Below are 115,343 nucleotides of genomic sequence, written 5' to 3'. Positions count from 1 at the left end.
ATAATTCGCTTACCTTTTCTCTTTCAAAACGATAAACCGATGTGCAAAATTCGCAGGTGACTTCGATCATTCCGATTTCGTCCACGATCTGCATCGCCTCTTCTTTTCCCAAGGTTTGGATCAACTCCCTGATTTTACCCTCGGAACAATCGCAACGGAACTCGGGTTGTCCTTCTTCGAGAATTTGAACCGCGGAACGAGTTGATTCTCCGATTTTATTCAAACAATTGTAGACGTCCTTTCCTAAAAACTCGTCCACGTTCGCGTTGATCTGTTCGGAAAGACTTGCAACTTTTTGAATGTGTTCTTCCTTTGCTTCCGGTAAGGATTGCAAAAGAATTCCTCTCACGTCCCAGTGAAATCCGTTCTTCCTGATATAAAGAGTCACAAAACAAGTGATTTGCTCGGAGGTGTTCAGATAATTCTGAAAATTCTCCTCAAAACTTTTGTTTAAATAAGGCACAACGGATTGATAAATACAAACCCCGTCTTTCCAACGAAACACTTTCAGAACGCCGGAATATTCTTCCATAACCTTTCCGGGTTCGACGTCCTCTTCGGGTCTTTCACGAAGAACCGCTTTCATTCTCCCTTTGCGATCGCTGTAAGCGAGCACCGAATGTGTGGGAGAATCCTCGTTGAATTGAATCTGCAAACTGACCTTCGTATCTTCTTTGACCTGATCCGCTAAAAAGAATGCACCAATCATCGTTCTCGCAAGGAGCTCCGTATTCGGATCATCCAAGTTGTGCAAGTTGGACGCGGCAGTCACCGAATATGAAATTTCTGCGGCGGAATATCGGAAGTGAACATCCGGTAAAATTCCGTATATCAGTGAGTCTTGATTGTGCATGGAGTCCTTTTGTGGCGAGAAGTGAGAAATACGAGTCAGGTAAACACGAGGCGATTTACGTCATTCGTATCGTCTCAGACTTTCTCGGAAAATACAGTATTTTTTCTTTTAGACAGTCTGGAATTAAGGTTTTCTTTCTTTTCAGATTGAGCCTTCGATGAAATCTCTTTCCGAAACGAAAGGGAGAATGGAATGATATTCGGAGCCGATTATTACCCGGAACAATGGACTAAAAAAGATTGGGAAGAAGATTTCCGAATCATGAAAGATATGGGTTTAAATTCCGTACGGCTCGCCGAGTTCGCTTGGGCAATGATGGAACCCAAGGAAGGTAAGTATAATTTTTCTTTCTTCGATCATATCCTCGATTTGGTTCGTAAGAATGGTATGACCGCTATTCTTGGAACTCCGACCGCCACATTTCCTCCTTGGCTTGTAAAAAAATTTCCTGACATAATTCAAGAACGGGACGGAATCCAAAGAACGATCGGTACGAGAAGACAGGCTTGTTTCTCTTCTCCCAATTATAGAAAGGCGGTCGTTAAGATCGTGACGGCGATGGCCAAACATTTCGGAAATCATCCTTCGGTAATCGGATGGCAGATCGATAACGAAATCGGTCACGAAGGATCGGACATCGATCATTCCTTAACTTCCTTAAAAGCATTTCGTGTTTGGTTGAAGAACAAATACAAAACGATCCAAAACTTAAACGATACATACGGAAACGTTTTCTGGGGAATGCTCTACGATTCCTTTGATCAAATTCCGGTTCCGGGTCGTCATGTCGCGAGTAACTTTCATCCTTCTTTGATCCAAGACTTTTATCGTTTTCATTCGGACACGATCGTCGACTTCGTAAAGTTGCAAGCACAGATCCTAAGAAAATTTTCGGTGGGAAGACCTCTGACAACCAATCTATATCCTTCTCCGTTTTTACCGATCATTGATATGGCGGAACTAGCAACGTATCTCGACTACGTTTCCTGGGATAACTATCCGACTTGGGGTGAACAAGAAGAGCCGTTTCCACATCCCTTTATCTCAGCGATGCAACAATACAATCGAGGTTTAAAGAATCTTCCTTTTACAGTGATGGAACAAATTTCCGGTTTTCAAGGACACGATCTACTCGGCTATCTTCCCGCTCCCGGACAAACAAAACTTTGGACGAAACATTCCATCGCACACGGATCGAACGCGATTTATTTTTTCAGATATAGAACGGCGCGATTCGGCCAAGAACAACTTTGTTACGGAATATTGGATCACGATAAGGAAAAAACCGATCGTTACTTCGAACTTCAAAAAGGAATTCAAGAAATCAACGAGCACGCGGAAGACTTTACGGAAGAATTATTTCCGGCCTCGGTCGCAGTCGTTCATGACATAGAAAACGCAAGGAACTGGAAACATCAACCGATTTCGACCGGATTAAAATTCTCTCCCGTTCCTTGGTCGCAACTCGGTTACGATATAGAAATGGCGACTTGGTTTTCGGGTATGAACGTCCTAAACGTAAACACTCATTTTCGTCCCGCATCCAAAATCAATTTCAAAGATTATAAAATCATAATATTGCCTATGTATACGATGGTTACCGACTCGGTGTTCAAACGTCTGGAAGAATTCGTGAGCGAAGGTGGAACCTTGGTTTTGGGTTTTAGAACCGGCGCAAAAGATTTGAACGGATGGATGTACGATTCACAAATTCCGGGACCGTTTGCGGAAATGGCCGGAGTGAAAGTCCGTAAATTCGAGGCCGTAGGAAATCAAAAGGTGAAATTTAGATTTCGTTTTTTTCCCGGAACCTGCTCCAAAATTTGCGAAATTTTAGAACCGACAACGGCAGAAGTTTGGGCTCGTTATACCGACGGAAAGAAATTTTACAAGGGCGCTCCCGTGATCACCGCAAATACTTATAAGAAAGGAAGAGTAATTTATGTCGGAGCTTCCTTAGAGCCATTGAGTTTCGTACTTCTCTATCGTCGTATTCTAAAGGAAGCGAAGATTCCATTCACTTTTTACGGACCGAATGTGGAAAAAATTTATAGAACGGGGCGGGAACAAAACTATGAAATTTTTATCAATCATTCCGGTAAGAAATCTTTTGCTGGCTTGAAAGTATTGGATCCTTACGAAGTGAGAATTCTTCCCAAGAAAAAATGAACGGCGTCTTAATGTCGCTTAACAAAATGAAACGGTAACAACCCCTTGGAATTGAATCAAATCGAAGAACTGAATCGGATTCTTATATCCGCAACGGGACAAAACCGTTCTCACGATATTTTCGTGGACAATCTTCATGCGCCGTTTCTTCAATTCGAAGACAGTTTTATTCTTCCTTCGACTTCGGTTTACGGCGTCGACTTTTCCGCCGCGAAAGAATTTTTATTACAAGCGGAACAATTGATTCCCGAATTGATCGGCGGATGTCACGTCCTTCCGATCGCAAAACCCAAAAAGAATTCCAATCACCTTTTTTTAGTGAAGGAACTTCCCTTCACTAAACGCGAGGGTGAAGAGGAAAAGAAATTCGTTTTTGTTGTGAGTTTTATTCTTTCCTATCTGGGCGGTGCGCCGACCCCGATGATCGTGAAACAACCCATGCAGGGGAAAACCGCTTCGGTCCGAACACAAAGAATTTATTTCTTAGCGAGAATTCTTCCCTTAGAATCCTTCGAGACAAAGAACGGAATCATAGTCGACTTCGTGACCCGAAAGTACAAAGAGACAGAATTCATGGTCGATGTGGATACGGTTCCTTCGTTTAACAAAATCCAACATACATACTCGGAGCTTTTCGACGATGTGGATTATTCTAAGCAGATATCCACGATTCATTCTTTGTTGAACATAGACAAAGAAATCTGGAAACCCGGCAAGGTTTTCGAACCGATCGACGTGGAACTTCATACGATCAGCTCTAGATTTCTGGAAAGTTCTCAAGAAAGAATTTTCAATCAATTCGAGAGCTTCCGGCATTTGATTGATCTTTTATTGTCAACGGAAAGCATGACTATAGATTCGATAAAACAGGAACCTTTGCACGACTGGCTTCGTTCTTTCGGAACGGAAAGGGACGTAACTCCCTCCGGTAATATGCTCTGGAAAATCCTAAAACGAAAGTAATCTTTTTTGAAGAGAAGCCCATGGACCAACCACTTGCCCCTCCCATTGATTTTCCTTTAGAGGAAGTCAAACGCAGGATCAAATCCGTTCAATCCGTCTCCGGTATTTTTATCGAGTCCGCTTTGAAACTTCAGAAAGATTTGAAAACTTTCGCCTTTTCAACCGAAGCTGAAGAAAAGGATCAGATTCATAAAGCCGACGAGATGATGGGAAAGTTCATCGTCGAATATCTACGACAAAATTTTCCGTCCGATTCCATTCTTTCCGAAGACAACTATAAGCACGAAGGAAATAATTCTTTTCGTTGGGTTTTGGATCCGATCGACGGTTCCATGAACTTCGTTCGAGGAATTCCACTTTATTGTGTGGCGATCGGACTCGAACACAGAGAATCACCGGTTGCGGGTGTTGTTTTCGTTCCCGGCTTGAATACGAAATATTCCGCGATCCTTTCTCAAGGCGCGTTTAAAAACGGACTTAGAATCGACGTTTCCAATACGGAATCGCTTGCGCGTTCCATGCTCGTTCCGAGTTTTCCCACAAACAGAAAGGAAATATTAAACGAAGTCATTTCCGACATCACCGCGTTTATCAGTTGCGGTCGATCGATGAGAAGAACCGGTTCTTTCGTTTTGGATACCTGTTGGGTTGCGGAAGGTTTACTCGATGGAATTTGGGAGAAGGGTGTAAAACTCTGGGACACCGCCGCGAGTTCCGTAATTCTTACGGAAGCGGGCGGAAAACTTACGGACTTTAACGGAAAACGTTTTCTTTCCGGAAACTCGGAAGTGGTCGTATCGAACGGAAGAATTCATTCTCAGATTGTAGACATCATGAGAAACGTTCGGGATTCCATCGGAAGAAATTAAGAATATTAGAAATACCTTAAATACTTCTAATATTCTTTTTTAAATCAAGGAGCGTTTAAAAACGCTTCAATACCGCGAATCTGATCGTCGTTCAAAGGAAGCCTTGTCATAATCTGGCTTGTGCGTTTCGGCGTATAACCCGCAGGATATGTTCCACTTACGATTCTCGCCTTCAACAATTCGAAGTTAGAACCCTTTACCGCAGGACCAACCGCCCCGTCAACGGCGGGATTTTGGTTGTGACAAGCGGAACAGTTCGTAACATACAAACCTTTTCCTTGAGAAATCAACTTTTGTTCGGGAGAAAGATTCTCCTCTTCTTTACAATTTGCAAAACAGAGAAGTAGGGAAAAACAAACGAGTAGGAGGCGGGAAATCCCGCCTCGATTTTCAATGATCCTCATCGACTTAAAGGAGAACCTCGAGAAGAATGTAGATGATCAATGAAAGAACAAGCCCGGAATGGATGACGCCCTTCACGGTTTTGATCGGTTTGAAAGTCACGCTTTCAGGTGTTGCGGTTAACGCGTTGGTTTCGACTAGAACGATGATCGCGAGAATCACGCCTAAGAACGTGTGTGCTTCCGCGCTTGTTACGTCGAAAGAAATCGGAAGATTTCTTGCGGCTCCCATTAAGAACAACATTGGAATCGAAAGAAGCGTGTTTGTTCTAGAAGCAAGAAGACCTCTTGCGGCGCGAGGAGCTGGGTTTTCAGCAGTTTCGCCTTTAGCCGCCGCGATCACAACTTTTTGCGCTGGCCAAATTACGAACCATACGTTGAACCACATCAGAGTTCCGAGTAATCCTCCGCCGAGAATCACTGCAAGCCATTGACCGCTTGAAAGAGTTGTTCCGTTTACGATTGCGTAGATGATCATCGCCCAACCGCTAAGGAAAGTAAACATCGCACCCCAACGAAACCACCAAAGTACTCTTGGAACCAATTGCTGAGTCGCTTTTTTCTTTGTATCAGCGTCGGTTTCAGCGAAGAAAGAACCTTGTACAAAGTTAATGTACCAAAGAAGTCCGATCCAAGCCACTCCCGCGAGGAAATGGATCCACTTAAAAATAAAATACAAGCCTTGGCTTGTAAAAAGAGCGATTCCTTCCATAATACCTCCAATTCATCGATTGAATTATAATTTTGTGCGCTCTAGAAATATCGAGCACCAGAACTAAAAATAAATCCTGGAATTTATACGCTCAGTCAAGCACTTTAGAAAGATTCTAATTTTTAAGAGGAAATAAAATACACTTCTTAAGAGCAAACTTCAAGTGCACTTTAAGTAAGATCTTCCATTAGAATTTTCTGAAGGAAGTCCCAGAAAGAAGGGTCGTCGTCTTTTTCATTCGAAGAACGGAAAGGTGCGAATCGATCTCTAAAAATTTCAGCCTGGGATTTTAGAATCACCTTCATCTTGTCGCCGCTTCGAAACGATTCAGACTCGAATCGATTTCCTCCGTTCCCATCACTTCCTTCAACAAGAAGAAGAAAAAGCAGATCGAAGTATTCTTCCATGTTTCCCGGTATGAACCAGTTGACCATGCCGGGCGGAAAGATCTGAAGAAAACGTCCGCTTATTTTCTTTTCAGGAAGTTTTGAAAATTCTCCCGTAATCTTTTCGTAGTTTTTGGAAGAATGGAACTTCAATCTATATCCTAAACTTCTAATGTCGATTTTAAGTCCGTAAACTTGTATGAAAGCGGATACTCGAACGTGTAAGGTTTCGGGTTTGCTCCAATATCCCGAAGGCGTATCGGGCATCTTAAGATACGTTTTAGTTCCTTCGTTATAAAGTTCGATTCCGTTTAAGAATTCACCGGACTTAAAAATCGTGATTCGATAGGAAACTTGATTTAAGAGTTTATTGAATCGTTTATAAAACTGCGGAAAAGCGGCCTCGGTGGATTCATCGAGTTCATATAAAAGCCAGGAAGAATTCTCCATTCTGCCAACATCACAATGAGAAACCGTACAAAGAAAACGATGTGCGCTCGAAGCGGATGCGAACTTGCTCGAATCGGTCGAACTCGATTTTAAAAAACTTTGAAGTCGGTCCACGTGCTGAAAAAAATCCAGGTAACTGTAATAAGGAAGAATCGAAATCGTTTTCCGTTTCATTCGATACGTTTTTTGATCCTTAAACGAGGACGGAAGATACTCGGCGTGAATTTGATAAGGAACGTTTTGCGGGATTTTCTCGTTGGTTAGAACGTTTCGAAATCCGTGATTCGTTTTTTGAAGATAAAAATCGATCGAAAGAGAACCGTCTTTTTCTTGTAAAAGGGATTCATCTGCGGTGGTAAGATTTCCGAATAACGCGTTTCGAACACCGCCGGCAGGATATTCGTTGATTATGTTTTTTTGATAGGAAAGATATTCTCTCCAATACGCGGCTTGTTGCGGTTTTTTTTGTACACAATGAAAAAGGAAAAAGCAGATCGAAACGCAGAAGATATAACGGGTTTTATTTCCTTTGTTTTCGTATGATTTCATAAAGAGAGTCAACGGTTCGATCGTCCACTTCCGTATAATAAGATTCAAAAAGTAATTTCTTGTTCCCAGAAAAAACTCTTAACCAAGAAAAATTCGATCGAATTCCGGAGGATAAAACGCCTTTTGAATCCAAAAAAATCGATTCGTAATTTTTGGATCGATTTTCATCGATATAGGTTTGGACTTCTCCCGGCGCGTTTCTGAGATCTAAAAATGCAATAAACTCGACGAAATCTTTGGACTCGTCGATTAGATTTTGCATTCTCCAATAGATCTTCCGGCCATGTTTTCTACAAAGAACGACGTTTGTATAAGAGCATCCCAAAAGGATTACGGTTTTTCCCTTTAGATTTTTTGAACTGAGAATTTTTCCTCTTTGATCCTTGAGTTGAAACTCCGGAAGGTCGGAAGCAAAAATCGAAACTTTTCCTATTAAAAACGAAATCGTTAAAACGATTTTTAAAAACGTTTCCGTAAAACGTAAACCGCGGTTTTTTCGAAAGCCGATCACTTGTTTTGAAAACGAAAAATTCCGTCCCAATTCTCTTCCGGAGGTTTGGAAGCATAAAGTTTACAGCGTTTTAGATAAATCTTGGAAAGATTATCTCTGGATTCTTCGCGATAGAGTTGTTTAAAAATTTTGGAGGCGTCTTCAAATTTACCCGATTTGTATTCCGAAATTCCCTGCGTCAAAAGATCCGAGCTTTTGATTTTGAATTCCCTGATATCCTCGGGATCGGATTCGAATACTTCGTAAATATCCACAGGCTGATTTCTTCCTTTTACAAAAACGGTATCGATCATTCTCATCCCGATTTCGCTCATTCGATGGAGTTGAAGATATGTATGATGAGATATTAATATTCTACTTTGATAAAGCGATGTCAAGGATTGAAGTCTGGACGCGAGATTGACCGCGTCGCCGATCACGGTAGTGTCGATTCTTCTTTCACTTCCCACCGTTCCTAAAATCAGAGAACCGGTATTGATTCCGATTCCGATTTCCAAATTGTTCCAAGGAGAAGGGATCGAAAAATTTTCCTGCATTCTTCCCGATTGAACCGCGCTTACCATTCGGATCGCCGACTCAACCGCGTTGTCCGCAGAATTGAAATTTTCCTTTTCCACTCTTTCGTTGTAGTCCGCAAAAAGAGCGAGCACTGCGTCGCCCACGTATTTGTCCACAAAACCCGCGGTTCTATAAACGAGGTCTTCCATTTCGGAAAGATAAGAATTTAAGAATGCGATCGTTTGACTAGGTTGAATCGCTTCCGATATACTCGTAAAATTTCGAATATCGGAAAACAAAACGGTCATCGATTTTTCTTTGTTGTCTCCAATCGCAATCGCTACGGGAGATTCCTTATCTAAGATACGAATAAAGTCGGCCGGAACAAATCGATAGAACGCATCCTTCTGATTAGAAAGTTCCTTGTTGAGAAGTTGAGCTTCTTTGTAGAGTTGAATGTATCTGGACACTAGAATGCTGATGATCGTCACGATAAACAACGAATAGGCGATCTTGAAAAAAGGATAATGAAGACCGATGATCTTAAAGATCGAATCGAGCAAATCCCAAACCGCAAAGACGATACAACCCGCGATTCCCGCCAACATCTTGCGCGCGTCCGGTTTTCTTTTTCTCACTGTTTGAATCGAAAAAAACAGTATATAAAACAAAAAGAAAATCATCGTAACCTGGCAGAGCTTCAAGGCTAAGTGAGTCCAGGAGAACGGCGAAACCATAACTACGAAAAACAAACCTACCAGAAAGGTCACAAAAATGGCCGGAATGATTTTCAGTTTTTCCTTCGGATAAAAATATTCCTTCAAGAAAAAGAAAAAAGAAGGAAGAATCAACATTAAAGACGAATATTCCACTCTAAAAAAGATCGAACTATCGATTTCGGAATTTGGATTCACGAATTTCTGAAAGATCAAATTCGAAGAGAAAAAGAAATACACCGAAGATACGAACGAAAAAAGTCCGAAATACAGATAATACAAATCCTGTCTTCGGGTTACGTAGAAAAGTATATGATAAATTCCGAATATAAAGTATATCCCGTACAGAAAAACTTCGAAGTATTCGGATGTGGATTCGTAGATCTGTTGAAACGAAGAAATTCGATAACCGCTCGCGTGGTAGAATCCGAAATGATCGTTTTGAACATACGGCGTTAGATTCGCTTCTCCGATTATGTAGAGAAAGATCGTATTCTTCCCTTCCTTCAAAACACCGGAAGGAATCGGTAGCGTTACCGACTTTAAGGATCTCCGAATCGCCGGAGTTAAATCCGTGCTTTCGAGATTTTGCGGAAATCTTTCGTTACGGATCAAAGTTCCGTTCAAGTAAAGTTCCCAATTTTCACCGATGTCGGGAAGATAAAGCGCGGTCGGCAATCGTAAGAACGCAGAATCCGAGAAAACGGAAAAATCGGCCTTAACGGTTACGTCGTGATAACCCGATTGTTCGGGTATTTCGAAGAGTGCATTGAAGCCGACCGGGAAATTGGAAATCGTTTTCCAATTTTCGGGTTCGTTCGATTCTTTTTCCTTGTTTTTCTTTTTGTTCTGTGACGAAGAGGATGAATTCGATTTTTCTAATTTAGTTTTTACGTGATTGCCAAGGGTCGCTTGCCAATCGGCGTTCGTAAGATCCAAAATCTCCAGATTCGAATCATATCCGCAAGACAAGAGGGAGAAAAGGATAAAGGAAATTGTGATATGTTTCAAGACACGAATCATGCAACCAGATTCCAATGAAAAGGATTCAAAACGAAAGAAATTTCTTTCCAAAAGTGGAAATTTAGATCACATAACGAGTTCGTCTTCACCGGCACGGGCAACGACGATCTCACCGGCATCTTCAAGTTTACGAATGATGTTAACGATTTTTTGCTGAGCGTCTTCCACGTCCTTAATACGGATCGGACCCATAAAATCCATATCCTCTCGGAGAAGATTGGCCGCACGTTTCGACATGTTTTTAAAGATTTTTTCCTGAACTTCCGTATCCACGGACTTGAGCGCTTTCGCGAGATCGGAGTTATCCACTTCACGCATAACTTTTTGAATCGCACGGTCGTCCAAAAGAACGATATCTTCGAAGACGAACATTCGCTTTTTAATCTCTTCCGCAAGTTCGGGATCCTCTTCTTCCAAGGCTTCGATGATCGTCTTTTCCGTTCCCCGGTCGACCAAGTTCAAAATCTCAACCACGGAATCGATACCACCGGCGGAAGTATAATCTTCTGACGCCAAAGTGGAGAGTTTTCTTTCAAGAACCCGTTCCACTTCTCGGAGTACGTCCGGACTGACCCTGTCCATCGTTGCGATTCGTTTCGCTACTTCCGCCTGAATCGTATGCGGTAAGTTGGAAAGAATGTTCGAAGCCTTCTGAGGATCCAAATAGGAAAGAATCAAAGCGATCGTTTGAGGGTGTTCGTTCTGGATAAAGTTTAATAAGTGTTGCGGGTCCGTTCTTCGAATAAAGTCGAACGGTCTTACTTGCAAAGAAGAAGTAAGTCGATTGATGATGTCGATCGCCTTCTGATTTCCGAGGGCCTTTTCCAAAAGACCCCGTGCAAAGTCGATACCACCGTTCGAGATGAATTCCTGAGCCATCATCAGCTCGTTGAATTCGACTAGGACTTTTTCTTTGTCCTCAGGTGTGATCTTGTCAAGACGCGCGATTTCGAACGTGATCTGTTCGATCTCGTCTTCCCGGAGATGCTTGAAAATTTCGGAAGAAACTTCGCTTCCGACTGCGATCAAAAAAATCGCGGCCTTCTGTCTTCCGGTTAGGTTTGTTTTTTTATTCAGCACGCCCGAGACTACCTGTAAGAATCCTATCGGTTAAAATGAGGCATTTCAACGAAAAGATTTTTAAACAAAAGGAAGAATTTTGTAGAACGAAAAAGGGCAGATTCTCCCTTTCATAAAGGAATTTTCAGAAAACTTGACCGTTCGAGGGAATCGAAGAGTTTCGGAATGGGAGAATCATCTTGAAACTAAAAGTTTACGAATACAAAAACTGTTCCACATGTAGGAACGCGCTCAAATTCCTTTCCGGAAAAAAAGTGGACCTGGAAGTTCTTCCGATCCGTGAAACTCCTCCGAAAAAAACCGAACTCAAAACGATGCTCAAATACGTCGGAAACGAATCGAAAAAACTCTTCAACACTTCCGGCGGCGATTACAAAGAAATGGGTCTCAAGGATAAACTCGCTTCCATGTCTCTCGACGAACAATTGGAACTACTTTCCAAAAACGGAAATCTTGTAAAACGTCCTTTCGTTCTCGGAGACGGTTTCGGTTTTGTCGGCTTTAAAGAAGAAGAATGGAAGAAGCAGATTAAATAGTTATAAGTCTACCGAACTTCCGAACGTTCCCGTAGCGTCCGGATCGGTCATCGTTTGAGGAACGCTTGTATATCCTGCGGAGCCGTCGGAAAAATATAAATACACTTTTCCGATGTTCGTTCCTCCTACGCTGCTCGGTGCGCCGAGCAACGCGTCGCAGAAACCGTCTCCGTCAATATCCGCAGATCCTATCGCCATTCCCATTTCACCCATGTTCACGGGATTCGTTAAAAAATTCAGAGAAGTCGGACTGATTCCCGTACTGCTCAAAGATAAAAAAGTCGTTACGGAACCTTGGGAAGGTTGCGCGCCTGTGTAAGTATAACCGCCGCCAAAGATATCCAAAAACCCGTCGCCGTTGATATCACCCGTTCCGGCAGAGGTTCCCATCGAGGAAGCCGCGGTTCCGAGCACTGGACTGTTGATCACGTTGGAAAGAATTCCCGCGTTGGAACTATAAACATAAATTCTTCCCGCCGCACCGGCAGGTTCTTGATACGCACCTACGATCATATCGGAAAGACCGTCTCGATTCATATCCGTTGCAAAGATAGAATTTGCATACCATTGATTGGTCACCGAACCGGGAAACGTTTGAGAATAGGTTGTGAAAGTATTTCCTTGAGAAAGATATACGAACGAAGCTCCGATTTGAACCGAACCTACTGCGGCGATCATCGCATCGGATTTACCGTCTCCGTTTACATCGCCGAGCGCCACTGCGTAACCGTAAAATTGTGTGCTTCCCGCGACCGCCGGATTGTTCAACTGTTGTTGAAAAGTAACTCCTTGTCCGATGATTCCGTTCGACAAAAACGTATAAACGTTTCCGACATTCCCCCCGTTATACGGCGATCCTACCATCAAATCGGAAAAACCATCTCCGTTGATATCGCCTACCGTTAAATTGAGAATTCCATTTCCTACCGTCGTCGGACTTATGCTTGTCGTTGAAAGACCGGGAGCGGACGCGCCTTTAGAAAGATACAATGCAAAGTTGGAGGCCGAACCCGCGGCGGCTCCATCCGCATATCCGTCACCGTCAAAATCGCCGAGCACAACGGAATATCCGAGGCCGCTCACACCGTTGATGGTCGTAACTACGGAACTTAAACCTCGATTTTTTCCAAGAGAAAGATAAGCCCGAACTTTGTTTACGACCTGCGAACCGATCAAAGCGTCGGGATAACCGTCGCCGTCGATATCTTTGTTATTTCCTTTTTGAACGGAAATGGAGACAGGTAACGATCGATTAGAACCCGAAGTAGAACGAACCGAAATCGTATGTAAACTCCAATCTTTCCAAACTCCCGTAGAAGGAATTGTGGACGGAACTCCGGCGGCTGGAAGTTGAAACTTCCATTGTGTTCCGGAAATCTGCGCGTCTACAAACGGACCTCCATCCAAAGAAACCTGCACGCCGCTTGTGCTTGCATCCATTTCTCCGATTAAGAATCCGGTGTTTAAAATTGCTTTCGAACCCAGATTTAAAATTTTCGGTTGTGGTAAAAAGATCGCCGCACCGCAGATACTTGCGTTCCCGGAAACGACCGCATTTAGAAGGAAAGTTTTAAAAAAAAGAGAGCTACTTATATCGCAGGCATTCTCCAGCGGTTTAACGGAGCAGTGAAAGAAAAACGGAAGAGCGCAAAGAATATAAAAAAATCGGTTCATGAAAATGCGCCCACCAAAATCGTTTCATCCTTATTATCGGATGTCTTATTAAAAACAGACGAAACTCTTCCGGCTTTCTATACTTTTTTGATTTTTGTATTTTTTGGAAAAATATTTCCGAAAGAATTTTTTTCACAGAATCGATAAGAGACAAAAGATCGCCTTGTTCGCGGCGGAACGATTACAAAAGTTCTGCGCCTTTGCCTTCTCTGACGACGGTCATCTCGTCTCCTGTCACGTCCAGAATCGTGGAGAGTTCGACTTCGACGATTCCACCGTCCACAATTCCTTCCACGCGTTTTCCGTAGATTTCCTCCAAGGATTCAACTTCGATGATAAACTCGTCGTTGGCAAAAACGGAGGTAGACGTCAAAGGGTTCGGATGAATCTTCATCAGTTCTTGTAAGTAAACGGCGTCGGGAATTCGGATTCCGATTTGTTTTTCCTTTTGATTGGAAAAAGAAACACGAGGAAGGTGTTTGTTCGCGCGTGTAATGAAAGTAAATGGGCCGGGTGTTATTTTTTTCATCAACCGGAACGCGTCGTTCGGAAGAAATTCGATGTAATTGGAAGCGACCGAGATGCTTGGGCAAATCAAGGAGAGGGGTTGGTTTTTCGGAATATTCTTCAGTTCGTATAACTTTTCCACGCCCAGTTTCGATTGAGAATCGGCTACCAAAGCGTAAACCGTATCGGTTGGAAATATATAAACTTTCCCCTCCAACAAATTCTCGGAAATCTGTTGGAGTTTTCTTTTCTCCGGGTTAATCGGGTGTAAGGAAAGAATCATTATAGATTAGACTCTTTTTAGAGTCCCGCGGTGATTCCTCCGTCGACTACGATCGTTTGACCGGTGACATAGGTGGAAGCGTCGCTCGCAAAGTAAATCGCCGCGCCGACTAGATCGTCCGGTTTTCCCAATCGTCCCATCGGAATCGCATTCAACATTTGCTCCATGACGTCCGCTTTTTCTTTGATCATTTCGGTCATATCGGTGTCGATAAATCCGGGACAAATCGCGTTCACTCTATAACCGGAGCCGATCCATTCGACTGCGAGCGCACGCGTCATGTTGATCACCGCTCCCTTGGTTCCGGAATAAACGGATGCGAATTTGGTTCCTCTCATCCCGAGAATAGATGCAATATTGATAATATTCCCGCCTTTCTTTTTGTGAATTTTATAGTAAGCCGCACAAGCACGGAATACTCCGGTAAAGTTCGTTTGAATGATGGATTCGATCTCATCTTCTTTTAAGAATGCCGCAGGTTTGTTCGACGCAATTCCCGCATTGTTCACAAGCACGTCTAACTTTCCGTGTTCTTTCACGATGGATTCTATGATAGGAGTCATCACATCGGGTTGACGAATATCCGCGGCAAAACCTTTGATTCCCGAGCCTTCGAATTTTTTAATCGATTCTTCGGAAGAACCGGTTCCGTAAACGATCGCACCTGCATTCTTAAAACCTTCCGCAAAATGTCTTCCGATTCCACGTGTGGAACCCGTAACCAAAACCGTTTTACCCTTTACGTTAAATAAATCGCTCAATGTATTACTCCTGATTGTATTGTGGTTTCACCGGATAACAAGGACGGATCTCTTCGATGGATTCTCCGTCGTCGCCGATTGCCGGTTTTTTTCCGCGTTCCGTATCGAAGGTTCGAATCAGTTTGCGGGAATCGATTCGAATGTTTTTTCCGAAGTCCGAACTAGTGTCCTTTGTTTTTTCTTTTTTAGGTTTTTTTTCCGAGTATGGATCGAAGATTTCGGATCGTTTTTCCTCTTTTTCCACGATTAGATCGTCTACGAGAACTTCACGATTGATATAATGAGCGCCGTCGCTTTCATAAGTGTTGTGCAACGGATCACAATCGAACATATCGATTTTAGTGACGATCTTATCGCAGAATAGAAGATATTCTTTGCAGAGATATTGAAAACTGGATTCTTTAACTCGATCAAAACTTCCTCTCCTACAAGAAGAAAAAGCGAATAGAATCAAAAACCAAATCCAGAATTTGTTGTTACGAAAAAGAATCATAGGGTTATTCAATATTACGGTTTTGTTTTATTCGGAGCTGTAGAATTAGATGGATTGGAAGTCGGTTCCTGACTTTTCTGTCCGTTTTCTTTCTGCAATTTCCCGGAGGAAATTCCCAGTCTCCATTCGTAAGACTTTAAGGTTTTTGTTCGGTCTTTTTTTCTTTCCTCTTCCGCTTCGGAATTCAATCTTCCTTCGGTATCGTCCCAATAGATCAATTCTTCCGGTTTGAGATAATCGGAATCCAAGATTTTATTTTTCGAAATTTTATCCGAAAGGGTAAGCGAAGAATCTTCGCTCTTCCCCAATAATATCTTCGCCTGATACAACGCGAGCAAGGATTGTCTTTGATAATAAAGCGCGGAAGTTCTTTCCCCTTTTTCCAAATCTCTGGTCGCGGTTTTGGAAGTTTCGCCGAAACGAGTATAATACTTTTCTAATACGGGAAGAATAGAGCGATTTTTATTTTTTTCGTCCAGTCGGATCGATACGATTTGCGGCGCCAATTCCTGACCGAGCTGAACCGCCTTATTCTCATAATCCTTACGAATCGTTTCTTCCAAAGGAACGATCGATTTGAAAATGTTTTCAAACGCGGTCGTAGCGTTTCCGTATTCCGCTTTGAGATAAAGAGTTTCGGCTTGTCCGTAATCGTTTGCGAGTTTATCGAGATCCTGTTTTTTACCGAAGTTCAAAAGCGAAATTCGAATTCCTTTCAAACCGAGATACGCTTTTTTACGAATCGATTCCAACTTTCCGGTCTCGATCAATTCTCTATCGGATTGAATCTTTTGTTTTTCTTTCGGATCCTTGGATTCGTTTGGAACCGTTTGGGAAAAAATCGAAACGTTTCCGATCAGAAAAAGGAAATAGATTCCGAATTCGATTTTGTTTCGTAAGGTTCTCTGATTCTCTTTCATCCCTACCAATATCGGCAAGAAAACGGATGCAAAGCAAGGCTTTTCTCAAACTGTGGATCTATGATCGTGCTCAGATCCAGATCTCCTCGAAGAAAACACGTCTTAGAATCCCTAGATCTGGATTTCAGAGTCGAACCCGAGGATGTGGACGAAAGTTCTCTTCCTGGTGAGAGCCCGCTTGAATATTTAAAAAGAATCACATTGGCCAAGTTAGGCACAAGATCCAAGGAAGAATTTCTGATTTCCTGTGATACGATCGTGGTTCATGAAAACACCATTCTCCAGAAGCCCGAAAACTTTCCGGAAGCAGTAGAGATGTTGAGAAGATTGTCCGGCCAAACGCATATCGTTTATTCAGGATTGGGAATTTACGATCAAGGGCTCGAACAGTTCGCGTTTGATTCTTCCCGAGTTAAATTTCAAGAATGGAATCGCGATCAAATCCGGCAATACATCGAAAAATATTCTCCCTTCGACAAGGCGGGAAGTTACGGAGTTCAAGACGCGGAAGGTCCGGTGTTATCGTATGACGGTTCCTATACGAATATTCTCGGGTTTCCCCTGAGAATGTTTTTTCAATACCACGGACTTTGGAAAAAATATTTAAAAGGAAATCACGCGTAGAAATCGATCAGGCTTCCGCGTGCGCTCGGCGTCGATTCTTTAGGAGGAGTGGAAAGACTTTTCCCGCCCATGCTACGATCGGGGTTAAAATCTTCGCGACGAATCGGTTCCACGGCCTGCACTTTTCCGCCCATACGAGCCGGACTTACATACGTCAAAGCCTCGTTCGGGTAAGAAATCCTCTGGACTCCGGAACTGATATTCATATTCTAATCTTCGGAGAATCGAATCTTTAGCTTAAACGATTCTTCCGATTTTTTAACCGGTTCAATCCCTTTTCGATCGAAGCAATATGGCCGCTAAAACCAAAGAATATAAAAATTCCATAGAATTCCTTTCCGACTTTGCGAAAGAATTACCGCAGATCGTTTTTGTTGCGGCTAAAGAATCGTACGAATTCGAAATCGTGGCGGAAAAATACAAGGAAGCGATTCGGAAAACGGGAGAACCGTTCGAAATCGTGATCTTCGTTTCGGAACCGGGCGACTTCGAGCGATTTCAATCCGAAGCGTTCAACTTGGATATGTTCTCGAATCGAAAGTTGTTCATCATCAAATCGGGTCTTGAATTTTTCAAACCGATCTCGAGCGGAAAAGGCAAGAACAACGAATCCTTACAAAAACAATTTTCAAATTTTCCGGATTCGATTCAACTTCTCGTTCATTACAATCATTGGGAAGTTCCGAGTAAGGTTCTGCAGATATTCGGCGGAAAAGCGAATCTTATAAAAACCAAAAACTTCTATCCGAACGAAACACGGGGCGGTCTTTTACAAGCATGTAAAGAAATCGGAGTTCAATTGGACGAAGACGCTATGGACGAGTTTCTTCATAAAATTCCTCCTTCGATGGGCGCTTATCTTCAATCACTTTCCAAACTCAAACTTTATCTCGTCAAAAAATCCTTCAGCAAACAAGACGTGGAAGACGTTCTCTTATTCAGCGGAGAATTCAACTCTTCCGGTTTGGTGGATTTTTTTATGGAATCGGATCGAATCCGGTTTTTTAAGGAATTCAGAAAATTTCAAAGCGGCAGAGATTCCCTCCTTTTATTCTTCAGCATTCTCAAGGAAAGAATCGATCAACTTCGCAAATATAAAATCATTTCGAGAAAATACGAAGCGACCATTTCCGACGAAGAATTATACGAATACCTCGACATCCAATCCTATAGCCCCGCAAGAAAGAATTTTGTCCGCAATCGTCTCAGAAAGGAATCCACTTTTTTTTCCGATAAAATCATTGGAGAACTTTACGATTTTATAATAGAGATGAACATCCGAATCAAAGCCGGTTCGGAAAAGGAAGAGGCGGAATTTTATTTCAATCGCCGGATGGAGGATTTTTTCCTTCAGCTTCGCCGGAAAGACCGAATTCTATAATCTTTCTGTAGATCGTTCTTTCGGAGATCCCGAGAATCTTCGCGGCTTTCTCGCGATTTCCGTTTACTAAGATCAGGTTCTTTTTGATGATTTCTCTTTCGTAATCCTTTAAAGGAATTCCGGTTTTCACTTCTATAAACTCCGAATAAACATAGGACGTTTCGAACATCTGCGGGGGTAAATGTTTTATGTCGAGCATTCGGACCGCAAACAAAGAAACCATACTTTCCAAAAGATTCTTCAGTTGTCTTACGTTTCCGGGAAAATCATAATTTAGCAAAAGTTGATATAGTTTTTCGCTCAATCGGATTTCTTTGCGTTTGTGTTTTTCTGAGAGCGTTTCCAAAAAGTGTTTAATCAAAAGAGGAATGTCTTCCTTTCTTTCCCGAAGATCGGGAAGATCCAAACGGAAGTTGGAGATTTCGAAGTAAAGCGATTCTAAAATTTGACCTGCTTCCAGCTTTTGTTTCCATTCTTTACCGGAAAGAAAAATGAAACGGGACGCGGTATTCGATTCGTTTTGATTTTCTCTGATTTTTTTTAGCAGATAGGCCTGAATCTCTTTTGGGAAATTCGAAAAATCCTTAAAGACGAAGTATGTATTCTCACCTTTGGAAAGAATGGACTCCAACGTTCTTTCGTTTTCGATATGCTCCGAATCCAATATGAAAACACGAGGATTACCGCCGGATAAACTTGCGATGAGATTGGAAACGAATGTTTTTCCCGTGCCGGGTCCGCCCGTAACAAAAACAGGCAGATTGTTTTGAGACAAAGACTTCAATCGATTTAAGATCTTAATCGAATTCGAAGCATTGCTGATGAAAATATGTTCTTCGGCACTCAAATGGGAATCCCTTTGCGAAGATTATAATCCTTTGACCTGGAGAACTTTGCCTCGGACGATACAATCAAAGGAACTTTTATTCGTATTTTGAAAATAATTTCTTACTTGAATCGGAGTACATTCCAAAATTTGGGAAGGTGAAACCTTATACGATTCGGTAAGACTTGCCACGTTCGAAACTCCATCCACGGAACCTCCCGATGGAACATAAGTCGTTTGATACGCGATCTGTTCGTCAACCTGCGGAGTTTTTACTCCGATCGGTAAGGAAACCCAAAACGCTTTTTCACCGGATTTTACCAAAACTTCCGTTCCGCCTTCCGCCTTAAATTCATCCTTAAAAAGAATTTGGGAAAGCAAAAAAGAAAGATTATCCTGCAAAGATTCCGAAGTAAGAATCTTATCTCCCGTCAGTTCCGAATATATTTCGGTGAAATTGAGAGGATTGATCGATTCGGATTCGGCATATTTTCCTGAATAAGAAACCTTATTGAGGGATGTCTCCGCAGGAGTTTGACTCGGTGAAACTTCCGAATACGTAAAATAAATCTGTCTGCCGCGGAACAACAAAGTCTTCGTATCCTTGGCCGTGCTGACTCTTCTGAAATAAGTAATTTCCGAAAGATTTCCTTTGGGGAGAATTCCCTTATAAAACTGAGTTTGCGCCAAGGAAAAATACGGAGCCGTAAACAATTGAACTCTGTAACCGGAGGATTGAAGATCCTGAATCGCTGAGGACAAAGTTGGATTCGGAATTTTTCCCTTTGCGTTCGTAAGAATGATTATGTCTTGAATACTTTGAGAACGAGTTCCCGATTGCATCAGCGTTCTTTTTGTACTGATCAACGCTTCGGATAAATCATCCAAGCTGGATTTACCAAAGGATTTTAAACTTCCGATTTGAGTTCTGAGTTCCGCTAAGGAACCTGCTTTGGGAAGAACCGAAATCTTTCCTTCGGAAAAAGTTACGATTCGAATCCCGGTCATAGAATCCCAAGACGCATTTTTAACGAATTGAACCCATTCTTCCCTTTCTCTTTGAAAAGAAGGAGACAGATCGATTACAAAGATCAGCTCTTTTACGGTCTTTTTTGATACTGCAGTGGTGTTTTGTTTTCGTTTAGAAGGAATCCAAGGAAACGAACGTTCCGTCATAGAACGCATCAAAAAGAAAAGATCGGATTTTTCAGAAAGATGCAGTTCATCCAATTGCCTTTGCGTACAATTATAAACCGCTCGATCTAAAGAAATATTGTTTTGAAAACCAATTTCGTCGCGTACTAAAAAATCTGCAGATATCTCGGAGCAAATTCTTGCGAAGTCTTCTTTTCCATAGCGGGAACTTTTGAATTTATAAAAGATTTCTTTATCTTTAATTCTCTCCGTAGTATCTACTTTCGCTCTTAACAGCAAGTTCGCGTAAAAAGCCCCAAATTTGGAAATTTCTTGCGATCTGTCATCGATTCTTTCCAAAGTTGCGGGTAGATTTCCTTCCACTTTACCCGGGAGGAAAATTATACTCGTGGAGAATACTGGCTGAGCCACCAAACAGAAGAAAAAAAATAAATTTCTTAACATGAACAACCTAGTGCGACGCAAATCGGTTTTACTTTTAATATGAGGAAATCTAGGATTCAAAGCAACTCATTAAAAAATGAGTTGCATAAACTCAGTAAAGTATTAGTTTTTTTCATTTAGTAGATCAAGGAGAAAATAATGATCAATAGACTTATCGCTCTATCTGTAGCAACAATGATTTTTGCGGCTTGCTCGAGCACTGACACAGGACAAAAAGACGCAACTACTGTTGGTGACGGTGGATGGACTTTCGAAGGATGGGGTGGCGCACCTGAACAAAGAAACGACGGAAAAACACCAAGAGATACTAATCCAAAAGACTGGTATTATATTAAATTCTCTTCCAGAGCTTCTGCAAAGGCTGTAGCTAAAAAAAGCCAGGCTATGATGCAATCTACCTGCCGTGAAGCTTCTAGACTTCAAGGCGCGTCTGATGTTGTGAAGAAAATGGTTGGTGAGACTGTAGAAGCGGCTTCCGGAGTATCCGACGGTGAAGCAACTGCGTCCGTAATCGTTTCTCAATCTCAAGGTGTTGTAAAAGGAGTTGGGGTTTACGAATGTAAAGCAACCGGTTCCGGTTCCGATCCGAAAGATGTTTCTAAAGACAACTGGGAAGAATGTCAGTGTGTTATTTACGCTAAATTTCCTGGTGGAAAGGATGCTCTCGTAGCGAAAGCTCAAGAAGTTTCCAACAAACAATAAGCTTTAAATTAAATAAAGCTTTCTGTTTTACAAACCCCGCTGTCATTAGCGGGGTTTTTATTTTTAAAGGCATGGATTCAATTGGGTGAGAATCTTACTGAAGGACGATCCCGAATTTTGTAGCAAGAGCGTTTACGTCTGCGGTAAATTCATCTTGTTTTGCCGCCGCCTTCTTTAAAGATTCCGTTGCGACTTGAAGGATCTTATTTTTTTCTTCATCGGATACGGAATTGTATCTCGCAAGTTCCTGACTGGATTTTTTCAGAAGTTTTACGGTTTCACCAAGAAGAGCGTCTTTGCTCAAAGAAACGGAAACAGTCTTGATCCAAACGTCGTAATAGTTATTCAACTTATCTTCCGTCAAAATAGAATCGTAACAAGTGACTTTGGAGAATTCTCCGATCACTTCCTGCTCTAAACAATACATTCCTCTCTTTAACTTACCCTTTGTGTTGGCGGTGATGGTAGGTTTTACGAACGCATCGTCCGAAGCATTCAGTACGAAATAGACGTTCTCAGAGAAGTTTTTTACAGGCGCATAACCTTCTTTGTTTTCTACGGTTTTAACCTTAATATAGGTAACTGTGGACGTTCCTTTTTTCGTGGTCACTTCCGTATCAACGGTTTCCAGACCAGTTACATCTTCCATTCCATATACAAGACTGACTTGATCTTCTTTTTTATCGGAACCCGGGACCTTGTAAATCCACTGGTCGAAGTTCGCGAATCTAGTTCCTAAGATTTGAGCTTCCGGCTTTTTTTCTTCCTTTTTACATCCGATCATAATCAGAAGAGCAAAGGAAAGAATTAAGAATAACTTTATACTTTTCATACTGTGGCTTCTCCGTTCGTTTCTCGAAGTTTTTAAGCTCACAGAAGATTTAGTCAAGAATTAATGAAGCGGTATTACAGGAGGGCTAAAACATTCCATTTTTTATCGGATAACAGGGTATCTTCAAATCGATTCCATTCCCTGATTTCGAGTAATTCGGATCTCCAAGCCTGATCGAATTCAAGACCGGCCAGGTACTTCACGAGATGTTTTCTAAAAAGTACAAGACCGAATTCTTCCCCGAAGTCCTCGATCATCCAGCGAAGATGTTCTAAGATCACGGCGGAAATTTCGAACCAGGATAATTCTTCCTTTTTGATTTCCGAGAAAATCCAAGGATTTCCGATTGCGTTTCTGCCGATGAGAACACCGTCCAAACCGTATTCTTGAATTTTAGAATTTGCTTCTTGAAAACTTTTGATGTCCCCGTTTCCAAAAATCGGAATCCTTCTCTTTGCTTTAATTTCTCCGATCACATTCCAATCCGCTAAACCGGTATAGGCCATTTCCTTAGTACGACCGTGTACGGTAAGCGCGTCCACACCCGAGTCTTCCAAAATTTTTGATACTTCGAGATAATTGAGCGATGTGGAATCCCAGCCGATGCGAATCTTCGCGGTTACCGGAACTTGAACCCGATTTTTTATTTCTGAAATAATCTTCCCGGCTAACACGGGTCTACGAAGAAGTCCAGCTCCGGCTCCTCGTAATGAAACCTTACGAGTGGAACAACCCATGTTCAAATCGATGATGTCGGGTTTTAATTCCTGAATGATTTCAGCGGCTTCTGCGATGATCTCTAAACGGTTACCGAAAATCTGAAACGTAATCGGACGTTCCTCCGGATGAAACCGAAACATCTTCAAAGCCTTGGGTGCGCGATGAACAAGTTCGTCCGTGTTCACAAACTCGGTGTAAGAAAAGGCCGCTCCGAATTTTCTGCAAATTCTACGAGTCGGAGAATCGGAAATGCCCGCCATGGGAGAAAGTGAAATTCTCCCCGGGATCGTAACGTTTCCGATTTGAATCATGGATCAGTTCTCGCCGAGAACCGTAAAGTCCTGAACCTTATCGTTGTCTTTTAGATCGACGATACGAACTCCGACTGCAGTTCTTCCTAATTTAGAAATATCGAATGCGTTAATACGAATTGTCATTCCTTGTTGAGTGATCAGGATGATCTCGTCTTCGTTTCCGACCGAACCGGTTCCTACGGAAAAGCCGTTCTTCTCGGTTACTTTGAGATAGGCCATTCCCTTTCCACCTCTACCTTTTGCGGCAAACTCTTCAAAGCCGAGTCGTTTTCCATAACCTTCTTCGGAGACAACGAAGATATCTTCGCCTTCTTTGAATTTACTTAAGCCGACGATTGCATCGTCTTCGGCGAGTCTCATTCCGGTCACACCGCTTGCGGTTCTTCCTTGAGCTCGGATTATATTTCCTTCGATACGAAGCGCCAATCCTTTTCTGGAGAAGATAATTACTTCATCCTTGTCGTTGATCGCTTCCACCTTAATGAGGTCGTCGCCTTCTCTTAGGCCGATCGCGATGATTCCGGATTTTTTCACGTTTCCGAATTCCTTCAATTGAATCCGTTTGATAAATCCTCTTCTTGTCACTAAAAGAAGATCCTTATCCATATCCTCTTCTCGGAAGGCAAAAACGGACGATATATATTCGTCTTCTCTCAGATTGATAATCGCTTTGAGAGATTTTCCGCGAGCTTCTTTGGAAGCGATCGGCAACTCATACGCTTTCATCACGTAAACTTTTCCTATATTAGAAAAGAACATAATACTATCGTGAGTCATCGCGGCTTTCATGATCTTGATTACGTCGTCGCGTTTTTGAGAAAGACCTTGAATTCCTTTCCCGCCCCGTTTTTGTCTTTTGAAAGTATCGATCGGTAGACGTTTGATAAATTGATCAAATGTGATTTGAATTACGATTTCCTCGTCCGCGATCAGATCTTCCGCATTAAATGAAGAACTTTCTATACTTTCGATGGAGATTTCGGTTTTTCTTTTCGTTCCGTATTTATCGCCCACTTCCTGAAGTTCGGTACAAACGATTTCGTTCACTCGAGAAGGTTTTGAAAGAATGTCTTTCAAGTCTACGATCAGCGCTCTTACTTCTTCCAATTCATCGATGATTTTTTGAACTTCGAGAGAGGTAAGTCTTTGCAATCTCATTTCGAGAATCGCATCCGATTGAACCTCGGAAAGACTGAATCGAACCATCAATTGTTGTTTCGCTTCCGGCGGATTTTTAGAAGCGCGAATAACCTTGATCACATCTTCGATATTCTCTAAGGCGATTTTCAATCCTTCCAAGATATGAGCGCGTTTTTCGGCCTTATCAAGGTCGAACTGAGTTCTTCTTACGATTACTTCTCTTCTATGAGCCGAGTACGCGGTCAATATTTCTTTAATATTAAAAATCTTCGGTTTGTTATCGAGAATCGCGAGCATCGTGATTCCGTAACTCACCTGAAGCTGAGTCATTTTATAAAGCTGATTGAGAATGACTTGAGCGTTTGCGTCTTTTTTAATATGAATTTCAACGCGGATCCCTTTTCGATCCGAAAGATCCAAAATTTCGGAAATTCCTTCGATTTGTTTTTCGTTAACAAGATCTCCGATCTTTTCGAGAAGAACCTTTTTGTTCACCTGATACGGAATTTCAGTGACTACGATCACTTCTCGTCCGTTTTTCTTTTCTTCGATATCAACCTTGGAACGGATACGAATCGATCCTTTCCCGGTCGTATAGGCGGAAATTAAACCTTCTCCACCGATGATTATTCCCGAAGTCGGAAAGTCGGGTCCGGGAACGATTTTTAAAAGTTCGGGAATTGTAATCTCAGGATTTTTAATAACCGCGATCACCGCGTCGATCGTTTCCTTTAAGTTATGCGGAGGAATGTTCGTTGCCATCCCGACCGCAATCCCGGAAGAACCGTTTACGAGTAAGTTCGGAAAATTTGCGGGGAGAACGTCCGGCTGTTGTTTCGTATCATCGTAGTTAGGCGAAAAACTTACGGTTTCTTTTTCGATGTCGCGTAACAATTCTTCCGCGACCTTTTCCAATCGCGCTTCGGTATATCGATACGCCGCCGGGTTATCACCGTCGATGGAACCGAAGTTTCCTTGTCCGTCTATCAACGGAACGCGTAAGGAAAAGTCCTGAACCATTCTTACGAGAGCCTCGTATACGGAAGCGTCACCGTGCGGGTGATAGTTACCGATCACTTCCCCCACGATCTTCGCGCACTTAACGTAAGGGCGATCGCTTCTCCAAGCACGTTCATTCATCGCGTGGAGAATTCTTCTGTGAACCGGCTTCAATCCGTCTCTGACATCGGGAAGCGCACGGCCGACAATCACGGACATCGCGTAACCCAAATACGCTTCCTTCATTTGATCTTCGATTTCTACGGGAATCACTCGAACGCCATTCTTAAGCGCGTCCGCGATATCGGGTTTTCCGGCGATATTATAACTCAGGACTTTTGTTTCGTTTTCCATCTCTTGACTCATTTCTGAATTCCCTTCGGATCAAAGATCCAGGTTGGCTACCTTAGCCGCGTTCACTTCTATGAATTGTTTTCTCGGTTGAACTTCATCGCCCATAAGAACGTTAAATGTTTCTTCGGCTTCTACAAAGTCGTCCAACTTAACTTTTAGAACGACTCTATTGGAAGGATCCATCGTAGTTTCCCAAAGTTGTTCCGGGTTCATTTCACCGAGACCTTTGTAACGTTGAATCACAACTTTTTCCGTTCCTACGTTTTTCAGTAATTCTTCCTTTTCCTTATCCGAATAAACGTACGTGGAATTTTTTCCGTGTTTGATCAAATACAAAGGAGGTTGCGCAACGTAGAGAAAACCTTTTTCGATTACGGGACGCATATAACGAAAAAAGAATGTAAGAAGCAGCGTGCGAATGTGAGAACCGTCGATATCCGCATCCGTCATAATCATAATTTTATGATATCGAATCTTATCGATATTGAATTCGTCCTCGCCGATTCCGGTTCCAAGCGCGGAAACCAAAACACGAATTTCTTCGCTGGAAAGAATCTTATCCAATCTCGCCTTTTCCACGTTCAGAATTTTTCCTTTCAAAGGAAGAATGGCCTGAGTATTTCTATCTCTTCCTTGTTTTGCGGAACCGCCCGCGGAATCACCCTCGACCAGATAAAGTTCGGAAAGAGCGGGATCTTTTTCGGAACAGTCGGCGAGTTTACCCGGAAGTCCACCACCTTCGAGAACGGTTTTTCTTCTCGTAAGATCTCTCGCTTTACGAGCCGCTTCTCTCGCCTTCGCGGAAAGAATACATTTTTCTAATATCTTTTTGGTGATGTTCGGATTTTCTTCGAAGAACAAATTCAAACCTTCGGAAGTTAAGGTTTGCATAATTCCTTTGATCTCGGCGTTTACCAATTTCTCTTTTGTCTGAGAATTGAACTGAGGTTGTGGAATTTTAATGGAGATGACCGCGGTCAAACCTTCCTTGACGTCTTCACCGGAAAGACCGGTTGGATGTTTCTTCGCAAGAACCGTATCTTTTTTTAGAAAGTCGTTTAATGTTCTTGTAAGCGCCGCGCGAAATCCTTCTAAGTGAGTTCCACCGAGGTTGTTGTTGATGTTATTCGTAAAACAGAATATGTTTTCGGTATAAGTTTCGGAATATTGAATCGAGATTTCGGCCAAAACATCGTCTTTGTTTCGCTCAAAGTGAATCACCTTGTGCATTGGATGTTTGTTCTCGTTGATGTGCTCCACGAAAGAAACGATCCCGCCTGAAAACTGAAATTCGTTTCTAAGTAGATTCTCCCCTTCGGAGCCGCGTCTGCGGTCTTCCACGATGAGGACGAGACCTTTATTCAAAAATGCTAATTCTCTAAAGCGAGCGGAAAGAACGTCGAATTGAAAATCAACGGTCGTAAAAATCGTAGCGTCCGGTTTAAAACGAACGATGGTTCCTCTTTCCGAAGATTCTCCCTTCTGTTCCACTTGAGAAACGGGAACACCTTTCTCGTATTTCTGAGTATAATATTTTCCTTTTTGATGAACTTCCACTTCGAGGTATTGGGAAAGAGCGTTTACTACGGAAACCCCTACCCCGTGAAGACCGCCCGAAACCTTATAAGCGTCGTTTTCAAACTTACCACCCGCGTGGAGAATCGTCATAACGACTTCGATTGTGGAAATTTTTTTGTCTGGGTGAATGTCGACCGGAATCCCGCGGCCGTTGTCCCTTACTTCAATGATGTTATCCGGAAGAATGCTGATTCTGATTTCGTTGCAATGGCCGGCCATCGCTTCGTCGACGGAATTGTCCACGACCTCGTAGACCATTTTGTGAAGTCCGGTTTCATCCTGGGTTCCGATATACATCCCCGGGCGTTTTCTAACAGCTTCCAGACCCTCTAAAATCTTGATCTGACCGGCGCTGTAGCTTGCTTCTTCTTGGCTCATTTTTTTCGGACCTCAGGAATAGTTTTCCTGAAAACCATAGGGAGGCAAGGAAATTCATCGACTGATCAAAGATATTGAAGAATCTCTATGTAACGTTTTTTAACTTCGGGATCCGTTTCTTTTTCAAGAATAGCGATTAAATCTTCTTTGCCTTCTAAGCCTTTTTTTTCCTTGGTCTCGGGCGATGAGGGAGAATAGGAAGCGGTTAGTTTACCGATGGAAATTTCTATAGAACGAACGGTTCCTTTTCCCAAGAATCGAGCCGACTCTCGGATGATTCTGTTCTGTAAAAAAAGTAACTCTTGTTTGTATGCATTATGGGAAACGATGATTCTCAACTTACCAAATTGAATCGAATTCACTTCGGAATGTGTGGCGAACACCGGTCCTACAATTTCTTTCCAACGATTTCTCAAAGTATGAACCGAAATTTTTTCCTGCAGAGTTTCTTCCGTGATTCCCATTTGATTTAAAACGGAACGGAACTCTGCGGTTTCGATTTTTTTGGATGAAATCAAATCGTCTTTCATACTACTGATTGGACTGTTCCCTGTTGGATTAAGAAGATCTGTTTTTGATCCTCGAGCTTACCGACATAATCCTGAATTCCTTCTAAGTCGGTCGTTGTAAAGAACGCCTGTCCTGCATTGATAACAAGGTCCACGAAGTATTCTCTTCGTTTTACATCCAATTCGCGGATTACGTCGTCGATCAACAAAACTGGGGTCGTATTCAAAACATTTTTATAATAATTGAAAGTCGCGGCTTTCAAGGCGATCACCGTACTTCTTTTTTGACCCTGAGAACCGAATTCGGTAATATCCCGTTCTTCCGCCCCGATAAACAGATCGTCTCTATGAATTCCAACGGAAGTATAACCAAGCCTTAGATCTCTTCCTAAATTGCGTGCGAGTTTTTCGATGAATTCGTTTTCATCGGAAACGTTGGGTTTGTAGATCAATTCGAGACCGTCTCGACCGCCGCTAAGTTTGTCCAAATTGATTTGGTAAAAAGAATTCAGCTCCAGAATGATTTCTTTTCTTTTGTTTAGAATCGAAACTCCCTTTTCGATCAGTCTTTTATCCCAAATGGAAAGATGGGAAGAATCCGCATTTCCGGATTTCAAAAGCGCGTTTCTGTGTTTTAAAATTTTATTATATTCTAATAAATAATCGAGATAGTTCGGATCAAAAGACGAGATAAAAGCGTCCACGAACTTTCTTCTTTCCGCCGGGCCGCCTTCGATGATCTTCAAATCCATCGGAGTCAAAAGAACCGTGATAAACTTTCCGATCAGATCGGTTCTTTTTTTTACTTCTTCCTGATTGAACTTTAATTTTCTTTTAACGGTTGGTTTTGCGGTGAATCCGATTTCCAAGACGGATTCTTTTTGGTTTTCTTTGATTCTTCCTCTAAGGAAATAATTCGCGGAACCCCATCGAATCAGATTTGAATCTTCGGATTCCCGAAAACTTTTCAACCAAGACAACATACAAATCGCTTCGAGAAGATTGGTTTTACCTTCTCCGTTATCCCCTACAAAAAAAATAAGCCTGGAATCAAAATCCAGGCTCAGTTCTTCGTGGCTTCTAAAGTTTTGAAGTGTAAGTTGTTTTAAGAACATCAGAGCTTCATCGGCATAATTACGGAAATAAATTCCGGATCGGAAGGATCCTTAAAAATTACCGGAGAACTTGAATCCGAAAATTCTATCTTAACTTCGTTGTCGTCGATGGATCTGAAAATATCCATGAGATATTCGCCTTTGAACGCGATCGTAACCTCGTCTCCTGAATATTCGATCGGTTTGTTGATACTCGCTTCCGAAGCTCCCAACGTTTGCGCGAACAAGTTGAGATTGTTTTTGCTGAACGTAAGTCTTACTTGTCTGGATGGTTCTTCCGCCGCAGTTAAAACCTGTCTGAGGGAAACTTGAAATTCTTCCTTGGAAATACTTGTGGAGAATTTTGTGCTCTTAGGAATCACCTGCTCGTAATTCGGAAAATTTCCTTCGATCAATTTACATAACAATTCTATGTTATTTGCGGATGCATAAATCTGACTGTCGATCAAACCGATGTTACCGGTTTCCGAGGTTGCGATCATTTTAGAAATTTCGCGAATCGCTTTTGCGGGAACGATGATGGAATCTTTAAACTGCAAAGGAGAAGGAAGAGTTCTTTCGATTTTACAAAGTCTTCTTCCATCCGTTCCAACAAAGATCAATTTAGTTCCGTCCGGAATCATATAAAGACCGTTGAAGATAAATCTTTGATCTTCGTGAGCGATTGCGTAAGAAGTTTTACGAATCATGTCGTTTATCAAAGTGCTCGGAAACGAAGACACTTGGGAAGAATTCACTTTCGAAATCGTTTTGATTTCTTCCGCATCCATTCCACTGATCTTGGATTTGTAATCGTTCTTACCGGAAGCGTCCGTAATGTAAGCTATGGAAGATTCTCCGTCGGATTCTTCCAAAGACAAAGTCGTTTCTTCGAAGTGAATCGTTTTGAAAAAACTGGAAAGTTGTTTTGCGGGTAACGAAATACTTCCGGGTTGAATGACTTCTGCGGGCACGGAAGTTTTGATCGAAATTTCAAGATCGGTTGCGGAAAGAAAAACTTCCTTTCCTTCGGCTTCTATTTTAAGATTTGATAATACGGATTTGATTTCTCTTGCGGAGATTACACCTTCCACTGCATGAATTGCTTTTAAGAATTCCGATGTATTGACTTTGATTTTCAACTTGTCTCTCCTAGATTCTTTCTTAATTAAATAGGTTTCTTATTATTGTACAGTAGTAGGAGTAGTACCTGTAAATATGTACATAAATTTCTATTCCTATAGAATACGGAAATATGTCTCATTTTTTTTGAAAAGAGAATTTTCTTTTCCGACATAATTCTGAGTCAATTTTTGATCTTGAAGCGACAGTAATTTTGCATTATGTCTTATTTACAGGTTTATTGATTTTTTTAAACGGTTCTTTGATGCTTTATAAACAGTTTATTTACAGTAAATAAAACTGAATCTTAACTGTAGAAAAAATTCGATCTTATTGAAGTTTATATTTGGAGCCGATCCGCTCGATTAAGAAACGCATTTCCTTATTATTGGAAAGAAGTTCCTCGGCTTTACGAACTCCATGAATCACGGTTGTGTGTTGAGTTTGAAAAAGTCTTCCCACTTGGGATTTATTGACTTTGAAAACGTTGTGTAATAGATAAAAACAAATATGACGTGGAACGATGAGTTCTTTTTTTCTGCTCTTTCCCATAATCTCGGCGGCGTTTAAATTGAATTCCTTTGCAACCGATTCTATGATTCGATCGTGAGAGAACTCTACATTCTTTTTACGATAAAGACGATTCTTTACGATTTCCTTAACCTTTTCCAGATTTAGGAAAAGCAAAGAATAGGATTTTTTATAAAGATAAATATCGTTCAATGCGCCGAGAAGAAGTCTTGTATCTTCTTCAATTTGGTCCGCTAAAAAGTCGAGAATGTCTTCGCTCAAACCTAGATCCATGATCTTAGAATGATGATTTACGATTCCCTTTCGAATCTCTCGATCCGGGTATTGAATGTCCGCTTGGACCCCTGTTACGAATCTGGATTTTAATCTTTCATGAATCGCAAGTTCGGAACTCGGGCGGTCCGATGCGATTACGATTTGTCTTTTTCTTTCGAAAAGAAAATTGAATAAAGAGAAGAATTCATCCTGCGTTTTCTCCGCGTTCGTGGAAAGAAGTTGGATATCGTCTACAAGAAGACAGTTGTAGGATTGATACTTCATCTTAAAACTTTCGATGAGTTCTCTGGATTGAAGTGCGAAACGAAACTCGTTCATAAACGAAGAGATGTCAACATAACAAACCGTTTTCCAAGGATCCTTCTTAAGAAGCTCGGAACCGATCGCATGAAGCAAATGCGTCTTTCCAACTCCCACACTTCCGAACAAATACAGAGGATTGATTTCGGCGGGTTTACGTACACATTCCTTCGCGGCCGTGTAAGCAAGACGATTGCAATCACCTACGATGAAAGTTTCGAACGTGTAATCCGGGTTGAATTGGAAATCTTTTTGATCGAATGACTTTTCAAGAATGGATTGAAGCGGAGAAGCGGCCTTCGATTCGATTAAAATTTCGACGGGAATCTTATCGCCACAAGCTTCTAAGATAGCGTTTTCAATGATGCTTTGATATTTTCTTTCAACGTGCGTTTTGATTGTGGCGGACGGCGCGATGATAATACATTTTTCGGAGTTAAGCGCCTCTAATTTCAGAGTATCGATGAACCGTTCATAGTATTGAGGAGATATTTTTTTAGACACTTCCTCCAAAATTTTATTCCAAACTAGGTTCAACGCTTCCTCCAAAAATAATAAAACAAAAATCCCTCGCACGAAGGGGCTTTTACGGGTTCGAATCGAAAAACTTTTCCGATTCGGTTGAATGATACGATTTTCGACTTCGTCTTCGGAGTTCCGACGACCTATGAACGAGAATACAGTATTTTTAGAATAACTCTTGTACTCAAATGAAAATTCCGGAATCCGAATTCTTGGCCAAAAAAAGGAGAAGTTTATGTTTGGGATAATTAATTATGTCACAAAGGGGAAACTCGAACGATTCTCTATTTCGACTAACGCATGTTAACGTATTTTTGACGGTAGTTACATTCTAAAAATAGAATATAGATCAAAGAGAAAGACGAAAAAACAATCTGGAAAGAGCGATAGTATCGATTCCGATGATTCTTTTATGGAGTTCGGCCTTGAACTGAAAGATTGCTTCTATCTTTTGGAGATTATTTTCGTAACCGGTTCTCGTATATTCGTAGATCAAAACAAGACTTACTAGCTCCAAGAATTCTTTGTAAGAAAAATTCTCTTTCCACTCAGGATGTTCGTCTTTGTAAGAAAGAATCCAAGACTCGAGTTTTAAAAGATCGAGTTGTGTTTCGAGTCTATCCTTGATTTTTTCCTGAACAAGATCCGTTACTTCTTGAGGACATTCCGATGACGTAAGACTTCCTCCCTGAAACGGAAGAGTGGAAACTCCGAGTGTCGCGTTGATTTTTTTCAGATCGTTCTGATTTAGAAATTGGAACGGAACACAGATCGCTCTACTTACGATGGTCTCTTTAAGTTTATCTATATTGTTTACGATAAAGATAAACCTTGAAAACGGCGGAGCTTCTTCCAAGGATTTTAACAATGCGGTCTCCGCTTCGTTACCGATGAGAGAAGCGTCCGGAAAAACGATAAAACGAAATCGTGAAAGATGAGGACGATAGTTTAAACGGGAACGGATCAACCATCGAATCGAAAATTCTTCGGGATTGTCTTCGCTTCCGATAGGAATGATCTTACCGCTTTCTTCTGGAAACCGAATGTAATCGGGATGCGAGTTGTGCATGAATGCTTTGCAAGATGCGCAGACTCCACAGGAGTTTCCTTCGAAACACAATACATTCTTAATAAAACGTTCCGAGGCGGATTCTTTTCCGGTTCCGTCCGGTCCGTGAAAGATTAGGAGAGGAGGAATCGTCTCCGGCTTCGACACATATCTTTTTAAAAAAGTAAGAGCAACTTCTTGTCCTAAGATATCATCGAGTTGAAACACGAAGTAGTTCCTTCTTTCTCAATAAACCGGAGTCAACCAGTGTCTGTATTTTTCGTCTTTGTTGATCACTAAGTTGAAAAAGAGACTTTGAATCTTTTTGGTGATCGGCCCCATCTCTGCGTTGCCGACTTTTCTATGATCGATCTCGGAAACCCATGCGATCTGAACTCCGGTTCCCGAAAAGAAAACTTCATCGGAGATATAGAGTTCGCTTCTGGAGATATCTCTTTCGATCACTTCGATTCCGTTGTCTCTTGCGATTTGAAGAACGCTTCTTCTTGTAATTCCTTCCAACAAAGAAGAATTGATTCCGGGTGTGATGATCTTTCCGTCTCGGACTAAGAAAATATTCTCCGCCGAACCTTCGCTTACAAATCCTCTTGAGTCCAAGAAGATCGCTTCATCGAATCCGTTTTGAACCGCTTCCGATTTTGCAAGAGCCGAATTCACGTAACCGCCTGAAACTTTGGACAAGGTCGGGATGACTGCGTCGTCGAATCTTCTCCAGCTGGAAACCATCGTCTTCAGTCCGCGCTTCGTATCCAAGTAGTCGTTCAATTGAAGAATGTAAATTGCGAGTTCGGTAGGAACGTCGTGAAAGCGAGGTGAAAGTTGAAGCGCAGATGTATAAACAAAAGGACGAAGATAAATGTTTTCTTTATAACCACACTGACGAATCAAGTCGAGGGTTATGTCTCTCAATTCTTCTTTTGTCTTATCGAGTTTCAACTGCATGATGCGAGTCGAGTTAATGAGTCTTTGATAATGGTCTAAGATACGGAAGAGGTAGATGTTATCGGTGTCTTTATCGTAGTAACCGCGAAGTCCGCCGAAGACTGTGGTTCCATATTGAAGCGCGTGTGTTTGGATGCTGATCTTTGCTTCGGATTCTGGAAGGATTTTTCCTTCGAAATAGGATAGTTTCTTGATGGATTCAGCCATGGAACGGGAACCTGATAAGTGATATAATTCCATGAATCAATATATCGGGTCTGCTGTCGATTCATCTTGCGATCGAAGCGCCGAACCTTGCAAAACATCTCGTTCTAAATTTAGTAATTAATTTTCAGGAAGTTTAATCTCGATGATCGAATCCAAGAACCAATCTTTTTTCCCGAATCGTTTTGATTGTGTCGTAGTCGGCGCAGGTCATGCGGGTTCGGAAGCCGCTTACATCGCTTCAAAAGGTGGAGCGAAAACTCTTTTGATCACGATGAACTTGGACACGATCGGTCAGATGTCTTGCAACCCTGCGATCGGTGGTATCGCTAAGGGACATATGGTAAGAGAAGTCGATGCGCTCGGTGGTATCATGGGCAAGGTTATCGATAACACCGGAATTCAATTCAAGATGCTCAACACTTCTAAAGGTCCGAGCGTTTGGGCGCCGCGCGCGCAAGCCGAGAAGAAAGAATATCAACTCAAAGTAAAACATACTCTGGAAGCTGAGAAGAATCTTTCAATTCGACAAGACACCGTAGAAGAGTTGCTTATCGAAAACGATCAAGTGATCGGAGTAAAGACCGGGCGTGGTTTTGAAATTTATACGAATCATGTTATCTTAACTACAGGAACATTCTTATCTTCTCTCGTTCATATAGGAACGTATCAAAATGAAAACGGAAGAATGTGCGAACCGACGGTCAAAGGTCTTTCCAAGTCCTTAGCGAAATACAATCTTAAATTGGGAAGATTGAAGACGGGAACTCCGCCTCGCATTCATAAGAACTCCGTCGACTTAAGTGTCCTTGCAATTCAAGACGGCGATCCGAACCCTTCCCCGTTTTCTTTTTCAACGGAGAAGATTACTCGAAGACAAATTCCTTGTTATATCACTTACACAAACGCCGAAACTCATAGGCTCATTCATGAAAATTTAAGTTTGTCTCCTATGTATTCGGGACAGATTCAAAGTACGGGTCCTAGATATTGTCCTTCGATTGAAGATAAGGTTGTACGTTTTGCGGATCGTGAAAGACATCAGGTTTTTCTTGAGCCCGAAGGTTATGAAACTTCAGAGATCTATCTCAACGGAGTTTCAACAAGTCTTCCGGAAGAAGTTCAGTGGAGATTGGTAAGATCTTTGAAAGGTCTTGAGAATGCGGAGATCGTTCGTCCCGGTTACGCAATAGAGTATGATTACGTAGATCCGACCGAGTTGAAGCCGACATTGGAAACGAAAAAGATAAAAGGACTTTATCACGCGGGACAAATCAACGGCACTACCGGCTATGAAGAAGCGGCGGCTCAAGGTCTTGTCGCGGCTTATAGTGTTCTACATTCTTTAAAAAATTTAGATCCTCTTTTGTTCAAGAGAAGCGAGTCTTATATCGGAGTTCTAATCGACGACTTGGTTCACAAAGGTGTTGAAGATCCGTATAGAATGTTTACTTCACGAGCCGAGCATAGACTTCTTCTCAGACAAGACAACGCGGATCAGCGACTGACAAAGTATGGTTATGATCTTGGTCTTGTGGATCAAGAAAGTTACGATCGAATGAAAGATAAATATGAAAGAGTGAATTCTGTTCGAGAAAGAATCTATCAGATTCCGTTGAAACCTTCGGATGAATTTCAGAATCTTTTGGATCAGAAGGGAATTGAGAACTACAAGTTCGGTATGAAGTTGGATTCTTTTTTGAAACGTCCTGAGATTAAGATCGAAGACGTCGAGTTTATGATTCCCGAAGTAAGTTCTTGGTCCGAGTCTGAAAAGAATATTCTCGAGATGGAAATCAAGTATGAAGGTTACATCAAAAGAGAACTCGAAATGATTCAGTGGAAGAACAGGTATCTCGATCTTGCAATTCCTGAAGATATTAATTACGAATCGATCGCAGGATTGAAAAAAGAAGCGATTCAAAAGTTAAAGAACCACAAGCCGATGACCTTGGAGAAGGCCGGACAAATTTCCGGAGTGGATCCGAGTGACATCGATCTTTTGCTTTATCATATCAAAGGAAAAAGAAAACAAGAAGCGGAAGCCTCTTGATCTTTGTTTGTTCTCTCGCGGAAAGAATTGTTGGAACGACTACTCGGGTTTGAGATTTTTTCTGCAAGTTACTCGAAGTCGTGATTGCGCGGTCGGAGTCGCAAGTCGGAACTCCGACAAGAGAATCCGATTTCCCGTTCGCGTTTCACATGAAACGTTTTTTAGAAGCCCGGAACTTCCGGGCTTTTTCTTTTATAAAGCCCCTTCTTTTTATACCGCTTCTCTCTGATCGTATTGATCGAAGTAAAATCTCTGAAGCAAAAATGCTTATATTCACCGCTTGCATTTCGGATTTATTGTTACTGATCCTACATGTGGAAAGCCCATTTATATTTCCGTATATCCGGTAGAATATTTTTACTCGCTCTTTTAAAGAATCAAATGCTACATCTGCCAATCAAGAAGAGATGTCTTAGTTCAGTAATGTTGAGTTAAGATTTCTGTTGTTGATCATAAAACATAAGGAACCTTTCCAATGAAGCCCATAAAAATTATAGTTTCCTCCCCGTCAGAAGTTGATTTAGGAAAATCTAAGTTCGGCGGTCACCCTAACCTTCCCTCTGGAACTTTTTATCCGCAGAACGATTCGGAAGAAGACATCCCATTTTTATGCCAGATCAATCTGAAAGATTTTGAAAATGAAATCTCCCCGACGGGACTATTATTATTTTTCTGTCAACTCGATGATACAACCGAGTATGGAAGAGTCATTTTCGTGGACGAAGAACAATCTTTGAGTTCAGCAGTCCCGCAAAATATCGATACGAAGTATATGGATATCGAATACCCGTTCTCGACATACCCAATCTCATTTCAGGAAATGAATGATGTCGATAGAAACAACAAAGACTACTTTACGACGATGAAAATTTCCCGTATTGGAGGAGCGGTCTTTGTATCGGGTGCGGATTATTCTAAAGAAGATCGAATTTCACTTCTTCAAGTGAATACGAATGAGATCGGCGACTTGAAAGGAAAGGTAGAGAGCGTTCTTCATTTCTTTATAGATAAAAAGGATTTGGAGCAGAAGAATTTTGAAAATGTTTTTGTAATCAGTCAGCATTGAAGTTCAATCGGGAGTCTCTAAAAGCCTTACGGTCTTTAACGATTACTTCTTAAGATCTTCTGCAGAGTAATATCGATATAAAGACTTCGGTAAGGGTTAGAGGTTCCCGTCGATCGCTCAGCCTATCCTTTCCAAGAAAAAATCATTTGTAGATCAGTTCGTGGGTTTTTTGAAGCTCCCACTTATTGTTCTGTTTCACGTGAAACGTAAAACTCTGGAGCTGATTGTTCGCACCGTAGTTGAGTTGATTCTTTCTCTCTTGTTCGCCTTGAACATTGATACGAGTCAGTAACTTACCCTTCTCATCATACTCGAACTTAGTGGAAGCGATCTGTTTCTTTTCTTCGTTATAGATATTTTGAATCAGAACTCTCGGATTTTTATCATCTTGAATTAGAGTAAAAGTTTCTATTTCTTTTGAATCCGGCCAATTGGTTTGTCCCGATTTTACGAATTCCTTATCCCAAGAATTGATGTTAGACTTTAGAAGAAGTTTATTCTCTTTATTAAAAACTTCTACGAGATCGATTTGGCCCTTCGGATTGTATCGAAAGGTTTTTGTTTCGAGAAGAACATTGTCCTTATCGAAGAGTTCTTCGCGAACTACCTTCCCTTCTTTGTATTGGAATACGGTAGAGCCGTCCGCATTTCCATCCGCGTTTAGATAAGTTTCTTTGATGAGCTTGCCGGAAGAATCATATTCATAAGCGGCGGAATAAACAACTTCACCGCTTGCATTCTTAACTATCTCTTTTACGGGGCCGTTGGTGTTGTTTCCGAAAACATACTTATCGATATGAGACCATTTGCCGGGAGTAACTCCGAAGATAAGACCGGGAAAGAGTAAGAAGAGAAAGAAAACTCGAAACATAGTATAACCTCTACCCTACAATCATCGGAAAACGATCCAAAAGGTTAACGGCAAATCAAAAACACGGACGAAAAACAAACAAAATCATCGATGTAAATGCCTTGAAAGGAAAGAGGGACGCGTTATTTTCTTCCGCACCGAGGAGAATTACAAATGAATTGGAAGAAGATCGCGTTAGGCTTTTTAGGAGCCTTTGCTTTGTTTTTACTATATACGATTTTTATAACAGAAAAAGGGATTCAATCCTTATCGCCGAAATCCAAGTTTGAAGAGCGAGACTATGGGAAACTCGCTGAAGAAGCGTCCAAGGATTTACAAACTTATCTAAGAATCAAAACCGTTCGCGGGAATGAAAAGCAAGCGGCCTTATTTTTGAAGAGTCTTTTCGACAAACGCGGAATCAAAACTGTGATCTTTGATGTTCCCGGAAAACCGGAACGAGCAAGTATCATGGCCGAGATCAAAGGAGAAGAATCGCAAGGTGGTTTGATTCTCACCAATCACATCGATGTTGTTGAAGCGGATGCAAGCGAGTGGATCGAACCTCCATTCTCCGGTGTAAGAAAAGGAGATCGTATCTATGGACGCGGTGCGGTCGATGTGAAAGGACTCGGCATCATGCAACTCTATGCATTCATTCTGATTCATGATTCCGGAATGAAACTCAAAAAGAATCTTATGTATCTCGCAGTCTCCGATGAAGAAAGTCGTTCCGAGTTTGGAATGAGATTCTTAATTGCAAAACACAGAGATATTTTCAACGGATATGAATTTGTTCACAACGAAGGTGGTGTCGGAACAAAGGACGTGGTCGTTAAGGGAAGTAAGATCTTCAACATTCAGCACGCCGAAAAAGGAGCCGTATGGTTGGACTTGGAATCCGAAGATATTTCCGGTCATGGAAGTACACCTCCGATTCAATACGCCGCTCTCAACCTCATCGACTTTATAACCGAACTCAAAAAGATGAACGAAGTAGTTATCATAAAAGATGAAACAGCTTCCTTCTTTTATCAGATGGGAGAAGTAAGTCCTTTCCCGAATTCATTTGTGTTGAAACGTTCCCGCAATCCTTTACTCGGAACGATCTTAAACGGGGTGATTCGATCCAACAAACATCTCCGAGCGATGACAAGCAATTCGGTAAGTATTACGGGAGTTGATACTCACTATGCGGGTATCAACGTCATCACTTCGAAAGCGAATGGAAGTGTTGATATAAGAATTCTTCCCGGATACAACGAGAATGAAATTTATGAAAAAGTAAAAAAGCTCGGCGAGAAGTTTCGAGTTAAAGTTACCGCAAGGCATCTTGAACCCGGAACAACTTCTCCGGTCGATTCAAAATACTTTAAGATTCTATCGGGAGTCGTTCAACAAGTAGTGCCGGGTGCGGTGATCACTCCATTCTTATCGCCGGGCACGACCGATTCTTCTTACTTAAGAGTCGCGGGCTTTAAGTGTTACGGTTTGATTCCTGCGTTGATGAGTTCGGAAGAGATCGATGGAATTCATGGGAAGAATGAAAGCACCACGATCGAACACTTAAAGATGGGGATTGAAATTCTTCATAAGGCAGTGATCGAGTTTAACAACGCCTCGGACTGATTTGTTTTCAAAGTTCAGGGTGAGAATTTTCACTCTGAACTTTTTCGATCGCGATATGAGTTCCTTTTCAGTTTTTGAATCTTTTCTAAAATTCCTTTCTTAAACTTCTCTTTAAATTTTTCCACCGTCGCGTTGCAGATGCGCGTGCAGGAAACTCAAGTTGGTTTTCTAAGTTCGGTGGGAGTTCCTACATTTCGAAGTTTTATCGTATGGTAATAAATTTGTATGAGATCCTTCAGATTACGTCGCTTCGAGTTCGGTGAATGCTCTCGAAGTCTTATCGAATGGTAAACTCGTGTAAGAGTTCCCACAACTTCCGGAAATCTAAAGGAACTGAAGACAAGAACTCGAAACTGTGAAGACAAAATGGAACAAAATTCTAACCTAGCAACATGCAAGATCCCGAACAATTCTCCATCGAATCGATTACCGAGAGATTGAGAGAAAGATTTCCGAAAGAAGCCGACGAAATAATTTATTTCTTTGATTGGGAACTCGTATGCAAGTTCGCATTGTTCCTCAGGGAAAAAAACGAAGCCGGTGGATTTTTTTCGAAAAGAGATTCGGAAGAAATTTTAGACCGTCACGTTTTGGAATCGATCTATCACGTGTATCGTATCACCAAAAAAGTCGATTCTTGGAAGGGAATTCAACTCGGAGATGCAGGGACTGGGCCGGGAATTCCGGGCTTTTTCTTTCGGTGTTTGAAAGATCATCCCGTTGTCGTATTAATCGATTCTCAAAAAAGAAAACTTTCTCATACGGAAGAATTCGTTCGCATCCATCGAATTTCAGATCTGAAATTTCAATTCATTCGAACTGAGGAGTCAAAATTGTCTCTGAATTATGTCGTATCGCGAGGATTTATTCCTTATCCGTATAGCGCCGAAGCAGTTTGTAATTTGATAAAAGTCGGAGGGACTTATGTCCCATTTTTAGGAAAACATGATATAGATACAAAACTGGAAGATAAGGTTCTTTCTTATTCCGGTTTCAGTTTAGAATTTTCAGAAGATTTACCTTCTCTTGAATTTTTAGGCATGCGACATATTAAATTCTTGAAAAAGGTTTCTAGCCCGAGGCATGGTTATCCAAGAGCTTGGAAGGATATCAGCAAGGAGACTAAGGGCGGAAATGGGAAAGATCGTATCGATTAGCAATCAAAAGGGCGGTGTCGGAAAAACGACAACCTCCATCAATCTCGCGGCCAACCTTGCTTCGATCGGAAAAAAGGTTTTGATCATCGATATGGATCCGCAGGGTAACTCCGGCTCCGGTCTTGGAATCGAAATCAATACACTCGGAAAAACTTCGTATGAGTTACTGTTAGGTGAATCTTCCGCAAACGAATGTATTCAAAGAACAAACGTAAATAATCTTCATATCATTCCTTCCAATATCAACTTGAGCGGCGCCGAGGCGGATCTTCTTGCGGAAGATCAAAGAGAATATAGACTGAAAAACGCAACCGCGGAACTTCGGACAGAATATGATTACATTCTTATCGATTGTCCTCCTTCTTTGGGAATTTTAACGATCAACGCTCTTTGTGCCGCCGACAGTGTGATGATCACTCTTCAAACGGAATACTTCGCGTTGGAAGGTCTCACCCAATTGATGAAGATCATTTCCCTCGTGCAAAACCAACTCAATCCTTCCTTGGAACTGGAAGGAGTTCTTCTGACGATGTTCGATAAGAGAACCAATCTTGCGAATCAAGTCGCCGAAGATGTTAAGTCTTATTTCAAAGATAAAGTTTATACGACCATCATTCCAAGAAACGTAAAATTAAGCGAAGCTCCTTCTTTCGGACAAACGATCATGAGTTATGATCCGGAAGGAGTTGGCGCTCAGAGTTATAGAAGTCTTGCTCTGGAAGTTGCAGGGAAGAATTAAGAATGGCAATCAAACCCAAAGCCCTCGGTAGAGGTCTTGGAAATTTAATTCCGGTCAACGAAAACAAAACGCCGATCGAATCTTCTTCGGACGGCGCGCTCCGTGAAATCAAGATCAGCGAAATTCGCCCCAATCCGGGCCAACCAAGAAAAACTTTTTCGGAAGAATCTCTGAGAGAACTTTCGGAAACGATCAAGGCTCACGGAGTTATCCAGCCGATCGTGGTTAAACAGTTGGACTCGGGTTATGAAATCATTGCAGGTGAACGTCGTTACCGCGCTTGTAAACTTGCCGGTTTTGTAAAAATTCCTGCGGTTGTTAAGAACGTTTCCGAAAATCAATCGATGGAAATGGCGATCATCGAAAACATTCAACGAGAGGATTTGAATCCGATCGAAGAAGCGCTCGCATATAAAACTCTTTCCGAAAAATTGAATTTAAAAATCACCGATATCTCCACACGAGTGGGTAAGAATCGTTCCACGATTTCAAATTTGATTCGTCTTCTTCAGCTTCCGGATTCGGTTCAAGATCTGATTAAAAACGGAAGAATTTCCGAAGGTCACGCAAGACCTCTTCTTTCTTTAGCCGATCGGAAAAAGATAGAACAACTCGCGTATCAAATCGCCGAGAAAGGTCTGACTGCAAGACAGGTAGAAGACTTGGTTTCCAATCTTACCGAAGAACGTTCTTCCACGCCGGAAAAGAAAAAACCTCGCAAAGACGTGAACATCGTAGAGTTGGAAAATAAATTCCGCAGAAAATATTCTATGAAAATTGAAATCGGTCATAATCAAAGTTCCGGCAAAGGAAAGATGACGATCGCTTATCCGAATCTTGAGGCGATGGAAAAAATCCTAAACGCTTTGGGTCTTTAGTTTTCCACTTTAGAATTCCAATCAAATCGATCATAGCTCCGTTGTTGAAACGAGATAGTTATGAGAGACATTGTAATCGGAGATATTCACGGTTGTTACGATGAGTTGATGTCGCTTTTAAAGGCGCTCAACTATTCGGAGGAAACGGATCGGATCATATCCGTTGGGGATATCGTAGATCGCGGACCCGATTCCGTAAAAGTATATCAGTTCTTTAAAGAGAATCCAAAACATATCGTGGTTATGGGCAATCACGAAAACAAACATCACAATCAGGTCCTTTCTTATTCTCAAGAGATCGTTAAAGTTCAGTTCGGAACTCGTTACAAAGAATTTTTAGAATGGGTACGGAATCTTCCTCATTACTACGAAACCGAATCGGCGATTATAGTTCACGCCGCGATCGAACCGGATGTTCCATTGAAGGATCAGAAAAAGGAAGTTTTGATGGGAAGCACTTCCGGGGAAAAATATCTTACGAATAAAATCGGATCGGAAGATTGGACGAGTCTGTACCAAGTTCAAAAGCCGGTCCTCTTCGGTCATCGTGTCGTTGGCGATGTCGCTCGAATTTACGGCGATAAAATCTATGGACTTGATACCGGAGCTTGTTTCGGAGGATTCTTAACTGCGGTAACTCTTCCCGACTTTCGGATCTATTCGGTGAAGGCCGATCGAAATTACTGGAAATCGGAGATGGAAAAATGGCAGGTCGAAGTCGTTCGAGCGAAGCCCTGGAGAACGTTCGAGTTTGAAAAAATTCAAAGAGAAATTTCGAAAATACGAAATTCTAAACAACCGGAAGTCGCCGAATTTATTTCCAATGTGGAGAATTGGTTTCGATCTTTGGAAGACGTCTACGGAAGAATAATCGAGAATTTAGAACGTAAAACCTCGCTGATTTTGGAGGAATTCGGCGTGGACTCTTTTATAAAGGCTACGAAAGAATACGAATATAACGTTCTTCTAATTTTGTCTCAGAAAAAACGACTGAACGTGAAACACCTGAAGGATTCTTTTAAAACCCCCGGAAAACTATTTCAATTGATGAATCAGTTGGATTTGAAAGTGAAAGATCCGTTTCCGTAATGAGAAAACGAAAAAACACCGGACTGTATAAAATTTCTATTCTTGAATATCCAAGAGTAAACCGCGAATATCCGTTAACGACTTTAGAAGTTTAAAAGCCGAATTGCCTTCGTTCATGATGAGTTCCGCCAAGATCTGAATTTTTTCGTCGATGATTTTCACGACGTGATAGATCTTTTTAGCTTCACCCTTCATTCTTCTTGCGAGAGTTTCCACTCTCATGTTTTGGTCGATGACCGCTTTCGTAATCGCTTGGATATGTTTTTGATAGGCTTCTAAATTTCCGATGGAAGGTAGATCCAAAAATCTTTTTTCGATTTCGGGAAGATCTCTCCAAAGCGCGTTTAGATCTTTTGTCGTTTCGGAACCGGACGGAACGATTTCTTCCAGGATATCGAGAAAGGAAGAAGAAACGTTTTCAACCGCTTCCGTCGAATTGAGAGAACTTCCTCCGTTTAAGGAAGAAGCGCTATTCTTCTTACTCTTGGAAGTATTTTTGGTTTCGGTTTCTTTTCGAGGAGGTTGATAAGGTGGTATGAGTACTTTCAATGTGCAACTGGGTTGATCTTACAATTGCCTTCGAATTGTACTCCTTCTTCCATTACGATTCTCGGAGATACGATATCCCCTTTCATTCTGCAGGAAGCCAATAGAGTGACTCGTTCGCTCGCGTAAATATTCCCGTTGATTTCACCACCAGCGACGACAATTCGGGCTCTGATATCCGTATCGACGATTCCCGATTTGCCGATTAGGACTTTTCCTTCGGTTTTTATGGAGCCGCGAAAAATTCCGTCAATTCTTAAGAGACCGGAGAGTTTGAATTCTCCGCTAAACTCGGCGCCTTCGCCGATGATGCTATTTACGATTAAGTGTTCTTCTGTGGTCGCCATTCAGTCCTGAATCTGGTTGAGGAAAGCAAACGGATTGATCGCTCTTGTTCCAACGTGAATTTCATAGTGGAGCATATAATTCGGAGAAGCTTCGGTCTTACCGACGAAACCGATCACTTCCGTCTTGGAAACTTGCTGACCTTGTTTCACTTTCAATCGATCCATGTTCGAATAGATCGTCTTCCATCCGTATTTGTGGGAAACTTTTACGAAGTAACCCGTGTTTCTTGTAAAACCGATTTCGTAAACGGTTCCCGGCGCGGTAGCAAGAACTTCGGAACCCGCGAAAGATCCTATATCAACACCGCTGTTGTATTCTCTTCTTCCGGAGATCGGATTGAAATACGCACCGTATGGATAAAGAACATATCCTTTTACCGGCCAGATGGACGGGGTTTGTTTTAGGATGTTCTTTCTTTTTTTAAGAATGGAGATGATGTCTTGAGTGAGTTCGTTACTGATTCTTAAGTTGTGAACGTCTTCCTTCAATCTGAAAACGGCCGCGCCTTCGGGAAGATCGTTGGTTTGAGGATTCACGGCTTTCGGTTCGATAATGGATGGAGGTTGAGTGGAAAGTTGTTCCGCTCCGCCGATTCCTTTGGAAACTTTTGCCGGATCACCGCCGAGTCTTACATAAAGTCTCGCCAATCTTCCGTAATAGTATTCCACGTATTCATGAAGAGAATTGATTTCTTCTTTCATCTTCGCCGATTGGCGGATAAAGTCTTTGTTGGAAAGATTGAGTTCTGTGAGTTGGTGAACGGAACCGCTATGGCTTAAAACGTTGATAGAACTGATGATAAGAAGAATGAAAATCGTTCCGATAAAGATGGAAATCGCTCTATAAGAGATGTGAAAGTTGATGGTTTTTTGTTCCGAGTGGGGAATTACCATCACAGTGAGTCTTTCTCTTCCTTTCTTATTGAGTTCGGAAAGTTTTAGATCCAGTTTGAGCTTGTACTCTTGGTACTTATAGCGGAGTCTATAGTAGATCAGTGCGGAAGTTGCTTTAATATCCACGGTTTATGTCCCGAAACTTGGTTTTTAGCCGAACGCTTTCACCTGTCTGAAGAGATCTTAAAAAATCTCTTTTCAGTCAATCGAATTCACAAAAAGTGACTCACTAAAACCGGATTTCTATGGTTTCTATCGCCGATACACATTGTCACCTTGATATAATACAGTCCCAAGGTTTGGAAATTGCAGATTCTTTAAAAAATGCAATGGCGTCTGGCGTAAAGAAGATCGTCCAAATCGGAATCGATCTTGAGAGTTCTTTAAGGGCGCAATCCATAGCGAACGAATATTCGAATGATTCGTTAGAGATTCGATATTCGATCGGTTGCCACCCGACCGAAACGCATGAGTTTCCCAATAAGGAAGAAATCTTAAAACTCGTTTATGCAAACTTAGGCGATTCTAAACTTTCCGCGATCGGAGAGATCGGTCTCGACTACTATCACACCGCCGATACGAAAAAACAGCAGGAAGAAATTCTCGAAGCCTTCTTGGAATGTTCGGCTAAGACGCAGTTGCCCGTTGTCATTCATTCTCGGGACGCAAAAGAAGATACGATTTCCATTCTTAAGAATTTCCGCGACCGCGCGTTCGGAGTGATCCATTGTTTTACATACGACTATCCGACCGCAAAAGCGTTAGTCGACATTGGATATTATATTTCTTTTTCGGGGATTGTCGCGTTTAAGAATGCGACTGAAATTCAAGAGGCCGCTCAAAAACTTCCGTTGGAAAGTATGTTGATCGAAACCGACGCTCCGTTTCTAGCGCCACCTCCGTTTCGCGGAAAAAGAAACGAACCTTCTTATATGAAATTTATCTTAGATAAGATGTTCTCCCTCAGACAAGAATCGAATGCCGAGGTGGAACGTATTCTTTTTGAAAACAGTATTAAATTTATGAATCGTAAGGCGTACCATCACAATGCTTGATCTTCGTTATATCACGGAAAACACCGAAGACCTCAAAAAAGTTTTAGAACTTCGAGGGTTTAAAGAAATCGGAATCATTGACGAATTGAAATCGATCATTCAAAGAAAACGCGAGTTTCAAAAGGAAGCGGACGTTTTAAGAGAAGAAAGAAACAGAGTCAGCAAGGAAGTCGGTAAGATCAAACAATCCGGTGGAGACATCACCGAAATTTCCGCTTCCGTAAAACTCGTCGGCGAAAAGATCAAAGAAATCGAAACAAAGATGGAGCTGGAAGAAACGGCTCTGCTCGATATCAATTTAGGGCTTCCTAATATTCTCGACCCGAAGGTTCCGGAAGGAAAATCCGAACACGACAACGTGGTTCAATACGAAGTGGGAAAAATTCCTTCTTTTTCCTTTGCTCCGAAACCGCATTTTGAAATCGGAGAAGCGTTGAATTGGATCAACTTCGAGAAAGGCGTAAAACTTTCCGGCGCAAGATCGTATACGTATTGGAAAGACGGCGCGAGGTTGGAAAGAGCGTTGATGAATTTTATGCTCAATGTTCATACGCAAGAACACGGTTATACCGAGGTTTGGGTTCCCGCCATGGTAAACGACGAATCCATGACCGCAACTGGACAATATCCGAAGTTCAAAGACGAATTCTATAGAATCGAAAAGGATGAGCTCAATCTGATTCCTACAGCCGAAGTTCCACTTACGAATTTATACCGCGATGAAATCATTCCCGAAGATCAATTGCCGATTTCGGTTACGGCGCACACATCATGTTTCAGAAGAGAAGCCGGATCCTACGGTAAGGATACGCGTGGATTGGTTCGAGTGCATCAGTTTCAAAAAGTGGAACTCGTAAAATTCTGCAGACCGGAAGAATCCGAAGAAGAACATAAAAAGATGCTTTCTCATGCGGAGAATATTCTTAAGAAATTGGAACTTCCGTATCGAGTCATCATTCTTTGCACTGGGGACATTTCCGCGAATTCTTCTATAACCTATGACATAGAAGTTTGGATGCCCGGTTTGAATCGATATATGGAAATTTCTTCCGTATCGAACTTCCGCGACTTCCAAGCGAGAAGAGGAAAGATCAGATACAAAACCAAAGACGGAAAGAATCAGCTGGTTCACACGATCAACGGTTCCGGACTCGCGCTTGGAAGAACGTACGCCGCGATTCTCGAAAATTTTCAGAACGCAGACGGAACCGTTCGTATTCCGGAAGCTCTGAAACAATACCTATAAAAAACGGATCTAATTTTCCGTTTTCCATACTTTTGCGCTTAGGTTTTTCCGAAAAGAACGGATAATCTACTTAGGGATTCTTTTAGAATTTTCGGAGTGGTTTATGCGTTCTTTTTTTCGTTTGATATATTCAATATTCTTAATCTTTCTTTTGCCGGTTTCGGTTGCTCCGCAAGATTCGTCGGCTTTGAACAAAACACAAAATTCCAAAATTTCAAAACCCGAAAAACTGAGAGGTTCTATCAATACGAATCTTAACGAATTCGGAATCAGTCTTACGGACGACGGAAACATTCTTTACTTCTATTCGAAACGGGAGAATTCCAATTACACCGATCTTTACAAATCGACTCGTGTGGGTGAGGAATGGACTCGAGGTTCGGAAATCGAAATCTTAAATTCCAACTTCGACGATCAAAGTCCTTTTATCCTAAACAAGGAGGAAGGAATTCTTTTTTCATCCAATCGGGACGGCGCTATAGAATTTCAATTATCGAACGGGAAGATCGGAGTTTCGCGAGATTTATACTTTTCTAAAAAAGTAAATTCTTCTTGGGCGGAGCCCGCCGTTCTTCCAAGAACCGTCAACACGGAAGAAATAGAAGAAAATCCGTTTCTGTTTAACAACCGTCTTTATTTTACTCGTTACCCTTTCGGACAAGTAGCCGAGGCGGATATCTTCGTATCGATTTACAAAAACAAAACTTGGGAAAAAGCGACAAGTTTGCCTGATCCGATTAACAGCGCTTATTCGGAAATTGCGGCGACGATCGGCAAAGACGGAAAAACGATTTATTTTTCATCCAATCGCCCCGGAGGTTTTGGCGGTTATGATTTGTATAAATCGACCATGCAGGAGAACGGAGATTTTTCAGAACCGATCAACTTAGGTCCCGAGATCAATACCGCCGGTGATGAAGCATTTTATCTGGAAGCCGGAGACGGAAGAACGTTTTACTTTTGCCGAAGAACCGGAAGGGATTACGATATTTATTCCAACGTCGTAAATCCGTTTCAGGAATTGGAAAAAGGAAAATCGATTTCACTCGATAGCATTCATTTTGCGTTGGGTTCGTATGAGATCCTTGAAAATTCTTTTTCGATTCTGGAGAATCTACATTCTTACCTGAAAGAAAATCAAAACGTGAGAATTAAGATCATAGGTCATACGGATCTCAACGGTGATACTCAGGATAATTTAATTCTAAGTCGCAATCGCGCAAATTCCGTGAAGGAATATCTGATCAAAAAAGGAATCGATTCCGGAAGAATCGCGACCGACGGCAAGGGAAGTTCGGAACCGATCGTTCCTCAAAAAAATCCGGATACGGATTATAAAAACCGAAGAACCGAGTTTCAGATTTTGAACCCTTAGAATTTACCTTTTCGGTTTAAAATGCTCTGGAAAAAAACGAGGATCGATTCATCTTTTGTTTCATGTTCGAGAAAAGAATCCTTTGTCCTCTTTTGATTCTCGTTTTTCCGTTCGCTTTGTTTTCTCAATCCGAATACTCGGGCTCTCGTTTGGAAAAAATTCTTTCCAAAAAAGAATTAGTAGTCGGGGTCAATAAACAATACGAACCTTTTTACATAGAGAATCCGAAGGACGGTTATCCGGGGATCGATGCGGAACTCGCGAAATTATACGCGGATTACTTGGGTGTTTCGTTGAAGTTGGTTCCTCTCAAAACGTTCCGTCAATTTTCGGAGGATATCCGCGCCGGCAAAATCGATCTCGCGTTAGCTGGAATGTCTACGGACTTGAACCGCGGAAAACAAGTCACCTTTTCCGATCCGTATCTTGTTACAACTCCGGCCGGTCTTGTGAGTAAAAAGATTCTTCCTCCCGAACCCGAAGGAAACATCGTTACTTCCAGAAGATTTATGAGTCTTTCCGATCTCACAACTCTCAGCGGGTTGGTGAGTTTTTCCGTAAGATCGAACACGACGAATCATATTTACCTTCAGAAAAAATTCGCAAAACTTCCGATCTACAGTTATCTTTCGGATTCGATTGCGGTCGACAATCTCGTCAGCAACAACGTGACTTGTTTCGTTGCGGACAGTTTTTTCATTCTTACCCTGCTCCAAAAAAATCCTTCTCTACGAGCCAATTATTTACCGCTTTTGGGGACGGTTCAAGAGGAGAATATCAGCGCCGCACTTCCTCAAAACGATCTGATTTTTGCGGATAATTTGAACTTCTTTATCAAGGAATTGAAACGAACCGGTGTTTTGGATGAGTTGAGAAGCCGATATTTTAATCAGAACAACTGGGTAAAATGATCCGTGTCCATTGACCTTTTGAAAAAGGCTTATCGCTTATATTACTTTGCGTTGATTCTATTTCCTTCCTTACTTTTTTCCCAAGAGATCGAAGAAAAAACGAAACTCGATTTTCAAGGAAACTACAGGGTGCGGGGGTTCAATCTCGGAAGAGATATTTATACTTCCCGTCAAACCGCGGCAACTCCTTACGATAAGAACGCTTTCAAAGCGGATCAGCAACAACAGAACCAAGCCGCCGCCGATAACGAACTCGCGGAAAGATTAAAAGGAAATCCCACGACCTTATCTCCTCAGAAGGAAGACATTTCGTATTTTGATACGAGGATGACCGTTAACATGAACTTCAACACTTCGAAATATTTCGAGGCGCTTTGGGGTGTTCAAGTCGGGGATATAACATTCGGTGGAAAAGGATTCGGTCAGAATTCGACGACCGGTCCGGGACAAGGCGGAGAAGCGGGGTTCACTTCTCCCGTGAACATTCAAACCACGTTTTTATATTTGAACTTTAAACTTCCGGAAGACGCGTTCAGTTTAAGAGTCGGTCAGCAACTTTTTTCATCCGCGAGAGGACGAGTTGTTTTTACGCCGGGAACCGGAGTTACTCTCAACAAAGATTTCCGTTTGTGGAACACGACTATCGAAGCCGGTTGGTTCGTTGCAAGACAAAACGCTCAACTCGATTTGGATAAGAATACCTACGCGGATAAAAATTACGTAGGAACGAACATTTACTTTTACGAAATCAAAACCAGTTTTTTCAATAACGTCAAACACGAACTCTATTCTTATTTTTTGGACGATACGATCTCTTCAATTGACAAGACGACTAACGCGAAAGGAAACGTGATCGCTTTGGACAGCGAAGTCGGTCAGTTGTTTTGGCACGGGTTTATGAACGAGATCAATCTCTCGAACTTCGGCTTTGTGGTCCACGGGATTTACAATCACGGAACCGTTCATTCTCTGGATCCGTATCGGGATGCTGTGGGAAACGTTCTCTACAATCGATTCAGCAAACACACTATATCCGGTGGAATGGCGGACCTTCAGTTTTCATATCGTTATAGCGAGAATTTAACGTTTAACTTAGTGGGAGTGGGGAGTACGGGAAGACCCGGATATGATAAGGACGGAACCAAAGCAAATTTAAGAGGCGGCGGTTACAAAACCTTGATGCCCGGATATTCCATATCTAACATCGCAAACGACTTTACCGGGGGTTACGCGCTTTTTTCCGGAAAGGATTCGAGTGGCTTGTATGAATACGGAATCAACGGAGACTTCGTCGTTTACGGTCCCCTACTCTTGACATTGGGTTATTACCGATTGTACGGAACAAAGTCGCCTTACATCGAAAACAATCGTTACTTCAACTTCGACAACGGATACAAAACGAGCACGTTCTTCGGACACGAGATCAATATCAATTTGCGTTGGAACGCGTTTCGAGATATGCAGATTCTGATGAGATCCGGTTACTTTGTAGCGGGCGACGGACTAAAGGCTTACTTGGATACGACACAGGGAAAAATTCTCAGAGAATTTTTCGTAACCGCGGAACATAGATTTTAAGAATCGATTTAAAGCTGAAGACGGGAACGAATCGCTCTTCCCAAAGTGTATTGATCCGACAACTCGATGGATCCACCGACGGTAATACCGTAGGCGATTCTGGTAACGCTTACGGAAAGCGGTTTGAGTTGATTGGCTAAATAATCGGCGGTTGCATCCCCTTCCAAGGTCGGGTTTGTCGCGATCAAAACTTCTTTAACTTGTTCGGGTTCGATTCTTTCCAAAAGTTCTTTGATTCTAAGATCTCTCGGGCCGACTCCTTCCAAAGGAGAAATCACACCGTTTAACACGTGATATTTGCCGTTGAATTCTCTCGTGTTTTCTATAAAGAAAATGTCCTCGGGTTGTTCAACGACGCAAAACGTATGAGTATCTCTTTTTTCGGAAGTGCAGATATCGCAGATTTCCGTTTCCGCATAAGAACCGCATCGTTTGCAAAATTTGATTCTACTTTTCGTATCCGAAAGCTGATGAACGAACTGATTGAAAAGGCCTTGTTCCAATCTCAAAAGATGAAAGCTGATTCTGAACGCACTCTTTCTTCCGATTCCAGGAAGAGAAGACAGCGCTTCTACCATTTCGTCGAGAAGATGATTAGCCAAGATTTCCGCCGAACATTTTGGAAATTTCGGAAAGATCCAAACCGCCGGAAGCGGACTGGAATTCGTAAGCGGTCGCTTCTCTTGCTTTCTTAAGCGCGTCGTTTGTCGCCGCCATAACGAGGTCTTCGAGCATTTTATGATCGTCCGCGTCGAAGAGTTGTTTGTTGATGAATACGTTCGTGATCAGTCCCTCTCCGGTCGAGGTCACAGTAACCATTCCCGCTCCCGCATCGCCCATCACACGAATTGCGGCGACGCGCTTTTTGACCTCTTCCATTTTTTCGCGGAAGGCTCCCATATTGGAAAGAAGTTCGGAAAAGTTTTTTATCTTATCAAACATAATGTTAAGAATCCAGTCTCGGAAACTTGTTGCCATCGACTTCGGTGCCGAGGAACTTTTTTTTAATTTCAGTGCTCGTATCGAACTTCTGTGGAATCGGTTCGGAAGTTGCTACGGGTTTTGTTTCCGCCGAATCCTTTTCAAAATTGGAATCCTGTTGATTAGACTCGAATTGAGCTTCTAAAATTTTAGAAAACGGGTCATCTTTTTTTTTAGAAGAATCGGTTTGAACGTCTTGCGTCTGCACCTCTTTTTTTAAAACGGAAGCTTGAGTGGAAACGGATTCGGGCGCCACATTCTTGGAACCTTGAACCATTAGAATCAAATGATTGATTCGGTCCACAAGACCGGCCAAACTCGGATACGTAAGTTCTTCCACGAGTTTTTTGATTTGGATTTCGGTGAAGACCTTGATCTCGAAAGAATTTCTCAAACGAATCGTTTTGATTCTTTCATAGATCTCGAAAAGTTTTCCGGAAAGAAAATTCAGTTTGGAAGAATCTATATTCTCGAAATCCGATTTCATTTTGACGAGATCTTCTTTCGGAAAATTCACCGATTCAGGATCGGCAAGAGAATCACGGATCAAGTTGAGAGTATGAGTAAACTCGATCGAATCCCATAAAAATTTATAGATGTCCTGACCTTCTTGGTAAAGGGATTCGAGAATTTCCAAAGCCTTTGAATGATTGTCCGGATCAACGAGACTTTTGATAAACGAAGTCAAGAATTCGATTCCATGATAACCGATCATCTTTCTGATTCCGGCGCCCATCAACTTGGAATCGGTAAACACGATCGCTTGTTCCATAAAGGAAAGCATATCTCGTACGGAGCCGTCTCCTTTCTTTGCAACCCAGAAAAGACCTTCCTGATCGTATTGAACGTTTTCGATCTTGCAAAGTTTTTCGGAATAATCCTGAAGAACGGACAAAGGAACTTTTTTAAAAATAAAATCCTGACATCTGGAAAGAATCGTTTCGGGAATTTTATGAAACTCGGTCGTCGCCAACACAAACACGATATGCGACGGAGGTTCTTCCAAGGTTTTTAAGAGGGCGTTGAAGGATTGGTCCGTTAACATATGGACCTCGTCTATTATATAAACCTTATATTTTCCGCCCATCGGCGCGAACTTAACGTTGTCTCTGAGTTCGCGGATGTTTTCGATACCACGATTGCTCGCCGCGTCGATTTCTAGAACGTCGCTGGAAATTCCTTTTGTGATTTCAGTGCAAGAATTGCATTCGTTGCAGGGTTCGTTATCGATTGGATTTTGACAGTTTAAACGTTTGGCGAGAATTCTCGCGATGGTAGTTTTACCGACGCCGCGAGGGCCGAAGAAGATATATGCGTGACCGATTTTTCCGGATTTAAGAGCGTTCTGAAGAGCGCCTATAGCAAGGTCTTGGTGAATTACGTCCCGAAATCTTTGCGGGCGATACTTCCGAGAAAGGACTTCGTGAGTTCCTGCCATAAAACGGAGTCGGAGAAGCCGGGATTCGAACCCGGGGTGCTTTTGGCACACATGCTTTCCAAGCATGCACAATAGACCACTCTGACACTTCTCCTGTAGCTTTCAGGAATTCTGCCAAGAGGTTGTACGTCAATTGAATTTCTTTCTTCTGGCCTTGAAAAACGATTTGAACGCTTCTTTGGAAATTTCGGCGGGTATGCAGACGAGTTCCGGGAAAAAATTTCGAGAATAGATCGTTTCGATGCTGAGAGAAGAAATTCCTTCTCCTTGTTTTGCGGATAAAAGATAAACTACCTTCGGAATTCTGGAAAGAAGAATGGTTCCCGCGCACATCAAACATGGTTCCAAAGATGTAATAAGAGTACAATCGGACAGATAACGGGTTTTTAGTTTTTCTTTAGCGTCTCGAATGCAAAGTATTTCGCTGTGAAAGGAAGAATCCGAATTCTTTTCCACTTCGTTGAATGTTTCGCTGATCAATTCGTTACGATGATAGATTCTCGTGAAGCTGGGAATTTCTTCTCCGTCGTGTAAGACTAAATCCTCCATTCTTTTTAAAAAATCGGAAAGGAGAATATCGTCGGTTTTAGGATTCGAATTTTCTTTGGAAGATGAGTCATTCATGGAAAGAATTCTTTTTTTTCGAGGTAGATTCTTATCATTTAGAGATTCTCACATCGACGTACTCTACAAATTCTTCTTGATCGGACCTTCGGTAAATGGTTTTTTCAACGCAATGATTCTCTCTGCTAAGTTTTTACATAACGAAGTCTCGGAAAACAGAAATAATTCCGTCTTAATACGTCTTAATTCTCCCACGGGTGCGACTAATCCGGATCGAAGACCGATTGTTTTGGGTTTGGCGATCGATAGAAGTTGGTCGATGAAAGGAGAAAAGTTGGAAGCTGTGATTCAATCGGCTTCTTCCTTGGTCAATTGGTTGACTCGAAGAGATTTTCTTTCCGTAGTCGCTTACGCGGAAGACATTCATGTGATTCAACCGATCGTTCAACTTGTGGAAAAAACTTCCATCGTCAATCGGATTCATACGATTCTTCCGGGAACATCCACCAATCTTTCGGGCGGTTGGCTTCATACACTTCGAGGTTTGGAATTATTCTCGGATCCTTCCGTTTATAAAAGAGCGATTCTTTTAACGGACGGAAATCCTACGCAAGGAATTACGGATCCGATCGATCTCATTCAGATCGCATCCGATCATTACAAAAAAGGAATATCGACTACGGTCATCGGATTCGGCGACGACTTTAACGAAATTCTTTTGAAGGACATCGCGGACGCAGGCGGTGGAAATTTTTATTATATAGAAAACCCGGAAGGAACGGGGGATATATTCTTTCGAGAGTTCGGAGACATCGGTTCCTTATACGCTCAATCGATCGAAACCAAAATCGTTTTCGGAAAGGATGTGGAATTCTTAGAATTGATAAGCGACATTCCTTTTTATACCGAAATGGACCCGGATCAACCGAGCAGAATCCGCGCTGTGGTGCTTCAGTGCGGGGATATGAGAGCGGACGATATTAGAAACATAGTTTTAAGAATCAAAACACATCCTGAAAATGTAATACACAATTCGAATCAAGATTCGGGCATTAAGATCACCGGTTCTTATTATAATCTTTCGGACAAAATGAAATTGGAGAACGTTCAATTTGATCTAAACCCGGATTGGAAATCGGATTCGATGAAAGAGGACGCTGACGTGATCGTGGAAACGATCGTGGCTCGTTCCGGCAAAACGTTGAAAAAGGCGAGTTCTTTGATCAAGGACGGATCTTTGGAGGACGCTTCCAAAGTTCTAAATTCGCTTATCAAAGAGGTGGATCACCAGATCGACTTGGCGCCCGAGGTCATGAGTTCTTTAAAATCCCGTTTGGAGGCACTTGAATCCAAGATTAAGGAGAATTCCAAAACCGCCGGAAAACATCTTATGGCCGGAGCCTCGGACATTCAGTACAGAAATATCGATCCGATCTCGGAGGACATAGAATACCACGATCAAATTTTCGCGTATAAGTCCGCGGGGGATATCGATTTATACAAATGTCCCGAACTGAAAGGGAACGTTCAGGAAAAGATGCACGAAGGTTTTCGTTTTATCATCATCAATTTAAAAGCTTCGTCTTACATCGATTCGTCGGCGATCGGAACTTTGATTCAGATCTCGGGTTGGTTAAAAAGAAGAGGTGGAGAATTGGTCGTTTCGGATCTGAGAGATTCGGTGAAGAAAGTTTTTTCCATCACCAGATTGGAGAGTCATATACGCGTCGCGGAAACCGAAGAAGCCGCTCGCGTTATCATCAACGACGTAATTCAAGAAAGAAGTATCTGAGTCACGTCGTTGAAAGCGGGAAGAATTATTCTTTGACTTCGCTTTCCGCTTCGATGACGGCTTCCCTAATTTGATCGTAAAGTTCGGGAGGGATCGCGATTCCTTTTTGAGTCGGTTTTTTTTCGCCGTCTTTATCGGTGTACCAAACCCGGAGATTCAGATATTTGATACCTTTGTATTCGGACACTTCCACTCGAATCACTTCGCCTCGGCCTTTGTCCACGTCGCGGATAACACCCATTCTTGATTCTCCCGTTGAGTTTTATTATACCAATATAAACAGTGAACACGAATTTCATCGATTCGTTTTTTGATTCTGATCGGGGTTCTAAAATAAAAAAGCCGAAAGAAAAGTGATCTCTTTCGGCTTCTAATTTTAAGAATTTAGAATACGATCAGTATGTTTCTACGAACAGCTGATGCGCTCCTTCGAGGTGGTGTTTGAAATCTTCGTAGGTTCCTGTGTCGCCCGCGATTTTTTGGATTTCTTCGATAACACCTTTTTCCATTCCTTTCGGACCACCGCAGATATAAAAACGTCCACCGCCGTTCAAAATCTTTTTCACTGCGTCCGCTTGTTCTTTCACTCTGTGAGAGATATACATTCTTCCGCCGTCGAAAGGATTTTTCTCTTCTCTGGAGATTGCGGTAACGAGTTTAAAGTTTTTATACTTAGCTTCCAGACCGCGGAGATAATCCATCATCACAAGTTCGTCGGAGTAAGGAGCTCCGTAAACAAGCGTGATGTTTCCGGTGAAGTTGATGAGTTTGTGTTCTAAAAGTTCTTCACTCATCCCGATAAAGGGAGCGATTCCGGTTCCGGTTGCGAGGAACATGATATCTCCGCCGAAGTCTGCAACTGGAAGAAGGAATTTTTTTCCGGAAGGTCCAGTCATTACGACTTCGTCTCCGGCTTTAAGATCGCATATATAGTTTGAACAAACACCTTTGAATTGAATGTTTCCGTTTTCATCATATACGTTATCTCTTTTGATGATGAATTCGATATTGTCCTCTTTCATTCCGAAAGAATAACTCGGGGAAGCGATGGAATAAAGTCTTACGGTGTAACCCGCGTCCGCCAAACCTTTCGCTTTCTTTTCAGGATCTTCACCGGGAGGAATTACCCCGCCGCTTTGTCCGATAACGTAAGGATAAGCGGCATGATCGATTGCAAGAGTGATTCTATGAACGAGAGACTCTCCTTCTTTTTTCGGTCTTTTACCGGTTCCCGCTTCGGGAGTCAATAGAACGTTGCTGATTACTTTAGCTTTGTATGGAGTCGATTTTTTGAATAAGTTGATCTGAGGTTCTCTAATCGGTTTCATGAGCGCGTGCGATTCCTAAAAATGAAGAATTTTCCAAATTTCCTACATAGTTTTAAGTGAGACCATTTCGTCAAACGGGATATTTCGATTCTATTTCCGCCAAAGTCCTAATTCTTATAAATCGAAATGGATCACCGAAACCTATGCTGTTTTTTTGCGTGACGCTTTAAGTCGTTCGTTTCTCCGTGTATCAACCAATTAAAACGAGGGAAACATGCCCCAAATTAAACTATCCGATCTCGCGAAAAAAGTCAGCGGATCGAAGATCACAAATTCAGCCGCTCCTGATACGATCTTGATTGAAAAGGTAACCCCGATTACCCCGGGAGCGAAGAATTCCATCAGCTTTCTTTCCACCAAGAAAATGTTATCCGAAGTTAAGAATACTCTTTCGAGCGTAATCTTGACCACCGAAGAGTTTGCAAAAGAAATAACTCTTCCTTGTCTCGTTGTTTCAAATCCTGAGTTGAGCCTTGTCGAAATTCTAAATTGTGTATACCCTCCTTATGTCCCTTCCGGAAAAATTTCTTCCTCGGCGATCATTCATCCGAGCGCTAAGTTGGGAGCGGGGGTTACCGTTGGAGAATACGTTGTCATCGGAGAAAATTCGGTGATCGGTGCGAACACATATCTGGAAGACGGAGTAAAGATTTCTAGAGATGTAACGATCGGAGAGGATTCTCATATCGGACCGAATTCGTCCATTCAACACGGAGTGATCATCGGTAAAAGATTCATCTGCTCCGGCAATTGTTCGATCGGTGGAGACGGATATAAATTCGTTACCGTGAACGGAATTCATCATAAAATTCCTCACGTTGGAACCGTAAGAATTGGAGACGACGTTGAAATCGGATCCTTGTGTGCGGTCGATCGCGGCGGATTGGAAGATACGATCATAGGCGATGGATGCAAATTCGATAATATGGTTCACGTCGCTCATAATTGTATATTAGGAAAGAATATTATTATCGCGGGACAGAGCGGTGTGGCAGGAAGCACGATCGTAGAAGATAACGTAATCATCGGTGGCGCTTGTGCGGTTTCCGATCATTTGCATGTACCGGCCGGAACCATTGTTGCGGGAGGTTCTTCCTTAAGAAATTCTCCCAAGAAAAAAGATATTTTCGTAGGTTGGGATTATGGTCTTACATTCCCCGAATATCAAAAAGTAAGAGTCAATATTCGTCATCTCGTGAACTTCCAGAAATGGTCTAAGAGAATCAAGACTCTCGAAAAACACGCCGGAATTGAAATCGAAGAGAAGGATTGAGCTTGACAGAGCCTAAAATTAGAAGCCATTCTTTCCCTTACACCCTTTTGGAGGATTCCCGTGTATTCCCGAGCGAACGAAGATAACCCGGAAACCAAACCGGAAAGAATCTCCCGTAAGCCGGATCCTTCCCGAAGCAAGAAGATCGGAAAGTTGTTGGAGACTTTGGCCGACAGCATTTTGGAAAACGAAAGCACAAACATCGTTTTCTTAAATGAGATTCAAAACAATAGATCGGAAAATTCGATTCAAAGATAGAATCGGATTTTCGGAACATCTCGAATCGGTTCCAGAAACGGAACCGATTTCTTGTCCCGCCTAATTTTACTTAAGTTCAATCAACTTCATTCAAATTTTAGAATATTCGAGAAACGAGATGGAGCGTCGATTTGTCTCTCAAATATTCCCATTTCGCCTTTTCGAAATTTTCACACGAAACTTACAAATCATCGGCGGGATTTTTCGTCGCCGGTTTTTTAATACCGACTAGAAGACTTGAAAATTCTTGCGCTTTCCAAACTCCTTTGGCATTCTTTTTCAAAGTGACCGGTCTCGGAGTATCCGCGCCCGAGGACGGAACGAATAATTTTCTTTGACCCGATTCTTCCGTTCCGCTGAAACGATTGGCTGTAATCGTAAAGCTATAAGGCGGGTTGTTAGGAACATATCCGTTGGAAGCCGACGAACCCGGGAGATACGATCCGATTAGATAAGAATGTTGTTCGATTTGTCTTTTTACGAGATCGATCAAATTCCGATTTAATGAGAAACCTTTATAACCGTTCGCGTCCTGAGTTAAATGGGAAGAATCGACCACAAGAATCAAAGCCTTGATCCCCTCTTCCTTGTTTTTTGAATATAGATCCAAAGCCGCAATCAAAGAGATCAATGCCCCTTGAGGAGTTACGGATTGTTCGTTTCGAAAGGACTCGAAGGAGGTAAGATCCTTTGGCCAAGAAGCCGCACTCACGTTGACGGATTCCGTTTGAGAATAGATTCCGAACGGAACCAAAGCACATAAAAGAACGAAGAGCAAAAGACGAATTCGATTCATAAAGCCTCCGAAAAGTAGGCTATAATTTATTGATTATTTCGAAATTGTCGAGTGAAAAGCGAACTTAAGAAATCGGTGGTGAAGGGGAAAGAGAGATTATGCGGGCAGAGGGACTCGAACCCTCACTGGAAGCTTGGAAGGCTACAGTGCTAGCCATTACACCATGCCCGCGAATCGTGCAAAAATCATTTTTTTAGGGTTAGGGTACTTGTCAATCTAAAAGAAGATTTTTTACTATCCAATGAGATGAAAGAGTATGAGAACCTTTTTTCCGATTCAATTCGGAACGAACTAAAATCATTCGCGGAATACAGAGTCGCTTATCAAGAGATATCTACGCTAAGAAATATTCTCAGCGTTCTTCATTGGGATTCCGAAATCACTTTGCCCGAAGAAGGAAGGTCGGAACGAGGTTCGCAGATCGGACTTCTATCAGGTTTGATTCATTCCAAATACGCCGGAGAAAGTTTTTATAAGCTTGCTCAGAAAGCGAGAGAAGAGAACGAACAAAAAAATCTTCCCGGACAAGCCGAAAGAAAAGTCGAGTTTGAAAGATTGTTTCTAGACTTGGATCGTTCCCGTCGTCTTTCTCAAGAACTTGTGGAAGAATTTTCCGTTACCACAAGTAAGGCGCACGCGGTTTGGGCAAAAGCGAGAAAGGAGAATCGTTTTTCGGACTTTGCTCCGATTCTTACCAAGATCGTAGAACTCTGTAAAAAACAAACCGAGTGCTACGGTTATCAAACTGAAGCATATGACGCGTTGCTCGAAGGTTATGAACCCGGCGAACGAGCAAAAAATTTGGAAAAGTTATTTTTCAATTTGAAGAATTCTTTAAAACCTTTGGTTGCAAGAGGGAAGAACGTAACAAATCCGTTTCCGCGGGAAATTCCAATCTTTCTTCAAAATAAACTGGGAGAGGCTCTTCCCGGTATTTTAGGATTGTCTCAAAAGCTTTCCCGTTTGGATGCAAGCGAACATCCTTTTTCGACCTCGCTCGGAAGTAAGGATAAGAGAATTACCACGCGGTACGATTTGAAAGATCCGCTTTCGTCTATATTCAGTATTTTGCATGAAACAGGACATTCTCTTTATGAAGCGGGAATTTCCGAAATTGAAGGCGGTCCTTCGCCTTTACACGATTCCGTTTCTTTAGGCGTTCACGAGTCACAAAGCAGGCTTTGGGAGAATCAAGTCGGCAGATCCAGAGAATTCTGGGAAATGTATTACCCAAGCTTATTAGAAACTCTGAATATAAAAGAATCCGAACTTAGCTTTTCCAAACTTTTCGCGTATATCAACCAATCCTCTCCGTCCTTGATTCGAGTGGAGGCGGATCAAATCACTTATAATCTTCATATCATTCTTCGATTTGAAATCGAAAGAGATTTGATCAACGGCAAAATCGGCGTTTCGGAACTTCCCGAAATCTGGAATACAAAGATGAAGGAAATGTTCGGCATAAAAGTTCCTTCCGATCGAGAAGGGGTGTTGCAGGATGTTCATTGGAGCGGCGGTGCTTTTGGTTACTTTCCGACTTATACGTTAGGAAATATTTATTCGGCTCAACTCTTTCAATCTTTCTCCAAAGAAAATCCGAATTTTCAATCCGAAGTAAAGGATAGAAAGGACTTTTCTTCTCTTCTGAATTGGCTTAGAAAAAATGTCCATTGGAAGGGAAAATTCTATTCTGCGGAGAATTTGATTCGGACCGCTACGGGTTCCGATCCGGATTCTTCCCACTTGGTTCAATACCTCGAAAAAAAACTTATCGAATTGGAATCGATCAATCATGGATGAAAAAGAAGAACTTACAGTAAAATCTTTCGAGGAAATTTCATACTTCGACAACTTAGCGCTTTATTATCTTTGCAACGAAACTCCTCCGCAAACCTTAGCCTTGGCTTTTTTGATCGGTGATAGTAAAGTTTGCGGCTCCATGCTCGGAGTTCTGGAAGGAAAAAGAAGAGAATACGTTCATCAACTTATGGCGGAACAAAAGGACACGGAAACTTCCAAAAAAGAATCCGCGGTTCAGGGTTTGTTGATCATCGCCGAGGGTTTAATTACCAGAAAGTTGATCGAGAAAAAAGGAAAATTCTACTTCGGAACACAGCGTTAGTCGTTCTTTGACCCGATCGCGGAAAAACCTAATAAGGCCCAGGCAACTAAAAAGGAAACGCCGCCGATCGGAGTAATCGCTCCTAAAATTCTAATTCCGGTGATCGCCAAAACGTATAAAGAACCGGAGAATATTAGAATTCCTGCAAGGAATAAAATCGAAGAAATCCACGCCGCCTTGCTTCGATTTACGAAACCTGTGATGGCCAAAATCAAAGGAAGAATGCTGTGAATCAAGTGATAACGATTTCCGGTTTCAAATACGGCGAGTAAATCCGGGGTGATAATCGTTTTCAAAGCGTGCGCTCCGAACGCGCCCAAGGCAACTCCGAGAAACCCGGATAAGGAAGAAAGGATGAGAATCGTTTTTTGTTTTCCCGTCATAACTCGAGTGAAATTTATTCAAAATTCCTGAATAGCATAACTTTTGAATCGAATGCATCTTTTCTGAACCAACCAAAATAAGAACGCGGTTTGTTCAATGTCCAATCTCGAATCGAAAAGAGCTTTGATCTTATTCTTTTCCATTTCCAGTTTCAGTTCGTCATAAAAACTCGTCTTTCCGAAAACGAAGGACACGGGAACCAAGGATTCTTTGTCTCCCTGTCTTAAGGGAAGAATCAACGTTACTCCCCTTTGGCACCCTTGACTTTCTCCTTCAAAACGTATGATTCTATGATTGGACCAATCCCAATCGTCCAAAGAACCGTGGAACATGTCCTTGTGCGGAAGCGAGGAGGTCGAATGTATAAAACCGTCGAATCCGAATAAACGCAAACGTGTGGACGCATTCCCGTAATGAATCGAAGGATCTCTGAAATAAGTTCCTGCGATGGAAACCCGATTTTCAGGAGATAAAATCGCGTCCGTCGGATACGGCATCGGGTTTCGTTTAACAAGAGTTCTACGATTACCGATCGGCAAGGCGCAATTCAAAAATAGAACCGCGCTTAAAAATGCTAAGACGGAGAACCGAATCCATGAATTCATAATATTCTCAGTCTTTTTTCATCAATCGATGAGGTAGTTTCACTCCGATTCCGGTCACCCTCGTGCATTTATAAAAGTAAAGGTTAAAGAATATCGATTTAACGTAATAATCGGTCTGAACGTCGAAAAGAAGATCGGCCTTGTCTTGAATCGCGTTTTGCACCGCGGCTTCGTAACTTTCGTCACCCGTATAAACCAGCCAAAGCCAACCTTCCCCGCAAGCTTGGCCGCTGAGTTTTCCAACCGGTTCCATTCCTCGAACGTCCGTGTAACTTTGCGAGTAGAACCAACCCGGAGTTTTTACATTCGTGTAAAGACAGTTGCCAATTGTAATAAATGTAATGCAAAGAATCAGATAAGTTCTCATCGATAATGTTTTCATTGTTCGGTCCTGAGTTGTCTTAAAACTTCCGAAAACTTTGAATCTGAAAAACCAAAAGTCAAGGTAAAAGAACTGAGATCGAATTTTCATAAGAAAAAAATCCGGTTTTGATTGGAGTAAAAAAATTTCCTTGTGTCGATCGAAACTTGTTCTTCAATAGGAAGTATGTCGCTCGTTAAAGATTCGTCATATTACATTCAATTGGAAAATACGTTCGGAGCTTCGAATTACGAACCCTTGCCAGTCGTTTTAGACAAAGGCGAAAGAATTTATTTATACGATGTGGAAGGAAAACGTTACTTCGATTTTTTATCGGCGTATTCCGCGGTCAATCAAGGGCATTGTCATCCGAAACTTATACAGACCTTGATCGAACAATCACGGAAGTTGACGTTAACTTCAAGAGCGTTTTATAATTCTCAACTTGGAGAATACGAGGAATACATCACAAAGTTACTCGGTTATCAGAGAATTCTTCCCATGAATACCGGCGTGGAGGCCGCAGAGACCGCGGTTAAACTTTGTAGAAAGTGGGGATACAAGGTTAAAGGAATTCCGGAAAACCAAGCCAAGATCGTTTTTGCATCCGGCAATTTTTGGGGAAGAAGTATCGGAGCGATTTCCGCATCCACGGATCCTTTGAGTAAAAGAGAATTCGGTCCCTTTGTTCCCGGATTCGAAATCATTCCGTTTAACGATCTTGAGGCGTTGAAAAATTCTCTGCAAGATAAGAATGTCGCCGGCTTTATGGTCGAGCCGATTCAAGGAGAAGCGGGAGTGATCGTTCCGAGCGAAGGTTATCTCGCGGAATGTAAAAGACTTTGTTCGGAAGCGAACGTGCTTTTGATTCTCGACGAAGTGCAAACCGGTCTTGGAAGAACCGGAAAACTTCTCGCGGGCGATTATGAATCCGTTAAGCCCGATATCCTCGTTTTAGGAAAAGCTCTTTCGGGAGGAATCCTTCCCGTGTCTGCAGTTTTATCCAGTAGCGAAATTATGTTAACGATTCGTCCCGGAGAACACGGCTCTACGTACGGAGGAAATCCTTTGGCCTGCGCCGTAGCCAAAAGCGCATTGCAGGTGTTAGTGGAAGAAAAGATGACCGAGAACTCGAACGAAATGGGAGAGATCTTTCGAAAAAGAATGAATCATCTAAAATCGAAATACGAAGACATACAGGATGTTCGAGGAAAAGGTTTATTGAATGCGATTCAATTTAAGGAAAAAAACGGAAAGTCCGTCGCAAAGGATGTTTGTAAAAAACTTCTAAACTTAGGCGTTCTTGCGAAAACCACACACCATCATACGATTCGATTCGCGCCTCCTCTTGTAATTCGTGTCGAAGAAATGAACGAAGCCTGCGATATTATCGATCAAGCCGTTAAGTTTTGTCTTGACTAAGAGAAATTTCAAAATATCCAAATGGTAAATGCAAACGGACGATAAAAAATACATTCGAGTTTGGACAAAGTTAAGCGTCTCCGAAATATCTTCTCAACTGATGTTGATCGACGATTTGTACGGAACTTGCGGTAACTGTAAACATCTTGGTTTGAATTATACGAAAGACAAAGATTGTCCCGAATGCAAAACGAAGTTTCGTTACTTGGCGACCAATTCCAAATCTACGGCTGAGATTGCAAAAATTCTCAATCGTCTTGAAAAAGAAGGTCTGGATTTGATCCTGATCGATCGGGAAGACTTCAATCAATCGAAAGCGAAAGACGCAGTAAAAGATTTATTCAAACCGGTCGAATGATCGATTCGACTTCGGTTTACAAGCCGATTTTTTGAGGAGAATTGATTCTTCCGACAAACCGCTTCGTTAAAATTTCGATTGTCTTTTTAATTTCCGAAAACGGGTGACTTCATTCTTTTTTAGAATCGATGAGAGTTTTTAAACCCTGTAAGCTTCTTTCCAATTCCTCTACTTGTTCCTTCAATAGACTTCGATCTAAGAGTTTTTTCGAATCTGAAGATGCCAATTCTCCGTACGATTTTGCCATTAAATCGTGAAAAGATTTTTGAACCTTGTTCAAACCGCTTTCAAAATCTTTGGGATTGAGCGCGTTTCTTCTTTGATACATCGTTTTCAAAAAGGAAAAACACCAACGAATCAAGAATATCGAATATGCGGGAATCAAAAGATACGAGGCCGTCAATAAAATAGGACCGAGATTCCAAGTTTGTGAAACCGCATTATGAAAGAATGCCCTCAAAGTCGAAACGATCAAAACGGCAAGAGTGTAATTCGATCGACTCGTGCTCGGGGAAATCGTATTAAAAAGATAAACGATAAGCAAAGAAAAGATCAGAACCAAAAAGAGGTCCAAAGGTACGATGGAAAAAAGAATCTTTAAAAAAGATGTAATTACCCCGATCGTATCAAGAAATGATTGGATGGACTGGGATAGGCTGTCAAAACTCGTTTTCAGATCTGAAAAAAAACCGGTAATCTGACTCATGAAATGGCTCCAAAAAATTCCTGGCTGGAAGAAACTCCAATCTTTCCTTGTGAAACTGCAAGAACTTTCCTTTTTGAGAAAGCTCTATCTGATTTACTCGATCATCGGAATTTCATTTCTCATTCTTCATGAAAATCATCTCCCGATATTTTTTATACTGCTTTTGGTTTCGGGAGCTTATCTCGTCGCGAGCGGCTTTTTCTTTTTGATCTCGTTTGCGTTCGGAAAACTTCTTAAGGAAGAATCCGTTAAAAGATACAAGATCGGTCCCGATTCGACAAGTACGTATGACGCAGTTCGAGTTTTCTTAAACCCGATCGTGGAAGCGATCGTCTTTGCATCGTGTTTATCTCTGCTCATTTTTACCGATTTTTATTCCAATCGTTCCGGCATTATTTTTATCTCCGTTTATTGTGCGATCGGACTTGTCTTGCGATTTCTCGAAAGCAGCGTCTTCTATAGAATCGCGTTACTCGGGTTGATGGTTTTAACCGGGGGGCTTTTAAGTTTCAAGGCGCTTCAACAAGCCGAAATATTGACATCTTACATTCTTTTTAAACCGACATGGGAACAAAAAGAACTCACCAACTGGAGTTACGATTCCGAATCGAGAGTTTTGAAGAATGCGGATATTCAAATCCAACTCACCTTGCCCGAAGATTTTTACTTTCACAATCCGAAAAATTTAACCTTGAAGGATCAAACCGGAACCGGACAGATCGCGGGAATTATCTCCTCGAGTGAAACCGATCCGAATCGTTATCCTTCGGTTAGAATATTTTATTTCCCAGAACCCTTTTTGGAAATCGATAAGATCAAACCCGAGTTCGGAAAGTATTTGGATCTTGCGATCAATCAAGGTGAGATGGTTGAGGTTCACGAACTCGGAGAAGAGAATTTCGAAAAGAGAATGGACGGGGTTTTTTGGACCTATTACGACAATCTAAGACCGAGATATGCTAAGACCGGTTTTTTCATTTCCTCCGGAGATAAACTTCCCGATTCGTTTTTGTTTCATATTTCCGAAAGTTTGGTTAAGGGAAGAACGCACGAAGAAGCCGTGGAAAAACTTCTACAAAGTTTCAAGAGAGAATAGAATATTCAAAAATTCTAAGCTTATCAACGCGCATAAAAACTTAGAATCGAGCATAAAGAAAGAATGAATCCGAATTCTTTTAAAATTGAATTTAAAGCAAAGGTTTGGATTTATCCGGGTAAAGGCGGTTGGCATTTTTTAACCTTGCCGTTGAACGTTTCCAAAAAGATAAAACTGTTTGCGGAACAATCGAAAGGATCTTGGGGAATGATTCCCGTTTTAGCTCAAATCGGTGAAACGAGTTGGAATACATCGATCTTTCCTGAAAAAGATTCTCCGAAATATGTTCTACCATTGAAAGTGGAGATTCGCAAACGGGAAAAAATTCTTTTGGATCAGAACGTCCGTGTTTCCCTTACGATTCAACTTTGATCCCTCGAATCGGAATATGCAGTTTTTCTAATCGAACAATTTCTGAGAAATTACGGAGAGAGGGTTTACCATAGTTCCTTGAACGCGTAAACCCAAATGAAGATGTGGTCCGGTCGACATTCCCGTAGAACCTACTTTGCCGATCGGATCTCCCTTTTTTACCTTATCGCCTACTTTTACGTTCAATTCCGATTGGTGCATATAGAGTGAATAAACTTCCAAGCCGTGATCGATAACCGTAAAATTTCCTTCGTAGTACATCGCTCTGGAGAGGATTACGGTTCCGTCGTTGATTGCGTAGATCGGAGTTCCGACCCCGCCTTTGAAATCCACACCGCCGTGCGGTTTCCCTTTCGTTTTGTTGTAGATTCTTCTTTTGTAAAAAGGACTCGTAAAATGAACTTCTTGAATCGGGTATACAAAATCGGAAGAGATTTGTAAGTCCGTCTTCGAATGAAACGCTTCCGCCTTGGCCTTGGAACAATCCGCGATAAAATCGAGAGTTTCTTGAGGAAGCTCCTCGGATGTGTATTTTTTATCCATGGTCAACGTGGAAACTTTTGTGACAGAGAAAGCGGTTTTGTGAATGGGAATTTCGTATTCCTTATAATCGTTTTTACGGAATAGGTTTTTATCTTGAATTTCTAATATTCCACTTTTCTTATCAAACTCGGGAGAGACGGGAATCCAAGCGTAAAATACCGAATCTTTCATCGTATAAGGGACTTCTTTTTTTTCCCAAAGAATTTTGATTCTATCCAATTTGGAAAGAGTAGTTTTTTCGGGAATCAATTTGAGAAAAAGAAGTTCTCCCTGTGAAAATTTTCTGGTCTGAATCGAAAAAGAAAACAGGGCTTCTTTCTTTTTGATGATTTCAAACTGCGCAGGAGTTTCTTTTTTAGGATCCTTTTTCGGTTTTTCCTTAACTTCTTTTTCCTTTTTGGAATCAAGCGGAAGTGTGGATGCCAGTTTTACGTCCTTGGCTTTGTTTTGCGTCTTGTCTTTGGAAAAAACGGAATGAAAGCTTAGGAACGGAATTAAAAAAAGTATAACGTAAAAAATTCTCAGATATTTATGCATCGGTTCCTGCTATGTTTTTTTGAAAGGTGCGGGAGTACAATTTAAAAACGTTTGGAAATAAATTGTGAACCTTCGATTCTCCGCCAGAACAACAAAAGAACTTAACTAAATCTGACTCATTTTTTGGGTCTTTTCCCGCTCGAATTCCCGAACTTGCTTATGTCTTATGAACGACCGCCTGGAGATTCGTCTTTTTCTTCGAAAATTACCTAAGCAAATTTCCGATTTTACCGATTCTTGATAGCAGGGATCGGATAAAACAAATGAAACAAGAGGAATGGTTGGAGCAACTTACGAAACTTTTTCAGGACGAGATCAATCTTTATTCTAACGTCCTGGAATTGGAGACTCAAAAATCGGCGGCTGTCGTTCAAGCCGACGGAAAGTCTCTCGAAACGATTACTAAAAAGACATACGAGTTGCTCGTTATGGCCGCTGAGATCGAAAGAGTTCGCATGAAATCGATCGAAGAAGTATATCGTTCTAAAAATTTCGCTCTCCCGGAGAACGGAGCGCCGACCTTATCCGATTTTTTAAATCAACTCGATAGAGAATCCAATTTCCGTTTAAAAGAATTCGGATCCTCCCTCAAAGCGGTTCTTCATCGTTTAAAAGAAAAAATCAAATCCAACGAAAAACTGATTCTGACTCGTCAGGAAATTCTTTCCAGAACGATCGACGTCATGAAAGAAAAAGCGATGGAATCCGACGTTAGCACGTACGGATCGGGAAAAAATCCGGAACGCAAACAAGCCAAAAGACAGGCTTTGATGCTGAACGCTTCGGCGTAAGCAGATCGAATATTTCGAAATAGGAGGAAGCCATGGGATCCACATTTTCAGGACTTGAAATCGGAAAGCGGGGTTTAACCGCGCACCAACAAGCGCTTCAAACGACAGGTCATAATATTTCCAATGCGGATAACAAGCATTATGCGAGACAGAGAGTCACTATGACCGCGATGGATCCTTTGTATGATCCTTCTCTCAATCGCGCCAATCTCCCGGGTCAAATTGGACAAGGGGTTGAAATCGCATCTATCGAAAGAATTCGAGACAACTTCATCGACGATAGAATTATAGAAACCTCGGGAAACAAAGACTACTGGGCGGCTCGTAACGAATATCTTTATCAATTGGAAACGGTTTTTAATGAACCGAATGGAACGACTCTTCGCACTTTGATGGATAAGTTTTGGTCTTCTTGGGAAGATCTGGCGAATTATCCCGAAGACAACGCACATCGTTCCGTTGTTCTCGAAAAAGCGAACGGACTCGGAAGTAGAACCGAAGACGTTTATCGCAAACTTACCCAACTCAGAGATCAAGCCAATCGTGAAATCGAAACCAAAGCGTATCACATGAATACGATCGCGGAAAATATCCGTACTTTGAACGAAAGAATCGGTAAGTCCGAAGCTCTTGGCGATAGACCGAACGATCTTTACGATAAGAGAGACGCACTTTTACAGGAACTGTCTTCCTTAGTCGATGTTACGATCGGTCGTTCCGACGAGGACGAACTGATGGTTTTTATCGGTCAGCAGATTCTCGTTCAAGGAAACAAAGCGAACAAGATCGACATTCTCGGGAATCCATCCAAGGACGGACTTCTGGATCTTTATTGGTCCGCAACCGGTGATCCTGTTCTTTTGAGAAAGGGAAGATTGCAAGGTCTGATCGAAGTTCGTGATAAAATCATCCGTGAAAAAATCGATCAAGTGGATTCTTTATCTATCAACGTTATGGATGCGGTCAACGAAATTCACAAAGACGGATTCGGGATCAACGGAAATACCAATCAATCTTTCTTTAATATTCGTTCCTTATCGATCAACACGTTCGGCGAATATGATTCCAACGGAGACGGACAAAACGACGTAACCGCAATCTTCAGGGTTACCGGCAAAAACACGATTGATCCGGATCGTCCGATCGGAATCAACGGAACGCTTACATTCAATCAATCCGATTCGAAAGAAGCTCCCGTTTTGATTCCTTACTCTACCAATGATACCTTGAACGGAATCATCAAAAAAATCAACGCGTCTCGTTCCGGTGTCGTGGCTTATATGAACCACGATAATCAACTCGCGTTGAAGGCTACCGTTGCGGACGATCATCCGAATAAGAATTTCATTCTCAGACATATCGAAGACTCAGGCGATCTTCTCGTAGGTATGACTGGAATTCTGATGGCGTCCGGTCCTTCGGGAGCTTACGACTATAAACGTCTCGGCGAGATCAACAAACTTCAGGCGCGTTCGGAGGATATCACTCTTACACCGCACTTTCATCCTTCTTCGCATTTTAGAGTCGCAGATTCAATCGCGAATAACGTTGCAAACATCGCGGCGGCAAGAGGTAAAGACGTTGGTGGAACCGGAGATTACAATTCGCCGGGCGGTCATAAGGACGGACGTAACGCTTTGATGGTCGCTTCCGCTTTGAGAAACAGTCCCGTGATGGTGGATTACTCCAAAACTACGGATGACTTTTACAATACTTTGATTTCCAAGTTGGGAACCGAAGCGAGGGAAGCAAAACAGGAATTCGGAATTCAAAACGATCTGATGAGCGAACTCGAAAACATGAGACAATCGGTCATGGGAGTCAACTTGGATGAAGAGATGGCCAACATGGTTCAGTTTCAACATTCTTACAATGCGTCCGCAAAGATGATCAACACGATGAACGAAATTCTCGATACGATCATCAATCGATTGGGCGCTTAATCCCGGATAACAAGGACGGGTAAGGAGAAAAGTTTATGATGCGCATTACGAACATGATGCAGAACAACAGTCTGATTCATAATTTAAACAGACATCAGCTCAATATGGACGAGACGCAGAACCAGCTTTCAACGGGACAAAGAATCCGTCTTCCGTCGGACGAGCCGGGTCGCGCGACCAATCAGATGTTCTTTCGTTCGAGATTGAACGAACTGGATACGTTTCAAAGAAACATCGACGACGGTAATTCCCGTCTTCAACAAATCGACGGAGAATTGGATCGTATCGGTTCTTTGTTTCAAAGAGCGAGGGTTCTCGCAGTTCAAGCGTCCAACGGTATCTATCAAGGTGATAAGGGTTTCGAACTTGAAGTCGCGATCGGAAAAGAAATCGACGAAATCTTAAGAGCATTAGTCGACATCGCAAACACAAGAGATGCAACCGGACGTCCTTTGTTCGGTGGATACGTTATCGAAAGACCTCCTTTCGAACCGATCGAATCTAAGATCAAAGGTTTGCAAGGAATTGAACTGAAGAATCAATACATTGGCGTGGAATACCGGGGTGATATCGGAGAACAACTTCGTGAAATCGAAAAGGGAGAATATATTCCCGTAACGATTCCCGGAAATAAAGTTTTCTGGGGAACGAACATGAGTATCACGAGCAAGGTGGATAACTCGGGTTACATCGCTTCTTCCGATCAAAAGTTTAAGATCGACGGAGTTGAGATCCACGTTTCGGCGGGAGATACGATCGACGATATCATCGATAAGATCAACAATTCTCCGTTGGAAGTGAAGGCCAATAAACTCGCGCAGGATAACATCAGTTTGAGTTCCACGGCTCCGCATCAGATTTGGATGGAGGACGTGGAAGGTGGCACGATCTTAAGAGATATCGGCCTTGTGGATTCGGCGACATCCGAACCGCCTAACAACTATTCCAAGTCTGCGACCGTAACGGGACTTTCCGTTTTCGACGTGATGATCCAGTTTAGAAACGACCTCATTCAAAAAGATCAGGAAAGAATTTCCGGACGAGATCTTCAGGATCTAGATTTGGCAATGGAGAATATTCTTCGTTACCGAGCCATCGTTGGTTCGAGAATGAATCGTATGGAAGAACACGCGCAGAGAGTGGACTTCGATAAGTCGTACATGACGGAGCTTCTTTCTAAAAACGAAGGAATCGATTTTCCAGAGACCATCATGAACATGAAATGGTTGGAAACCGTCCATCAATACGCGTTGAACGTCGGATCGAAAATCATTAAACCGACGTTGATGGATTTTCTGAGATAAACAAAAATATAAAACGTTCGCAATGTAAATGTCGAAGGTAAAAATTTAAAATGGGAATCGAGATTCATACAAAACCTTTTGGAAAAATGCAAATTTCGGAAAAACAAATTCTGTCCTTTCCGGAAGGGTTGCTAGGATTCGAGGATTACAAAAAATTCGCTCTCATCGAAGAAGAGGAAGAATCCGTTTTCAAATGGCTTCAATCCGTCGAAGAAGTGGATCTAGCCTTTGTTGTGATCCCTCCTTCTCTCTTTAAGAAGGAATATAAACCGTTGATTCCCGAGCAGGAATTACAAGGGATCGGGATCGCCGAGATCAAAGAAAGTCTAACGTTGGTGATCGTTACGATTCCCGGTGAAGATCCGGCTTTAATGACGGCCAACATGCAGGGACCGATTCTTATCAATAAGGATACGCTTTTAGGAAAACAATTCATCTCAAGAAACGAATCTCATTCCGTCCGGGAAAAAATTCTCGAGTCGGCCGCAGTGGAGACTGGTTAAGTGCTGGTCTTAGCAAGGCGAACGAACGAATCGATCATGATCGGCGACGATATCGAAATCGTAATCGTCGATATCAAAGGTGATCAGGTAAAGATCGGAGTTAAGGCGCCGAGAAACGTTTCCGTTCATAGAGCCGAAGTTTATAAGGACATTCAAGAAGAGAATAAAAAAGCCGCCGGCACAAAAATCAAACCGGAAGATCTCGGTAAAATCGGGAACATTCTTAAAAAGAAGGATTCCGGAAAGAAAGAATAATTCTTACTTGAAGGATCGTCTTTACGAGGAAATTCTTTCGATGTTCTGCCATGAATCGATTTAGACTTTTTATTCTCTCCTTAGTTGTGGTTTCCTGTTTTGCCGGAATCCGAAAAGAATTAAATTATTCATCCGATTCGATTGCGTTTTATTCTTTTGAAAACGTACCGGACTTACCCGTTTGGTTGGATCGAAACGCTTCTTATCCTCAAAACCAAGAAAGAAATAATTTCAAAACTCTGATCGCGGACGCGTTGTATCAGATGGGAAATCGAAACGATTCTCTCGTAAACGATTCCGCGTTTCGAATTTTTTCCAAAGAACTGAGTCAGGAGATTGCGGAGCGATCCTTTCGAAATTTTGAACGTTCTTCTTCGCATGTCTATCAACTTTGGATTTTGAAAAAAGAAGATACGATCAATCCGGGAAGAAGAATTCGAAGAACGGTCTTTTTATTATACCCTACGATCGATTCGATTCATTTTATCTTTTTCGAATTGAATCAATTCATCGACTTTCAAACGCCGTACGCGTTTCAAGATTGGTCGAATTATTCTTTATCCGAATCGAATCTTAAACCTTCGCTGGAAGTTTTTATTCCCGACTCTGCAATCGGAACATTGTCTTATTATAACGATACGCAAGGCGAATCTAAAAAGTTTCATATAGTCGTCAAGACCGGATCGACGGCACCGCAGAACACCGAGGTGAAAACTCCGCAAAAAGAAAATGCGATTCAGGACTCGGAGAAGCGATTGTTGGAACTGAAGAATCTGTTCGATAAGAAACTAATTTCTGAAGAAGAGTATAAAAGAAAGCGAGAAGAGATTCTTAAATCGTTATAATCTTTTGAACTATGAAAAGGATTTCAAAAAATCGGAGCGGCTCGGTGAAGAGCCACTCCGGAGAGAATAGTGAAGAGAATTGGATTTCTCCGCCCTAAACTCTATGGGAAGTCCAAGACGGAAAAGTTTCCTATAATGAACATATCCGCTGGACTGGGTCTAAAAGACAGAGAAAAACGAGTTGCCCCGTTATATTTTTGATCGGAACCCGTTTAGGAAATGAATTCCGTAATAATTTATTGAGTAACTTGTATTCGATCTGACGCTTTTTCTATCAAATAGAGTGAATTGTAACACTTTATAAAAAGTTAAGGCCGTTAGCTCGCGGCCTTCCCTTCTTTTTCTTCTCGGTCAGCTTCGAAGGCGGCCTCAAGTTGCCGCATTGCATTCTTGGAAAACTGAATGAACTCTTTCTCGTCGTTTCGAATTTGAAACTGCCCTTTCAGGGTTAATTCGTCGTGCGCTCTGAATTTTTTAACCTTCTGTTCCACTTCCGAATCCATAAATCCGAGCCTGCTCAGAGTTTCCCCCGCAAGTTCCAAAGCCGAAGCAAAAGTATCTCTTCGAATAATCTTCACACCGAGTTCCATCAGTTTAAAAACGTGTTCCCGATTTCGAGCCCTCGCGATGATCGTGAGATTCGGAAAGTGTTTTTTAATGAGTTCCGCGACTTTGATGGAAACTTCTATATCTTGAACCGCTAATATAAATAAATCTGCATGTTCTGCACCCGCGGATCTTAAAAGACTCAACTTACTCGCGTCTCCGTAGTAGATCTTATAACCGAATTTTCTCGCCAAGTTTACTTGATCCGGATTGTGTTCCAATGCGGTGAACCCAATTCTATGTACGAAAAGCATCCTCGCAATGATTTGTCCGAATCTTCCGAAACCGGCGACGATTACGCGGTTTTGTTCTTCAATCTCGTCGTCTTCCTGTTCTTCTTCTTTTTTGAAAATCAGATCCGCGATCTTATCTTTTGCGATTCCTAAAATCGGAGTTAAACCCATGGAAAGCGTGACCACTGCGATGACTAAGTCCGCCCTTTCTCGGGGAAGAATGGAAAGTGAAACTCCCACTCCTAAGATTACGAATGCGAATTCTCCGCCCTGAGAAATCGTTACGGAAAGATTGAGCGAAGCTTCTTCGTTGTGTTTGGAAATTCTTCCCAAAAGATAGAGGATACTCGCTTTTACGAACATCAACGTTAATGCGAAAACCAAAACGAGAATCGGATCTTTCAAAACTTCCCCGAGATTGATCGACATTCCAACTGCTAAAAAGAATAAACCTAATAGAAGACCCTTGAACGGTTCGAGATTGGATTCCAACTCGTGTCTGTATTCCGAATCGGCGAGGATCACTCCACCCAAAAAAGAACCGAGCGCCATGGACAAACCGACTTGATCCATCAATAGGGAAACGCCGATTACGATCAGCAGAGAAAGAGCGGTGAAAATTTCATGATTCCCCGTGGAAGCGACGAGTCTGAACAAAGGGCGAGCCAAAAATCTTCCCGCTAAAATTACCGCGAGAATCGTTCCTACCGCGAAAAGGATTTGTTTCATTCCTCCCTGCGAACCGGGATCCGCGGCGGATTCCGCTAAGAATGGAAGCATCGCCATAATCGGAATTACCGCAAGATCCTGAAACAATAGGATCGCGAACGCGCTTCTTCCGTGAGCGGTGTTGAGTTCGTTTTTTTCTCCCAAAACCTGAAGGGCAAACGCGGTGGAAGATAATGAAATGCTAATACTGATTACGATGGCCTGCGATTTTTCCAAACCCAAGAACGATAATGCGACAAAGAATACGAGGGATGTTAAAACGACTTGTAGTCCGCCTAAACCGAAGACGGGTCTTCTCAGAATCCAAAGCCTTTGAGGTTTCAATTCAAGACCGATCAAAAATAAAAGTAAAACGACTCCGAACTCCGACAAATGAAGAATACTATCCACGTCGGTTATCAAGCCGATTCCCCACGGTCCTATGATCGTTCCTCCGATCAAATAGCCGACCACCGAACCGAGCCCGATTCTTTTAAAAAGCGGAACCGAAATTACGGCCGCGGACAGAAATACGATAAGAGTTATGAGTAAGTTATGATCCTGCATTCTTTATCCTAGATTACTTAGACGACATACTTAAATTTGTATCGAATTAAAACAATTTCATAAAGGAAATTACGAACGAGTGCGCGTCGCCGGGCCATCTGGAAGAAACGTAATTTCCATCGGTGAGCGAATGGCCTCTTTTTAATTTCTTATGATTGTCTCGGAAGATCGGTTTCGGTCCGAAGTGAAAATCGTTCGGGTCTTTCAGTGAGGACTTAACTTCTTCCTCGACTGATTGCGGATAGGTTCGATAATAATTTCCCAACCACAATCTCGTTAAATTCCAAGCCGCCATCTCTTGCGATTTCAAAAGTGCGGTCGTTTTTTTTCCGTAAAGAATCGAACGATCCGTTCCCGGCAATTTACTACGCGCGGCCAAAACGACTCCGTGACAAATCGCGCCAACCGGTTTGCCGGTCGCAAAGAACGACCCAACAAAGTTCTGAAGTTCTTTCGATTCCAAGTATTCTTTCATTCCGGGTGCGTGACCGCCGGGAAGAATCAATCCTTCATAATTCTCGGGTTTTAAATCCTTATAGGAAATCGGATTTTGAAACTGAGGATCCGAAATCATTTCATCATAAGCGGCTCTCGCTTTTTTATGAGCGATCAAAAGCGGTTTCCAAATTCCGAGTCCTTTTCCAGTTACCATTCTAAAATCCGCAACGCCGGGTTTGCCGTTGGGAGTCGCAAAAAAAACTTCGAAACCGTTCTCTTTGAGAGTTTTCCAAGGAATTGCGGCTTCGGAAGGATCGAAGTCAACGGAAGGAAGAGGAATGAGAATTTTATTCTTGGCGGCCATGGATGGATTCTATCCTTTCTCGAAAAAAATCAACACCTTAGAACGTTTTGATTCGGGCTCGGTTAAAAATGTATTTGTTTTCGAATTTTCGTAAACCGGTAAAAATTTTCTTGACGAAAGGGAAAATTATATATTTTGTAAAATTAAATTGTGCACAATCTAAATGGAGATTGAAATGAGCCAAACATTGTACGACCTCACCGCAACGCTGAACAGCGGCAAAGATCAAAAATTGGAAGATTATAAAGGTAAGGTTCTCTTAATCGTGAACACCGCGAGCGAATGCGCTTTTACTCCTCAGTATGCGGGTCTTCAAACACTCTACAGTAAATACAAAACGAACGGACTCGAGGTTCTCGGGTTTCCGTGCGATCAGTTCAAACATCAGGAACCGGGCTCCGATGAAACGATCAAGGCTTTCTGCCAAAGAAACTATGGAGTTGAATTTCCGATTTTCAAAAAGATCGACGTGAACGGAGACAACGCTCATCCGGTGTTTCGCTTTTTGAAAAACGAGGCTTCGGGATTTTTCGGAAACTCGATCAAGTGGAACTTTACGAAATTCTTGGTGGATAAACAAGGAAAAGTCATCAAACGTTTTTCTCCGATGACAACTCCCGAAAAGATCGAAAAAGAAATTCAAGATTTATTAAAAAAATAAAAATCGAAACCGTCCCATGAAAGTGGGACGGATCTCATCATGACAACCGCTAAAGACCTGTATCTTGAAAATCAAATTTGTTTTCCGCTCTACGCGTGTTCAAGAGCTGTAACGGCTCTTTATCGTCCGATCCTGGACGAGTTAGGACTTACGTATCCGCAATATCTCGTTCTTCTCGTGCTTTGGCAAGAGGACGGATGTAGTGTAAAGGAAATCGGAAAAAAATTATATTTAGATTCGGGAACCTTGACTCCGTTGTTAAAACGTCTGGAAGACTCGGAGCTTGTTGTTCGAAAACGTTCCGAAGAAGACGAACGATCGGTTCAAATCTTTCTTTCCAACAAAGGCAAAAAGTTAAAAGAGAAAGCCGTTTGCGTTCCGACCCGTCTTTTGGAAAACTTCGATGTGGATAAAAAAAGTCTGAATGATCTCAAAAACGATTTGGATCGTCTGCTTTCGCTTCTTTCAGAAAAGGCGGAAGTTTAAACTCTTTCTTTGGATTTCAGAATTTCAGAATTTCAGAATTTCAGAAATTCCTTCCTCAAAATTTTTATTAAACCGAAATCCCAATTCCTTTTGAATCCGATCGGAAACGACGATCGAGGATTCTTGGATGTATTCCAAATTGATTTTCTTTTTCGTTATCTTCGTTAGGAGCGCGTTGGCGACGTTGAATAAAAATAGAATCAGTCCTCTAAGTTTCAAAGTCAGAAAGAATTTTCCGGGCATCAATTTTGAAAAAAGAATTTTAACCTCTTCGGAAGACAGAGCCTGCGGATAGGAAACGTTGAAAATTTTACCGGAAGCTTTATTCCATTTATTCAATACGAGTAAAATCGCCGCGATCACATCGGAAGAATGAACCATGGATTTTTTGAAATTCGGATTTCCGGAATAAAGAAGAATGCCGTATCGAAACAAAGTAAGGAGTTTATTTAGAAAGCTTTTATTCGTAGGTCCGTAAACCGAAGCGATCCTCAAAATTACGAACTGATTCTTCGATTTTTGAATTAAGGTTTCGCATTCTATTTTTGAAATCGCATAAAACGTATTTCCGTTTAACAAAGAAGATTCGGTCACGGGTTGATCCGAAAATCCGTAAACGGATGAGGAACTTGAAAATAGGATTCCGATTTTTTTATTCTTGGACGCGAACTTGAGAATCTTACTCGTAGAAAGTTCGTTTCCTTTTCTATATTCTTCCAAGGTCGAAGCTTCTCCGCTTACCTTACCCGCAAGATGAACGATAAAATCCGGATTCTCATCGATGGAAAATTCGGAATCGTTTTCCAGATCGACTTCATAAAAAACGAAATTCGAATGAAAACGAACCGTATCCGGAAAAGAAGAAAGTTTCCTTCCGATACAAATGACTCGGTGATCTTTGAGTAATTCCGGAACGAGCATGAGACCTAAGGAACCGCTTCCTCCGGTCACTAAAACGGTTTTAACGGAACTTTCTTTCTCGTTCATGCGGCCATCGTGGTTCTTCGGGAAGGATAAAGAAGAATTTTTTAAATTCCGTTTCGATTTTTAATCTCGACAGAGCGAAAATAAAATCGATACTTGTGGTTCAAAATCCAAACTTAGAGAAGGATACGATGAAAAAGATTTTTTCAGCGCTTTTGATTTTAACTTGTATGTCCGTTCTTTCCTTTTGCAAATCCGAGGAGAAAAAACAACCTCCAAGACAAGAGTTTCAACCCAATTCCGATATTAGAACTTTCGAAGTGGGAATGGTTAAGGAAGGAGATAAAAGAATCAAAGCGGAAGCGGTATTAGGAACTCCCTCCGTAGAACTCAACACACAAGACGGCGCGGTTCTGGAATGGTATTTGGTTTCCACGGATTATCAAAAGAATTCTTATAAGACTTTGGCTGAAAAACCTGCGGCGATCACCGATGATACGAAGTTCATCAAACTTACGATCGATAAGAAGGGTGTGATTAAAAAAATGGAATATAAACTCTAAGAAGAGATTTTAATCCGAAGTATCGTCTTCCAATAAATCCAATCCCGCGATTCCGACTAAAAAGTCGAGAAGCTCCGCGGGATTGAATCCAAGTCTAATTCCGGCATAAAGTCCCAAGTAAATTTCGATCTGATAAAGAAAACTTTTCGGATAACCGTCTTTCTTTTTATTCAAAGCCTGTAATGCGTTTTGAACCGCAGGATCGCTTCTGTCAAAACTTTGCGCTTCGAGAAATCTTTTGTAAAATTCTTCCTTCTTTCTTTTTCTTCTTTCCGCGACGGGAATATTGTAGAAGGAAAGATAACGAAGTTTCTGACTTTTGATATTGTATCTTTCGTTTAGAAATTCAGGAACCTTGTCGCCCGGTATTTTAGAATCTTGTAAGTTCTTTAATTCTTCCGCAACTTCGGGAGCGATTTCTTCGGAAGATTCTTCCGTTTCGGACGTTTGTGTTTCAACACCCAAAGGAAAAAAAGTATCACTTCCTAAAATTCCGAAGATCAATTGTTGAGATCGATAAGAACCGAAATAACCGCCGCGAAGACCGTAACCTTTTCCTAGATCTCGTTTACCGGGCGCGGTTTCACCGCCTTGAAAAACAAAACCTCCGGCCAAAGGACCGATTCGAAATCCGATTCCATAACCGGGAGTTTCCACACCCGCAGTGAAAATATCCTTAAAATCATTCTTTCTGTTTTGCAGATAAGTCGCGCAGTTTGTCGAACCGATGAAAAAACAAATTAAGAATATGAAAAAAAACAATCTGCCGTGTTTCTTTTTGGAATCGGATAAAATCACAAACCCACTCTGTTTTGATTTGTTCCTTGCGCAACCCGGAAAAAGAAAACGAAAGAAGGTGTTTTCTGATTGTTTCCGGCATTCTTCGCTTCTCAATAGCAATCAGAATGGAAGAAACAAAACCATCCGCACTAATTTCCGCTAATATTGCCGTTTTGGGAGGAGGACCGATGGGGGTCTTTCTTTCCACTTATCTTTCACAGGAAGCAAAGGAAGTTTCTCTTTGGTATGACGATAGAAAAAGAGCCGCAAAGATCGAAAAGGAAAGAATCACGACCATACTCGAGGATTCGATCACTCTTCCCGAAAATATTCGAGTTAAAAGCGAGTTCGATTTTTTAAAGAACGGTTCTTGGATTCTTATCATCGCGGTTCCGTCCCGATTGATGGAAGGAATTCTGGATGAGTTAAGCAAGGTCCTGGATAAGAATTCTTCCCATTACATTTTTACGTTTACCAAAGGTCTTTTGTCTGCGCCGACCAGAAGAAAAACGAATTGCATTACATATTCTGAATACATTCAAAAACTTTCAAGCTCCGGACAATTTAAGAATTTAGAATATACCGCCGTGAACGGTCCGAATCTTTTAGGCGAACTAAAACGAGGTCATCATAGTTTTTATTGTCTTTCTTCTTCAGGTTCTCAATCCGTGGAAATTTTCGAAACCTTGTTCGGAGGTTCGAGAAATCATACGAAAACATACGAGGATCTAATCGGCCTCGAAATTTTCGGAGTTATGAAAAATCCGATCGCGATCGCTTGCGGAATCGCTTCCGGAATTCCGGAATGTGGAAGCAACTTCGAGGGAGAATTGATCAGCCTCGGTTATTCGGAAATCATTTCTCTTTTGGAAGCTCTTGAAATTCCGACCAAACCGGTTCAGGATTACGGGCTCGCCGATTTAATCGCGTCCTGCACTTCGCGTTTCAGTCGAAACAAAGCCTACGGACATAGATTCGTTCACAAGTTGATATCCGGTGAAGATCAACCGAACCTGATCGAAAGAATCGAACTTTTTTTCAATCCCGCCGAATTCATCCAAAAGGAAGTGAGTCAGAGCGAAAGCCATGTGGAAGGCGCATTCGCTTTGGCGTCTATCACCGCTTTGGCGGAGGAGAAGAAGGTCGAAATTCCTCTCTACAATACTTTGTTTCAAATTCTTACGAGAAGAGTTTCTCCGACCGAGTTGATCCGCTTCGTTTCCAAATCTACCTCGGACGAGGTGCGTCATATTTCCAAAACAGCCACGAAACGATCCGGTTTGGGAATGACTTCCGGTAAAAAATTCCAAGAAGCGTTGAGTAAGAACGTATTCCGTCATATCAACGGACAACCGGGAATGGCGGATCGAATCGTAAAACAATCCACTCTTCTCGTAAAAGCATTAGAAAAACGTTATAAAGAGGCGGAAGAATCGAACGATCTCACCGATCTAATTCAAATTCCGAAAGAGATTCAACTTTGGAACGAGGTCGAGCAAAAATTTCAGGAACGAGGGAGTAAGGATCTCACTAAAATTTTGGACTTTTACGTTTCCGAAATTGCTGACGACTATAAACCGTTCTTAAGAGATACGCTGATTCATCTGATCGCGCCTACTCGATACGTTCTAAGCGGTTTTAAACCCGGCGCCGGATTGCCAAAGATCGGCGGATGTGTCAAAGAAGTAAAAGCGCTCGCGTCGAGATACGATATCCTTTATACTCCGACTCATAGATCGCATTTGGATTCGGTCGAAGTCGCCTTCGGATTAAAATGGTTGGGCCTTCCCGTTCCGAGATATGCCGCGGATAAAAAAGTGATGGCGACTCCGGGTTTGGCGAACGTGTTGAAATCTCTCGGCGCTTACATGGTGGATAGGAAACGAAATCGTAATATTCTATATTTGGAATGTTTAACCCAATACTCGACGATGATGTTGGAAGCCGGAATTCCCACCTTGGTATATCCCGAAGGAACTCGTTCTAGAACCGGGGGAATCATACCGATCAAAACGGGAATTCTTTCCACTTCGGTGGAAGCTTACAAACATACCGGTTCGGAAGTGATCGTGGTTCCGATCGCATTGTCTTACGAAAACGTTCCCGAGGACGAAGAATTCTGTGGAAGCGATAAAAAACCCGGCTTTAAGGATTTCTTCTATAAAAGAACGGAAGTTTATATGGATCTTTGCGAACCGATTCCGGTTTCAAGATACATACACGAAGAGGATCCGACCGGATCGATCGGATTTGAGATCACTCAGGGTTGGAGAAAATACAGAAGAATTCTTCCCAACCAATTGATTGCGCGTTTGTTTGTGGAAAGCGGTTCGGAGATGGCGATCAACGATCTAAAAAATCTGATCAAAGAAACCATTCTTACAAAAAAAGGAAATTATCTTACCCAAGATTCCGATGAAATTTTAAACCGAGGTCTTAAAGTTTTAAAACAAAGAAAAATCATTTCTTTGGAGAACGGAAACGCTAAAGTATTGGATCCGAATTTGATCCAATACTATGCAAATATGTGTACGGACGAATCTACTTAGTCTTCAATCGACTTTGATTTTAGAAGATAGAAGAATTGCTCGTTTGCGAAGAGAGGAGATTTCTTCTCCTTTGGTAGAATAGGAAAGTGTGACTCCCATTCTTCGATACGGTCTCGTTACCGGTTTACCGAAGATTCTAAAGTCGGACTCGGACATTCCCGACGCGATATCCAATCCTTTCACCTCGGGAATTTTACCGTCCGTGCTGGAAAGAATGACGGCGCTTGCTCCTTTTCTTTCCAGAGTGATTTCCATGATAGGGATTCCCAAAATCGCACGAAGATGAAGTTCGAACTCGTTGAAATTTTGTGTTCCGGCTAACGTAACTATTCCAGTATCATGCGGTCTTGGGGATAGTTCCGAAAAATAAACACGATCCTTCGTTAAGAAGAATTCCACTCCCCAGATTCCCGAGCCGGTAAGTTCTCTTGTAACCGCGTCGGCCATTCTCTGAGCTTCTTTCAATTGTGATTCGGAAATTTCCGCGGGTTGCCAGCTTTCTTGATAATCTCCTCGTTCTTGTCTATGACCGATCGGCGGACAAAAAAGAGTTTTACCGCTTTTCTGAGTCACAGTCAAAAGAGTGATTTCGGATTCGAAAGGAACGAATTCTTCGACGATCACTTCGGCGGCTCCAGCACGGCCCTTTGTTTGCGAGGCTTCCCAGGCTTTGGAAATATCACCCTCGGACTTGATGACGGATTGTCCTTTGCCGGAAGAGGACATGAGCGGTTTTACAACACAAGGAAGTCCTAATGTATCGATCGCCTTTTTCAGCTCTTCTTCGGAAGAAGCGTATAAATATTTTGCGGTGAGAAGGTTTAAATCCTTTGCGGCCAAGTCTCGAATCGCTTTACGATTCATCGTAAAGTTCGCGGCCTTTGCGGAAGGAACAACTTGATAACCTTGTTTTTCGTATTCGTAAAAACGTTCGGTTCGAATCGCTTCGATTTCGGGAACGATCAGATCCGGTTTGTGTTTTGCGACGACCTGATCCAAAAGATCTCCATCCAACATGTTGATGATTTCTTTTTCGTGAGCGACTTGCATCGCGGGCGCGTTATCGTAAGAATCGACGGCGATAACGTGTTGCCCCAATCTTTGAGCCGCGATCACGAATTCCTTACCGAGTTCTCCCGATCCTAAGAGCAGAATTTTCTTTTTCATAGTCTTGCTGGCAGACTGAAAGAATTGTTCGAAAGATCAAAAAGAAAATCGGATCCAAAAATCAAATTTCGTTCCGTAGATTCTTATTTGGCCTTCGTTTTGATCTGGAAGGTATGATAATCCACGTAGTTGATTTCGTTTTTATTAATACGAACGACTCCGCTCGGAGTATGAAGAATCAAACGATCGCCGATTTGGGTAACGATCGCGCCGGATAGTTTTGTGCCGTCTTCCTTAACTACGATCTCGAGGACGTTGTAGTATTCCTTGATTTTGGCTTCGTCCTTGAGTCCGCTCGCTTCCGCTTTAGTTTGGATATTTTCCAAGGCTTGATCCAGTTTGGAATTTTGGTCGTTTTGAATCTCGGAAGAAATCGAAGAAATCATCGGTTGATTCGGATCCGGATTGGATTCGGTTAGAGCCTTCGCGACAAGATTTGAATCCGCTTGAACGAGGGTTTCGATTTCCGCAGTTTCTTGAGGAGATTCGGTAAATGCGGATTTTTCGGGAGAATGATTCTCCATCTTTTGAATCGTTTCGAATTCCTTGGCGATTTCTTCGTTTTGTTCCATTCTCGTTAAGATGAGTTGGATCATGTGATCGAGATCCGGTTTCACATAAGAAGCTTCTCCGTTTTCTAAAACGACTTCGTTCTTTTCCAAGAACGTTATGAATTCCTGATAGAGTTCCTTATCCTGAGCTTCTTTGTCCGCGAGAATTTCCTTAGGAATTTTGAAACTGATCGCGACGGCGCCTTCGTAAACTTTAACTTTGGGAGGTTTTCCGTTGGTAAGTTCAAAGGAGAATGTAGTTCCTCGAACACCCGCAACCGTCGTCGGAGTGGAAATGTAAAACGATTCGTTCGTTTTGAGTTTATTGGTTTTAATCAATAATTCTCCCGCTTGCACATAGAGATTCGTTTCCTTTTTCTGCGGGTTGGAAATATTTTTTAGAACGAGTTTCGTATAGGATTTTACGCGGATGATTTCGCCGTTTCCGGTTTGAATGTCGATCGATCCCGAAGCGGTTTGAAGTTGATCGTTCTCCTTTAGAATCAAACCGACCGAAGGTTTTAATTTTTTTCCGCTTCGAACGATTTCCGCGTCACCGCTTCGGAAAACGATGATCATTCCGGAAGGAACCGGTTCTTCCTTGATCAACAAGGATGAAATAAAACGGCAAGAAAAATTAGAACAGAATATTAGAATCGCGAGAGTCAACGCGGAAAGGATTTTAGTTCGCATTTGAATTTCCTAATGTAACAGTATTGATCGTTGTATCGAATCTGATAGAAACAACCGTCAAAAAATCGGAAATTTCCACATTGGAGAATATTTTATTTCCAAAGCCGGATAAATTCAAATCAATTTGAGAATTTAGATTCGTTTACCGAAGGCGGCTTCGCCTTTCATCTTCTTTCTGCGATATGCGTTCGGATTGGTTCCGGTAAACTTTTTGAATTCGAGATAAAAGGTGGATTTGGAACTGAATCCGGCGCGGCTTCCGATCTCCGCGGTGGTTTCGTCGGGATGATCCAGAAGTAATTTTTTGGATTCTTCGATTCTGTATTGATTGATCAGAGAAGGAAAATTATTTCCGAATTCTACGTTGATGATTTCGGAAAGTTGATGAAGACTTAAACCGAGTTCTTTGGCGATATTCTCTTCTTTCAAGGATTTCTGCAGGTATATCTTTTTCTTTTCCAAAAGATTCTTAACGTTTTGAACGATCTCGCTTACGTTTAAGGAACTCGTAGTAGACTTTCTGGTTTGTGCGGATTCTTTGTCCTCGGTTTCCTGCGCGGTTCTTCTGTTGAAAAACTCGTTTAAGGCGAAACTCGCCAAGATAGAATGGAACGGAAGAAACAGGACTACCCCGAAAACCGAAAACGAATTAAACGGATAAAAATCAAAATGGAATATCGTTTTGTAGGTATCCAAAAGAAGAAACGCAGTCCAGGACGCGGTATAAAGCAAACCGATCGGAGAATTCGGGCGAAAGAATTGATAATGAACTCGGATAAAATAATAAGAAGAAAGTCCGACGGTCGCAACTAAGAGAAGAATTCTATGATCGTACCAGGATTGTAAAAGCGGAATCAATGAATATAAAGCTCCTAACGCTCCCGCGATCCAAAAGAACATGGATCGATACACTTTTTTCTGATTGGCCCTATCGATCGTAAATAGATACAAAAACAGGAAGATGTGCGAGATCGCAAGGAATAGAAAATAACTGTGTCTGAACAGGTTGTTCGTGTTTCCCGCGATTTCCGCGAAACTTCGACCGTGTAAAAAGTAGAACGTGATCAACACCGAAACGATATACAATGGAAGTGTAATAAAGATCGGGCTTTTAAAACGGTAATACCCGAAGAGAGAATAGAAAACGGCGATCGCAACGATTCCTATGATCGAATAAGGAATGATGGATCTGAGTCTTTTATGAAGTTCATAGTCTTCCAATCCGAGCATTCGGATTCTGTAATTGATGTCCTCGTTCGAGACTACGAAAAGATAATAGATTCGGGTTTCGTTCGGATCCAGATCCATTCTGAAATGAGGTAAGGACGCGAGAACTTTCTCATCCGATGTCGAACCGGAATACCCGGAACTCGCCGAGACGAATTTTCCATTCTTATCAAAAAAACAAAGCTGTGTATCCGGAACGTTCAGCCAGCCCAATAAGAGAATTCTACTTTGAACGATCGGTTCCGGGTTGTGGACGCTGAAACGAAGCCAATTTCCGAAAGGAGTTCTTTTGACTCGAAGGACGTTACTAGAAATCGGATGCCATTCGAGATCTTCCAAACCTACTATATGTTCCGGCGAACAACCCGCGAACTGCTGACCTCTGTATCGATACTCTATCAAAGAGCTGATGTTTTTGGAGGAAGTATCCTGATCCAGCAATACGGATTCAGGGTGAGCGAGAATCGGAGAAAATGAAATAAAAACACCGAGAATCAGCGTAAAAATTTTAAAATTCGACGTTAGATTCTTATACATTCCGTTTCCGAGTCCTTGTTTCGCTATATTTACCGAAGGAGATATCATCGTTTTTAAAACCGTTTCTGAAGCAAATTGAGTTTTTATTTTTTTCCCCGGAAAACCGGACTGCTTCGATTTCTTTTTTCTTATCTCGCCCTCGATATTTTTAGGATGGATTTTTCCCGGAAAATGAAGTTTGCACCAGTACTTTTTTAAAATTCGTTTCTAAAAAAGAAAATTCTTCATTTTTAAACATGAATTTTCATATCTTAAAATGCGAACCGCTTCTACTTTCCAATTTTATAAAGTTAGACAGTTTTTTGGAAATTCTTCCCACGTGAAAAAGACTTTCTTTTTTGCGAAGAATCGGTATAAATCTCGGGCAATTCTTTCATAAATTGGCGATTTGAATTCCATTTTAAGCAAGAATGCGTTATTCGATAGGCATACGTTGTATGTCCTTAGGCTTACTTTTAAGATTCTTTTTATGTCCCTTGAGAGAATTGATACGGTTTGCTAAAAATTTCTAAGAATTCCGATTTTTCAAAAAGTGATTGTCCAATTTTATAATCCTGGAAAGTCTATTCCTTCAGTAGGGGATTGTAGAGAGTAGGTTTCAATTTCTTTTCCTTCCCTTGTAAATAGAGATTACCGCGGCTCAGTTTGAACTCTTAAATCGGGTTTCGGAATCTTAAATCATGGAGTTAGCTGACTATGGACATGCACGCAGTTTTAGAAAATGTGCTAAACCCCCCGGTGTTGTTCTTCTTCCTCGGGATGGGAGTGGTCTTTTTCAAATCGGATTTGGTAATCCCCGAATCATTGTCTAAATTCTTCTCAATGTATCTCCTTTTTGCCATCGGCTTTAAGGGAGGGCACGAGCTTTCCAAGACCGCCTTCAGCCAAGAGCACTTTTTCACTCTGCTCGCTTGCTCGATCATGGCGCTTGCGGTACCGATCTACGCTTATTTCGTTCTTAAGATTAAGTTAGATAAACACAACGCGGCGGCATTGGCGGGTTCTTTCGGTTCAATCAGTGCGGTGACTTTCGTTACTGCGGGCGCATTCTTGCACAACCTCGGCGTTGAATACGGCGGGTTTATCGTTGCGGGTATGGCTTTGATGGAATCCCCGGCGATCGTAATTGCGGTCATTTTGGATCGTTTGAACAAAAACAAAATGAACGGTGGCGGAGCGATCAACTGGAAGGCTTTGTTTCACGAAGCGCTTTTCGGTTCTTCTATCTATCTTCTCGTTGGAGCTTTGATCGTAGGTTATGTTACCGGTGATTCCGGTTGGAAAGCCGAGAAACCTTTTGCGGATGATCTCTTCAAAGGGATTTTGACTTTCTTCCTTTTGGATATGGGAATCTCCGCGGCTCGCAGATTTAAAGAATTGGCTCACGTTGGATTCTTCTTAATCGCGGCGGCAATCGGCCTTATGATCGTAAACGCGGCTTTAGGTTTGGTTCTTACAAAAATTATCGGAATGCCGGTTGGTGATGCTCTGATGTTCGTAGTGCTTTGCGCTTCTGCATCTTACATCGCGGTTCCAGCGGCAATGAAGGACATGATTCCGGAAGCGAACCCGAGTATTTATCTCACGGTTGCTCTTTCTATCGTGTTCCCGATCAACATTGTAGCGGGAATTCCTCTCTACTACTACTTGGTGACTTTGACCTAAGGAGAAGATTTCGGTTTTCTCGACGATTCTCCCTATTTTTGTATGGAAAACCGTCGAGAACCGATCCATACTTTAGCATTCAATAATTTCGTACGAAGGCCCTCTTAGAAAGAGGGTTTTCGTATCGAAGCGTAAGATCTTATTTACTGAAATAAAAACGAAGGTTAAATCAAATGACTTCGAAACAAAAACACACTATAAAAATAGGTTTCACTCTGTTCTTTCTCCTTTCCTTAGGGACTGGAGCCGTTTTCGCTCAAAACACTCCGACTGCGGAAATCAAACCCGCAACAACGGATCCAGCGCCTACCGCTAAACCCGCCGAAACAAAAACGGACGATGCCGATTATGTATCTCCGATGAAAAAAGGCGGACTCAGCGCTGAATACAATCGACACATGTTTATCGAACCGGAACTTTCAAAGACGGTTAACAAATACTCGAATAAACTTTGGGTAAACGATTGGATCAAGTTGGGGTTTTATCTGAGACCCAGATACGAATCTAGAAACAACCTGAACTTCGATAAATCGAATCACGCTTATACCGATCGAGTGATGCAGACTTCCGCATTTTACTTTCTGATCGATCCGAGTCCTTACGTGACTTTTAAGATCACAGTTCAAGATACTCGCGTTTGGGGTGGAGAATCTCCGGCAAACGTAGGAGATATTCGTTCCGGTTTTTTTAACAACACTCCAACTTTAAGTTCCGATCCGAACGCGCCGGGTAAACCGAACAACTCGATCGCCCCGAACACTACGAGCATACGGGAAGCGTTTGTGATGATCAAAAAACTTCCTTTGGACGCGAAGGTTCAAGTCGGTAGACAGATTTGGGCTTACGGCGATCAAAGAATGCTCGGCGGCGCCAACTGGACGATCAACGGTTTGTCCTATGACGGTGCGCGCGTTATGTTCGATTACGAGAATTTCAGTTCTCACTTTTTTATGGCGAGACCGTATTGGACTCAGAGTGGTGTGAACGGAGTTCTTTCCGCGAACGATCCGAAAGTAAACTCCACTACGGGTAACGCAAATCCGTCCGCTTCTCAGTCGGACACGACTCTTTTCGGTACTTACAATTCTTTTAAAATACTGAACGAAGCCGTTTTAGATGTTTATAATATAGACGTCGTTAAGAAATGGATTCCTCAGACTACGCCCGCGTCCACTGCGGACGACGTTCTTGCACAAAACCGCAAAAGACAAAGCGATATGCTTTATACGACCGGTTTCAGACTTACGAACAGAACTAATAAGAACAACCTTCCCGAAGGAAAGTCTTGGGACTGGACGATTGAAAGCGCTTGGCAGAACGGTTATAACGGACAAAGAATTCACAAACAATATTTGGGTTATGATATTCCGGGCACCATCGAAGGAGCTCCACTTGCGGATATGAAAACCGAAAGAGTGAAATACTCCGGTCGTTTTCACGTAGTTCAAACCGGTTATACATTCGCGGATAAGTTGAGAGTCGGCGCGCAATATACGTATGCCTCAGGTGATAACAACCGTTCGGATGGAAGTGTCGGAACATTCCAAACTCTGGTGAATCCTCGTTTTGGTGTGATTCCTTATTGGAACAACGTAGCTGGTCTTTCCGAAAACATCGATACGAAGAACCTCAGTTCTTGGAACGCGAACATTACTTATAAACATGAAAAATGGGGTATGTTCCAAGTCGCCTATATCATCAACGATAAGGTTCAGAAAAACGACGCTTGGTATGCGATCAACGGTGGTGCAAACTCCATCGCGGGCTCCGCACTTTCTTCTCCAGTAGCAACGGCGACTAACGCAACCGGAACGATGGCGACCGCGGGTTCCACCGAGAACTACAACGGAAACGCTTACACACAATCTTATTCGACAGGCAGAAACATCTATAATGAATTGGATTTAACGTGGATGTTTCAAGTGAACGACAACGTGTCCATCTGGACCGGGGCCGGTTTCTTGATCGCCGGAAATTCGATTCGAAATTATAGAAACAGTCCTTTGCTCTACAACGGATCAACAGGTCAGTTTGAATTGAACCCATCCGCGTTTATGAAGCAACACACTTCGGCGAACAACGCCAGCGTATTCTTCTTTCAAGTGAACGCCGCTCTTTAGAAAAAGGAGGCTTAATAAGCCGATGATCATTCTATCTTATCTGATAGTCGCAATGTCCCTTATCGCGCCTTTCCTTGTGGGAAAGGTGCTCGGTAAGAATTTTTTCGGACAAGACACGGCCATATTCATTGGTCTTACTCTTCAAGGAATCTTGGGGATTATCACCTCCGTTTATGTTTACGGGTACGAACACCGTAAGAGAACCACGGTACTTTTGGGTTATGCGGTTTTCTTTCTCAGTACGGGACTTTGTTATTTAGTAGGAAAGACTTTGTGGTTGGTTCTCTTTTGGGAATTGTCAACGGTAAGCGCTTTTCTACTTTATCAAGGCGGTAAATGGACTCCGAACTCGATCAAAAGTTTTATCGCGTTAGTCGTCGCGGGTGGGGTCGGAGCGTTTTGTTTTACGTATTGGATCTATTCACCGGAAGGCGAATTCGGAAATATTTTTTTGGTAGCCGGTCTTTTGGTGAAGGCCGCTTTTTTTGGTTTTCACTTTTGGCTTCCCGAAGCTCACTCCGGATCTCCCGCTCACGCGTCGGCCGCTTATTCCGGCGTTTTGGTGAATCTTCCTTTGATTCTTTTTCATCAACTCGTCGCGCCTTGGCTTGGCAATACGGTTTATATTAAGATCTTGATTCCTCTTGCGGGATTCGGAGTTCTTTGGGCCGGACTTTCTTCGTTGTTTTCAAGGGATGCGAAGAAAGCCATCGCTTACAGTACGGTGGAGAATATGAACTTTCTGTTTCTCTGCATTCTTCTTTCGGCGTTGTGGAAAGACAGCGAAGTGGAGAATCTAAGAGTGTTGAGCAGATCCTTCTCGTTTCTGTTTATTCTTTCCTTAATCCATCACAGTATCAGCAAAACGTTTCAGTTTCTTTCGATCGGATATCTCACAAAAATATCAGGTTTTTCTAATGTAGATCAGAACACGGGTGTGGGGAGAATTTCCGGAATTCCGACTTCTCTTTTGAGCTTGGGAACGATCAGCTTTCTCGCGATTCCCGGAACGACCGGATTTCTTTCCGAAGCCACCTTCGTGAAGTTAGTCGCCGGCGTTTTGGAAATTCCGGGACAAAGTGCGATTCTCGTGTTGCCTTTGTTGATTCTCGTTTCTTCCGGTTTGGTTTTGGGCGCGGCGGGTCACTTGAGAATTTTTCTCGGGATGGTCATTTCAAGACCGAGAACGAACTGGCCCGAACACAAACCCTCCCGTTCCGTTTATTATTCCCTGTTTTTGAGCGGGATTTTGATCCTAATCGTTTCCTTGGGAGTTTCAGCCTACACGGTTTATTATTCTCCGACAACGGAATGGTTGGATGAGAAATGGTACAAAGGTCTTGCGATCGTGAATTTCATCGGACTCGGTATGATCCTTCTCGTGGGAATTCTCGGTTTCAGAACGAAAATTTCCAAAAGAAAACTTTGGGACTGCGGCGGTAATTACGGAGGAGCGGACGTTGCGATTCCTTCGGATGGTATTTCTGATCCGTTGTTCCCTTCGTTGGGAAGATATTTCACCAATGAGGAAGGAAATTCCCGTTTAGACGAAGGTATACTTCACGGAATTATAAAATTCTTAAATACCTTTAAAACGCGCGTAAACGAGGCCGACGAAGAATCGATTTCGATCAACCTCGCGTTCTCTTCCGTAACGGTGGTGATTCTTCTGTTTTTGATTATCGGCTTGAAGTTGGTCGAGGGAGATTTATGGAAATTATTCTTAAGTACATTGACCCAGTAATCCGAGTTCTGGCGTTTATCACTCTTCCGTTTCTTTGCGGAGGACTCGTTCAAAAAATACGATCCTATGCGCAAGGAAGAGTGGGCGCTCCCGTTCTTCAGATATTCTACGATACCTTGCGGATGATTCGGAAAAAACCTGTGGACGGTCCGTTCTCCGGATTTTTTACCGAAGCGTCCCCGTTGATCGCCTGCTTATCCGGACTTGTCGTTTGGAGTTTGGCTAGTTTCGAATGGGGATCGTTTCTTCTCATTCCGTTCCTAATCGGAATCATGAGATTCGCGTTACTCGCTTATTCCGTTGAAAACGGAACTTCTTTTGCGGGAATGGGCGCGGCAAGAGAAGTGATTCTCTACGTGTTCTGCGAGCCGATCATGATTTTGGTTCTTGTGGTATTCGAATCGCATCTCGTTTTTAATGCGAACTTCGCGAGCCTTGCGTTCGGCGGTCTTTTCCTTTTGGGAACTTCACTCGTGATCCTTGCCGAACTCGCAAAACCGCCGTTTGACGATCCGAGAACACACCTCGAACTTACGATGGTTCACGAAGCGATGTTGCTTGAAGCGTCTGGAAGCAGAAGAGCTCTTTTTGAAATGGCGCAACAGTTCAAAACCGCCGCGTTATTCCTCTTTGTCGCAAAGATGGGTGTTTATCACGGAGAATTTTTTCTAAGCCGATCCGTTTCGCCTTTTTGGCTCGACGTAGTTGCGATCCTTGGAGCGCTTTTTGTTTCCGTTTGTGTCGGTTATATCGAAGCGAACAGTACGAGAAGAAAATGGCTCTGGGTTCCCGAGTTACTCGGCTTGAACTTCATCTTCATGCTCTTCTTGGGCATTCTTCTCAAGTTAGGTTGATCCTAAGGAAAATTTTATGGGAACAGAATTCAGTTATTTAATTCTTCTTCTTCTCGGAGTCGTCATCCTTTTGGAGAATCGTTTGAAGAGACTCGTACTTCTTCTCGCGTTTCAAAGTGTGTTTTTGTTGGTTCCTCTTTTCGAAGAAGGCGGATACGGAACTCACAGCTTGTTTTTGGCGGGAATGATCGTACTCTTTAAAGTGGTTTTGACTCCGTGGATCCTTTTCTGGACCGCACGCAGAACCAACTCCGTGGAATCTACGTTTCCGAAAGTGGGATACATTCCTACTTTCGCGCTTCTTTTGGTCGGGGCGCTCGTGGGTTTTCTTATATTAGGTTTTACTAAATTTCGATTCGGTGAAGTAAACCAGATGTCCTTTCTTTATACGTTTTTGATTTTATACGTGGGAATGGTCGGTTTCGTGGTTCGACGTCATTGGGTCGGAGTGATCGCTTCCTTTGCGGTTTTTGAAAACGGAACGTTTCTTTTGACTCAGATTTTGAGAACGGAACTTCCGTTGGGGATCGAATTCGGTTCCTTCTTAGACGCGGTGTTTATCATCGGTGCCGCGGCGACTCTGAGAATTAGCATGGAAGGTTCTTCCGAGAACGAAAAAGAAGAGGTGTCCGCATGAATCTTCTTGTTTTAAACGGAATCGGAATCGCGGTTCTATTCTTAATTCTTCTCGCATATATTTTGGCGCCTACGAAAGGCCAAAGACAGATCACTATGTGGTCCTTTTTGATGGTCCTTTGCACGGGTCTTACCTTTGCGGCTTGGAACCTGGAAGGTTTCGCGCTTCAATGGGTTTTGATCGAAGCCACGACGTTTACCGGAGCCTTACTCGTATCTTCGAGTAGAACTTCCAAATCGTTTCCGATCGCTTGGAAATTTCTTTTGATCAATTCCTTCGGACTCGGGATCGCGTTTTTGGGAATCATCATCGTAACCGCAACGTTACACGGAATCGATCACCCCGTCGAAGTTCTTGCCGGTAAGCTATCCGAACATCCGGAGAACCTCTGGATCGAAATCGGACTCTGGTTGGCTATCTTCGGTTATTCCGCAAAGCTCGGTTTATTTCCGAATCACGTTTGGGTCGTCGATACGTACGGCGAAAGTCCGAGTCAGATCTCCGCGTTGATCGCATCCTTCGTTCCGGTTGCGGTAAGTTACGCGCTTCGTCCTTTCATTCACATGGATCATCAATTGTATCCGACCACGTTCAGCGCGGCGGACGGATTGTTGATCTTGGGAATCATAACGATGTTACAGAGTATCGTCGCGCTCTATCAACGAAACGATTTGAGAATGATGACTGCAAAGGTCGCCCTATTTCACAGCGGTGCGATCGGAATTTTTCTTTGGATGGATTTGTCCGATTCGATCTTCAACTTCGTGATGGCAGGAAACATCGTATTGAAGTCCGTTCTTTTCTTAACGATGGGTATCGTGAGAATGGACGCGGGTAAGAGAGAATTGAGTAAGATCTTTCTTTCGGACTCGATCAACAAAAAGGCACTCGCACTTTATACGGCATCTTTGTTCGTCGCGTTTGTCCTTCCCGGCTCTCCGATTTTTGTAAACGACCTTCTGCTTTTAAAGATGGGTTGGAGCCAAGGTCAGTGGTTCGTGATCACGGTTCCGTTTTTGGGATTGATCTTCTTCGGAGTGCTTCTCTACAAAACGGTTCCTCTTTTCAATCTGGAAGATCGACCTTTTGCGAAAGAATTTGCCGGAACGTTGCAGATCCGTATGACCAACTCGCTTCTGCTATTTATCATGGTGTTGGGTCTCGGAGTCTGGGGTTTTTATCACCTTCTGCAAGGAGAGTTTTAATGCGTAGCGTAACGGGTTTATACCCGAGAAAGGGTAAAAAGGGTTACAACCGTTTCTGGCTTTCGAGCGAAGGAGTGAGCCACGAGACCGTGGAATATTCCGAAAAGGAAGCCTTTGAAGATACGGCCAATCCGATTTGGATTCTGAGACATTCTTTGGGAACCGATCAAGGTGAAGAGGATTATTCTTCCTATGATTTCGAAAGATATCTCAACGCCGATCGTAAGACGGATCTTGAAAAGTTCGTAACAAAAAAAGGCATTAAGGATTTAGTATATAAGGGATTGAAGGTGCCGATTCCCGCGAGTCATTATTCTCACGCGGTCGGACCCATCCACGCGGGTGTGATCGAGCCTGGACATTTTCGTTTTATCGTAAAAGGCGAAGAGATCCGAAATCTCGACATTCGACTCGGGTTTCAAAAACGCGGACTGATCGATCTGATCAAAGGAAAAGGACCGAAAGATTCTTTGCCTTACGCGGAAGCCGTTTCGGGCGACAGCACGATCTCTTATGCGATCGCGTTCTCGAGAATTTTCGAAGAGGCACAAAAGATCGTTATTCCTCAAGAATTGGATTTCGCAAGATTGGTTCTTTTGGAATTGGAAAGAATCGCGACTCATATTGGGGATATGGGGGCCATTGCGGGCGATATCGGTTATTATCCGTTGCAAGGAGTTTGTTCTTTGCAAAGAGGAATTCCTCTCGGTGTGATGGAGGCATTGACCGGAAATCGTTTCGGAAGAGGCGCGTTGTCTCCTGGCAAAGTGATTCTTCGAAAAGGACTCAACCGAGATAAGTTGAACGAACTCGCGGGAAGAATCCGTTCCGTAACCGATGACGTTGTCGGACATTTCGAACGTGCGGCCGGAGCTTCCACAAACCGGGAAAGACTTCAATCCTGCGGAGTAATTCGACAAAAACAAGTCAGACATCTCGGATTTATCGGGATGGTAGAGAAATGCACGGGGCTCAGCAGAGATCTTCGTAATTTAGAAAAATCTTATGCGTTTAGTTCTCCGATTTCTCTCGAATTGAACAGAGATCACATGAGAGGGGACGCTTGGGCCAGATTCTACCTTCGTTACGAAGAATTGAAGAACAGTAGCAAGTGGCTCGTCGAAGCGATTCCGAAATTGGAAGCGGCTTTGGATCCGAAACTCGGCAAGTCCGTTTCCAAATCGGCAATCAAAAAGGGAACGTATTATTCCGCGGTCGAAGGTTGGAGAGGACCGGTTCTCGTATCCTTGGATTTGGATTCGGACGGAGCGATCGAGGAAGCTTACATCAGAGAAGCTTCCGTTCCGAACTGGCACGCGCTCGAATTGGCGGTAAGGGGAGAATACATCGGAGACTTTCCGTTGAACAACAAATCCTTCAACTTGAGTTATGTGGGAGTCGACCTATGAAAATTATATTCGAGATATTGAATATTCTTCGTCCCGCAAAGACGATGAACTACAAAAAAGTTTCTCCTTTGAATCCGAATGCAAGGGGAATTCCGGTTCCGGTTTTATCGCCGACCGAGTCCTGTCTTTCTTGTAAATCCTGCGAGCAGGTTTGTCCTACACATTCCCTCAAAGTGATTTCCAAGGATAAGATCAGCTTCGATTACGGCGCTTGTTTACAGTGCGGAAGATGTTCCGAATTCTGTTCCGATGGAAAGATCATCGATTCCGGATTTGTTCACGTGTATTCCATCGATCGTGAAGCGCTTAAGGTGACTTATACGAACGGAATGCCGGACGAAAGACAGGAAGTCGAAACCGAAGAAGTCAAACAATTCAGAAAGGCCACGAGAAAAACCGGATTTCAATTCAGAGAAGTCGCGGCGAGCGGCAACAACACAACCGAAGCGGAAATCAACGCGAGCTTCAACGCTCTATTCGACAGCGAAGCGAGTAAGATTCGTGTTGTCGCTTCTCCGAAACACGCGGATGCTCTTGTGTATTCGGGACCGGTCGGGCCGAACATGGAAGGACCACTGGATACCGCTTGGGAAACCATGCCTTCACCGAAAGCGCTCGTCGCCGCAGGTTCTGAAGCCGTTGCCGGTGGACTTTTTAAACTCGGGAAACTTCCGAAGGATCCGGATCTTTTTATCGGAGGAGATCCTCCTCGTCCGGACGTGATCGTATCCGCGTTTCGTTATCTGATGGGAACCAGAGAATTCTCCTTTAGAGCGGAACTCGCAAAATACGTTCAAGGCCTAAGAGACAAAAAATAACATAAGAATTCTCTAAAATTCAAAAACCGGAATGTGCCGGGCCTTAAAAAGTTTCGGCCGTTCGGGTTTAAATGAATTTCCCCATCCTCTCCGTCGCATAAAGCGCTTCCCTCGATTTTAAACCCATACTCGAAAACAAAGTCTCCGAATTGATTCCGTTTAAAAGATCGACCGGGTAGGTGATCCGTTTGTCTTTTTTGGTGTGAATCGGATAAAAACGTTTTTGATCTCTGTAAGAATAAGTGGTCAACACGACCGTTTCCACGTCGTGAAAAACTTCCTCTAAGTTTCTAAGAAGAGTGTTCGTTTTGGAAGCGATGTTTTCGTTGATGTCCTCCCAAGAGGAAAGTTCTCCCGAAATTTCAACGTTGAGGTGAACAAGAATCGGGCCGATCTCGGATTGTTTCGAACGATTTTTCTCCAATACTTTGCGAGCCACGTTCAAAGCGTCCGTATCGTTTCCTCTTCCCGTTTTAACGAGAATCGCTTTGTTTCTCTGAAGAAGTTCGAAACCGTCTCCGTAACAGATCAATTCTTCCGCGTGATCTAAAATTTTCCATTTCTCGACTTCATTCAGAAAACTTAATTTACGTCCGTGATATAAAGAATAAGCGATATTCCAAATGGATTGATACAAAAGCGCGGGAATTAAAAGAGGAGGAAGATCCTTAACCGCAAAAAGTTTTTGAATCAACGCGTTGAAAAGATCCGGTTGAATCAACTTTTGAGAAGCGAAGTCGTCCGAAACGACGATGGAAGTCACTTCTCGGATGAGATAGGATTTCATACAAAGCGCGGTTTGAAAGTCGTTGTAAAAAAGAAGTTCCGGTTCGGCAAACAATTCTTCCGGAGTTTTAAAACCTACGTATCTTGCAGTTGCAGGATCTTTGATCGGATATTTCAAAAATGCGCGGTGGAAAATATCGGAAGAATGTTCGAAACCGAAGTCGCGAATGATCTCGGTCGTATCCAAACTGTTTCCGTCTTCGAAGATCAAAGTTTCCGCCATCGTATCCGTGTTTGTAATTCCTTCCAAGACATAGAGTCTATCTTTGCGGAAAATTTTTCGAACTGCCTGTGTTTGTTCTCGGATCGCTTTTCTCGCGGCGATATCATCGTGGTTATGAGCCGCACAACCGAGTCCGGGAAGATCGGATCTGTGCATGTAAGCGATAAAAAGAGCGGGAGTGTTCGGAGTATTGCAGATCGCGTCGTTGATCAATCGATCGATCCGATTCCAGAACCAGAAGTTGTTTAGATTTGTGGAAACGATATTGCCATCGGTTCTACCGAAACGAATCGTAGTGACCGGATAACCTTTCAGCTTGCTTCCGTGAACGCGGCCGTCGATACATTTTGTAACGAGGACCTTAGGAGCGCGACTGCTGAATTCATGAATGACATGTTTCATCCTGTGAATGGTTTCCGATTGGAGAATATTCTCCTCCAAATATTGATCCAAATATCGATGAACTTCCTGCACAAAAAACCTCTTTGAAAAGAACGAAACCTGACTCCAAGTTTAAAGGGGAGAAAGGAAATGTAAAATTGAATATTGGTTCCGAATCAAAAATCCGAAACGATTAAAACCCGATTCTCCAATAGGCGGTTCCTTTCAGACGATATGTTTGAACGAATTTATTATATTTTTCTAATGTTTCTCGATCCGAAATAAACCCGATTCCCGTTTCATTTTTGAGAACGCTGAAACCGTCCTGATCCGCGACGATTTTGAAATTTTCGCCGAACTTTCGTAGATCTTTTTGAGTGAGAATTCGGGTCTTACCCTTTTGATTCCAAAAGTAACCGTATAAGGGAAGCCCGAGCCAGAGTTTGGAACCCGGGATTCGTTCGGATAAGAATTCTAAATTCTTTTTTGTCAAAGAAAAGGAAGTCACCGGACCCGGAGATGTTTGGGGAGAATGGAAATCGTAGCTCATCAGTACGAACTCGTCGATTGTTTCTTCATTCAAAAGATCCGTATGAACGACCGAATTTCGATTTGGAAAGTCCAATTGGGGAAAGATCGCAATCGTAAGAACCCTGTCTTTTGGTATTTTCACTTTTAACGATCTTAAGAATTTTCTAAAATTCGGAATTTCGGATGGAGAAAGAAATTCGATATCCAAATGCAAACCTGAAATCTCGGGATTTCGTATTAAATAATTTGAAAGTTCTCGAATCGCGTTTTCCATCGTTTGATCCGATTTGAGAAAGCCAGAACCGCTTTTACGCGCCGCGGTGATCAACGGAATCAATCGAGTTTTATAATTCTTGCTTATATCCGAGAATTGTTTGGGCAAGGAAGAAGATTTGAAATTGCCATCTGATAATATGATATTCCCGGTATAGCTGATCGTGTGGGATTTTGAACAAACATCCGCCCAATCAGAGTAAGATCCTTTTTCAAGAGAAGCGAAGAGCGCGTAATTCCAATGTAACGTTTGTTCCGTTGCCCAAAGTGTGTGTCCGACAAACAACGATAGTATGGTAATAATTCTTAAGATGTTCACGTCTTACGGATTATAAAAGGATTTCATAAATTTCAATCAATCCGGGAACCTTTCAGACCGATTTTCTAATCAGATGAAAAGAACCGGAACCATCCGGGAGGAAGCGAATTTGTGGTCATCAAAGCGGGTTTAGAAGAGGCGATCTGCGACGGTTTGGAAAGACTTGGAATCCTCAATTCCGGGTCCAGACCCAAAGTACGTTTTCATTCTTCCAGTTTAAACGAAATCTATCTCGCAACCGTTCCTCATCATACTTTTGCCGTTAAGGTCATCGCAAACAAGGAGATGGCCGAAACCGAAAAAGAATCCTTAGAGCAACTCTTTCGAATCGGCGTTCGTGTTCCCGAATGTTACGGGATCGTTCAGGCAGGAGTTTCTTGGCTTTTAGTAATGGATTATATCGAATCCGGTGCCACTACCTCCGGGGCGCGCGAAGATTTAATCCGAAGTCTGAAACTTCTCTATCGAAAGGATTCGAATTCCTGGGGCTGGAAAAGAAATAATTTCATTGGAACTCTTCCACAAAAGAACCGTTGGCATTCCAGTTTTAGCGAATTCTTTTGGGAAACTCGTTTAACAATTCAATTAGACATGGCCCTTTCAAGAGGATTGATTACCGCTAAGGACGTGGACAACGTACGGGAAGTTTTTCAAAAGTTTACGGAAGAATGGTCCCTCGATCAAAGCAGACCGAGATTGATCCACGGAGATCTTTGGTCCGGAAATATTCTCACCGGAAAAAACGGACATTCCTATCTCATTGATCCTTCGATTTCATTCTCGCATCCCGAACAGGATCTCGCGATGTTGAATCTATTCGGAAGTTCTTTAAATTTGGAAGAGATGCAACAAATTCTTTCTTCCAGCGGCATCGACGATCCCGAACATCTTAAGGATCGAATTCCTTTTTGGCAGATGTATCCCGTTTTGGTTCACATCAATCTATTCGGTCCTTCTTATCTTTCTTCGCTCAGACAAATCCTACGTTATTACGGTAAAAGTTAATTCTCCTTAATTCGCGAATTGCTTGATCGATCCGTTTGTACAAAGAAGATAAGCGGATCATGAAACTTTCCGGAAATACGATTTTAATTACGGGCGCAACTTCTGGAATCGGTTTGGAACTTGCAAAAAGATTCGCGGGTCTGGGAAACACGGTCATCGCATTGGGAAGAAATAAAGAATCCCTTTCGCGTTTGTCTTCCGTTCCCGGAATCGAAACCGTTCGTTGCGATCTTACAAAACCCGCCGACTTTGATAAGTTGATTTCTCTCGTACGAAAAAAATATTCTTCGCTTAACATTTTGATCAACAACGCGGGAATTCAATTCAATCCGGATTTCTCAAAGGACCCGGATCAAACCGAGGCGATCGAAAAGGAAATCCAAACAAACTTAACGATTCCGATTCGTCTGATTTCCATTTTGATTCCGGTTTTAAAATCGAATTCGAATTCCGCCGTCGTCAACGTGACATCGGGTTTGGCATTGGTTCCGAAACGATCGGCTCCACTTTATTGTGGAACAAAGGCGGGGCTTCACATGTTTACGGAAGCGCTTCGTTATCAACTCGAAGGAACGAACGTAAAGGTGATCGAAATGCTTCCTCCTCAAGTGGATACTCCGATGACCGCAGGACGAGGAAAGAATAAGTTGACTACTGCCGCTTTGGCGGACGAATTCATAGCCGCGCTTGAAAAAGATCGCGAATATATCGGAATCGGATTCGTAAAATATCTCGGAGTTGCGCTTCGACTTTTTCCGTCCTTAATTTACAAAATCGTAAAAGATAAATAAACTTGCGGAACTTTTCCGTTCTCAAATCGAATTTAAAATTTAGAATGTAGTGATCGAGGAATTCTCTTGAACCAAAACAACCATTCGTTAAAACCCGAAGATTCCGTGATCGACGTCAGAAACGTACTCAAACGTTTTAAGAATACGGTCGCCGTAAACGATCTCAGTCTTCAGATACAAAAGGGAGAATTTGTCGCCTTACTCGGGCCGAACGGAGCCGGTAAAACCACTCTGATCGAAATGTTGGAAGGAATTCAAACGCCGAACGAGGGTTCCATTTCGATTTTAGGAACGACCTGGAAACAAAACGAAACGTATTTGCGTTCCAAGATCGGATTGGCTCTGCAGGAAACGCGATTCATGGATCGAATTACGGTTCAGGAAACTTTGGATCTTTTCGGAACGTTTTATAAAAGTAAAAAGGAAAGATTGAACGAAATTCTCGAGCTGATCAATCTTGAAGAAAAACAAAAAACATACGTGGGAAATCTTTCCGGCGGTCAAAGACAAAGGCTCGCGCTCGGCGTTTCTATATTAAATTATCCTGAAATACTTTTTTTGGACGAACCGACCACGGGTTTGGATCCGGGCGCAAGAAGGGACGTTTGGAAAATTTTAGATCGTCTCAGACAAAATAAAACTACTATGATTCTCACCACGCATTATATGGAAGAGGCCGAAACTCTTTGTGAAAGAATCATCATCATGGATAAGGGAAGAATTTTAGATCAAGGAACTCTTTCCGAACTTCTCGAAAGAACGGACGGAGGAGAAATCATTCGTTTTTCCATGGAAGACGGTTCCAATCCCGAAAGTTGGATTCCTTCATCGGGAATGTATAAATTCTTTTGGGATTCCGCAAAGTCCGAAGCGAGAATCTACGTTTCAGCGATCGCGGATTATTTACCCGAGTTGATGAGAACGATTTCTTCTTCGGGAAAAAAATTAAACGCGTTGGAATGTCATAAAAAGACGTTAGACGATCTCTTTCTCAGTATGACCGGTAGAGGGTTGGAAGAATGAAACAGATATTTCAATTGGTGAGCATTCAACTCAAAGAATTTTATAGAGAGCCGGGAATTTTATTTTGGGCTTTTGTGTTTCCGATCGCGATGGCGGGAGTTCTCGGAATCGCGTTTAAGAATCGAGGCTCGGAAGAAGTAAAGATTGCTATATTAGAAAATTCTTATCAAATCGAGGAACTTCAAAAGATTTTGGATTCTTCTTCGATCGAAAAAAACAATTCAAGCGAAACGAAAAAATCGAATTATGAAAACGCGACGACAAATCCGTCAACAAATCCGGGCTCTCTTCCATCGCTTAGGTTTTTGATTCTTTCCAAAGAGGACGCGATTCGAGATCTCAAACGCGGAAAACTCAACGTCATCGTGGAAAGAACGCAGGATGGAAAGATTCATTTTTCATTCGATTCGGACAATCCGAACGGTCAGAGGGATTATCTTTTGATTCTCGCGAAAATTCGCTCCGGCAAAGCCGATTTCGAATCGCAGGTGGATCGACTCGATTCCAAGGGAACGAGATATATCGACTACTTGGTTCCGGGAATGCTCGCGATGGGAGTGATGAACTCCTGTCTTTGGGGCGTGGGTTGGAACCTGATCGAAATGAGAATGAAAAAACTTTTACGGAGAATGTCCGCAACTCCGATGAACAAGTTGTATTTTCTTCTTTCGTTCTTCTTTACTCGTTTGATTGTAACTGCTGTCGAGTCGGCGATCTTGTTGAGTTTTACTCTTCTTACGTTTGAAAATTCTTTCGAAGGTTCGATCACGGCCGCGCTCCTCGTTTATCTTGCGGGAAACTTTGCGTTCGCTTGTATCGGAATGTTTATCGGTTCTCGTGCCGCCGGCTCTCAAGTAGGGAACGGTCTCGTAAACGCGGTCACGTTTCCGATGATGGTACTTTCCGGAATCTTCTTCTCGTATCAAAATTTTCCGGAAGTTGTACTTCCGTTTATTAGAAATCTTCCTTTGACGTTGATGGCCGATTCTTTACGCGCCGTTTTTATAGAAGGGGCCGGTTTGGTTTTCGTAATTCCGACCGTGATTTCGTTACTCGTATACGGGATCGTATTTCTTTTTATAGGAAGTAGAATTTTTCGCTGGTCTTGATCCGTGCGGATTAAATAGTTTCAGAGATGCTTTCTTCTCTGAAACATACCGCATATTCCGCTTTTCTAAAACCATTTTTTCTTTCTCTCGATCCCGAGACGGCGCACGAGCTTGCAAAGAATTTGCTCGGGGTCAGTCAAAAAGTTCCCGGAGTTTTATCGATCATCGAAGCGATGACTTCTTATCGAAGCGATCGTTTGAAAACGAAAGTCGCGGGAATCGAATTCGAAAATCCTTTGGGGATGGGCGCGGGTTTTGATAAGACGGGAGAATTGTATCCTTTTCTTTCCCGCATGGGTTTTGGTCATATCGAAGTCGGAACGATCACCGGACAAGGTCAACCGGGAAATCCAAAACCGAGAGTGTTTCGTTATCCCGAAGATCAAGCCTTGGTCAATCGAATGGGTTTTAACAATCCGGGTGCCGACTTGGCTGAAAGAATTCTTTCTTCCCAAAAAAAAGGAAAGATTCGAGGGATCAACGCGGGAAAAACAAAAATCGTTCCCGAAGAAAAGGCGATCGAGGATTACGTTTATACGTTGAAGACACTTTCGCCTTACGCCGATTATACGGTCATCAATATCAGTTCGCCGAACACACCCGGTTTGAGAAATTTTCAGAAACAGGAAAACTTCGTATCTCTGATCCAAGGGATTCGAAACGGTTTAGGTGAGAATTTTAAAATTCCTATGTTCGTTAAGTTTGCTCCGGACATGGAAAGCAAGGATCTCGAAGCGTTACTCGAAACATCTTTGAGTTTGAAGGTGGATGGAGTAATCTTAACCAATACTACGATCGATAAATCTTCCTTACAGCGATATCCGAATGTGGAAAAGGAAGGCGGGCTTTCCGGCGCACCTCTCAAAGATCGTTCCACGGAATTCGTTCGGGTTGCGTATCGAATTTTAAAGGGAAGAATTCCGATCATCGGAGTCGGCGGAATCGATTCCGGAAAATCCGCTCTGGAAAAAATTCTCGCGGGCGCTGACTTAATTCAAATTTACACCGGTTATATTTATCAGGGTCCTTTTTTACCTTTGAGAATTCTGGAATTTTTGGATCGGTTCCTAAAAAAACAAGATCTAAAATCGGTATCCGAATTGGTTGGAAAAGAAAAAGATTTAGGATTGAATCCTAAATAGTTTACGATCATTCCGTTTTATTCTTTTCGCTTTCGAATCGGATTGATAAGCGAACTGGTCGCCTTGGAATATTATGGCTTTCTAAATGATTGCTTAGGAAAATGGGAATATGTTGGGAAGATCTTTAGTTCTAATTTGTATCTTATGTTCTTTCGTTTGGGGTTGTCCGATCCAGCAAGGAAAAGACGACGACACTTCTAAAAATCTGCAGTTGTTGTTCGGGCTTTATGCGATCAACGAAACTCTTTACTATTGCGATGCGGCCGAGAATGTTCGGACCAGTGGAAGCGCTCCGAACTTCAGCGTTTCCAATTCCACATTGAGTCAGGTGCTCTTAACCGAAAGCGGCGCTTACGCAGACGGTGGAACCGCTTATCTTGTCGGAACAGTTCAGTTTCCGGGTCTTGGTAAAAATAATCCGATGGGAATCGTGTATACGGAACAAAATCACGCGTTCGCTTCCAATCCGAATCGTTTTATTTATCCTATTTGGCAAAATTCTTTTGGAAATCTGATTCAAGACAACGGAAAAAGCGAGTCTGCGGGATATCGATCCACTACCACCGCGTTCCCTGTGGGCGCGACTCCGGGATATTATGCTCCGAGTTCCGGTTATAATAATTTCATCAGCAACCTGTTCGGCGCCGATTTTATTTTTCCGAGCGTCCCAAGCCCTTCCGTAATTACGAAACGGGTAACGAACAATACCGTTCAAACCTGCGAAGAATATAAGTTCCGCGCGGAGCCGAATGGTGTATTCGGAAATTCTAATTCAGGTATGAGCAAGGTTTGGCAATCCAGAAAAAAATTGAACATCAACCTGATCTTCATACCCGGCGCCGTGACAACCCCGACCACTGCGGGAATGGCGACTATGATTCAAACACTGAAAGATATATACGCTCAGAGTACGGTTAAAATCGATGTGACGGTAACGGCGAGTATTGCGGCGGCCGGAGCTTCTTACTTAACGATTGCGAACATCACGGACGATTACGGTGACGTCGCGAATTCTTTGGGATCTTTGTATAAAAGTAATCCTTCAACCGTTCAAGACGCGAACTCTTTGAATATCTATGTAACGAGAGATTATACGGTATCAAGCAGTGCGCCCGCGGGAATTTTGGGAATTTCTTCGGGCATTCCAGGGATTCCGGTAACGGGAACGCCGAAATCGGGAATGATCGTATTCATCGAAAATCATAGAACCGCTTCGGGTTGTGGAACCACGGGACAGGATTTGACCTGCGCTTCCGATCAGATCTTTCTCGCAAAGACGATCGCACACGAAGGCGGACATTATTTAGGATTGTATCATCCGGTTGAAAAGGATGTAGTTAAAGGACGTTATTCTCTGGATCCGTTACCCGAAACTCCGGAATGCAGGGACCAAAACGGAAACAATCTCGTCGGTTTGGGAGAATGTTTAGGAGACGGTTTTTACAACAGCGGCGGACTCAATCTTATGTTTTGGGCGGGAAATCCCACGATCAATCAAACTCAACTAACCGGAGAACAAGGTTGGGTGCTTCGTTCGCACCCTCTTGTATATTAATAAAATGGAATTTAATAAATATCTTATGAAGTTTAAAACGGATTTTTACAAATTTTTTGCGTTTAGCATAATTTTTATCTCGGTTTCTTCGGCTGTTCAAGCTCAAGCCTTGGACCCGAATCAATACCAAAAGATCAAAGCGATCGTATTACAAACGGGCCACGCGGATAAGGAAACTTTGATCCGCGAAATCTTCGCGATCAATTCTAGTCCGCAGGAATATTTGATCGCGATCGCAAAAGATCCGGAATTGAGGGTTTACGCGATCTCGCAGATCAACGAACTAATCGCGGATTTCGGAGGAAGCTCCGCAAAGAATTATTTGGAATCCACGATTTCAAACGAAAATGCACATCCTTCGATTCGAAGTTCCGCCGTGTTTTCTTATGGAAAAACCTTTTACTTTCAGGATAAGAATCAAACCGAGAATTTTCTAAAACAATATTCTTCTCATGATCGAATCGGAGCCTCGATTCAAAACACTTTGAAGGAACTTCGTACCGGTAAAATCAATTCGGTTCGTTTTTCGGAAAGAATCAAAATGGAAAACTTGGAAAGAATCAAGGATAAGAATGTAAGAAAGTCGGGACCATCCACTCGAAATCCCGAATAGAAATCGAATTAAGGTGATGCGGGTTCGTTTGTGTTATTCCCCGAAGTTTGTCTGCAGATTCCTTTTTCTTTCCAGTCCAATTTCCATTCGGATCCGGAAGAATCATCCTTAAACAATTTTACGATCAGATTGGAACACGTATAACGGATGTTATAGTCCACAACTTCGTATTCTCCCGAATAACGATACCAATGTGTTTCCATATCGCTTCCTGCCATCGGTTCGCCGATTTTCAGGTTTTCTATCGTTTTACCTTTCCAGCGATCTTGAAGAAGACCGTCTTCGATCAACTTAAGAGCGATTTCCTTATCGGGAGATTCTTTACCGGGATCGGATAAGACTATATTCTTTCCAAAGCCGAGTTCTGAAAAAAGCCAACCTTTCGTACGTACAAAAACATAATTCGCACCGACTTCGGTACGCGTTACGCTACCATCTTTGCGTTTGGTTGTTACTAAAAATGGAAATTTGTATAATATATCCGCGTTTGATTTGGAATTTTCTATTAGAACAGGTTCGCCGTTACTTTCGATGGATTGAATTTTATCGCCGACGTTTTTTTTGAGCCAATGAATCTGAACGTCTTTTTTCGCTTTTTCTTCGTCGGGAGGGCCCGCTAGTTGGGCGCCTAACACGGCGGGTATTAAAACGAGCAAAGCAATTCCTGCTAACGCAAAGACATTTTTCATAGCCCCATTATTAAAGTGATCTTTTACATCTTGTCAATGAATTTAAAGTTGACCTGAGAACGAGAAAGCGAGAGACAAAGTTCGTTGAAACAAATTCATTTAATCAGGCATTCTAAATCGGACTGGGAATCGGAATTCAAATCCGATCATGAAAGACCTCTTTCGGAGAGAGGAAAGAAAAATGCTCGCTCTCTTCGGAAGTATCTAGCGAAGATAGAGTTCAAGACGGATCTATTTTTAGTTTCGGATTCTAAAAGGACCTTGGATACTTATAAGATTATATCAAAGAAAAGAGATCTGTCCTCCGAAATGATAGTTACAGAAGAATTATACGAATCTGACAGCGAGGACATTCTCGCGAAAATTAGAAAGCTCGATTCCAATGTGATGAGCGCTACTCTATTGGGGCATAATCCCGGCATGGAAGAAATCGCAAACAGATTCATACGAGGTAAAGAGGATTTGTCTTCGTCCGAATCCGTGTTTCAAAAATTTCCAACCTCGGGTTTTCTAAGTATACAAATCGAAACGGAATCATGGGAAGAATTGGGTAAGGTTCCCGGAAAAATAATTCGCTTCTGGATACCATGATGAATAAGATCGCTTCCGATATTTTACATCCTCGTTTTACTCAGGAAGAAATTTCCCAAAAGGTGAAATCGCTCGCTTCCGAAATATCAAAAGATTATAAAAAATTAAATCCGGTTCTGATCTGCGTGTTGAAGGGTGGAGTTTATTTTTTCACGGACTTAACGAAAGCGATTCCTTTTTCGGTCGAGATCGATTTCGTTCAAGCGAAGTCGTATTCCGGAACCGTATCCATGGGAAAGATCGATTTGTTAAAAGACATCGACACGGATCTTTCGGACCGTCATGTGATCCTTGTGGAGGACATTTTAGATACCGGTTTTACTCTTCAATATCTCGTGCGTCATATCTTCACTCGAAATCCTGCAAGTCTTGAGATTGTAACTCTTCTTCTCAAGGAAAGAAAAAACATCCTAGAATTTCCCGTGAAATACGTGGGCTGGAGAATTCCGGATGAGTTCGTAGTAGGTTACGGTTTGGATTTCGACGGAAAGTATAGAAATCTTCCGGATATTCACGTTTTAGAACCTGGAGAATACAACGTTTGATTTTTTTGAAATGCCCGGAATTTAAGAGAACCGATTCATTTTTCCGCCGATTTATTTCTTTATCAACAACCTCGCTTTAAAATCCGAAACTATAGTAGAGTAGGGATTCCGTTTCAGTTTTTACGGATTCCGTAAAAAAAATGTTTTTTACTCTGAGAAACTTTCATAATTTAGCATGCAGAGCGAATTATAAGAAACTACCGGCTCCGATCTACACGATTCAGAGAAGGTAAAAAAATAAATCAGTTTCAGGATAGATTGTAAATGGAGCATCATTCCCTCTCCCTTTTAAACGACATAGCATTCAGCATCATTTTCGCTACGTTCTTTTCCCATATCGCCAGAGTTACGAAACAACCGTTGATTCTCGGTTATGTTGCCGGGGGACTTTTGCTCGGACCGAATTTGGGTCTGGGACTTGTGGTAAACGAAGAGAGTATCGAATTGATTTCAGAGATCGGTTTGATTCTTCTTTTGTTCATCATCGGTCTTGAAATCGATCTGAAAGAATTGGCGCGCATGGGTAAGTCCATGTTTATTCTCGGGATCAGCCAGTTCGTATTTTGTGTATTGTTCGGTCTTTTTTTCTTTAAGGGAATTCTTTCCGGTTCGACGGGTAAGTTCGATCTTTTGTATTTCTCCATCGCGCTTGCGATCAGTTCGACTATGATCGTCGTCAAACTTCTGCATGATAAATTCGAAGTAAGTACGATCGCTGGTCGACTGACGATCGGTGTTTTGGTTCTTCAAGACATTTGGGCGATCATCTTCATGGGAGTTCAACCGAACCTTCAAGATCCTCAGATTTTAAAAATCGCGGGTTCTCTCGGAATCGGTTTGGTTCTTATCTGCGTAGCATTCTTAATTAGTAGATTCTTTTTATCGAGATTGTTTCAAGCCGCGGCTTCCAAACCGGAATTGATTCTGATCACTTCGATCGCTTGGTGTTTTTTACTTTGTGGTTTTGCAGAAAGAGCGGGACTTTCCAAGGAGATGGGAGCTTTGATCGCGGGTGTAAGTATCGCCGCGTTCCCCTATGGCGCCGACGTCATCGTAAAACTTTCCGGAATCCGCGACTTTTTTATCACTCTATTCTTTGTCGCACTGGGAATGAAAATTCCGATCCCTTCGTTTCAGATCATCTCGGTTTCTTTAATCGCGGTCGTGTTTGTGATTTTCAGCAGGGTGATCACAGTCGCTACGCCGGTTTATTTTTCGGGCAAAGGTTTAAGAGCCGGAGTCGTTACAGGTTTGAACCTGGCTCAGATCAGCGAGTTTTCTCTTGTGATTCTCGCGTTGGGAATGGGTTACGGACATATCAGCAAAGAACTGGAATCGACCGTTCTCACTTCTATGATTCTCGCGTCCGTCGTTTCGACTTACATCATTCTTTTCAACGATCCGATTTCAAGATTCATTCTTAAGTTGTTGGGAATGGTCGGACTCAAAGAAAAAGAAGATGAAAAAACGGAATCCGACATTACCGGTCAACCCAAAAGAGATATCGTTATCCTCGGTTACTTTAGAATCGCTCAGGGTCTTTTGGAAGGAATCGAACGAGAAAAGCCGGAATGGCTCAATCGGATTTTGGTCGTGGACTTCAATCCGGTTTTTCGTCAATCTCTCGAGGCGAAGGGAATTCGTTGGGCATACGGCGACTTGGCGAATCCGGAAACGCTTCATCATCTTGGAATTGAAGATGCAAGATATGTAATATGCACGATTTCTGATATGATTCTCAAGGGAACTACCAATCGAAGACTTTTGGAATCCCTCAAGGCGATCTGTCATCATACTCAACCTTCCATCATTCTTACCACGGACGACGCACAGGAAGCCGATGTTCTCGTTTCAAGCGGGGCCGCGCACGTGATCGTTCCCGGAAGAATCAGCGGTATGTCCCTCTTTAAGGAAATGAAAACGATCGTGGATCATACGAAGAACGGCGTTGAAAAATCCGCCGTAAAAACCGTGAAAGCGACGTCTGCGGCCGTTCTCGATTCCAAGAAGAAAAAAGCTGTGGGGAAAAAGACTACTTCCAAGTCTAAAGTAAAAGGGAAGTAGATCGTTTTGGTTCGTTCACCTTGTAATAAAATCTGTACAATGGATTTCGAATCCGGTTATTGCGAAGGTTGTTTTAGAACCATCGAAGAAATCGGAAATTGGTCTCGTTATTCAGATGCGGAACGAGACGATCTTTTTTTAAAACTCAAGGTTCGTAAGGAAGAAGTTCTTTCCAAGAAAAAACAGTTTCGTTGATTTTTAAAGGAAGAACGGGATCTTCGTTTTTCATTTTAAAAGATTCTTATATACTTCCAGAGTTTCCTGAGCGGCTTTTTTCCAAGAGAATCGCGCGGAGTTCTTTTTACCCTTTGTGATCCAAGTTTTGCCGTAGTTCCGACCTTTTAAAAAATCCTTCAGAAGTTTTTCCAATTGATCCGGTTTGTCCGGAGAAAAATACGAAACGCTGTCGCCTAAAATTTCCGGCATAACCGTCGCGTCGGAAGAAATTACGGGACAACCGCAAGCCTGTGCTTCGAGAGGTGGAAAACCAAAACCTTCGTATCTTGAAGGAAAGAGCAAGACGCCGGCGCAGGAATACAAACAACGCAATTCGTCCAAAGACAATCTCGGCATAGGAAGAATTTGAGTTTCACAATCTAAGACGTCCGCTTGCAGATAATCCGGAATTTTTCCGAAAGCTCCGCCTAACACCCATTTGGTTTTTAGAAGCCTCGATTCCCAAAGAGGTTTTAAAACCTTTGCGACTAAGTTTAAATTCTTATGACCTTTTCCGATTCCTACGCTGAGCAGATAACCTTCTTTGAGTCCGTATTTTTTTAAGAAGTTCTTTTTCTCCGAAGAGGAAGCGGGATAAAAAATAGAATCGTCGATTCCGTTGTGGATCACTTGTGTTTCTTTTTTCGAAAAACCGAAAACCGATTCCAAATCTCGGGCCGTGTAATCGGAAACGGAAAGGACCTTCTTTGTGAAAAGTTTCAACAAACGAAATACGACCTGCATATAAAGTCGCTTAACAAAACTGGAATGAAATTCCTTCATCCGAAACGGAATGATATCGTGAATCGTTACGATCGTCTTTTTGAGATAAGGCAAAGGCGCGTTGAAATGGGGAATGTCTATAAGGTCCATTCTCCCCATAAGCGGATGTCCTTTGAACTCGGAAAGCGAGTAAATCGGAGAATGATAATCGATGACTGAATACGAAAACTCGGCGTTCTTGTTAGGCGATGAAGATTTTTTTTTCTTCGAATTAGAATCGAGTTTCGTTTCGAGATCGGATTGATCCTGCGTTTTCGGATCGAATCCGGAAAATTTATGACAATGAATTCCTTCGTTGCGAATCGTTTCCGCGTCCCCGAAAAGATAGACCCGAATGTTTTCCTTTTCCGCGGCCGGTCCGAGATATTTCAAAAGACCTCGGATTCTCATTCCGATTCCGGAATGTGCGATCATACGCGCGTCCAATCCGATCGCAAAGCCGCCCTTATTCTTTTTCTTCTCGTTTCGAGTTGTCATGATCGGACAGATTTACCCGGTATTGGAAATCTGCAAGAAAATGAAAATCCGATGGAAGATTCGAGAGCCTCTTTAGAGAATGGGAATGTAGCCTTAGATTCAAAAAAAACGTTCCGAATTTTTTTGAAAGGAATCTAACAAAAAGATTCTCGATTCAATTCGGGAAAATCGAACGAAGAGAGTTTAACTTGGAAGAAGACATTGTAAATATTCTGAAATCGATCGGAGAGGATCCCACGAGAGAAGGTCTTCTCAATACTCCGAAACGCGTGAAAAAAGCCTACGATTTCCTGACGTCCGGTTATCGAGCGGATATCACGAAGATCGTAAACGGCGCCATCTTCGAGGAGCCGACGGACGGTATGGTTCTGGTTCGCGATATAGAAATGTATTCACTTTGCGAACATCATCTTCTGCCTTTTTACGGAAGAGCGCACGTGGCTTATCTTCCGAATAAAAAGATCATCGGGATCAGTAAAATTCCTAGAATCGTGGATGTCTTTGCGAGAAGACTTCAAGTTCAGGAACGTCTCACGGAACAAATCGCGTATGCGATTCAAGAAGTTCTCGAACCTCAGGGAGTTGCCGTCGTCATTAAAGCGAAACACCTTTGTATGATGATGAGAGGAGTGGAAAAACAAAACTCCGAACTTTTCACTTCCTGCATGTTGGGAGCGTTCAAAGAAAATATGGTAACCCGCTCCGAATTCTTAGATCTGATCCGCACCGGGTCCACCTGAGTAACAACTTCCTTCGGAAAATTCTCCGGAGGAAGGCTTTCCCGATTTCATTTTCGCAATTTGATAGACAGAGAGAAAATTAGAAACATTCTTTACCGAATCCGGAGGAAGTCATGGCAAAAGAACGAGTCGTCCCGCCATCCGCAGAATTTAAAAAGAATACCAACATCACCCTCAAAGATTATAAATCTCTTTATAAAGAATCCATAGAAAACCCGAATAAGTTTTGGGGAAGAGAAGCCAATCGTTTGACCTGGTTTAAAAAATGGACCAAGGTTCTCAGTCATGATTTTAAAAACGCAAAGGTAGAATGGTTTAAGGGGGGCAAGCTCAACGTTTCTTATAACTGTTTGGATCGACATATAAATTCTCCTTTGAAAAACAAAGCGGCGTTGATCTGGGAAGGCGACAATCCTTCGGAATCAAGGGTTCTTACTTACTACGATGTTTATCGGGAAGTGAATCTTCTTGCGAACGTCCTTAAAAAATACGGAGTAAAAAAAGGGGATCGTGTTCTCGTTTATCTTCCGATGATTCCCGAATTAGCCATTACGATTCTTGCATGTACTCGGATCGGCGCGATTCACTCGGTTGTGTTCGGAGGATTCTCCCCCGAAGCTCTTCAAAGTAGAATCGACGATTGTAAGCCGAAGTTGATCATCACCGCGGACGGTGGTTTTCGCGGAGGTAAGCCGGTTGAGCTCAAAAAGAACGTGGATCTCGCTCTTGAAAAATCCACGGAGAAAGTAAAGTCCGTGATCGTCGTCCGAAGAACCGGCAACGAATCCGGTCTTACTTGGAAAGACGGTCAGGATCATTGGTATCACTTTTTGATGAACGATCCGACTCTTCCTTCCTATTGCAAACCGGAAGAGATGGATGCGGAAGATCCTCTTTTTATTCTTTATACTTCCGGTTCCACGGGAAAACCGAAAGGGGTTTTGCATACTACGGGCGGTTATCTTCTCGGAGCTAATTTAACATTTCATTATGTATTCGATATAAAACCGGAAGATACGTATTGGTGTACAGCGGATATCGGATGGGTGACCGGACATTCTTACTTAGTTTATGGTCCTCTTTCGAACGGAGCTTCTTCCGTGATGTTCGAAGGAGTTCCTTCTTATCCCGATGCGGGAAGATTTTGGGACGTGATCGATAAGTATGGAGTTAACGTTTTTTATACGGCTCCTACCGCGATTCGTGCGTTGATGAGAGAAGGTTTAGAACCGATTAAAAAAAGAAATTTAAGTTCTCTCCGTCTTTTAGGTTCGGTCGGAGAGCCGATCAATCCCGAAGCATGGGAATGGTATTTTAAAAACATCGGAAAAGGAAAATGTCCGATCGTCGATACTTGGTGGCAGACGGAAACCGGATCGATCATGATCTCGGCGTTGCCCGGTGCGATTCCACAGAAGCCCGGCTCGGCGACGTTGCCGTTCTTCGGAGTTCAACCGATTCTTGTCGATAACGACGGAAAAGAAATCAACGATAAGGGAGACGTTTCCGGAAATCTTTGTATCAAAGGTCCTTGGCCTTCAATGATGCGCGGAGTTTACGGAGATCCTAAACGATTCTTTGATACATACTTCTCACAGTTCAAAGGTTATTATTTTACGGG

The 115,343-nt window shown here is 42.4% G+C and carries 110 protein-coding genes, 2 tRNA genes and 1 pseudogene (2 of these 113 running past the window's edge); 59 read left to right on the top strand and 54 right to left on the bottom strand.

Annotation, left to right across the window (positions count from 1 at the left end):
- Window positions 1–853 carry the 5' portion of an Hsp33 family molecular chaperone HslO gene (locus CH367_RS16105; RefSeq protein WP_100763517.1) on the bottom strand. The gene continues 5 nt to the left of window position 1, outside the view, so the window shows 853 of its 858 coding nt (coding positions 1–853); the start codon lies at window positions 851–853; the stop codon falls past the left edge of the window.
- 192 nt (window positions 854–1,045) lie between these two features.
- Between CH367_RS16105 and CH367_RS16100 the strand changes: the two genes are divergently transcribed.
- The 3 genes from CH367_RS16100 to CH367_RS16090 are packed head-to-tail and all read left to right on the top strand — an operon-like array spanning window position 1,046 to window position 4,854.
- On the top strand, window positions 1,046–3,022 hold the full coding sequence (locus CH367_RS16100; RefSeq protein WP_100763516.1) for a beta-galactosidase: 1,977 nt from the start codon (window positions 1,046–1,048) through the stop codon (window positions 3,020–3,022).
- A 45-nt stretch (window positions 3,023–3,067) separates the two neighbouring features.
- Window positions 3,068–3,985 (top strand): LIC_10030 family protein, encoded by a 918-nt coding sequence (locus CH367_RS16095; RefSeq protein WP_100763515.1) that lies wholly within the window; start codon window positions 3,068–3,070, stop codon window positions 3,983–3,985.
- 20 nt (window positions 3,986–4,005) lie between these two features.
- A complete protein-coding gene (locus CH367_RS16090) occupies window positions 4,006–4,854 on the top strand; it encodes an inositol monophosphatase family protein (RefSeq protein WP_100763514.1) in 849 nt (282 codons plus the stop codon).
- A gap of 44 nt (window positions 4,855–4,898) precedes the next feature.
- Here CH367_RS16090 and CH367_RS16085 read toward each other — a convergent pair whose 3' ends face one another.
- The 6 genes from CH367_RS16085 to fliG all read right to left on the bottom strand — a co-directional run bounded on the left by CH367_RS16085 (window position 4,899) and on the right by fliG (window position 11,180).
- Window positions 4,899–5,258: a c-type cytochrome gene (locus CH367_RS16085; RefSeq protein WP_100763513.1), complete on the bottom strand. Its 360-nt coding sequence runs from the start codon at window positions 5,256–5,258 to the stop codon at window positions 4,899–4,901.
- A 4-nt stretch (window positions 5,259–5,262) separates the two neighbouring features.
- Window positions 5,263–5,967 (bottom strand): urate hydroxylase PuuD, encoded by a 705-nt coding sequence (locus CH367_RS16080; RefSeq protein ID WP_100763512.1) that lies wholly within the window; start codon window positions 5,965–5,967, stop codon window positions 5,263–5,265.
- Between the two features lie 170 nt (window positions 5,968–6,137).
- Window positions 6,138–7,352 carry an LIC10025 family lipoprotein gene (locus CH367_RS16075; protein WP_100763511.1) on the bottom strand — a complete coding sequence of 405 codons (1,215 nt, stop codon included), beginning with the start codon at window positions 7,350–7,352 and terminating at the stop codon, window positions 6,138–6,140.
- Window positions 7,324–7,809 carry a hypothetical protein gene (locus CH367_RS16070; RefSeq protein ID WP_244284602.1) on the bottom strand — a complete coding sequence of 162 codons (486 nt, stop codon included), beginning with the start codon at window positions 7,807–7,809 and terminating at the stop codon, window positions 7,324–7,326. The genes CH367_RS16075 and CH367_RS16070 overlap by 29 nt, the downstream gene beginning before the upstream one ends.
- Window positions 7,810–7,859: 50 nt before the next feature.
- The gene (locus tag CH367_RS16065; protein WP_100763510.1) at window positions 7,860–10,100 is read right to left on the bottom strand and encodes an adenylate/guanylate cyclase domain-containing protein; all 2,241 of its coding nucleotides are present in this window, start codon (window positions 10,098–10,100) and stop codon (window positions 7,860–7,862) included.
- Window positions 10,101–10,166: 66 nt separating this feature from the next.
- On the bottom strand, window positions 10,167–11,180 hold the full coding sequence (gene fliG / locus CH367_RS16060) for a flagellar motor switch protein FliG (RefSeq protein WP_069605674.1): 1,014 nt from the start codon (window positions 11,178–11,180) through the stop codon (window positions 10,167–10,169).
- Window positions 11,181–11,359: 179 nt separating this feature from the next.
- On the opposite strand from fliG, the gene CH367_RS16055 reads away from it, so the two are divergent.
- Entirely contained in the window at window positions 11,360–11,716 is a 357-nt protein-coding gene (locus tag CH367_RS16055) for an arsenate reductase family protein (RefSeq protein WP_100763509.1), read from the top strand.
- On the opposite strand, the gene CH367_RS16050 is transcribed toward CH367_RS16055, so the two are convergent.
- From CH367_RS16050 to CH367_RS16030, 5 genes are all read right to left on the bottom strand, one after another.
- On the bottom strand, window positions 11,717–13,390 hold the full coding sequence (locus CH367_RS16050) for an FG-GAP repeat domain-containing protein (protein ID WP_100763508.1): 1,674 nt from the start codon (window positions 13,388–13,390) through the stop codon (window positions 11,717–11,719).
- A 181-nt stretch (window positions 13,391–13,571) separates the two neighbouring features.
- The gene (locus CH367_RS16045) at window positions 13,572–14,180 is read right to left on the bottom strand and encodes an L-threonylcarbamoyladenylate synthase (RefSeq protein WP_100763507.1); all 609 of its coding nucleotides are present in this window, start codon (window positions 14,178–14,180) and stop codon (window positions 13,572–13,574) included.
- 17 nt (window positions 14,181–14,197) lie between these two features.
- A complete protein-coding gene (locus CH367_RS16040) occupies window positions 14,198–14,941 on the bottom strand; it encodes an SDR family NAD(P)-dependent oxidoreductase (protein ID WP_100763506.1) in 744 nt (247 codons plus the stop codon).
- A 4-nt stretch (window positions 14,942–14,945) separates the two neighbouring features.
- The gene (locus CH367_RS16035) at window positions 14,946–15,434 is read right to left on the bottom strand and encodes a hypothetical protein (RefSeq protein WP_100763505.1); all 489 of its coding nucleotides are present in this window, start codon (window positions 15,432–15,434) and stop codon (window positions 14,946–14,948) included.
- A 14-nt stretch (window positions 15,435–15,448) separates the two neighbouring features.
- Window positions 15,449–16,354, bottom strand: a complete 906-nt coding sequence (locus tag CH367_RS16030) for a hypothetical protein (RefSeq protein ID WP_100763504.1) — start codon at window positions 16,352–16,354, stop codon at window positions 15,449–15,451.
- Between the two features lie 60 nt (window positions 16,355–16,414).
- On the opposite strand from CH367_RS16030, the gene CH367_RS16025 reads away from it, so the two are divergent.
- A complete protein-coding gene (locus CH367_RS16025) occupies window positions 16,415–16,978 on the top strand; it encodes a nucleoside triphosphate pyrophosphatase (protein ID WP_100763503.1) in 564 nt (187 codons plus the stop codon).
- Here the strand turns inward: CH367_RS16025 and CH367_RS16020 are convergent.
- Entirely contained in the window at window positions 16,969–17,184 is a 216-nt protein-coding gene (locus tag CH367_RS16020; RefSeq protein ID WP_100763502.1) for a hypothetical protein, read from the bottom strand. The genes CH367_RS16025 and CH367_RS16020 overlap by 10 nt on opposite strands.
- A gap of 86 nt (window positions 17,185–17,270) precedes the next feature.
- Here CH367_RS16020 and holA point away from each other — a divergent pair, with 86 nt between their 5' ends.
- On the top strand, window positions 17,271–18,359 hold the full coding sequence (gene holA / locus CH367_RS16015) for a DNA polymerase III subunit delta (RefSeq protein WP_100763501.1): 1,089 nt from the start codon (window positions 17,271–17,273) through the stop codon (window positions 18,357–18,359).
- Here holA and CH367_RS16010 read toward each other — a convergent pair.
- Together CH367_RS16010 and CH367_RS16005 are read right to left on the bottom strand one after the other, a co-directional pair.
- Window positions 18,301–19,206: an AAA-type ATPase lid domain-containing protein gene (locus CH367_RS16010; RefSeq protein ID WP_100763500.1), complete on the bottom strand. Its 906-nt coding sequence runs from the start codon at window positions 19,204–19,206 to the stop codon at window positions 18,301–18,303. The two genes, holA and CH367_RS16010, sit on opposite strands and share 59 nt — an antisense overlap.
- Before the next feature lie 21 nt (window positions 19,207–19,227).
- Window positions 19,228–20,784 (bottom strand): LIC10012 family protein, encoded by a 1,557-nt coding sequence (locus CH367_RS16005; protein ID WP_100763499.1) that lies wholly within the window; start codon window positions 20,782–20,784, stop codon window positions 19,228–19,230.
- Between the two features lie 138 nt (window positions 20,785–20,922).
- Here CH367_RS16005 and CH367_RS16000 point away from each other — a divergent pair, with 138 nt between their 5' ends.
- Window positions 20,923–21,486 (top strand): lipoprotein LipL21, encoded by a 564-nt coding sequence (locus CH367_RS16000; protein WP_100763498.1) that lies wholly within the window; start codon window positions 20,923–20,925, stop codon window positions 21,484–21,486.
- A gap of 94 nt (window positions 21,487–21,580) precedes the next feature.
- Here the strand turns inward: CH367_RS16000 and lenA are convergent, their stop codons facing one another.
- The 10 genes from lenA to CH367_RS15950 all read right to left on the bottom strand — a co-directional run bounded on the left by lenA (window position 21,581) and on the right by CH367_RS15950 (window position 34,373).
- On the bottom strand, window positions 21,581–22,318 hold the full coding sequence (gene lenA / locus CH367_RS15995) for a lipoprotein LenA (protein WP_100763497.1): 738 nt from the start codon (window positions 22,316–22,318) through the stop codon (window positions 21,581–21,583).
- Window positions 22,319–22,392: 74 nt separating this feature from the next.
- The gene (dusB, locus tag CH367_RS15990) at window positions 22,393–23,349 is read right to left on the bottom strand and encodes a tRNA dihydrouridine synthase DusB (protein WP_100763496.1); all 957 of its coding nucleotides are present in this window, start codon (window positions 23,347–23,349) and stop codon (window positions 22,393–22,395) included.
- A gap of 3 nt (window positions 23,350–23,352) precedes the next feature.
- A complete protein-coding gene (gene gyrA, locus CH367_RS15985; protein WP_100763495.1) occupies window positions 23,353–25,857 on the bottom strand; it encodes a DNA gyrase subunit A in 2,505 nt (834 codons plus the stop codon).
- 18 nt (window positions 25,858–25,875) lie between these two features.
- Window positions 25,876–27,801, bottom strand: a complete 1,926-nt coding sequence (gene gyrB, locus CH367_RS15980) for a DNA topoisomerase (ATP-hydrolyzing) subunit B (RefSeq protein ID WP_100763494.1) — start codon at window positions 27,799–27,801, stop codon at window positions 25,876–25,878.
- 65 nt (window positions 27,802–27,866) lie between these two features.
- Window positions 27,867–28,331, bottom strand: a complete 465-nt coding sequence (locus CH367_RS15975; protein WP_100763493.1) for a DciA family protein — start codon at window positions 28,329–28,331, stop codon at window positions 27,867–27,869.
- Complete coding sequence (gene recF / locus CH367_RS15970) at window positions 28,328–29,425, bottom strand: DNA replication/repair protein RecF (protein WP_100763492.1); 1,098 nt, start codon at window positions 29,423–29,425, stop codon at window positions 28,328–28,330. The genes CH367_RS15975 and recF overlap by 4 nt, the downstream gene beginning before the upstream one ends.
- Window positions 29,425–30,546, bottom strand: a complete 1,122-nt coding sequence (dnaN, locus tag CH367_RS15965) for a DNA polymerase III subunit beta (protein WP_100763491.1) — start codon at window positions 30,544–30,546, stop codon at window positions 29,425–29,427. Before dnaN ends, recF begins: the two co-directional genes overlap by 1 nt.
- 310 nt (window positions 30,547–30,856) lie before the next feature.
- On the bottom strand, window positions 30,857–32,200 hold the full coding sequence (gene dnaA, locus CH367_RS15960) for a chromosomal replication initiator protein DnaA (RefSeq protein WP_208862010.1): 1,344 nt from the start codon (window positions 32,198–32,200) through the stop codon (window positions 30,857–30,859).
- A gap of 304 nt (window positions 32,201–32,504) precedes the next feature.
- Window positions 32,505–33,431, bottom strand: coding sequence for a hypothetical protein (locus CH367_RS15955; protein WP_100763489.1), 927 nt, complete (start codon window positions 33,429–33,431; stop codon window positions 32,505–32,507).
- Between the two features lie 18 nt (window positions 33,432–33,449).
- On the bottom strand, window positions 33,450–34,373 hold the full coding sequence (locus tag CH367_RS15950; RefSeq protein ID WP_100763606.1) for a branched-chain amino acid transaminase: 924 nt from the start codon (window positions 34,371–34,373) through the stop codon (window positions 33,450–33,452).
- Window positions 34,374–34,515: 142 nt separating this feature from the next.
- Between CH367_RS15950 and mnmG the strand changes: the two genes are divergently transcribed.
- Both mnmG and CH367_RS15935 read left to right on the top strand, forming a co-directional pair.
- Entirely contained in the window at window positions 34,516–36,423 is a 1,908-nt protein-coding gene (mnmG, locus tag CH367_RS15945) for a tRNA uridine-5-carboxymethylaminomethyl(34) synthesis enzyme MnmG (RefSeq protein ID WP_100763488.1), read from the top strand.
- 475 nt (window positions 36,424–36,898) lie between these two features.
- The gene (locus CH367_RS15935; protein ID WP_100763486.1) at window positions 36,899–37,489 is read left to right on the top strand and encodes a DUF1963 domain-containing protein; all 591 of its coding nucleotides are present in this window, start codon (window positions 36,899–36,901) and stop codon (window positions 37,487–37,489) included.
- A 142-nt stretch (window positions 37,490–37,631) separates the two neighbouring features.
- On the opposite strand, the gene CH367_RS15930 is transcribed toward CH367_RS15935, so the two are convergent.
- Window positions 37,632–38,360: a hypothetical protein gene (locus CH367_RS15930; protein ID WP_100763485.1), complete on the bottom strand. Its 729-nt coding sequence runs from the start codon at window positions 38,358–38,360 to the stop codon at window positions 37,632–37,634.
- A gap of 153 nt (window positions 38,361–38,513) precedes the next feature.
- On the opposite strand from CH367_RS15930, the gene CH367_RS15925 reads away from it, so the two are divergent.
- From CH367_RS15925 to CH367_RS15905, 5 genes are all read left to right on the top strand, one after another.
- The gene (locus tag CH367_RS15925; RefSeq protein WP_100763484.1) at window positions 38,514–39,968 is read left to right on the top strand and encodes a M20/M25/M40 family metallo-hydrolase; all 1,455 of its coding nucleotides are present in this window, start codon (window positions 38,514–38,516) and stop codon (window positions 39,966–39,968) included.
- 392 nt (window positions 39,969–40,360) lie between these two features.
- Window positions 40,361–41,125, top strand: coding sequence for an RsmG family class I SAM-dependent methyltransferase (locus CH367_RS15920; protein WP_100763483.1), 765 nt, complete (start codon window positions 40,361–40,363; stop codon window positions 41,123–41,125).
- Complete coding sequence (locus tag CH367_RS15915) at window positions 41,103–41,864, top strand: ParA family protein (protein ID WP_100763482.1); 762 nt, start codon at window positions 41,103–41,105, stop codon at window positions 41,862–41,864. Before CH367_RS15920 ends, CH367_RS15915 begins: the two co-directional genes overlap by 23 nt.
- Window positions 41,865–41,866: 2 nt before the next feature.
- A complete protein-coding gene (locus CH367_RS15910) occupies window positions 41,867–42,742 on the top strand; it encodes a ParB/RepB/Spo0J family partition protein (RefSeq protein WP_100763481.1) in 876 nt (291 codons plus the stop codon).
- A 60-nt stretch (window positions 42,743–42,802) separates the two neighbouring features.
- Window positions 42,803–43,831: a metallophosphoesterase gene (locus CH367_RS15905; protein WP_100763480.1), complete on the top strand. Its 1,029-nt coding sequence runs from the start codon at window positions 42,803–42,805 to the stop codon at window positions 43,829–43,831.
- Window positions 43,832–43,867: 36 nt separating this feature from the next.
- Here the strand turns inward: CH367_RS15905 and CH367_RS15900 are convergent, their stop codons facing one another.
- Genes CH367_RS15900 through CH367_RS15890 form a run of 3 tightly spaced genes read right to left on the bottom strand, consistent with a single transcriptional unit; the run spans window position 43,868 to window position 45,744 of the window.
- Window positions 43,868–44,380: a YaaR family protein gene (locus tag CH367_RS15900; protein ID WP_100763479.1), complete on the bottom strand. Its 513-nt coding sequence runs from the start codon at window positions 44,378–44,380 to the stop codon at window positions 43,868–43,870.
- On the bottom strand, window positions 44,377–44,724 hold the full coding sequence (locus tag CH367_RS15895; RefSeq protein WP_010573154.1) for a bactofilin family protein: 348 nt from the start codon (window positions 44,722–44,724) through the stop codon (window positions 44,377–44,379). Before CH367_RS15895 ends, CH367_RS15900 begins: the two co-directional genes overlap by 4 nt.
- The gene (locus CH367_RS15890; RefSeq protein ID WP_100763478.1) at window positions 44,725–45,744 is read right to left on the bottom strand and encodes a M23 family metallopeptidase; all 1,020 of its coding nucleotides are present in this window, start codon (window positions 45,742–45,744) and stop codon (window positions 44,725–44,727) included.
- A 119-nt stretch (window positions 45,745–45,863) separates the two neighbouring features.
- On the opposite strand from CH367_RS15890, the gene CH367_RS15885 reads away from it, so the two are divergent.
- The 5 genes from CH367_RS15885 to CH367_RS15865 all read left to right on the top strand — a co-directional run bounded on the left by CH367_RS15885 (window position 45,864) and on the right by CH367_RS15865 (window position 51,783).
- A complete protein-coding gene (locus tag CH367_RS15885; protein ID WP_100763477.1) occupies window positions 45,864–46,673 on the top strand; it encodes a TatD family hydrolase in 810 nt (269 codons plus the stop codon).
- Complete coding sequence (gene serS, locus CH367_RS15880; protein WP_100763476.1) at window positions 46,666–47,919, top strand: serine--tRNA ligase; 1,254 nt, start codon at window positions 46,666–46,668, stop codon at window positions 47,917–47,919. The genes CH367_RS15885 and serS overlap by 8 nt, the downstream gene beginning before the upstream one ends.
- A gap of 103 nt (window positions 47,920–48,022) precedes the next feature.
- On the top strand, window positions 48,023–49,294 hold the full coding sequence (locus CH367_RS15875) for an OmpA family protein (protein ID WP_100763475.1): 1,272 nt from the start codon (window positions 48,023–48,025) through the stop codon (window positions 49,292–49,294).
- 62 nt (window positions 49,295–49,356) lie between these two features.
- Window positions 49,357–50,205, top strand: a complete 849-nt coding sequence (locus CH367_RS15870; RefSeq protein ID WP_100763474.1) for a substrate-binding periplasmic protein — start codon at window positions 49,357–49,359, stop codon at window positions 50,203–50,205.
- A gap of 3 nt (window positions 50,206–50,208) precedes the next feature.
- Entirely contained in the window at window positions 50,209–51,783 is a 1,575-nt protein-coding gene (locus tag CH367_RS15865) for a hypothetical protein (RefSeq protein ID WP_100763473.1), read from the top strand.
- Window positions 51,784–51,791: 8 nt separating this feature from the next.
- On the opposite strand, the gene recR is transcribed toward CH367_RS15865, so the two are convergent.
- The 5 genes from recR to CH367_RS15840 all read right to left on the bottom strand — a co-directional run bounded on the left by recR (window position 51,792) and on the right by CH367_RS15840 (window position 54,826).
- Window positions 51,792–52,385, bottom strand: coding sequence for a recombination mediator RecR (gene recR / locus CH367_RS15860; protein ID WP_100763472.1), 594 nt, complete (start codon window positions 52,383–52,385; stop codon window positions 51,792–51,794).
- Window positions 52,378–52,725: a YbaB/EbfC family nucleoid-associated protein gene (locus tag CH367_RS15855; RefSeq protein ID WP_100763471.1), complete on the bottom strand. Its 348-nt coding sequence runs from the start codon at window positions 52,723–52,725 to the stop codon at window positions 52,378–52,380. Before CH367_RS15855 ends, recR begins: the two co-directional genes overlap by 8 nt.
- A gap of 4 nt (window positions 52,726–52,729) precedes the next feature.
- Window positions 52,730–54,202 (bottom strand): DNA polymerase III subunit gamma/tau, encoded by a 1,473-nt coding sequence (dnaX, locus tag CH367_RS15850; RefSeq protein WP_100763470.1) that lies wholly within the window; start codon window positions 54,200–54,202, stop codon window positions 52,730–52,732.
- Window positions 54,203–54,212: 10 nt separating this feature from the next.
- Window positions 54,213–54,296, bottom strand: a tRNA-Ser gene (locus CH367_RS15845).
- Window positions 54,297–54,331: 35 nt separating this feature from the next.
- Window positions 54,332–54,826: a nucleoside deaminase gene (locus tag CH367_RS15840; protein ID WP_100763469.1), complete on the bottom strand. Its 495-nt coding sequence runs from the start codon at window positions 54,824–54,826 to the stop codon at window positions 54,332–54,334.
- 112 nt (window positions 54,827–54,938) lie between these two features.
- Here CH367_RS15840 and CH367_RS15835 point away from each other — a divergent pair, with 112 nt between their 5' ends.
- The gene (locus CH367_RS15835) at window positions 54,939–56,558 is read left to right on the top strand and encodes an anti-sigma factor antagonist (protein WP_100763605.1); all 1,620 of its coding nucleotides are present in this window, start codon (window positions 54,939–54,941) and stop codon (window positions 56,556–56,558) included.
- Between the two features lie 25 nt (window positions 56,559–56,583).
- On the opposite strand, the gene CH367_RS15830 is transcribed toward CH367_RS15835, so the two are convergent.
- On the bottom strand, window positions 56,584–56,799 hold the full coding sequence (locus tag CH367_RS15830) for a transcriptional coactivator p15/PC4 family protein (RefSeq protein ID WP_100763468.1): 216 nt from the start codon (window positions 56,797–56,799) through the stop codon (window positions 56,584–56,586).
- A 154-nt stretch (window positions 56,800–56,953) separates the two neighbouring features.
- A complete protein-coding gene (locus tag CH367_RS15825) occupies window positions 56,954–57,886 on the bottom strand; it encodes a ferredoxin reductase domain-containing protein (protein WP_100763467.1) in 933 nt (310 codons plus the stop codon).
- A 214-nt stretch (window positions 57,887–58,100) separates the two neighbouring features.
- On the opposite strand from CH367_RS15825, the gene lpxD reads away from it, so the two are divergent.
- Both lpxD and CH367_RS15815 read left to right on the top strand, forming a co-directional pair.
- Entirely contained in the window at window positions 58,101–59,159 is a 1,059-nt protein-coding gene (gene lpxD, locus CH367_RS15820; protein WP_100763466.1) for a UDP-3-O-(3-hydroxymyristoyl)glucosamine N-acyltransferase, read from the top strand.
- Window positions 59,160–59,219: 60 nt separating this feature from the next.
- The gene (locus tag CH367_RS15815; RefSeq protein WP_100763465.1) at window positions 59,220–59,417 is read left to right on the top strand and encodes a hypothetical protein; all 198 of its coding nucleotides are present in this window, start codon (window positions 59,220–59,222) and stop codon (window positions 59,415–59,417) included.
- 181 nt (window positions 59,418–59,598) lie between these two features.
- On the opposite strand, the gene CH367_RS15810 is transcribed toward CH367_RS15815, so the two are convergent.
- On the bottom strand, window positions 59,599–60,213 hold the full coding sequence (locus CH367_RS15810) for a DUF6935 domain-containing protein (RefSeq protein ID WP_100763464.1): 615 nt from the start codon (window positions 60,211–60,213) through the stop codon (window positions 59,599–59,601).
- Between the two features lie 99 nt (window positions 60,214–60,312).
- Window positions 60,313–60,384: transfer RNA gene (locus tag CH367_RS15805), tRNA-Gly, on the bottom strand.
- A 75-nt stretch (window positions 60,385–60,459) separates the two neighbouring features.
- Between CH367_RS15805 and CH367_RS15800 the strand changes: the two genes are divergently transcribed.
- Complete coding sequence (locus tag CH367_RS15800) at window positions 60,460–62,013, top strand: carboxypeptidase M32 (RefSeq protein ID WP_165783315.1); 1,554 nt, start codon at window positions 60,460–60,462, stop codon at window positions 62,011–62,013.
- Window positions 62,006–62,335 carry a hypothetical protein gene (locus CH367_RS20865; RefSeq protein WP_165783314.1) on the top strand — a complete coding sequence of 110 codons (330 nt, stop codon included), beginning with the start codon at window positions 62,006–62,008 and terminating at the stop codon, window positions 62,333–62,335. Before CH367_RS15800 ends, CH367_RS20865 begins: the two co-directional genes overlap by 8 nt.
- On the opposite strand, the gene CH367_RS15795 is transcribed toward CH367_RS20865, so the two are convergent.
- The 3 genes from CH367_RS15795 to CH367_RS15785 are packed head-to-tail and all read right to left on the bottom strand — an operon-like array spanning window position 62,332 to window position 63,706.
- Window positions 62,332–62,718 (bottom strand): DUF423 domain-containing protein, encoded by a 387-nt coding sequence (locus CH367_RS15795; protein WP_100763463.1) that lies wholly within the window; start codon window positions 62,716–62,718, stop codon window positions 62,332–62,334. The genes CH367_RS20865 and CH367_RS15795 overlap by 4 nt on opposite strands.
- Before the next feature lie 18 nt (window positions 62,719–62,736).
- Window positions 62,737–63,324: a hypothetical protein gene (locus CH367_RS15790; protein WP_100763462.1), complete on the bottom strand. Its 588-nt coding sequence runs from the start codon at window positions 63,322–63,324 to the stop codon at window positions 62,737–62,739.
- 7 nt (window positions 63,325–63,331) lie between these two features.
- Window positions 63,332–63,706, bottom strand: coding sequence for a TRL-like family protein (locus tag CH367_RS15785; RefSeq protein ID WP_100763604.1), 375 nt, complete (start codon window positions 63,704–63,706; stop codon window positions 63,332–63,334).
- A gap of 165 nt (window positions 63,707–63,871) precedes the next feature.
- Between CH367_RS15785 and rocD the strand changes: the two genes are divergently transcribed.
- A complete protein-coding gene (rocD, locus tag CH367_RS15780) occupies window positions 63,872–65,107 on the top strand; it encodes an ornithine--oxo-acid transaminase (RefSeq protein ID WP_100763461.1) in 1,236 nt (411 codons plus the stop codon).
- 28 nt (window positions 65,108–65,135) lie between these two features.
- A complete protein-coding gene (locus CH367_RS15775; protein WP_100763460.1) occupies window positions 65,136–65,465 on the top strand; it encodes a hypothetical protein in 330 nt (109 codons plus the stop codon).
- Window positions 65,466–65,574: 109 nt separating this feature from the next.
- Here the strand turns inward: CH367_RS15775 and CH367_RS20860 are convergent, their stop codons facing one another.
- The gene (locus CH367_RS20860) at window positions 65,575–66,171 is read right to left on the bottom strand and encodes a hypothetical protein (RefSeq protein WP_165783313.1); all 597 of its coding nucleotides are present in this window, start codon (window positions 66,169–66,171) and stop codon (window positions 65,575–65,577) included.
- Here CH367_RS20860 and CH367_RS15760 point away from each other — a divergent pair.
- Window positions 66,170–67,267, top strand: a complete 1,098-nt coding sequence (locus CH367_RS15760; RefSeq protein ID WP_100763458.1) for a hypothetical protein — start codon at window positions 66,170–66,172, stop codon at window positions 67,265–67,267. The genes CH367_RS20860 and CH367_RS15760 overlap by 2 nt on opposite strands.
- Window positions 67,268–67,330: 63 nt before the next feature.
- Entirely contained in the window at window positions 67,331–67,639 is a 309-nt protein-coding gene (locus tag CH367_RS15755; protein WP_100763457.1) for a DUF1905 domain-containing protein, read from the top strand.
- 27 nt (window positions 67,640–67,666) lie between these two features.
- Here CH367_RS15755 and CH367_RS15750 read toward each other — a convergent pair whose 3' ends face one another.
- Window positions 67,667–68,719 (bottom strand): M23 family metallopeptidase, encoded by a 1,053-nt coding sequence (locus tag CH367_RS15750; RefSeq protein ID WP_100763456.1) that lies wholly within the window; start codon window positions 68,717–68,719, stop codon window positions 67,667–67,669.
- Window positions 68,720–68,982: 263 nt separating this feature from the next.
- Between CH367_RS15750 and CH367_RS15745 the strand changes: the two genes are divergently transcribed.
- The 6 genes from CH367_RS15745 to CH367_RS15720 are packed head-to-tail and all read left to right on the top strand — an operon-like array spanning window position 68,983 to window position 74,360.
- Entirely contained in the window at window positions 68,983–69,510 is a 528-nt protein-coding gene (locus CH367_RS15745; RefSeq protein WP_100763455.1) for a flagellar protein FlgN, read from the top strand.
- A gap of 32 nt (window positions 69,511–69,542) precedes the next feature.
- A complete protein-coding gene (flgK, locus tag CH367_RS15740; protein ID WP_100763454.1) occupies window positions 69,543–71,453 on the top strand; it encodes a flagellar hook-associated protein FlgK in 1,911 nt (636 codons plus the stop codon).
- Between the two features lie 38 nt (window positions 71,454–71,491).
- Window positions 71,492–72,757 (top strand): flagellar hook-associated protein 3, encoded by a 1,266-nt coding sequence (locus tag CH367_RS15735; RefSeq protein WP_100763453.1) that lies wholly within the window; start codon window positions 71,492–71,494, stop codon window positions 72,755–72,757.
- Window positions 72,758–72,807: 50 nt separating this feature from the next.
- A complete protein-coding gene (gene fliW, locus CH367_RS15730) occupies window positions 72,808–73,260 on the top strand; it encodes a flagellar assembly protein FliW (RefSeq protein WP_100763452.1) in 453 nt (150 codons plus the stop codon).
- Window positions 73,261–73,515: a carbon storage regulator CsrA gene (gene csrA, locus CH367_RS15725; RefSeq protein WP_069608962.1), complete on the top strand. Its 255-nt coding sequence runs from the start codon at window positions 73,261–73,263 to the stop codon at window positions 73,513–73,515.
- A 50-nt stretch (window positions 73,516–73,565) separates the two neighbouring features.
- A complete protein-coding gene (locus CH367_RS15720; protein ID WP_100763451.1) occupies window positions 73,566–74,360 on the top strand; it encodes an LA_1326/LA_4305 family lipoprotein in 795 nt (264 codons plus the stop codon).
- 317 nt (window positions 74,361–74,677) lie between these two features.
- On the opposite strand, the gene CH367_RS15715 is transcribed toward CH367_RS15720, so the two are convergent.
- Window positions 74,678–76,474 carry a monovalent cation:proton antiporter-2 (CPA2) family protein gene (locus tag CH367_RS15715; protein WP_100763450.1) on the bottom strand — a complete coding sequence of 599 codons (1,797 nt, stop codon included), beginning with the start codon at window positions 76,472–76,474 and terminating at the stop codon, window positions 74,678–74,680.
- Between the two features lie 46 nt (window positions 76,475–76,520).
- Window positions 76,521–77,276 carry a type 1 glutamine amidotransferase domain-containing protein gene (locus tag CH367_RS15710; RefSeq protein WP_100763449.1) on the bottom strand — a complete coding sequence of 252 codons (756 nt, stop codon included), beginning with the start codon at window positions 77,274–77,276 and terminating at the stop codon, window positions 76,521–76,523.
- 175 nt (window positions 77,277–77,451) lie between these two features.
- Here CH367_RS15710 and CH367_RS15705 point away from each other — a divergent pair, with 175 nt between their 5' ends.
- Window positions 77,452–77,937, top strand: coding sequence for a glutathione peroxidase (locus CH367_RS15705; RefSeq protein ID WP_165783312.1), 486 nt, complete (start codon window positions 77,452–77,454; stop codon window positions 77,935–77,937).
- Between the two features lie 36 nt (window positions 77,938–77,973).
- Window positions 77,974–78,423: a MarR family winged helix-turn-helix transcriptional regulator gene (locus CH367_RS15700; RefSeq protein WP_100763447.1), complete on the top strand. Its 450-nt coding sequence runs from the start codon at window positions 77,974–77,976 to the stop codon at window positions 78,421–78,423.
- Window positions 78,424–78,447: 24 nt separating this feature from the next.
- Here CH367_RS15700 and CH367_RS15695 read toward each other — a convergent pair whose 3' ends face one another.
- Window positions 78,448–79,410 (bottom strand): NAD-dependent epimerase/dehydratase family protein, encoded by a 963-nt coding sequence (locus CH367_RS15695; protein WP_100763446.1) that lies wholly within the window; start codon window positions 79,408–79,410, stop codon window positions 78,448–78,450.
- 95 nt (window positions 79,411–79,505) lie between these two features.
- Between CH367_RS15695 and CH367_RS15690 the strand changes: the two genes are divergently transcribed.
- Complete coding sequence (locus CH367_RS15690; RefSeq protein WP_100763445.1) at window positions 79,506–79,910, top strand: LIC13410 family lipoprotein; 405 nt, start codon at window positions 79,506–79,508, stop codon at window positions 79,908–79,910.
- Window positions 79,911–79,919: 9 nt separating this feature from the next.
- Here the strand turns inward: CH367_RS15690 and CH367_RS15685 are convergent, their stop codons facing one another.
- On the bottom strand, window positions 79,920–80,708 hold the full coding sequence (locus CH367_RS15685; RefSeq protein ID WP_100763444.1) for an LIC13411 family adhesin: 789 nt from the start codon (window positions 80,706–80,708) through the stop codon (window positions 79,920–79,922).
- Between the two features lie 107 nt (window positions 80,709–80,815).
- Between CH367_RS15685 and CH367_RS15680 the strand changes: the two genes are divergently transcribed.
- On the top strand, window positions 80,816–83,239 hold the full coding sequence (locus CH367_RS15680) for a 1-acyl-sn-glycerol-3-phosphate acyltransferase (protein WP_100763603.1): 2,424 nt from the start codon (window positions 80,816–80,818) through the stop codon (window positions 83,237–83,239).
- 3 nt (window positions 83,240–83,242) lie between these two features.
- On the opposite strand, the pseudogene purT reads toward CH367_RS15680, so the two are convergent.
- The 3 genes and pseudogenes from purT to CH367_RS15665 all read right to left on the bottom strand — a co-directional run.
- Window positions 83,243–84,418 (bottom strand): annotated as a pseudogene (purT, locus tag CH367_RS15675) (formate-dependent phosphoribosylglycinamide formyltransferase); the annotation flags it as partial.
- 71 nt (window positions 84,419–84,489) lie between these two features.
- Complete coding sequence (locus tag CH367_RS15670) at window positions 84,490–85,650, bottom strand: FecR family protein (RefSeq protein ID WP_100763442.1); 1,161 nt, start codon at window positions 85,648–85,650, stop codon at window positions 84,490–84,492.
- Between the two features lie 132 nt (window positions 85,651–85,782).
- Complete coding sequence (locus CH367_RS15665) at window positions 85,783–87,414, bottom strand: helix-turn-helix domain-containing protein (RefSeq protein ID WP_100763602.1); 1,632 nt, start codon at window positions 87,412–87,414, stop codon at window positions 85,783–85,785.
- A 696-nt stretch (window positions 87,415–88,110) separates the two neighbouring features.
- Here CH367_RS15665 and CH367_RS15660 point away from each other — a divergent pair.
- The 8 genes from CH367_RS15660 (at window position 88,111) to CH367_RS15625 (ending at window position 97,866) form a co-directional block, all read left to right on the top strand.
- The gene (locus tag CH367_RS15660) at window positions 88,111–89,079 is read left to right on the top strand and encodes a sodium-dependent bicarbonate transport family permease (protein ID WP_100763441.1); all 969 of its coding nucleotides are present in this window, start codon (window positions 88,111–88,113) and stop codon (window positions 89,077–89,079) included.
- 173 nt (window positions 89,080–89,252) lie between these two features.
- Window positions 89,253–91,199: an alginate export family protein gene (locus tag CH367_RS15655; protein WP_100763440.1), complete on the top strand. Its 1,947-nt coding sequence runs from the start codon at window positions 89,253–89,255 to the stop codon at window positions 91,197–91,199.
- Between the two features lie 22 nt (window positions 91,200–91,221).
- Window positions 91,222–92,943 carry a proton-conducting transporter transmembrane domain-containing protein gene (locus tag CH367_RS15650; RefSeq protein ID WP_100763439.1) on the top strand — a complete coding sequence of 574 codons (1,722 nt, stop codon included), beginning with the start codon at window positions 91,222–91,224 and terminating at the stop codon, window positions 92,941–92,943.
- The gene (locus CH367_RS15645; protein WP_100763438.1) at window positions 92,910–93,797 is read left to right on the top strand and encodes an NADH-quinone oxidoreductase subunit H; all 888 of its coding nucleotides are present in this window, start codon (window positions 92,910–92,912) and stop codon (window positions 93,795–93,797) included. Before CH367_RS15650 ends, CH367_RS15645 begins: the two co-directional genes overlap by 34 nt.
- Window positions 93,798–93,813: 16 nt before the next feature.
- On the top strand, window positions 93,814–94,434 hold the full coding sequence (locus CH367_RS15640) for a formate hydrogenase (RefSeq protein WP_100763437.1): 621 nt from the start codon (window positions 93,814–93,816) through the stop codon (window positions 94,432–94,434).
- Window positions 94,431–95,639 (top strand): proton-conducting transporter transmembrane domain-containing protein, encoded by a 1,209-nt coding sequence (locus CH367_RS15635; protein ID WP_100763436.1) that lies wholly within the window; start codon window positions 94,431–94,433, stop codon window positions 95,637–95,639. The genes CH367_RS15640 and CH367_RS15635 overlap by 4 nt, the downstream gene beginning before the upstream one ends.
- Window positions 95,639–97,048 (top strand): hydrogenase large subunit, encoded by a 1,410-nt coding sequence (locus CH367_RS15630; RefSeq protein ID WP_100763435.1) that lies wholly within the window; start codon window positions 95,639–95,641, stop codon window positions 97,046–97,048. The genes CH367_RS15635 and CH367_RS15630 overlap by 1 nt, the downstream gene beginning before the upstream one ends.
- Complete coding sequence (locus tag CH367_RS15625; RefSeq protein WP_100763434.1) at window positions 97,045–97,866, top strand: NADH-quinone oxidoreductase subunit B family protein; 822 nt, start codon at window positions 97,045–97,047, stop codon at window positions 97,864–97,866. The genes CH367_RS15630 and CH367_RS15625 overlap by 4 nt, the downstream gene beginning before the upstream one ends.
- A gap of 67 nt (window positions 97,867–97,933) precedes the next feature.
- On the opposite strand, the gene CH367_RS15620 is transcribed toward CH367_RS15625, so the two are convergent.
- A complete protein-coding gene (locus CH367_RS15620; protein WP_100763433.1) occupies window positions 97,934–99,349 on the bottom strand; it encodes a hypothetical protein in 1,416 nt (471 codons plus the stop codon).
- A 100-nt stretch (window positions 99,350–99,449) separates the two neighbouring features.
- A complete protein-coding gene (locus tag CH367_RS15615; protein ID WP_100763432.1) occupies window positions 99,450–100,379 on the bottom strand; it encodes a glycosyl hydrolase family 18 protein in 930 nt (309 codons plus the stop codon).
- A gap of 111 nt (window positions 100,380–100,490) precedes the next feature.
- On the opposite strand from CH367_RS15615, the gene CH367_RS15610 reads away from it, so the two are divergent.
- The 7 genes from CH367_RS15610 to CH367_RS15580 all read left to right on the top strand — a co-directional run bounded on the left by CH367_RS15610 (window position 100,491) and on the right by CH367_RS15580 (window position 107,617).
- Entirely contained in the window at window positions 100,491–101,384 is an 894-nt protein-coding gene (locus CH367_RS15610; protein ID WP_100763431.1) for a fructosamine kinase family protein, read from the top strand.
- Between the two features lie 59 nt (window positions 101,385–101,443).
- The gene (locus CH367_RS15605; protein WP_100763430.1) at window positions 101,444–102,175 is read left to right on the top strand and encodes an SDR family oxidoreductase; all 732 of its coding nucleotides are present in this window, start codon (window positions 101,444–101,446) and stop codon (window positions 102,173–102,175) included.
- Between the two features lie 66 nt (window positions 102,176–102,241).
- Window positions 102,242–103,198 (top strand): ABC transporter ATP-binding protein, encoded by a 957-nt coding sequence (locus tag CH367_RS15600; protein WP_100763429.1) that lies wholly within the window; start codon window positions 102,242–102,244, stop codon window positions 103,196–103,198.
- The gene (locus CH367_RS15595; protein WP_100763428.1) at window positions 103,195–104,307 is read left to right on the top strand and encodes an ABC transporter permease; all 1,113 of its coding nucleotides are present in this window, start codon (window positions 103,195–103,197) and stop codon (window positions 104,305–104,307) included. The genes CH367_RS15600 and CH367_RS15595 overlap by 4 nt, the downstream gene beginning before the upstream one ends.
- A gap of 26 nt (window positions 104,308–104,333) precedes the next feature.
- Window positions 104,334–105,449, top strand: a complete 1,116-nt coding sequence (locus CH367_RS15590; protein WP_100763427.1) for a quinone-dependent dihydroorotate dehydrogenase — start codon at window positions 104,334–104,336, stop codon at window positions 105,447–105,449.
- Between the two features lie 109 nt (window positions 105,450–105,558).
- A complete protein-coding gene (locus CH367_RS15585) occupies window positions 105,559–107,004 on the top strand; it encodes a M43 family metalopeptidase leptolysin (protein WP_100763426.1) in 1,446 nt (481 codons plus the stop codon).
- Window positions 107,005–107,008: 4 nt separating this feature from the next.
- Window positions 107,009–107,617: a hypothetical protein gene (locus CH367_RS15580; RefSeq protein ID WP_425268855.1), complete on the top strand. Its 609-nt coding sequence runs from the start codon at window positions 107,009–107,011 to the stop codon at window positions 107,615–107,617.
- Between the two features lie 8 nt (window positions 107,618–107,625).
- On the opposite strand, the gene CH367_RS15575 is transcribed toward CH367_RS15580, so the two are convergent.
- A complete protein-coding gene (locus CH367_RS15575; protein ID WP_100763424.1) occupies window positions 107,626–108,306 on the bottom strand; it encodes a hypothetical protein in 681 nt (226 codons plus the stop codon).
- Window positions 108,307–108,390: 84 nt separating this feature from the next.
- Between CH367_RS15575 and CH367_RS15570 the strand changes: the two genes are divergently transcribed.
- The 4 genes from CH367_RS15570 (at window position 108,391) to CH367_RS15555 (ending at window position 111,701) form a co-directional block, all read left to right on the top strand.
- Window positions 108,391–108,897 (top strand): SixA phosphatase family protein, encoded by a 507-nt coding sequence (locus CH367_RS15570; protein ID WP_100763423.1) that lies wholly within the window; start codon window positions 108,391–108,393, stop codon window positions 108,895–108,897.
- Window positions 108,897–109,442 carry a hypoxanthine phosphoribosyltransferase gene (gene hpt / locus CH367_RS15565; RefSeq protein WP_100763601.1) on the top strand — a complete coding sequence of 182 codons (546 nt, stop codon included), beginning with the start codon at window positions 108,897–108,899 and terminating at the stop codon, window positions 109,440–109,442. The genes CH367_RS15570 and hpt overlap by 1 nt, the downstream gene beginning before the upstream one ends.
- 264 nt (window positions 109,443–109,706) lie before the next feature.
- The gene (locus CH367_RS15560) at window positions 109,707–111,506 is read left to right on the top strand and encodes a cation:proton antiporter (protein WP_100763422.1); all 1,800 of its coding nucleotides are present in this window, start codon (window positions 109,707–109,709) and stop codon (window positions 111,504–111,506) included.
- Window positions 111,507–111,512: 6 nt separating this feature from the next.
- Window positions 111,513–111,701, top strand: coding sequence for a DUF1289 domain-containing protein (locus CH367_RS15555; protein ID WP_010573215.1), 189 nt, complete (start codon window positions 111,513–111,515; stop codon window positions 111,699–111,701).
- 30 nt (window positions 111,702–111,731) lie between these two features.
- Here the strand turns inward: CH367_RS15555 and CH367_RS15550 are convergent, their stop codons facing one another.
- Entirely contained in the window at window positions 111,732–112,982 is a 1,251-nt protein-coding gene (locus CH367_RS15550; RefSeq protein WP_100763421.1) for a glycosyltransferase family 4 protein, read from the bottom strand.
- A 188-nt stretch (window positions 112,983–113,170) separates the two neighbouring features.
- Here CH367_RS15550 and folE point away from each other — a divergent pair, with 188 nt between their 5' ends.
- Together folE and acs are read left to right on the top strand one after the other, a co-directional pair.
- Entirely contained in the window at window positions 113,171–113,722 is a 552-nt protein-coding gene (gene folE, locus CH367_RS15545; RefSeq protein WP_100763420.1) for a GTP cyclohydrolase I FolE, read from the top strand.
- 113 nt (window positions 113,723–113,835) lie between these two features.
- Window positions 113,836–115,343, top strand: partial view of an acetate--CoA ligase gene (gene acs, locus CH367_RS15540; protein WP_100763419.1) — the 5' portion only. Its footprint extends 457 nt past the window's final position; the window shows 1,508 of its 1,965 coding nt (coding positions 1–1,508); the start codon lies at window positions 113,836–113,838; its stop codon lies beyond the right edge, outside the window.

It is taken from the genome of Leptospira barantonii, from assembly GCF_002811925.1.
Taxonomy (GTDB): domain Bacteria; phylum Spirochaetota; class Leptospiria; order Leptospirales; family Leptospiraceae; genus Leptospira; species Leptospira barantonii.
The sequence above is the reverse complement of the archived record's forward strand: the minus strand, read 5'-3'. Positions and strand labels throughout refer to the sequence as shown.

Coding starts and splice junctions, on each gene's coding strand:
- CH367_RS15650 (WP_100763439.1), top strand. CDS start 91,222: ATGATCATTCTATCTTATCTGATAGTCGCAATGTCCCTTATCGCGCCT.
- CH367_RS15655 (WP_100763440.1), top strand. CDS start 89,253: ATGACTTCGAAACAAAAACACACTATAAAAATAGGTTTCACTCTGTTC.
- gyrA (WP_100763495.1), bottom strand. CDS start 25,857: ATGAGTCAAGAGATGGAAAACGAAACAAAAGTCCTGAGTTATAATATC.
- CH367_RS15895 (WP_010573154.1), bottom strand. CDS start 44,724: ATGGCGACCACAGAAGAACACTTAATCGTAAATAGCATCATCGGCGAA.
- CH367_RS15710 (WP_100763449.1), bottom strand. CDS start 77,276: ATGGCCGCCAAGAATAAAATTCTCATTCCTCTTCCTTCCGTTGACTTC.
- CH367_RS16035 (WP_100763505.1), bottom strand. CDS start 15,434: ATGATTCTTTTTCGTAACAACAAATTCTGGATTTGGTTTTTGATTCTA.
- CH367_RS15660 (WP_100763441.1), top strand. CDS start 88,111: ATGGACATGCACGCAGTTTTAGAAAATGTGCTAAACCCCCCGGTGTTG.
- CH367_RS15695 (WP_100763446.1), bottom strand. CDS start 79,410: ATGAACGAGAAAGAAAGTTCCGTTAAAACCGTTTTAGTGACCGGAGGA.
- CH367_RS16080 (WP_100763512.1), bottom strand. CDS start 5,967: ATGGAAGGAATCGCTCTTTTTACAAGCCAAGGCTTGTATTTTATTTTT.
- CH367_RS15750 (WP_100763456.1), bottom strand. CDS start 68,719: ATGCATAAATATCTGAGAATTTTTTACGTTATACTTTTTTTAATTCCG.
- CH367_RS15785 (WP_100763604.1), bottom strand. CDS start 63,706: ATGAAAACATTATCGATGAGAACTTATCTGATTCTTTGCATTACATTT.
- CH367_RS15575 (WP_100763424.1), bottom strand. CDS start 108,306: ATGAAAAATGTCTTTGCGTTAGCAGGAATTGCTTTGCTCGTTTTAATA.
- CH367_RS15920 (WP_100763483.1), top strand. CDS start 40,361: ATGCAAGATCCCGAACAATTCTCCATCGAATCGATTACCGAGAGATTG.
- CH367_RS15855 (WP_100763471.1), bottom strand. CDS start 52,725: ATGTTTGATAAGATAAAAAACTTTTCCGAACTTCTTTCCAATATGGGA.
- CH367_RS15975 (WP_100763493.1), bottom strand. CDS start 28,331: ATGAAAGACGATTTGATTTCATCCAAAAAAATCGAAACCGCAGAGTTC.
- CH367_RS16075 (WP_100763511.1), bottom strand. CDS start 7,352: ATGAAATCATACGAAAACAAAGGAAATAAAACCCGTTATATCTTCTGC.
- CH367_RS15795 (WP_100763463.1), bottom strand. CDS start 62,718: ATGACGGGAAAACAAAAAACGATTCTCATCCTTTCTTCCTTATCCGGG.
- CH367_RS15810 (WP_100763464.1), bottom strand. CDS start 60,213: ATGAATCGAATTCGTCTTTTGCTCTTCGTTCTTTTATGTGCTTTGGTT.
- CH367_RS15550 (WP_100763421.1), bottom strand. CDS start 112,982: ATGACAACTCGAAACGAGAAGAAAAAGAATAAGGGCGGCTTTGCGATC.
- rocD (WP_100763461.1), top strand. CDS start 63,872: ATGTCGCTCGTTAAAGATTCGTCATATTACATTCAATTGGAAAATACG.
- dusB (WP_100763496.1), bottom strand. CDS start 23,349: ATGATTCAAATCGGAAACGTTACGATCCCGGGGAGAATTTCACTTTCT.
- CH367_RS15665 (WP_100763602.1), bottom strand. CDS start 87,414: ATGTATAAGAATCTAACGTCGAATTTTAAAATTTTTACGCTGATTCTC.
- CH367_RS15825 (WP_100763467.1), bottom strand. CDS start 57,886: ATGAAACCGATTAGAGAACCTCAGATCAACTTATTCAAAAAATCGACT.
- CH367_RS16050 (WP_100763508.1), bottom strand. CDS start 13,390: ATGAACCGATTTTTTTATATTCTTTGCGCTCTTCCGTTTTTCTTTCAC.
- CH367_RS16090 (WP_100763514.1), top strand. CDS start 4,006: ATGGACCAACCACTTGCCCCTCCCATTGATTTTCCTTTAGAGGAAGTC.
- CH367_RS15670 (WP_100763442.1), bottom strand. CDS start 85,650: ATGCGAACTAAAATCCTTTCCGCGTTGACTCTCGCGATTCTAATATTC.
- recF (WP_100763492.1), bottom strand. CDS start 29,425: ATGTTCTTAAAACAACTTACACTTCAAAACTTTAGAAGCCACGAAGAA.
- CH367_RS15790 (WP_100763462.1), bottom strand. CDS start 63,324: ATGAATTCATGGATTCGGTTCTCCGTCTTAGCATTTTTAAGCGCGGTT.
- CH367_RS20860 (WP_165783313.1), bottom strand. CDS start 66,171: ATGAGTCAGATTACCGGTTTTTTTTCAGATCTGAAAACGAGTTTTGAC.
- CH367_RS15625 (WP_100763434.1), top strand. CDS start 97,045: ATGAAAATTATATTCGAGATATTGAATATTCTTCGTCCCGCAAAGACG.
- CH367_RS15800 (WP_165783315.1), top strand. CDS start 60,460: ATGAAAGAGTATGAGAACCTTTTTTCCGATTCAATTCGGAACGAACTA.
- fliW (WP_100763452.1), top strand. CDS start 72,808: ATGGGAATCGAGATTCATACAAAACCTTTTGGAAAAATGCAAATTTCG.
- CH367_RS15915 (WP_100763482.1), top strand. CDS start 41,103: ATGGGAAAGATCGTATCGATTAGCAATCAAAAGGGCGGTGTCGGAAAA.
- CH367_RS15720 (WP_100763451.1), top strand. CDS start 73,566: ATGAATCGATTTAGACTTTTTATTCTCTCCTTAGTTGTGGTTTCCTGT.
- CH367_RS15590 (WP_100763427.1), top strand. CDS start 104,334: ATGCTTTCTTCTCTGAAACATACCGCATATTCCGCTTTTCTAAAACCA.
- dnaX (WP_100763470.1), bottom strand. CDS start 54,202: ATGGCAGGAACTCACGAAGTCCTTTCTCGGAAGTATCGCCCGCAAAGA.
- CH367_RS16000 (WP_100763498.1), top strand. CDS start 20,923: ATGATCAATAGACTTATCGCTCTATCTGTAGCAACAATGATTTTTGCG.
- CH367_RS15715 (WP_100763450.1), bottom strand. CDS start 76,474: ATGCAGGATCATAACTTACTCATAACTCTTATCGTATTTCTGTCCGCG.
- serS (WP_100763476.1), top strand. CDS start 46,666: ATGCTTGATCTTCGTTATATCACGGAAAACACCGAAGACCTCAAAAAA.
- CH367_RS15595 (WP_100763428.1), top strand. CDS start 103,195: ATGAAACAGATATTTCAATTGGTGAGCATTCAACTCAAAGAATTTTAT.
- hpt (WP_100763601.1), top strand. CDS start 108,897: ATGAATAAGATCGCTTCCGATATTTTACATCCTCGTTTTACTCAGGAA.
- CH367_RS15775 (WP_100763460.1), top strand. CDS start 65,136: ATGCAAACGGACGATAAAAAATACATTCGAGTTTGGACAAAGTTAAGC.
- gyrB (WP_100763494.1), bottom strand. CDS start 27,801: ATGAGCCAAGAAGAAGCAAGCTACAGCGCCGGTCAGATCAAGATTTTA.
- CH367_RS15760 (WP_100763458.1), top strand. CDS start 66,170: ATGAAATGGCTCCAAAAAATTCCTGGCTGGAAGAAACTCCAATCTTTC.
- CH367_RS15885 (WP_100763477.1), top strand. CDS start 45,864: ATGGTTTCTATCGCCGATACACATTGTCACCTTGATATAATACAGTCC.
- CH367_RS16025 (WP_100763503.1), top strand. CDS start 16,415: ATGATCGTGCTCAGATCCAGATCTCCTCGAAGAAAACACGTCTTAGAA.
- CH367_RS15755 (WP_100763457.1), top strand. CDS start 67,331: ATGAATCCGAATTCTTTTAAAATTGAATTTAAAGCAAAGGTTTGGATT.
- CH367_RS15935 (WP_100763486.1), top strand. CDS start 36,899: ATGAAGCCCATAAAAATTATAGTTTCCTCCCCGTCAGAAGTTGATTTA.
- CH367_RS15875 (WP_100763475.1), top strand. CDS start 48,023: ATGCGTTCTTTTTTTCGTTTGATATATTCAATATTCTTAATCTTTCTT.
- CH367_RS15735 (WP_100763453.1), top strand. CDS start 71,492: ATGCGCATTACGAACATGATGCAGAACAACAGTCTGATTCATAATTTA.
- lpxD (WP_100763466.1), top strand. CDS start 58,101: ATGCCCCAAATTAAACTATCCGATCTCGCGAAAAAAGTCAGCGGATCG.
- CH367_RS15635 (WP_100763436.1), top strand. CDS start 94,431: ATGAATCTTCTTGTTTTAAACGGAATCGGAATCGCGGTTCTATTCTTA.
- CH367_RS15830 (WP_100763468.1), bottom strand. CDS start 56,799: ATGGGTGTTATCCGCGACGTGGACAAAGGCCGAGGCGAAGTGATTCGA.
- CH367_RS15580 (WP_425268855.1), top strand. CDS start 107,009: ATGGAATTTAATAAATATCTTATGAAGTTTAAAACGGATTTTTACAAA.
- CH367_RS16030 (WP_100763504.1), bottom strand. CDS start 16,354: ATGAAAGAGAATCAGAGAACCTTACGAAACAAAATCGAATTCGGAATC.
- CH367_RS15910 (WP_100763481.1), top strand. CDS start 41,867: ATGGCAATCAAACCCAAAGCCCTCGGTAGAGGTCTTGGAAATTTAATT.
- CH367_RS15925 (WP_100763484.1), top strand. CDS start 38,514: ATGAATTGGAAGAAGATCGCGTTAGGCTTTTTAGGAGCCTTTGCTTTG.
- CH367_RS15950 (WP_100763606.1), bottom strand. CDS start 34,373: ATGGCTGAATCCATCAAGAAACTATCCTATTTCGAAGGAAAAATCCTT.
- CH367_RS15645 (WP_100763438.1), top strand. CDS start 92,910: ATGGAAATTATTCTTAAGTACATTGACCCAGTAATCCGAGTTCTGGCG.
- holA (WP_100763501.1), top strand. CDS start 17,271: ATGGCCGCTAAAACCAAAGAATATAAAAATTCCATAGAATTCCTTTCC.
- CH367_RS15745 (WP_100763455.1), top strand. CDS start 68,983: ATGAAACAAGAGGAATGGTTGGAGCAACTTACGAAACTTTTTCAGGAC.
- CH367_RS20865 (WP_165783314.1), top strand. CDS start 62,006: ATGGATGAAAAAGAAGAACTTACAGTAAAATCTTTCGAGGAAATTTCA.
- CH367_RS15705 (WP_165783312.1), top strand. CDS start 77,452: ATGAGCCAAACATTGTACGACCTCACCGCAACGCTGAACAGCGGCAAA.
- flgK (WP_100763454.1), top strand. CDS start 69,543: ATGGGATCCACATTTTCAGGACTTGAAATCGGAAAGCGGGGTTTAACC.
- CH367_RS15835 (WP_100763605.1), top strand. CDS start 54,939: ATGATTCTCTCTGCTAAGTTTTTACATAACGAAGTCTCGGAAAACAGA.
- CH367_RS16065 (WP_100763510.1), bottom strand. CDS start 10,100: ATGATTCGTGTCTTGAAACATATCACAATTTCCTTTATCCTTTTCTCC.
- CH367_RS15605 (WP_100763430.1), top strand. CDS start 101,444: ATGAAACTTTCCGGAAATACGATTTTAATTACGGGCGCAACTTCTGGA.
- CH367_RS15930 (WP_100763485.1), bottom strand. CDS start 38,360: ATGTTTCGAGTTTTCTTTCTCTTCTTACTCTTTCCCGGTCTTATCTTC.
- CH367_RS15585 (WP_100763426.1), top strand. CDS start 105,559: ATGTTGGGAAGATCTTTAGTTCTAATTTGTATCTTATGTTCTTTCGTT.
- CH367_RS15870 (WP_100763474.1), top strand. CDS start 49,357: ATGTTCGAGAAAAGAATCCTTTGTCCTCTTTTGATTCTCGTTTTTCCG.
- CH367_RS15840 (WP_100763469.1), bottom strand. CDS start 54,826: ATGAATGACTCATCTTCCAAAGAAAATTCGAATCCTAAAACCGACGAT.
- CH367_RS16020 (WP_100763502.1), bottom strand. CDS start 17,184: ATGAATATCAGTTCCGGAGTCCAGAGGATTTCTTACCCGAACGAGGCT.
- CH367_RS16085 (WP_100763513.1), bottom strand. CDS start 5,258: ATGAGGATCATTGAAAATCGAGGCGGGATTTCCCGCCTCCTACTCGTT.
- CH367_RS16045 (WP_100763507.1), bottom strand. CDS start 14,180: ATGATTCTTTCCTTACACCCGATTAACCCGGAGAAAAGAAAACTCCAA.
- CH367_RS15560 (WP_100763422.1), top strand. CDS start 109,707: ATGGAGCATCATTCCCTCTCCCTTTTAAACGACATAGCATTCAGCATC.
- CH367_RS16100 (WP_100763516.1), top strand. CDS start 1,046: ATGATATTCGGAGCCGATTATTACCCGGAACAATGGACTAAAAAAGAT.
- CH367_RS15640 (WP_100763437.1), top strand. CDS start 93,814: ATGGGAACAGAATTCAGTTATTTAATTCTTCTTCTTCTCGGAGTCGTC.
- mnmG (WP_100763488.1), top strand. CDS start 34,516: ATGATCGAATCCAAGAACCAATCTTTTTTCCCGAATCGTTTTGATTGT.
- CH367_RS16005 (WP_100763499.1), bottom strand. CDS start 20,784: ATGTTAAGAAATTTATTTTTTTTCTTCTGTTTGGTGGCTCAGCCAGTA.
- lenA (WP_100763497.1), bottom strand. CDS start 22,318: ATGAAAAGTATAAAGTTATTCTTAATTCTTTCCTTTGCTCTTCTGATT.
- CH367_RS15630 (WP_100763435.1), top strand. CDS start 95,639: ATGCGTAGCGTAACGGGTTTATACCCGAGAAAGGGTAAAAAGGGTTAC.
- CH367_RS15905 (WP_100763480.1), top strand. CDS start 42,803: ATGAGAGACATTGTAATCGGAGATATTCACGGTTGTTACGATGAGTTG.
- CH367_RS15680 (WP_100763603.1), top strand. CDS start 80,816: ATGGAAGAAACAAAACCATCCGCACTAATTTCCGCTAATATTGCCGTT.